The organism is Janthinobacterium sp. FW305-128 (assembly GCF_020858135.1).
Taxonomy (GTDB): domain Bacteria; phylum Pseudomonadota; class Gammaproteobacteria; order Burkholderiales; family Burkholderiaceae_D; genus Janthinobacterium.
In genome coordinates this window covers 112279-226255 of the sequence record NZ_JACYMK010000012.1, presented here as the reverse complement: position 1 = coordinate 226255, position 113977 = coordinate 112279, and the positions used below count along the sequence as shown (strand labels likewise).

The 113977-nt window shown below is 62.4% G+C and carries 108 protein-coding genes and 1 riboswitch (2 of these 109 running past the window's edge); of the genes, 68 read left to right on the top strand and 40 right to left on the bottom strand.

Annotated elements, in window-relative coordinates:
- The 6 genes from IGS60_RS23770 to IGS60_RS23745 all read left to right on the top strand — a co-directional run.
- Window positions 1-293, top strand: partial view of a PAS domain-containing sensor histidine kinase gene (locus IGS60_RS23770; RefSeq protein WP_070222758.1) — the 3' end only. The gene continues 2005 nt to the left of window position 1, outside the view; only the last 293 of its 2298 coding nucleotides appear in the window; its start codon lies off the left edge, out of view; it ends in the stop codon at window positions 291-293.
- 98 nt (window positions 294-391) lie between these two features.
- Entirely contained in the window at window positions 392-1111 is a 720-nt protein-coding gene (locus IGS60_RS23765; protein ID WP_070222756.1) for a response regulator, read from the top strand.
- The gene (locus IGS60_RS23760; RefSeq protein ID WP_070311047.1) at window positions 1108-1509 is read left to right on the top strand and encodes a GTPase; all 402 of its coding nucleotides are present in this window, start codon (window positions 1108-1110) and stop codon (window positions 1507-1509) included. The genes IGS60_RS23765 and IGS60_RS23760 overlap by 4 nt, the downstream gene beginning before the upstream one ends.
- Before the next feature lie 156 nt (window positions 1510-1665).
- The gene (locus tag IGS60_RS23755) at window positions 1666-1923 is read left to right on the top strand and encodes a DUF3567 domain-containing protein (protein WP_070222752.1); all 258 of its coding nucleotides are present in this window, start codon (window positions 1666-1668) and stop codon (window positions 1921-1923) included.
- A gap of 86 nt (window positions 1924-2009) precedes the next feature.
- Window positions 2010-2789, top strand: a complete 780-nt coding sequence (locus IGS60_RS23750; protein WP_071650236.1) for a class II glutamine amidotransferase — start codon at window positions 2010-2012, stop codon at window positions 2787-2789.
- A 136-nt stretch (window positions 2790-2925) separates the two neighbouring features.
- Window positions 2926-4206 (top strand): EAL and HDOD domain-containing protein, encoded by a 1281-nt coding sequence (locus IGS60_RS23745; RefSeq protein ID WP_035824533.1) that lies wholly within the window; start codon window positions 2926-2928, stop codon window positions 4204-4206.
- Between the two features lie 188 nt (window positions 4207-4394).
- Here the strand turns inward: IGS60_RS23745 and IGS60_RS23740 are convergent, their stop codons facing one another.
- Together IGS60_RS23740 and metH are read right to left on the bottom strand one after the other, a co-directional pair.
- The gene (locus IGS60_RS23740) at window positions 4395-4766 is read right to left on the bottom strand and encodes an SPW repeat protein (protein WP_083287233.1); all 372 of its coding nucleotides are present in this window, start codon (window positions 4764-4766) and stop codon (window positions 4395-4397) included.
- 122 nt (window positions 4767-4888) lie between these two features.
- Window positions 4889-8683, bottom strand: coding sequence for a methionine synthase (gene metH, locus IGS60_RS23735; RefSeq protein WP_230506383.1), 3795 nt, complete (start codon window positions 8681-8683; stop codon window positions 4889-4891).
- Between the two features lie 635 nt (window positions 8684-9318).
- Here metH and IGS60_RS23730 point away from each other — a divergent pair.
- Window positions 9319-11790 (top strand): zinc-dependent metalloprotease, encoded by a 2472-nt coding sequence (locus tag IGS60_RS23730; RefSeq protein ID WP_230506382.1) that lies wholly within the window; start codon window positions 9319-9321, stop codon window positions 11788-11790.
- A gap of 145 nt (window positions 11791-11935) precedes the next feature.
- Window positions 11936-12343 (top strand): 4-oxalocrotonate tautomerase family protein, encoded by a 408-nt coding sequence (locus tag IGS60_RS23725; protein ID WP_070289978.1) that lies wholly within the window; start codon window positions 11936-11938, stop codon window positions 12341-12343.
- Here the strand turns inward: IGS60_RS23725 and IGS60_RS23720 are convergent, their stop codons facing one another.
- The 3 genes from IGS60_RS23720 to def form a co-directional block, all read right to left on the bottom strand.
- Window positions 12344-13246 (bottom strand): LysR family transcriptional regulator, encoded by a 903-nt coding sequence (locus IGS60_RS23720; RefSeq protein ID WP_230506381.1) that lies wholly within the window; start codon window positions 13244-13246, stop codon window positions 12344-12346. It abuts the gene before it with no gap.
- 30 nt (window positions 13247-13276) lie between these two features.
- Complete coding sequence (gene fmt, locus IGS60_RS23715) at window positions 13277-14233, bottom strand: methionyl-tRNA formyltransferase (protein ID WP_070222742.1); 957 nt, start codon at window positions 14231-14233, stop codon at window positions 13277-13279.
- Window positions 14234-14326: 93 nt separating this feature from the next.
- Window positions 14327-14869 (bottom strand): peptide deformylase, encoded by a 543-nt coding sequence (gene def / locus IGS60_RS23710; RefSeq protein ID WP_034749294.1) that lies wholly within the window; start codon window positions 14867-14869, stop codon window positions 14327-14329.
- 306 nt (window positions 14870-15175) lie between these two features.
- Here def and dprA point away from each other — a divergent pair, with 306 nt between their 5' ends.
- The 3 genes from dprA (at window position 15176) to IGS60_RS23695 (ending at window position 19803) form a co-directional block, all read left to right on the top strand.
- On the top strand, window positions 15176-16279 hold the full coding sequence (dprA, locus tag IGS60_RS23705) for a DNA-processing protein DprA (RefSeq protein ID WP_230506380.1): 1104 nt from the start codon (window positions 15176-15178) through the stop codon (window positions 16277-16279).
- Between the two features lie 94 nt (window positions 16280-16373).
- Window positions 16374-16838 carry a DUF494 family protein gene (locus IGS60_RS23700; RefSeq protein WP_070222738.1) on the top strand — a complete coding sequence of 155 codons (465 nt, stop codon included), beginning with the start codon at window positions 16374-16376 and terminating at the stop codon, window positions 16836-16838.
- A 298-nt stretch (window positions 16839-17136) separates the two neighbouring features.
- Window positions 17137-19803 (top strand): DNA topoisomerase III, encoded by a 2667-nt coding sequence (locus IGS60_RS23695; protein WP_070311033.1) that lies wholly within the window; start codon window positions 17137-17139, stop codon window positions 19801-19803.
- A gap of 62 nt (window positions 19804-19865) precedes the next feature.
- Here IGS60_RS23695 and IGS60_RS23690 read toward each other — a convergent pair whose 3' ends face one another.
- The 3 genes from IGS60_RS23690 to IGS60_RS23680 all read right to left on the bottom strand — a co-directional run bounded on the left by IGS60_RS23690 (window position 19866) and on the right by IGS60_RS23680 (window position 23514).
- Entirely contained in the window at window positions 19866-20600 is a 735-nt protein-coding gene (locus tag IGS60_RS23690; RefSeq protein WP_230506379.1) for a hypothetical protein, read from the bottom strand.
- A gap of 74 nt (window positions 20601-20674) precedes the next feature.
- Window positions 20675-22084, bottom strand: coding sequence for an alkaline phosphatase (locus IGS60_RS23685; protein WP_230506378.1), 1410 nt, complete (start codon window positions 22082-22084; stop codon window positions 20675-20677).
- A 29-nt stretch (window positions 22085-22113) separates the two neighbouring features.
- Complete coding sequence (locus IGS60_RS23680) at window positions 22114-23514, bottom strand: alkaline phosphatase (RefSeq protein WP_070222870.1); 1401 nt, start codon at window positions 23512-23514, stop codon at window positions 22114-22116.
- A gap of 320 nt (window positions 23515-23834) precedes the next feature.
- On the opposite strand from IGS60_RS23680, the gene IGS60_RS23675 reads away from it, so the two are divergent.
- The 4 genes from IGS60_RS23675 to IGS60_RS23660 all read left to right on the top strand — a co-directional run bounded on the left by IGS60_RS23675 (window position 23835) and on the right by IGS60_RS23660 (window position 27495).
- Window positions 23835-24704, top strand: a complete 870-nt coding sequence (locus tag IGS60_RS23675) for an MBL fold metallo-hydrolase (RefSeq protein ID WP_230506377.1) — start codon at window positions 23835-23837, stop codon at window positions 24702-24704.
- 14 nt (window positions 24705-24718) lie between these two features.
- Window positions 24719-25375 (top strand): DsbA family protein, encoded by a 657-nt coding sequence (locus tag IGS60_RS23670; RefSeq protein ID WP_230506376.1) that lies wholly within the window; start codon window positions 24719-24721, stop codon window positions 25373-25375.
- A gap of 94 nt (window positions 25376-25469) precedes the next feature.
- Window positions 25470-26933 (top strand): catalase, encoded by a 1464-nt coding sequence (locus IGS60_RS23665; RefSeq protein WP_230506375.1) that lies wholly within the window; start codon window positions 25470-25472, stop codon window positions 26931-26933.
- Window positions 26934-27111: 178 nt separating this feature from the next.
- Window positions 27112-27495, top strand: coding sequence for a hypothetical protein (locus IGS60_RS23660; RefSeq protein ID WP_070222728.1), 384 nt, complete (start codon window positions 27112-27114; stop codon window positions 27493-27495).
- A gap of 54 nt (window positions 27496-27549) precedes the next feature.
- Here the strand turns inward: IGS60_RS23660 and IGS60_RS23655 are convergent, their stop codons facing one another.
- From IGS60_RS23655 to IGS60_RS23640, 4 genes are all read right to left on the bottom strand, one after another.
- Window positions 27550-31128, bottom strand: coding sequence for a M1 family aminopeptidase (locus IGS60_RS23655; RefSeq protein WP_230506374.1), 3579 nt, complete (start codon window positions 31126-31128; stop codon window positions 27550-27552).
- A 10-nt stretch (window positions 31129-31138) separates the two neighbouring features.
- The gene (locus tag IGS60_RS23650) at window positions 31139-32032 is read right to left on the bottom strand and encodes an ABC transporter ATP-binding protein (RefSeq protein ID WP_046683456.1); all 894 of its coding nucleotides are present in this window, start codon (window positions 32030-32032) and stop codon (window positions 31139-31141) included.
- Between the two features lie 182 nt (window positions 32033-32214).
- Window positions 32215-33411 (bottom strand): ABC transporter permease, encoded by a 1197-nt coding sequence (locus IGS60_RS23645; RefSeq protein WP_070222724.1) that lies wholly within the window; start codon window positions 33409-33411, stop codon window positions 32215-32217.
- A 3-nt stretch (window positions 33412-33414) separates the two neighbouring features.
- Entirely contained in the window at window positions 33415-34194 is a 780-nt protein-coding gene (locus tag IGS60_RS23640; RefSeq protein ID WP_070222722.1) for an ATP-binding cassette domain-containing protein, read from the bottom strand.
- 147 nt (window positions 34195-34341) lie between these two features.
- On the opposite strand from IGS60_RS23640, the gene IGS60_RS23635 reads away from it, so the two are divergent.
- The gene (locus IGS60_RS23635; protein ID WP_070312425.1) at window positions 34342-34773 is read left to right on the top strand and encodes a hypothetical protein; all 432 of its coding nucleotides are present in this window, start codon (window positions 34342-34344) and stop codon (window positions 34771-34773) included.
- 86 nt (window positions 34774-34859) lie between these two features.
- The gene (gene coq7 / locus IGS60_RS23630; RefSeq protein ID WP_230506373.1) at window positions 34860-35504 is read left to right on the top strand and encodes a 2-polyprenyl-3-methyl-6-methoxy-1,4-benzoquinone monooxygenase; all 645 of its coding nucleotides are present in this window, start codon (window positions 34860-34862) and stop codon (window positions 35502-35504) included.
- 225 nt (window positions 35505-35729) lie between these two features.
- On the opposite strand, the gene IGS60_RS23625 is transcribed toward coq7, so the two are convergent.
- Complete coding sequence (locus IGS60_RS23625; RefSeq protein WP_070289996.1) at window positions 35730-36152, bottom strand: OsmC family protein; 423 nt, start codon at window positions 36150-36152, stop codon at window positions 35730-35732.
- A gap of 225 nt (window positions 36153-36377) precedes the next feature.
- Between IGS60_RS23625 and rplM the strand changes: the two genes are divergently transcribed.
- The 5 genes from rplM (at window position 36378) to erpA (ending at window position 39353) form a co-directional block, all read left to right on the top strand.
- A complete protein-coding gene (gene rplM, locus IGS60_RS23620) occupies window positions 36378-36806 on the top strand; it encodes a 50S ribosomal protein L13 (RefSeq protein ID WP_010393282.1) in 429 nt (142 codons plus the stop codon).
- Between the two features lie 9 nt (window positions 36807-36815).
- A complete protein-coding gene (gene rpsI / locus IGS60_RS23615; RefSeq protein WP_010393285.1) occupies window positions 36816-37208 on the top strand; it encodes a 30S ribosomal protein S9 in 393 nt (130 codons plus the stop codon).
- A 170-nt stretch (window positions 37209-37378) separates the two neighbouring features.
- The gene (gene argC, locus IGS60_RS23610) at window positions 37379-38416 is read left to right on the top strand and encodes an N-acetyl-gamma-glutamyl-phosphate reductase (protein ID WP_230506372.1); all 1038 of its coding nucleotides are present in this window, start codon (window positions 37379-37381) and stop codon (window positions 38414-38416) included.
- Between the two features lie 90 nt (window positions 38417-38506).
- Window positions 38507-38896, top strand: a complete 390-nt coding sequence (locus tag IGS60_RS23605) for a polymer-forming cytoskeletal protein (RefSeq protein ID WP_070290243.1) — start codon at window positions 38507-38509, stop codon at window positions 38894-38896.
- A gap of 94 nt (window positions 38897-38990) precedes the next feature.
- Window positions 38991-39353 (top strand): iron-sulfur cluster insertion protein ErpA, encoded by a 363-nt coding sequence (gene erpA, locus IGS60_RS23600; protein WP_029496047.1) that lies wholly within the window; start codon window positions 38991-38993, stop codon window positions 39351-39353.
- Window positions 39354-39522: 169 nt separating this feature from the next.
- Here erpA and IGS60_RS23595 read toward each other — a convergent pair whose 3' ends face one another.
- The gene (locus tag IGS60_RS23595) at window positions 39523-40617 is read right to left on the bottom strand and encodes an anhydro-N-acetylmuramic acid kinase (RefSeq protein ID WP_230506371.1); all 1095 of its coding nucleotides are present in this window, start codon (window positions 40615-40617) and stop codon (window positions 39523-39525) included.
- A 141-nt stretch (window positions 40618-40758) separates the two neighbouring features.
- Window positions 40759-42126 carry a M23 family metallopeptidase gene (locus tag IGS60_RS23590; protein WP_070289999.1) on the bottom strand — a complete coding sequence of 456 codons (1368 nt, stop codon included), beginning with the start codon at window positions 42124-42126 and terminating at the stop codon, window positions 40759-40761.
- Window positions 42127-42280: 154 nt separating this feature from the next.
- Between IGS60_RS23590 and tyrS the strand changes: the two genes are divergently transcribed.
- The 11 genes from tyrS to IGS60_RS23535 all read left to right on the top strand — a co-directional run bounded on the left by tyrS (window position 42281) and on the right by IGS60_RS23535 (window position 51489).
- Complete coding sequence (gene tyrS, locus IGS60_RS23585; protein ID WP_070290002.1) at window positions 42281-43546, top strand: tyrosine--tRNA ligase; 1266 nt, start codon at window positions 42281-42283, stop codon at window positions 43544-43546.
- Entirely contained in the window at window positions 43543-43989 is a 447-nt protein-coding gene (gene dtd, locus IGS60_RS23580; RefSeq protein ID WP_070290004.1) for a D-aminoacyl-tRNA deacylase, read from the top strand. Before tyrS ends, dtd begins: the two co-directional genes overlap by 4 nt.
- Before the next feature lie 33 nt (window positions 43990-44022).
- Entirely contained in the window at window positions 44023-44655 is a 633-nt protein-coding gene (locus IGS60_RS23575) for a YbhB/YbcL family Raf kinase inhibitor-like protein (RefSeq protein ID WP_230506370.1), read from the top strand.
- A 3-nt stretch (window positions 44656-44658) separates the two neighbouring features.
- Complete coding sequence (locus IGS60_RS23570; RefSeq protein ID WP_230506369.1) at window positions 44659-45303, top strand: histidine phosphatase family protein; 645 nt, start codon at window positions 44659-44661, stop codon at window positions 45301-45303.
- Window positions 45304-45421: 118 nt separating this feature from the next.
- Window positions 45422-46474, top strand: a complete 1053-nt coding sequence (gene dusB / locus IGS60_RS23565) for a tRNA dihydrouridine synthase DusB (RefSeq protein WP_230506368.1) — start codon at window positions 45422-45424, stop codon at window positions 46472-46474.
- Window positions 46475-46642: 168 nt separating this feature from the next.
- Window positions 46643-46876: a helix-turn-helix domain-containing protein gene (locus tag IGS60_RS23560; protein WP_008445162.1), complete on the top strand. Its 234-nt coding sequence runs from the start codon at window positions 46643-46645 to the stop codon at window positions 46874-46876.
- Window positions 46877-46983: 107 nt separating this feature from the next.
- Window positions 46984-48570, top strand: coding sequence for a bifunctional phosphoribosylaminoimidazolecarboxamide formyltransferase/IMP cyclohydrolase (gene purH / locus IGS60_RS23555; RefSeq protein WP_070290015.1), 1587 nt, complete (start codon window positions 46984-46986; stop codon window positions 48568-48570).
- A gap of 180 nt (window positions 48571-48750) precedes the next feature.
- On the top strand, window positions 48751-49290 hold the full coding sequence (ruvC, locus tag IGS60_RS23550; RefSeq protein WP_070222697.1) for a crossover junction endodeoxyribonuclease RuvC: 540 nt from the start codon (window positions 48751-48753) through the stop codon (window positions 49288-49290).
- Window positions 49291-49348: 58 nt separating this feature from the next.
- Window positions 49349-49927: a Holliday junction branch migration protein RuvA gene (ruvA, locus tag IGS60_RS23545; RefSeq protein WP_070222695.1), complete on the top strand. Its 579-nt coding sequence runs from the start codon at window positions 49349-49351 to the stop codon at window positions 49925-49927.
- A gap of 6 nt (window positions 49928-49933) precedes the next feature.
- Window positions 49934-50989: a Holliday junction branch migration DNA helicase RuvB gene (ruvB, locus tag IGS60_RS23540; RefSeq protein WP_070312419.1), complete on the top strand. Its 1056-nt coding sequence runs from the start codon at window positions 49934-49936 to the stop codon at window positions 50987-50989.
- Window positions 50990-51021: 32 nt separating this feature from the next.
- Window positions 51022-51489, top strand: a complete 468-nt coding sequence (locus tag IGS60_RS23535) for a YaiI/YqxD family protein (RefSeq protein ID WP_071079569.1) — start codon at window positions 51022-51024, stop codon at window positions 51487-51489.
- 66 nt (window positions 51490-51555) lie between these two features.
- Here the strand turns inward: IGS60_RS23535 and IGS60_RS23530 are convergent, their stop codons facing one another.
- The 4 genes from IGS60_RS23530 to IGS60_RS23510 form a co-directional block, all read right to left on the bottom strand.
- Entirely contained in the window at window positions 51556-52695 is a 1140-nt protein-coding gene (locus tag IGS60_RS23530; protein ID WP_230506367.1) for an OmpA family protein, read from the bottom strand.
- 13 nt (window positions 52696-52708) lie between these two features.
- On the bottom strand, window positions 52709-54226 hold the full coding sequence (locus IGS60_RS28415; protein WP_268994182.1) for an ice-binding family protein: 1518 nt from the start codon (window positions 54224-54226) through the stop codon (window positions 52709-52711).
- A 275-nt stretch (window positions 54227-54501) separates the two neighbouring features.
- Entirely contained in the window at window positions 54502-54969 is a 468-nt protein-coding gene (locus tag IGS60_RS23515; protein WP_070222691.1) for a DUF2147 domain-containing protein, read from the bottom strand.
- Between the two features lie 114 nt (window positions 54970-55083).
- Window positions 55084-57891 carry a valine--tRNA ligase gene (locus IGS60_RS23510; protein WP_230506366.1) on the bottom strand — a complete coding sequence of 936 codons (2808 nt, stop codon included), beginning with the start codon at window positions 57889-57891 and terminating at the stop codon, window positions 55084-55086.
- A 675-nt stretch (window positions 57892-58566) separates the two neighbouring features.
- On the opposite strand from IGS60_RS23510, the gene IGS60_RS23505 reads away from it, so the two are divergent.
- A complete protein-coding gene (locus IGS60_RS23505; RefSeq protein WP_230506365.1) occupies window positions 58567-59607 on the top strand; it encodes a porin in 1041 nt (346 codons plus the stop codon).
- Window positions 59608-59614: 7 nt separating this feature from the next.
- Here the strand turns inward: IGS60_RS23505 and IGS60_RS23500 are convergent, their stop codons facing one another.
- Window positions 59615-61711, bottom strand: coding sequence for an EAL domain-containing protein (locus IGS60_RS23500; protein WP_230506364.1), 2097 nt, complete (start codon window positions 61709-61711; stop codon window positions 59615-59617).
- A gap of 238 nt (window positions 61712-61949) precedes the next feature.
- Here IGS60_RS23500 and IGS60_RS23495 point away from each other — a divergent pair, with 238 nt between their 5' ends.
- The 12 genes from IGS60_RS23495 to IGS60_RS23440 all read left to right on the top strand — a co-directional run bounded on the left by IGS60_RS23495 (window position 61950) and on the right by IGS60_RS23440 (window position 73493).
- Window positions 61950-62690, top strand: coding sequence for a Crp/Fnr family transcriptional regulator (locus IGS60_RS23495; RefSeq protein ID WP_070222685.1), 741 nt, complete (start codon window positions 61950-61952; stop codon window positions 62688-62690).
- Between the two features lie 215 nt (window positions 62691-62905).
- Entirely contained in the window at window positions 62906-64645 is a 1740-nt protein-coding gene (locus IGS60_RS23490; RefSeq protein ID WP_070222854.1) for an ATP-binding protein, read from the top strand.
- A gap of 28 nt (window positions 64646-64673) precedes the next feature.
- Window positions 64674-65480 (top strand): response regulator, encoded by an 807-nt coding sequence (locus IGS60_RS23485; protein ID WP_070222683.1) that lies wholly within the window; start codon window positions 64674-64676, stop codon window positions 65478-65480.
- A gap of 38 nt (window positions 65481-65518) precedes the next feature.
- Complete coding sequence (locus tag IGS60_RS23480; RefSeq protein ID WP_070290027.1) at window positions 65519-65776, top strand: hypothetical protein; 258 nt, start codon at window positions 65519-65521, stop codon at window positions 65774-65776.
- Window positions 65777-65884: 108 nt separating this feature from the next.
- Window positions 65885-66000, top strand: a riboswitch (TPP riboswitch).
- 79 nt (window positions 66001-66079) lie between these two features.
- Window positions 66080-67993, top strand: coding sequence for a phosphomethylpyrimidine synthase ThiC (gene thiC, locus IGS60_RS23475; RefSeq protein WP_070312415.1), 1914 nt, complete (start codon window positions 66080-66082; stop codon window positions 67991-67993).
- A gap of 11 nt (window positions 67994-68004) precedes the next feature.
- A complete protein-coding gene (gene thiS, locus IGS60_RS23470; protein WP_170846499.1) occupies window positions 68005-68217 on the top strand; it encodes a sulfur carrier protein ThiS in 213 nt (70 codons plus the stop codon).
- Window positions 68218-68374: 157 nt separating this feature from the next.
- Window positions 68375-69169, top strand: coding sequence for a thiazole synthase (locus tag IGS60_RS23465; RefSeq protein ID WP_070290029.1), 795 nt, complete (start codon window positions 68375-68377; stop codon window positions 69167-69169).
- An 8-nt stretch (window positions 69170-69177) separates the two neighbouring features.
- Window positions 69178-69933, top strand: coding sequence for a hydroxymethylpyrimidine/phosphomethylpyrimidine kinase (locus IGS60_RS23460; protein ID WP_230506363.1), 756 nt, complete (start codon window positions 69178-69180; stop codon window positions 69931-69933).
- Between the two features lie 9 nt (window positions 69934-69942).
- Window positions 69943-70566: a thiamine phosphate synthase gene (gene thiE, locus IGS60_RS23455; RefSeq protein WP_230506362.1), complete on the top strand. Its 624-nt coding sequence runs from the start codon at window positions 69943-69945 to the stop codon at window positions 70564-70566.
- A gap of 78 nt (window positions 70567-70644) precedes the next feature.
- The gene (locus tag IGS60_RS23450) at window positions 70645-71277 is read left to right on the top strand and encodes an ANTAR domain-containing response regulator (protein ID WP_070222669.1); all 633 of its coding nucleotides are present in this window, start codon (window positions 70645-70647) and stop codon (window positions 71275-71277) included.
- Window positions 71278-71367: 90 nt separating this feature from the next.
- Window positions 71368-72474, top strand: coding sequence for an S-(hydroxymethyl)glutathione dehydrogenase/class III alcohol dehydrogenase (locus IGS60_RS23445; RefSeq protein ID WP_035824628.1), 1107 nt, complete (start codon window positions 71368-71370; stop codon window positions 72472-72474).
- A 185-nt stretch (window positions 72475-72659) separates the two neighbouring features.
- The gene (locus tag IGS60_RS23440) at window positions 72660-73493 is read left to right on the top strand and encodes a hypothetical protein (protein ID WP_230506361.1); all 834 of its coding nucleotides are present in this window, start codon (window positions 72660-72662) and stop codon (window positions 73491-73493) included.
- Here the strand turns inward: IGS60_RS23440 and IGS60_RS23435 are convergent.
- Window positions 73490-73765, bottom strand: coding sequence for a hypothetical protein (locus IGS60_RS23435; RefSeq protein WP_230506360.1), 276 nt, complete (start codon window positions 73763-73765; stop codon window positions 73490-73492). The two genes, IGS60_RS23440 and IGS60_RS23435, sit on opposite strands and share 4 nt — an antisense overlap.
- A 109-nt stretch (window positions 73766-73874) precedes the next feature.
- Between IGS60_RS23435 and IGS60_RS23430 the strand changes: the two genes are divergently transcribed.
- Window positions 73875-76184 (top strand): UvrD-helicase domain-containing protein, encoded by a 2310-nt coding sequence (locus IGS60_RS23430; protein ID WP_230506359.1) that lies wholly within the window; start codon window positions 73875-73877, stop codon window positions 76182-76184.
- 318 nt (window positions 76185-76502) lie between these two features.
- Here IGS60_RS23430 and IGS60_RS23425 read toward each other — a convergent pair whose 3' ends face one another.
- The 3 genes from IGS60_RS23425 to IGS60_RS23415 all read right to left on the bottom strand — a co-directional run bounded on the left by IGS60_RS23425 (window position 76503) and on the right by IGS60_RS23415 (window position 78733).
- Window positions 76503-77294, bottom strand: coding sequence for a BPSS1780 family membrane protein (locus tag IGS60_RS23425; RefSeq protein ID WP_070290041.1), 792 nt, complete (start codon window positions 77292-77294; stop codon window positions 76503-76505).
- Window positions 77295-77296: 2 nt separating this feature from the next.
- Window positions 77297-78253 (bottom strand): homoserine kinase, encoded by a 957-nt coding sequence (locus IGS60_RS23420; RefSeq protein ID WP_230506358.1) that lies wholly within the window; start codon window positions 78251-78253, stop codon window positions 77297-77299.
- 84 nt (window positions 78254-78337) lie between these two features.
- Complete coding sequence (locus IGS60_RS23415) at window positions 78338-78733, bottom strand: hypothetical protein (protein ID WP_070222654.1); 396 nt, start codon at window positions 78731-78733, stop codon at window positions 78338-78340.
- 291 nt (window positions 78734-79024) lie between these two features.
- Between IGS60_RS23415 and polA the strand changes: the two genes are divergently transcribed.
- The 4 genes from polA to IGS60_RS23395 all read left to right on the top strand — a co-directional run bounded on the left by polA (window position 79025) and on the right by IGS60_RS23395 (window position 86038).
- Window positions 79025-81787, top strand: a complete 2763-nt coding sequence (gene polA, locus IGS60_RS23410; protein ID WP_230506357.1) for a DNA polymerase I — start codon at window positions 79025-79027, stop codon at window positions 81785-81787.
- A gap of 324 nt (window positions 81788-82111) precedes the next feature.
- Window positions 82112-82996, top strand: coding sequence for a dienelactone hydrolase family protein (locus tag IGS60_RS23405; RefSeq protein WP_070222639.1), 885 nt, complete (start codon window positions 82112-82114; stop codon window positions 82994-82996).
- A 267-nt stretch (window positions 82997-83263) separates the two neighbouring features.
- Window positions 83264-84022, top strand: a complete 759-nt coding sequence (locus IGS60_RS23400; protein WP_070222636.1) for a ZIP family metal transporter — start codon at window positions 83264-83266, stop codon at window positions 84020-84022.
- A 276-nt stretch (window positions 84023-84298) separates the two neighbouring features.
- Window positions 84299-86038: an ABC-F family ATP-binding cassette domain-containing protein gene (locus IGS60_RS23395; RefSeq protein ID WP_230506356.1), complete on the top strand. Its 1740-nt coding sequence runs from the start codon at window positions 84299-84301 to the stop codon at window positions 86036-86038.
- 47 nt (window positions 86039-86085) lie between these two features.
- Here IGS60_RS23395 and IGS60_RS23390 read toward each other — a convergent pair whose 3' ends face one another.
- The 3 genes from IGS60_RS23390 to IGS60_RS23380 are packed head-to-tail and all read right to left on the bottom strand — an operon-like array spanning window position 86086 to window position 89030.
- The gene (locus tag IGS60_RS23390; RefSeq protein WP_230506355.1) at window positions 86086-86937 is read right to left on the bottom strand and encodes a sulfurtransferase; all 852 of its coding nucleotides are present in this window, start codon (window positions 86935-86937) and stop codon (window positions 86086-86088) included.
- 13 nt (window positions 86938-86950) lie between these two features.
- Window positions 86951-87874, bottom strand: coding sequence for a DMT family transporter (locus IGS60_RS23385; protein WP_230506354.1), 924 nt, complete (start codon window positions 87872-87874; stop codon window positions 86951-86953).
- A 55-nt stretch (window positions 87875-87929) separates the two neighbouring features.
- On the bottom strand, window positions 87930-89030 hold the full coding sequence (locus IGS60_RS23380) for an aromatic ring-hydroxylating dioxygenase subunit alpha (RefSeq protein ID WP_070222628.1): 1101 nt from the start codon (window positions 89028-89030) through the stop codon (window positions 87930-87932).
- Between the two features lie 407 nt (window positions 89031-89437).
- On the opposite strand from IGS60_RS23380, the gene IGS60_RS23375 reads away from it, so the two are divergent.
- From IGS60_RS23375 to IGS60_RS23335, 9 genes are all read left to right on the top strand, one after another.
- Window positions 89438-89689, top strand: coding sequence for an exodeoxyribonuclease VII small subunit (locus IGS60_RS23375; RefSeq protein WP_046683420.1), 252 nt, complete (start codon window positions 89438-89440; stop codon window positions 89687-89689).
- Window positions 89686-90597 (top strand): polyprenyl synthetase family protein, encoded by a 912-nt coding sequence (locus tag IGS60_RS23370; RefSeq protein ID WP_230506353.1) that lies wholly within the window; start codon window positions 89686-89688, stop codon window positions 90595-90597. The genes IGS60_RS23375 and IGS60_RS23370 overlap by 4 nt, the downstream gene beginning before the upstream one ends.
- A complete protein-coding gene (gene dxs, locus IGS60_RS23365; protein ID WP_121668464.1) occupies window positions 90598-92466 on the top strand; it encodes a 1-deoxy-D-xylulose-5-phosphate synthase in 1869 nt (622 codons plus the stop codon).
- Between the two features lie 165 nt (window positions 92467-92631).
- On the top strand, window positions 92632-94725 hold the full coding sequence (locus IGS60_RS23360) for an FUSC family protein (protein ID WP_230506352.1): 2094 nt from the start codon (window positions 92632-92634) through the stop codon (window positions 94723-94725).
- 269 nt (window positions 94726-94994) lie between these two features.
- Window positions 94995-95180 carry a hypothetical protein gene (locus IGS60_RS23355; protein ID WP_070222622.1) on the top strand — a complete coding sequence of 62 codons (186 nt, stop codon included), beginning with the start codon at window positions 94995-94997 and terminating at the stop codon, window positions 95178-95180.
- A 90-nt stretch (window positions 95181-95270) separates the two neighbouring features.
- The gene (locus IGS60_RS23350; RefSeq protein ID WP_230506351.1) at window positions 95271-95636 is read left to right on the top strand and encodes a glutaredoxin family protein; all 366 of its coding nucleotides are present in this window, start codon (window positions 95271-95273) and stop codon (window positions 95634-95636) included.
- A 31-nt stretch (window positions 95637-95667) separates the two neighbouring features.
- A complete protein-coding gene (locus IGS60_RS23345) occupies window positions 95668-95859 on the top strand; it encodes a hypothetical protein (protein ID WP_070290063.1) in 192 nt (63 codons plus the stop codon).
- A gap of 84 nt (window positions 95860-95943) precedes the next feature.
- Window positions 95944-96144, top strand: a complete 201-nt coding sequence (locus IGS60_RS23340; protein ID WP_070222616.1) for a hypothetical protein — start codon at window positions 95944-95946, stop codon at window positions 96142-96144.
- 94 nt (window positions 96145-96238) lie between these two features.
- Window positions 96239-96427 (top strand): hypothetical protein, encoded by a 189-nt coding sequence (locus tag IGS60_RS23335; RefSeq protein ID WP_070222614.1) that lies wholly within the window; start codon window positions 96239-96241, stop codon window positions 96425-96427.
- A gap of 62 nt (window positions 96428-96489) precedes the next feature.
- Here IGS60_RS23335 and IGS60_RS23330 read toward each other — a convergent pair whose 3' ends face one another.
- Window positions 96490-97044 (bottom strand): cob(I)yrinic acid a,c-diamide adenosyltransferase, encoded by a 555-nt coding sequence (locus IGS60_RS23330; protein WP_070290065.1) that lies wholly within the window; start codon window positions 97042-97044, stop codon window positions 96490-96492.
- 150 nt (window positions 97045-97194) lie between these two features.
- Between IGS60_RS23330 and IGS60_RS23325 the strand changes: the two genes are divergently transcribed.
- From IGS60_RS23325 to glcF, 3 genes are read left to right on the top strand one after another with little or no spacing between them, the layout of a single operon-like run.
- The gene (locus tag IGS60_RS23325) at window positions 97195-98685 is read left to right on the top strand and encodes an FAD-linked oxidase C-terminal domain-containing protein (protein ID WP_230506409.1); all 1491 of its coding nucleotides are present in this window, start codon (window positions 97195-97197) and stop codon (window positions 98683-98685) included.
- 16 nt (window positions 98686-98701) lie between these two features.
- Entirely contained in the window at window positions 98702-99772 is a 1071-nt protein-coding gene (gene glcE, locus IGS60_RS23320; protein ID WP_230506350.1) for a glycolate oxidase subunit GlcE, read from the top strand.
- A gap of 6 nt (window positions 99773-99778) precedes the next feature.
- Complete coding sequence (gene glcF / locus IGS60_RS23315) at window positions 99779-101014, top strand: glycolate oxidase subunit GlcF (protein WP_230506349.1); 1236 nt, start codon at window positions 99779-99781, stop codon at window positions 101012-101014.
- Here glcF and IGS60_RS23310 read toward each other — a convergent pair.
- The 4 genes from IGS60_RS23310 to IGS60_RS23295 form a co-directional block, all read right to left on the bottom strand.
- Entirely contained in the window at window positions 101007-103115 is a 2109-nt protein-coding gene (locus IGS60_RS23310) for an EAL domain-containing protein (RefSeq protein ID WP_230506348.1), read from the bottom strand. The genes glcF and IGS60_RS23310 overlap by 8 nt on opposite strands.
- 184 nt (window positions 103116-103299) lie before the next feature.
- A complete protein-coding gene (locus IGS60_RS23305; protein WP_070222603.1) occupies window positions 103300-103785 on the bottom strand; it encodes a glutathione peroxidase in 486 nt (161 codons plus the stop codon).
- A gap of 1 nt (window position 103786) precedes the next feature.
- On the bottom strand, window positions 103787-104926 hold the full coding sequence (locus IGS60_RS23300; RefSeq protein WP_306798515.1) for a PilT/PilU family type 4a pilus ATPase: 1140 nt from the start codon (window positions 104924-104926) through the stop codon (window positions 103787-103789).
- A 3-nt stretch (window positions 104927-104929) separates the two neighbouring features.
- Window positions 104930-105973, bottom strand: coding sequence for a type IV pilus twitching motility protein PilT (locus IGS60_RS23295; RefSeq protein WP_070312390.1), 1044 nt, complete (start codon window positions 105971-105973; stop codon window positions 104930-104932).
- 70 nt (window positions 105974-106043) lie between these two features.
- Here IGS60_RS23295 and IGS60_RS23290 point away from each other — a divergent pair, with 70 nt between their 5' ends.
- Both IGS60_RS23290 and proC read left to right on the top strand, forming a co-directional pair.
- A complete protein-coding gene (locus IGS60_RS23290; protein ID WP_230506347.1) occupies window positions 106044-106745 on the top strand; it encodes a YggS family pyridoxal phosphate-dependent enzyme in 702 nt (233 codons plus the stop codon).
- Between the two features lie 16 nt (window positions 106746-106761).
- On the top strand, window positions 106762-107592 hold the full coding sequence (proC, locus tag IGS60_RS23285; RefSeq protein WP_230506346.1) for a pyrroline-5-carboxylate reductase: 831 nt from the start codon (window positions 106762-106764) through the stop codon (window positions 107590-107592).
- Between the two features lie 12 nt (window positions 107593-107604).
- Here the strand turns inward: proC and IGS60_RS23280 are convergent, their stop codons facing one another.
- The 8 genes from IGS60_RS23280 to IGS60_RS23245 all read right to left on the bottom strand — a co-directional run bounded on the left by IGS60_RS23280 (window position 107605) and on the right by IGS60_RS23245 (window position 112705).
- Complete coding sequence (locus IGS60_RS23280; protein WP_230506345.1) at window positions 107605-108321, bottom strand: anti-sigma factor; 717 nt, start codon at window positions 108319-108321, stop codon at window positions 107605-107607.
- Window positions 108318-108908: a sigma-70 family RNA polymerase sigma factor gene (locus IGS60_RS23275; protein WP_230506344.1), complete on the bottom strand. Its 591-nt coding sequence runs from the start codon at window positions 108906-108908 to the stop codon at window positions 108318-108320. Before IGS60_RS23275 ends, IGS60_RS23280 begins: the two co-directional genes overlap by 4 nt.
- Before the next feature lie 57 nt (window positions 108909-108965).
- A complete protein-coding gene (locus IGS60_RS23270) occupies window positions 108966-109523 on the bottom strand; it encodes a DUF3455 domain-containing protein (protein WP_230506343.1) in 558 nt (185 codons plus the stop codon).
- Window positions 109524-109612: 89 nt separating this feature from the next.
- Window positions 109613-109960, bottom strand: coding sequence for a hypothetical protein (locus IGS60_RS23265; protein ID WP_230506342.1), 348 nt, complete (start codon window positions 109958-109960; stop codon window positions 109613-109615).
- Complete coding sequence (locus IGS60_RS23260) at window positions 109957-110343, bottom strand: phage holin family protein (RefSeq protein ID WP_230506341.1); 387 nt, start codon at window positions 110341-110343, stop codon at window positions 109957-109959. The genes IGS60_RS23265 and IGS60_RS23260 overlap by 4 nt, the downstream gene beginning before the upstream one ends.
- Window positions 110344-110388: 45 nt before the next feature.
- Entirely contained in the window at window positions 110389-110745 is a 357-nt protein-coding gene (locus tag IGS60_RS23255; protein WP_070222586.1) for a DUF883 family protein, read from the bottom strand.
- A gap of 108 nt (window positions 110746-110853) precedes the next feature.
- On the bottom strand, window positions 110854-111708 hold the full coding sequence (gene ubiA / locus IGS60_RS23250) for a 4-hydroxybenzoate octaprenyltransferase (RefSeq protein WP_070222581.1): 855 nt from the start codon (window positions 111706-111708) through the stop codon (window positions 110854-110856).
- Between the two features lie 58 nt (window positions 111709-111766).
- Window positions 111767-112705 carry a hydrogen peroxide-inducible genes activator gene (locus tag IGS60_RS23245; RefSeq protein ID WP_230506340.1) on the bottom strand — a complete coding sequence of 313 codons (939 nt, stop codon included), beginning with the start codon at window positions 112703-112705 and terminating at the stop codon, window positions 111767-111769.
- 134 nt (window positions 112706-112839) lie between these two features.
- Here IGS60_RS23245 and IGS60_RS23240 point away from each other — a divergent pair, with 134 nt between their 5' ends.
- From IGS60_RS23240 to IGS60_RS23230, 3 genes are all read left to right on the top strand, one after another.
- Window positions 112840-113079 carry a DUF3717 domain-containing protein gene (locus IGS60_RS23240; protein ID WP_070290090.1) on the top strand — a complete coding sequence of 80 codons (240 nt, stop codon included), beginning with the start codon at window positions 112840-112842 and terminating at the stop codon, window positions 113077-113079.
- A 33-nt stretch (window positions 113080-113112) separates the two neighbouring features.
- Window positions 113113-113595, top strand: coding sequence for a D-glycero-beta-D-manno-heptose 1-phosphate adenylyltransferase (rfaE2, locus tag IGS60_RS23235; RefSeq protein ID WP_070222576.1), 483 nt, complete (start codon window positions 113113-113115; stop codon window positions 113593-113595).
- A gap of 127 nt (window positions 113596-113722) precedes the next feature.
- Window positions 113723-113977, top strand: the 5' end (the start) of a protein-coding gene (locus IGS60_RS23230; RefSeq protein ID WP_230506339.1) for a hypothetical protein. Its footprint extends 1242 nt past the window's final position; the window shows 255 of its 1497 coding nt (coding positions 1-255); it begins with the start codon at window positions 113723-113725; the stop codon falls past the right edge of the window.

Genomic DNA, 113977 nt, shown 5'->3' with positions numbered 1-113977 from the left:
CGGAAGCAATTCATTATCGCAGTGCGGACGGCGGCGTGAATATCGCCGTGCGGCTGGCCATCACGGACAATGGTCCTGGTTTTGCGCCAAAAATCCTGGCGCGCGCCTTCGAGCCGTATGTGACCTCGAAGGCCCGCGGCACGGGATTGGGCCTGGCGATGGTCAAGAAAATTATCGATGAACACGGCGGACGCATCGATATCGAGAACCGGGTCGACGGCAATGGCGCTTCGGTGGTCATTTTGCTGTTAAAGTTAGCTCCCGACACTCCTGCCCAGGAATTCCTGGCGTGAGGGTCTGGTTTAGTATTTAAAACACTAATAAAATCATAGTTGTCCGCCGTGTACATCTTGTGCGCGACGGCCGGCGAAATGAGGAAGGCAAGACACGAATGGCAAACATACTCGTAGTGGATGATGAAATGGGTATCCGTGAGTTGCTCTCGGAAATTCTGGGCGACGAAGGACATGCTATCCAGCTGGCCGAAAATGCGCAGCAGGCGCGCGAAGCGCGTGCCGCCGGTGCGCCGGATCTGGTATTGCTGGATATCTGGATGCCCGACACCGATGGCGTCACCTTGCTCAAGGAGTGGCAGCGCGATGGCTTGCTGACCATGCCGGTGATCATGATGTCGGGCCACGCCACCATCGATACGGCGGTCGAGGCGACGCGCATCGGCGCCATGAATTTCCTGGAAAAACCGATTGCCTTGCAAAAACTGCTGAAAGCGGTCCAGCAAGGCTTGACGCGGGCACAGGAAACCGTGCGCGCGCCGAGCGTGGCGCCGCGTCCCGCGGCACCCGTGGTGACCGAGGAAAGCAGCCATCCCGTGCCCAGCTTTGGCGGCAGCGCGCCGCAACAGCTGATGGTGCGCCCAGGCATCGCCGTACCGGCGGTGGCCGAAGGCCATGGCTACAACCTGTCGTTCGACTTGCCGCTGCGCGAGGCGCGCGATGCGTTCGAGCGCATGTATTTCGAACACCACCTGGGCCGCGAAGGCGGCAGCATGACCCGCGTGGCGGAAAAAACGGGCCTCGAACGCACCCATTTGTACCGCAAACTGAAACAGCTGGGCGTCGAACCGGGCAAGCTGGCCAAGAAAGGCCTGTGACGTCAGCCGTACGGCGTCCGACGCCGCTGACCCTGGTCAGCGGTGGTTGCGCGGCCGGGCGCGAGGCGGCCATCGCGCAAGCCTTGCAGCCTGGCCAGCCGGCCGCCGTGATCCTCGAGGGTCTCGCTGACGGCAACGCCATCCTGGCCGACCTGGCCGAACAAATTTCTCCTTCTCCATCGTTTCCACTGCAACTGTTGCGTATTGCGCCCGGCTGCCTGTGCTGCAGCGGCAATCTCGTATTGCGTGTAACATTAAATCGTCTGCTGCGCCATCCACCCGCGCGCCTGTTCATCAGCCTGGCCGACGCCTCGCATATCGAACAGCTGCGCACCTGGCTGACGGCCAGTCCCTACGATGTCCTGCTGGCGCTGGAACCGGACCTGCTTGTTTCCTGAACGCGGCTTTCTGACGGTATTACCGCAGTCGCAGTTTGCATCTCGTTACAACTCTGTAGCCCGCAGGGTGGCCCGGCCGCTTGAAATGGCGGCGTGGGGACCCCACCTCTGTCCTGAAACCGCAAGAGTTTCTCTTGCTTGAGCGAAGGATGCAAAATGAACCTGATCTATAACAGCGAACAATACAGCGTCGTGGAATTCGGCGTCGATGGCGACCTGGAAGCCCTGCGCTTCGGCGGCTATGAAATCGTCGACAAGGGCGGCAAACGCGAGACTTTCATCGCGGGAGTCCTCGCGCAAAACTTCCGCCGCGACGTCACGGAATTGATCGCCAGCGAACCGAGCATGGAAGAGATCGATGAATTTTTGGGCAGCTATGATTCCCTCATGAGCCAGCCGGTCCTGTTGCACTGATTCTGGCTGTCTGATGGCCATCGCCACCATACCAATCCGCAAGGCGGCGTGGTATGGTGGGCATGTTATCCTGCTGCAAACAGACCATGTGCCAACTTCTCGGAATGAATTGCAATGTCCCCACGGATATTGTCTTTAGTTTTACCGGCTTCGCCATGCGCGGCGGCCATACCGATACCCACCATGACGGCTGGGGCATCGCCTTTTTCGAGGGCGCTGGCGTGCGCCATTTCGTCGACCACCAGGCGGCCATCGCCTCGCCCGTGGCCGAACTGATCAAGCGCTACCCCATCAAGTCGCGCAATGTCATCGCGCACATCCGCAAGGCCACGCAAGGCCAGGTGGCGCTGGAAAACTGCCACCCGTTCGTGCGCGAACTGTGGGGCCGCTACTGGGTCTTTGCCCACAATGGCGATTTGAAGGAGTTCAACCCCGTGCTGACGGGCAGTTACCGCCCCGTTGGCTGCACGGACAGCGAACTGGCTTTCTGCTACCTGCTGCAGGAGCTGCACGCGCGCTTCGGCGACGCCCCGCCGGCCTTGCCGCAACTGCATGCCGCGCTGGCGGAGCTGTTGCCCGGCATCGCTGCCCACGGCACGTTCAACATGATGCTGTCGAGCGGCGAGGCGCTGTTTGCCCATTGCTCGACCAGCTTGCACTATCTGGTGCGACAACATCCGTTTCCAACTGCTAAACTCTCCGATGAAGACCTGAGCGTGGACTTTTCCCAGGTGACGACGCCCCAGGACAGAGTGGCCGTGATCGTTACCCAGCCGCTGACGACGAATGAACAATGGACGGCGTTTGCGCCCGGCGAATTGAAATTATTTGTCGATGGGATGGTGCAAGACACGCCAGTGGCCTGATTTTTGACGACAATAGCCTTGATTACTGCCAAAATACCCACAGCGCGGGCGAAATTCAGCTAAAGTATTGTCAATAGTGAACCTTGATGCGGGCGCCGCGCGGCCGGTGTCACTCGACGTGATTGATGAAGAGTTAATGATCGATATTTCCAGCAACGACATCACCCCGAAACCCTTGCGCGTGCGCGAGTTCTATCTGGGGCGACAACCTATCCTCGACCGCAACCAGGCCCTGTTCGGCTATGAGTTGCTATTTCGCAACGCTCCGGTCGGTCCCGCCAACATTACCAGCGACCTGTCCGCCACGGCCTCCGTGATCGCCCACGCTTCCCAGCTGGGCATGGAAAAAGTCATCGGCGACGCGCTCGGTTTCGTCAACGTCGACGCCGACGTGATCATGAGCGACATCTTCGTTTTCCTGCCGCGCGAAAAAGTCGTGCTGGAAATCGTCGAATCGATGCCCGTCACGCCGGAAGTGCGCGCGCGCATCAGCGAACTGGTGGGCCACGGCTTTACTTTCGCGCTGGAAAACGTCGTCTCCGATACGGCGCAAGTGCAGGAACTGTTGCCGTTGGTGCAATACGTCAAGATGGACATGAGCACGGTCGACCCGAAAGTGCTGGCAGCGCTGGCGCCCCGTTTCAAGCAGGAAAACAAGAAACTGGTGGCGGAGAAGGTCGAGACGCGCGAAGAATTCAAGTCGGGCCTGGACCTGGGCTTCGATTATTTCCAGGGTTATTATTTTGCCAAGCCCGCCATCATGACGGGCAAGAAGCTGTCGCCATCGCAACTGGCCGTCATGGAACTGATGACACTGGTGACCTCCGATGCCGACAACATGGACATCGAGCGCGCCATCAAGCGTGACGTGTCGCTGGCCCTGAACCTGTTGCGTTTGGTCAATACGCCGGCCGTGGGTGCGCGCCAGCGCATCGATTCGCTGAGCCAGGCCGTGACCGTGCTGGGCCGCCGCCAGCTGCAGCGCTGGCTGCAAATCATGCTGTACGCAGAGCCAAGCAAGCGTGGCCATAGCATGACGCCGCTGCTGATGCTGGCGACCACGCGCGGCCGTTTGCTCGAATTGCTCGCGCATAAACTGCGCCCGAACCATGCCCATTCGGCCGATATCGCCTTTACGGTCGGCATCATGTCGCTGATGGATACCCTGTTCGGCGTGCCGATGTCGGAAATCCTCAGCCAGATCGAAGTGATCGACGAAGTGGCCGAAGCGCTGCTGTCGCGCGAAGGCTTCTACGGCGACCTGCTGCGCCTGGCCGAATGCATCGAACGCATCGAAGACATGGAAGGCGAGATCGTGCCGACCTTGCGCGACCTGGCCATGTCGCCGGACGACCTGGTGGAACTGGAAATGGCGGCCTACGAATGGAGCGATAACGTAGTGCGTTATGCGCTGTAGGTTGGATTAGGTGGGGCCGCCGAGGCCCAAAGGGCCGTAATCCGACACAACATTGTTGGCACTGACCGGTGTTGTCGGATTACGCGCAAGCGCTAATCCGACCTACCCGCTGTAACGTCCCGGATTTCCACTTTTAAAAAACCCTGCACGGCATGCCGTGGCAGGGTTTTTTTACGCCGGTAGCTGCGCTACGCTGCCGCGCCGGGCCAGTGCTTGTGCAGCTCGGGGTCGGTGCGCAGCTCCCACAGGGCCAGCACGGCGACGGCGATACCGACGATCAGCTCGTTCCACATGACGACGCGCTGATCGGCCAGCCGCAGCACCCACGGCGAGGCGGCGACCCAGACGCCCACCAGCAGGTTGACGACGACGGCCCAGAAATAGGTCTTGTACAGATCGAAGGCGGCCAGCACGGCGATGACCAGGCCCGAGACAAAGGCGTTGATCATCTGCGGCGAGCCTTCGGGATAGGAAAAGGCCCAGGGCGAGACGAGCAGCCACAGGCCCAGCAACAGGATCACTTGGTCCTGCCAGCGTTTCAGTTTGAAGTTGGTTGCCATATTACCTCCTTGCCGGTTGGGGAACGGGCCGGAGCGGGCATGCAGCATGCCGGCCGGCATACTGCGTTAGTGCGCTGCGGCGCGCGAAAAGTTCCGCGCGCCGCAGCGCAAGGCGATGGTGCTTACGACAAGTTGGGCGCCAGCCAGCGTTCCACGTCCTCGATCTTGGCGCCACGGCGTTTGGCCATGTCTTCCACCTGGTCCATGCCGATCTTGCCGACGACGAAGTATTTCGACTCCGGATGGGCGAAATAGAAGCCGGAGACGGCCGCGCCGGGGAACATGGCATACGATTCCGTCAGCTGCATGCCGATTTCCTCGGCCTGCATGACCTCGAACATCTCTTTCTTGACCGTGTGCTCGGGGCAGGCCGGGTAGCCGGGCGCCGGGCGGATGCCCACGTATTTCTCGGCGATCATGTCGTCGTTGCCCAAGTGTTCATCGGGCACGTAGCCCCACAAATCCTTGCGCACGCGTTCGTGCAGGTACTCGGCAAACGCCTCGGCCAGGCGGTCCGCCAGGGATTTGAGCATGATGGACGAGTAATCGTCGTGCGCATCCTCGAAGCGCTTTTCATACTTTTCGATGCCCAGGCCGGACGTGACGGCAAACATGCCGATGTAATCCTTCACGCCAGACGCCTTCGGCGCAATGAAGTCGGCCAGGCACTGGTTCGGACGCTGCACGCCGTCGACCACGGGTTTGACGCCTTGCTGGCGCATGCCGTAATACGTGAACGCCACCGTACTGCGCGTATCATCGGTGTACACCTCGATATCGTCGTCATTGACGCTGTTTGCTGGCAGCAAGGACACGACGCCGTTGGCCGTCAGCCAGCGTCCGTCGATGAGTTTTTTCAGCAAGGCCTGGCCTTCTGCGTACACCTTGGTGGCCGCGTCGCCCACCACTTCATCCGTCAAGATGGCGGGGAAGGGGCCGGCCAGGTCCCAGGTCTGGAAGAATGGGCCCCAGTCGATGTAGTTGGCCAGGGTGGCCAGGTCGACATTTTTAAACACGCGGCGGCCGATGAACTTCGGCTTTACGGGCGTGCAGGCGCCGTCGAACGGCACGACCATCTTGTTGGCGCGCGCCTGCGCCAGCGGCAGGATGGGCAGGGCCTTTTTGTTGGCGTGCTGCTCGCGGATGCGCGCGTAGTCGAGTTCGATGTCTTCCACGTATTTGTCGCGCTGTTCCGGCGTCAGCAGCGATTGCGCCACGGACACGGAACGCGAAGCGTCCGGCACGTAGATCACGGGGCCTTCGTAGTTGTGCGCGATTTTCACGGCCGTGTGGGCGCGGCTGGTGGTGGCGCCGCCGATCAGCAGGGGAATCTTCAGCATGCGGAAGTGTTCGTCGCGCTGCATTTCCTTGGCGACATACGCCATTTCTTCCAGCGACGGCGTGATCAGGCCCGAGAGACCAATGATGTCGGCGTTTTCCACCTTGGCGCGGGCCAGGATTTCCGAGCACGGCACCATCACGCCCATGTTGACCACTTCGAAGTTATTGCATTGCAAGACTACCGTGACGATATTCTTGCCGATGTCATGCACGTCGCCTTTCACGGTCGCCATGATGATCTTGCCCTTCGGCTTGGCGACGATGCCCGTGCGCTGCTCTTCGAGCAGCTTTTCTTCCTCGATGAATGGAATCAGATGGGCCACGGCCTGCTTCATCACGCGCGCCGATTTCACCACTTGCGGCAGGAACATCTTGCCTTGGCCAAACAGGTCGCCGACCACGTCCATGCCGGCCATCAGCGGTCCCTCGATCACGTGGATCGGGCGCCCGCCATTGTGCAGCAGTTCCTGGCGCGCTTCTTCCGTGTCTTCCACGATGAATTGCGTGATGCCATGCACGAGCGCGTGCGACAGGCGTTCCTGTACCGTGCCTTCGCGCCAGGCCAGGGTTTGCGCTTCGGCCTTGCCGCCCGCCTTCAGGGTGCCGGCAAATTCGATCATGCGCTCGGTCGAGTCTTCGCGGCGGTTCAGCACCACGTCTTCCACGCGCTCGCGCAATTCCGGGTCCAGGTTGTCGTACACGCCCACCATGCCGGCGTTGACGATGCCCATGGTCATGCCGGCCTTGATGGCGTGGTACAGGAAGACGGTATGGATGGCTTCGCGGGCTGGATCGTTGCCGCGGAAACTGAAGGACACGTTCGACACGCCGCCCGAGATCTTCGCGTACGGCAAATTTTCCTTGATCCAGCGCGTGGCGTTGATGAAGTCGACGGCGTAGTTGTTGTGCTCTTCGATGCCGGTGGCGACGGCAAAGATGTTCGGGTCGAAAATGATGTCTTCCGGCGGGAAGTCCAGCGCATCGATCAGCAAATGATAGGCGCGCGAACAAATCTCGATCTTGCGCTCGAAGGTGTCGGCTTGCCCTTTTTCATCGAAAGCCATGACGATGACGGCCGCGCCGTAGCGGCGGCACAGCTTTGCCTGGCGCAGGAATTCTTCCTCGCCTTCTTTCATGGAAATCGAGTTGACGATGGCCTTGCCCTGCACGCATTTGAGGCCCGCTTCGATGACCGACCATTTCGACGAGTCGACCATGATGGGCACGCGCGAAATATCGGGTTCCGAGGCGATCAGGTTCAGGAAACGCGTCATGGCGGCCAGCGAATCGAGCATCGCCTCATCCATATTGATGTCGATCACTTGCGCGCCGTTTTCCACCTGCTGGCGCGCCACGGACAAGGCTTCGTCGTATTGCTCGTTGAGAATCATGCGCGCGAACGCCTTGGAACCCGTGACGTTGGTGCGCTCGCCCACGTTGACGAACAGCGACTCGTCATTGACGACGAACGGTTCCAGGCCCGCCAGGCGCAAGTCGTGCGACGGGGCCGGCACGGTGCGCGGTGTATTTTTCGACAGCAACTCGTCGATGGCGGCGATGTGCTCGGGCGTGGTGCCGCAGCAGCCGCCCGCCATGTTCAAAAAGCCCGCGTCGGCAAATTCGCGCAGCAGGGCGGATGTGTCGGCTGGCAACTCGTCGAAGCCTGTGTCGCTCATGGGATTGGGCAAGCCCGCGTTCGGGTAGATGCAAACAAACGTGTCGGCGATCTTGGCCAGTTCTTCCGCATACGGGCGCATCAGGGCGGCGCCCAGCGCGCAGTTCAGGCCGATGGTCAGCGGTTTCGCGTGGCGCACGGAATTCCAGAAGGCGGGCACGGTCTGGCCCGACAAAATGCGGCCCGAGGCGTCCGTGACGGTGCCCGAAATCATCAAGGGCAGGCGCACGACGGTCGGATTCTGTTCGTAGAACAGGTCGATGGCGAACAGGGCCGCCTTGCAGTTCAAGGTATCGAAAATGGTTTCCACCAGCAGCACGTCTGCGCCGCCCTCGACCAGGCCCTGCGTCTGCTGCAGGTAGGCGGCCACCAGCTGGTCGAAACTGACGTTGCGCGCGGCCGGGTCATTGACGTCGGGCGAGATCGATGCCGTCTTTGGCGTCGGTCCCAGGGCGCCCGCGACGAAGCGCGGCTTGTCCGGGGTGGAATATTTATCGCAGGCGGCACGCGCCAGTTTCGCCGCCTGGACGTTCATTTCATAGGCCAGGTGGGCCATGTGGTAATCGTCTTGCGCGATCGTCGTGGCGCCGAAGGTATTCGTTTCGATCAGGTCGGCGCCCGCCGCCAGGTAGCGCTCGTGGATTTCCTGGATGATGTGCGGCTGCGTCAGAGTCAGCAGCTCATTGTTGCCTTTGACGAACAGTTCGCGCGCGCCGCTGTCGGCCGGCGCGGCGAAATCGATGAAGCGGCCTGCGGGACCGCCACGGTATGCTTCTTCGTCGAGCTTGTACTGCTGGATGATCGTGCCCATGGCGCCGTCGAGGATCATGATCCGCTGCGCCAGGATGGCGCGCAAGGTGGCTTCGGTCGGGGACATGGCGGGGATCACGGTATCGTTCATTTCATGCTTTCAATAGGCAAACGGGCGGCGGCGCGGCGACAAGACAGTACGAGGCGGTTGCGGGCCAGCAGGATCAGCTGACGGAGTGTGCCCGCCGGGTAGGGCAGGCAGAAGGTGGCAATCGCCTGAATCACCGGGTCTAAAATTATACGGCATCAGGCTGCTTTGGTTTTAAGCAAAAGCGGCCGTTCGCCTCGCGGCAGGCTTGCTTGCAACAGATCGGCTTGCGCCGCGCCTGATTCTGAAATGACATTCCTGAAAATCTTACTCAAAGTATTAATTCTTCCGCCAAAATTGCCAGGAAGATATGTCCTCCAGGCTGTGGAAAAATTCCCACATTCTTGGCGCCATAGCAGCCTGTTTTAATGGATTGTATGGCAATAGCTGCAAAGGAAAATAATTTTGATTCAAGGCCATGTAGGTGGGGGCGAATAATTCTTAGATAAATATTTCCAGACGAATACTTTATTATTATCAAAACCAATTGAATCAAAAGCATTAATAGTTGTCTTTGGGAATCGAATTAACCGATAATATGGGTTCTTCGAAATCACATTCTCACCAAAAGTCACCAATATGTCACATTTCTCTCGTGTCCTCCCCGGCATCGCGCTGCACCAACATGGTTGCCATCCATGAAAAACCATCTGCTTGTTGCATTGTTTCTTGTGCTGGGCCTGTCCGCTTGCGGCGGTGGCGGCGGTGGTGACACGGCGGTGGCGACCACGTCGGGCAATCCTGCCGTGGTTCCTGCCGTAACGGCCGTCTCGGCGGCGAATGTCGCCGTGGGCGGCAGGCTGGTGGTGACGGGCACGAATCTGAGCCGCGTGACGGCTTTCCAGGTAGGCGGCGTGAACGTTGCCGCCAGTGCCAGCAGCGACACCAGCGTGACCCTGGCCATGCCGGGCACCCCTATGACGGGCGCCTTGAGCCTCGTCAGCGCCAGCGGCACGGCGACCACCAGTTATAACGTCAATGTATACTTGCCGCTGAGCGTGAGCAGCATCGCGCCAGCGACGGGCGGCGTCGGTTCCAGCGTGACGATCGCGGGCGGCGGCATGGGCGCCGTGACGGCGGTGCAGTTCGGCAGTGGCGCGGCGGCAACGCCGCAAAGCCAGACAGCCGGCAGCGTGACGGTAGTGGTGCCTGCGGGCGCAGCGACAGGCGCGCTGACGGTGCGCGGTCCGTACAACGATGTGATCAGCAGCGACACGTACACGGTCTTGGCGAGCGTGGCAGTGACGTCGATCACGTCGGCCGTCAACGGCGCGACCTTGTCGGTGACGCTGCAGGGCAGCAATCTGGACCAGGTCAGCTCGGCAACGGTGGGCAGTACGCCAGCCGTCATCGTCAGCGCCAGTAGCAGCCAGCTGCTGCTGTCTGCGCCAGCGTCGGCAACGGGCAACGTGATGCTGTCGGCCGCTTCGCGCATCGCCGTGAATGCGGGCACGGTGTCGGCCTTTACCTTGGGCAGCATTGATTTCGCGCAGGTACTGAACTTGAATTCCAGCGATGCCGCCTTGCGCCTGACGCGCGGCAAGCCGGCCGCCGTGCGCGTCTCCGTGCTGGCCACGCAAACAGGCCAGACCAGCCCGGCCGTGATCTTGAATGCGACGGCCGCCAATGGCGGCAACCTGGGCAGCATCACCATGAGCGGCCCATCGGTCTTGCCGACGGTGAAAAGCGATTACAGTTTCAACGGCAATTTCAGCGCCGTCCTGCCAGCTGGCTGGATCTTGCCCGGCGTGCGCGTGCGCGTGACGGCAGTGGGCAATGACGGCGTGCAAGTGAGCCAGGAAGCGGCGCCCGTGGTGGGCAGCGCAGCGAAAATTCACCTGGTGCTGGTACCGCTGAGCACCGATGATGGTGTGGCGCAATTGCCTGACGCCGAGGTGATCCGTGCTGCACTGACGCGCGTGTATCCGTATGCGGCGGAAAATATCAGCATCACCACGCGCACGGCGCTGAGCATGCCAGGCAGCAGCACGGCCGACAGCTGGTGGAGCGATGCCTTGGACAAGCTGGACAACAAGCGTGCACTGGAAGATAGCAGCGCCTATTATTATGGTTTCGTGCCGAGAATGTCTTCCACGCGCACCGCCGGCCTGGCCTACATCAACCCGCCTGGCAGCAGCAATGCCTTCACGGCGGCCATCGGCCTCGATGCCAGGTTCAACAGCATTGCCTCCGTCGATCCCTTTGGCAATAGCTGGCCTGAATGGCTGACCACGCTTGTGCATGAGCTGGGCCATAACCACTCGCTGCAGCACGTCGCCTGCGGCGGTCCAGCCAGTGCGGCCACCGACTACCCTTATCCGAATGGCGAACTGGGCCCGCAACCGCTGTACAACAGCGACTATGCGGGGAGCATTGGCCAGTTGAGCAAGGCAGTGTATGGCGCTACGCCGATGAAGGACGTGATGAGCTATTGCAGCGGTGCCTGGTTCTCCGACTACAGCTATGTGCGGGTACAGCAATTCCTGGAAAGGCGCAGCACGCAGGTGACGGGCAGCAATGTGCTGGCCGCCAGCATGTCCGTGGCCGAGAACGGCTATCTGACCATTTCCGGCCGCATCACGCCGGCCGGTGTGGGGCTGCGTCCCGCCGTTGCCTCGTCTGCGCGCATCGGTCCCGCTGCCGGCGGCAGCGGCCATGCATATACCCTGCGCGTGCTGACGGCGTCGGGACAGACTATCGACTTGCCTTTTGATGGCGTTTCCGTGGCTGATCATGGCGGCAACGCCATGAGTCATTTCCGTGTCAGCTTCGCCAACCCGGGCGACATCAGCGACGTGCAAGTGCTGCAAAATGGCAAGGCTTTAGCCAAGCTGGAGCGCTCTGCGCGCCGCAGCAGGGCCGCCGCCAACGATGCCACGTTCGATGCGACACAAAGCGGCGGCAAGCTGGCGCTGGTCTGGAATGCCGATGCGGAACCCTACGCCGCCGTGCTGCACGTGGCCGCCGATGGCCGCAAGACGGTGGTCGCCAGTGACTTGACGGGTGGCAAAGCCAGCGTCGACGTCAGCGCCTTGCCGGCCGGCGGCCGTTTCGAGGTCAGCCTGTCGTCGTCCGTGGGCGCACGCCTGATGAGGGTGCAGCGCCGCTAAGCCAGCGGGCTCGATGCAACGAGGGCTTGCCGCGGCAAGCCCTTTTTTTTTGTGTGGAATATGCACAGATCCTGTACCTGGCGAGGGCTGCCGTTTCACCTCCCGCCTGCCTAGAATGGGGCTTCATCCACTTGCGGAGCATCCCATGCCCATTCTGAACCTGCGTTTGTCCACCACGCCCGATGCGCGCCAGTCGGCCGCCATCGCCGCCACCTTGAGCACCTTGACGGCACAGTTGCTGCACAAGGCGCCCGAACTGACGTCGGTGGCGATCAGCCATCTTGACGCGGCGCACTGGTTTGTCGGCGGGCCATCCCTGCAGGTGCAGGGCAAGGCCAGCTTTTTCCTCGATATCCTGATCAGCGATGAAACGAATACGGCGGCGGAAAAGGCCGCGTATATCGCCGCCGTGTTCGCCGCCATGCATGAGCATCTCGGCGCCTTGCATGACGTCAGCTACATCCACGTGCACGACGCGCGCCAGGCGGCCTGGGGCTACGGCGGCTTGACGCAGCAGTTCCGCGCCGTGCGCAAGGCGCTGCAGCCGGCCTGATCAATCCCAGCGGTGATTTTGATAGTGTTGCACGGCAAAATCGACGAAGACCCTGACCTTCGGCGACAGCTGGCGGCTGTGCGGATACAGCGCGTACAAGGTGCGTGGGCGCAAGGTGTAGCCGGGCAAGACTTCCACCAGCTGGCCGCTGCGCAGCGCCTCGCGCACGATGAAGTCGGCCGCGCCGGCAATGCCCATGCCGCCCACGGCAGCCTCGCGCAGGGCTACGCTGGTATTGGCTTGCAGGCTGCCGCGCACGGCCACCTTGTGCACGGCACCGCCCGCATCGGTGAACGACCACTCGGCCGGCTTCTCGCCGGAGCTGTACATCAGGCAATCGTGCTGTGCCAGGTCTTGCGGCGTGGCCGGATGGCCATGGCGGGCCAGGTAGGCGGGCGAGGCGACGGCCAAGGTGCGGCTGCTGCCCAACTGGCGCGCCACCAGGGTGGAGTCGGGCAAGCCGCGCGCCAGGCGCAGCGCCACGTCGAAGCCATCGTCGATCAGGTCGACGATGCGGTCATTGCAGACGAGATCGATGTGGATGTGCGGGTAGTGGCGCGTAAAGTCGGGCAGCCAGGCGGCCAGTTCCAGGGTGCCGAAGGCCATCGGCGCATTGATGCGCAGGCTGCCGGACGGCTGCGCCTGGTGCATGGCGACGGCGCGGTCGGCCGCATCGAGGGCGTCGAGGATGTCGCGGCTGGCCAGATAGTATTCCTGGCCGGCAGCCGTCAGGGCGAAGCGGCGCGTGGTGCGGTTGAGCAATTGGGCGCCCAGCTGGCTTTCCAGCTGGCGGATCTGGCGCGACACGATGGAGTGGGAAATGCCGAGCGCGGCGCCGGCGGCCGTGAAACTGCCCAGTTCCACGACGCGGCGCAAGGCGCGCAGGGCGGTCAGCTGGTCCATGGGCGCTTGCCGCCGGTATCGATGGCTTAATTAAACGAAACGCTTGCCTTCGAGGGGGAATCCCTTGATGAACTCGGCTGCGGGCAGGCGCTTGCCGCCCGGTTTTTGCAGTTCCGTCAGGCGCAGCGAGCCATTGCCGCAGGCCACGACGATGCCGTGCTGGGCGTCGGCCGCCAGCACCTGGCCAGGCGCTTCCTTGCTGTCCGCGTCGAGTACCTCGGCGGCCCAGATCTTGATGGTGACGCCATCGACCTGGCCGCAGGCGCCGGGAAACGGATTGAAGGCGCGGATTTTCAGGCCCAGTTCCAGCGCCGGCAAGCTGAAATCGAGCGCCGCTTCTTCCTTGGCGATCTTTGCCGCATAGGTGACGCCCGCTTCCGGCTGCGGCACCGCTTCCAGCGGCTGCTGCTGCATCTTGCGCAGGGTCTCGACGATCATCTTGCCGCCCAGTTTGGCCAATTTGTCGTGCAGGGTGGCGGTGGAGTCGCCCGCCTCGATGGGCGTGCGCTCGATGGCCAGCATGGGGCCCGTATCGAGGCCTTCTTCCATCTGCATGATGGTGACGCCCGTTTCATCGTCGCCGGCCTCGATGGCGCGGTGGATCGGCGCGGCGCCGCGCCAGCGCGGCAGCAATGAACCGTGGATATTGATGCAGGGTTTGATGTCGAGCGTGCTGCGCGGCAAGATCAAGCCGTAGGCCGCCACCACCATCACATCGTAATCGGTGGCCAGCAGGCGCTCGTGGGCCGCCTTCGCCTCGGCGGCGCGCTGCGGGTCCTTGCTGTCCATGCGCAAGGACAGCGGCTGCAGCACCTCGATGCCGTGCTGCTGCGCGTACTGCTTGACGGCCGAGGCGTGCAGCTGCATGCCGCGTCCGGCAGGACGGTCGGGCTGGGTCAGCACCAGCGGAATCTCGAATCCCGCTTCGTGCAAGTCTTTCAGGGCCGTGGCGGCGAATTCAGGCGTGCCTGCGAAGATCACTTTCATAGCGTTCCTTGACGTGAGGTGCGCAGGCCCGGGCCGGAGGCGCCAGGCTGGCGTGGTGTTACGACTATTGTTGCTTAGTCTATCAGCAGCGGCTTAGAAACGACGGTTCTGTGCGCGCAAGCTCGCTTCGCGCTCGAGACCGCGGATTTCCTTGATCATCTTGGTCTTGATGCGGTTGCGCTTGAGCGGCGACAGGTATTCGACGAATACCTTGCCCAGCAAATGATCCATCTCATGCTGGATGCAGACGGCCAGCAAGCCATCGGCTTCCAGCTCGTACTGCTTGCCGTGGCGGTCCAGGGCGCGCACCTTGATGCGGGCCGGACGCTCGACGCCGTCATACACGCCGGGCACGGACAGACAGCCTTCGTCGTAGACCTGCTTTTCTTCGCTGGCCCAGGTGATTTCCGGGTTGATGAATACTTGCAGCTGGTTTTTTTCTTCGGTGGTGTCGATCACCATCATCTGGATATGCTCGTCCACTTGCGACGCGGCCAGGCCGACGCCTGGGGCGTCGTACATGGTTTCGGCCATGTCGTCGATCAGGGTTTGCAGGCGCGCGTCAAATTCGGTGACGGGCTTGGCGATCGTGTGCAGGCGAGGATCGGGGTAACGCAGAATATTTAATATGGACATACGGATTCGACTGGTTAAGGTGGGCGCCGGTGCGCCGGATTATTCATGCCTGGGCCATGCGAACGATGGCAGGGCTATTTTATTTTTGAGTACGCTACGGTTGGGCGCGTGTGGCGCAACGGCGCGGCAGATGCGTTTGCCAGTGCGCTATTCGTTTGCTGCAAAGGGAAATTTTATCACAGACGCCCATGGCCCTGTGGACGGCGGGCCGTTTTGCGGCGTCATTGCACGCATCCTTGCGCGCGTCGGTATCGCGTGCGCGCCATGGCGCTAGCATGGGATGCCACAGTACACAACGAGGTTGTCATGCATGCACTTGCAACGACGGCGGACACGGCCACGGAACTGGCGGGCTGGCTGCGCCTCCAGCATCTGCCCGGCGTCGGGCCGGTGGCGGCGCGCGCCTTGCTGGCCCGCTTCGGCTTGCCGCCGCAAATCTTTGCCACGCCGTTCGACATCCTGCGCGAGGTGGTGCCGGCCAGCGTGGCGCGCGCCATCGTGCAGCCGCCCAAGCCGGTGGCCAACAGCCAGCTGGCGCTGACCCTGCAATGGCTGCAGCGGCCCGGCAATACCGTGCTGACCCTGGCCGATGCCGCGTATCCGCCCCTGCTGCTGGAAATCGCCGATCCGCCGCTGTTGTTATATGTGCGGGGACGGGCGGAACTGCTGTCGCGTCCGGGCGTGGCCATCATCGGCAGCCGCAATGCCAGCGCGCAAGGCATGCAGAACGCGGCCGCCTTCGCGCAAGCGCTGAGCGCGGCAGGCTTAACCATCATTTCAGGGCTGGCGCTCGGCATCGACACGCACGCGCACGAGGGCGGCTTGCGCGGCGCGGGCGGCACGGTGGCCGTGATCGGCACGGGCGCCGATTTGGTGTATCCACGCCGCAACCTTGATCTGGCGCAAAGAATTGCCGAACAGGGCTGCATCGTCAGCGAATACGCGCTGGGGCTGCCTGCCATGCCGGGGAATTTTCCGCGCCGCAACCGCCTGATCAGCGGCCTGGCGCGCGGCGTGCTGGTGATCGAGGCGGCGGCCCAGTCGGGTTCCCTGATCACGGCGCGCCTGGCCGGCGAGCAGGGGCGCGACGTGTATGCCTTGCCCGGCTCCATCCATGCGACTTTGGCCAAGGGTTGCCATGCACTCATCAAGCAGGGTGCCAAGCTGGTCGAGTCGGCCGATGACGTGCTGCAAGAGCTGCAGTGGCTGGGCGGCGTCCCCAGCGTGCCGGCCGCGGTGGAAGACGAGCCGCCGCTGCTGGCCGCGCTGGGCCACGATCCCCACGACGCCGATACCCTGGCCGCGCGCAGCGGCCTGGCCATGGGCGCACTGATGGGGCAATTGCTGGCGCTGGAGCTGGCGGGCCGGGTCGAACGCTTGCCGGGAGGACTGTTTCAACGCAGCAAATGACAGCTTGTCACTTGTGTGGCGGCCTTGCCGCACGGGCGCGCTTTGTCTGCGCGCACCCTTGTGTCTTAGCGAGCTTAGCTGCTAGAGTAGAGCCATGTTCGATATCCTGGTGTACCTCTACGAGACTTACTATCGCCCCGATGCCTGCCCCGAGCCGGCAGTCCTGGCGCGCAAACTGTCGGCCGTCGGTTTCGACGACGTGGAGATTTCCGAAGCGCTCGTGTGGCTGACGGACTTGAACGCGATGGCCGGCGCCGAACAAACCCTGACGGCCAGTTCCACGGGCACGCGCTTCTACGTGCAGCAGGAAAGCGACGTGCTGGGCACGGCCGCCATCGGCTTCATCCAGTTCCTGGAAAGCGCCAAGGTGCTGTCGCCGCTGCAGCGCGAAATCGTCATCGAACGGGCGCTGGCGCTCGACGAGGCGCCCGTGTCGCTGGGCAAGCTGAAAGTCATCGTGCTGATGCTGTTGTGGAGCCAGGGCAAGGAACCGGACGCCTTGATGTTCGACGATTTATTCGTCGACGACGAAGACCTGCCTCCCCGCCTGCTACACTAATATAATAGAGCGCTTGCTGGCTGCTCCTCCAGCCGTTGGCCTGACACCCCGGCGCCGCTGCCGCGCCATCCCCTTTAAGATGCACTGCACCGGCGCGCACGCCAGTCCATTGTGTTTGCGCCTGCGCATTCTTGCTTGCAGATAACTTGCCGAATTCTTCAATAGGCGCTTATCATTGGCCGCTTGACAAGACCACAAGTCACAAGGCCTTGCGCAGACAAAAGCGTCGGCGCCTGGCAATGCACTGTATGATGCGCATGCTGAAACTATCCTAGAGCATTTTTCGAGACCAAAAAATATGACAAAAACCCTCATCATCGCCGAGAAGCCTTCTGTCGCGAACGATATCGCGAAGACGCTTGGCGGCTTCACCAAGCACGATGAGTACTTTGAATCGGATGAATACGTCCTGTCGTCGGCGGTCGGCCACTTGCTGGAGATCGCCGTACCGGAAGAATTCGACGTGAAGCGCGGCAAATGGAGTTTCGCGCACTTGCCGATGATTCCACCGTATTTCGCGCTCAATCCCATCCCGAAGACGGAAGCGCGCCTCAAAGTATTAAACAAGCTGATCAAACGTAAAGACGTTTCCACCCTCATCAACGCATGCGATGCGGGGCGCGAAGGCGAGCTGATTTTCCGCCTGATCGCGCAAAACGCCAAGGCCAAGCAACCGGTCAAGCGCCTGTGGCTGCAGTCGATGACGCCGGGCGCCATCCGCGACGGTTTTGCGCACCTGCGCAGCGACGAAGAAATGCTGCCGCTGGCCGACGCGGCCCGCTGCCGTTCGGAAGCCGATTGGTTGATCGGCATCAATGGCACGCGCGCCATGACGGCGTTTAATTCGAAAGAAGGCGGCTTCTACCTGACCACCGTGGGCCGCGTGCAGACGCCGACCCTGTCCATCGTGGTCGAACGCGAAGACAAAATCAAGAAATTCGTGCCGCGCGACTTCTGGGAAGTGCGCGCCGAATTCGTCTGCGCGGCCGGCATCTATGAAGGCCGCTGGCTCGACACGAAGTTCAAGAAGGACGAGAACGACCCCGAAAAGCGCGCCGAGCGCCTGTGGAGCAAGACGGCTGCCGACTCGATCGCCACCGCCTGCCGCGGCCGCCAAGGCATCGTCACGGAAGAATCGAAACCGACCACCTCGATGGCGCCGGGCCTGTTCGACCTGACCAGTCTGCAGCGCGAAGCGAACTCGCGTTTCGGCTTCTCCGCCAAGAACACGCTGGGCCTGGCACAGGCGCTGTATGAAAAGCACAAGGTCTTGACGTATCCGCGTACCGATTCGCGCCACCTGCCGGAAGACTACATGCCGACCGTGCTGCAGGCGCTGGAAACAGTCAAGGAAAACAGCAACTACCACCAGTTCGCCAAGCAGATCATCGACAAGGGCTGGGTCAAGCCGAACAAGCGCATTTTCGACAACACGAAGATCTCGGATCACTTCGCGATCATCCCGACGACGATTGCGCCAAAGAATTTGTCCGAGCCGGAACAGAAGTTGTACGACCTGGTCACGCGCCGCTTTATGGCCGTGTTCTTCCCGCCTGCGGAATTCCAGGTCACCACGCGCTATACGGAAGTGTCCGGCCATCAGTTCAAGACTGAAGGCAAGGTCATGACCAATCCGGGCTGGCTGGCCATCTACGGCAAGGAAGCGTCGACGGACGCCGACAAGGAAAGCAATGGCAACGGCAACCTGGTGCCCGTCGCCAAGGGCGAGAAAGTGCAGACGGAAAGCGTCAGCGCCAACGGCCTGGTGACGAAACCGCCCGCGCGCTTCACGGAAGCGACCTTGCTGTCGGCCATGGAAGGCGCCGGCAAGCTGATCGACGACGACGAGCTGCGCGACGCGATGGCCGGCAAGGGTCTTGGCACCCCGGCGACGCGCGCGGCCACCATCGAGGGCTTGCTGACGGAACGCTACCTGATCCGCGAAGGCCGCGAACTGATCCCGACGGCCAAGGCATCGCAGCTGATGACTTTGCTCAAAGGCCTGGGCGTCAATGAATTGACGGCGCCGGAGCTGACGGGCGAGTGGGAATACAAGCTGTCGCAGATGGAAAAAGGCAAGATTTCGCGCGAAGAATTCATGCGCGAAATCGCGCAGATGACGCAAATCATCGTCAAGCGCGCCAAGGAATACGACAACGACACGATTCCCGGCGACTACGCGACCCTGGAAACGCCATGCCCGAATTGCGGCGGCGTGGTGAAGGAAAACTACCGTCGTTTCGCCTGCACCAAGTGCGAATTCTCGATGAGCAAGACACCGGGTTCGCGCCAGTTCGAAATCGCCGAAGTGGAGCAATTGCTGAAGGACCGTACCATCGGCCCGCTGCAAGGCTTCCGCTCGAAGATGGGCCGTCCGTTCGCCGCCATCCTGCGCATCGTGCGTGATGAAGAGATCAAGAATTTCAAGCTGGAATTCGATTTCGGCCAGAACGACGAGAGCGAAGATGGCGAAGGCGTCGATTTCACGGGCCAGACGCCCGTGGGACCGTGCCCCAAGTGCAATGCCGGCGTGTACGAAATGGGCCTGGCCTATGTGTGCGAACACAGCGTGGCCAAGCCGAAGACGTGCGATTTCCGCAGCGGCCGCATCATCTTGCAGCAGGAAATCTTGCCGGAACAAATGGCAAAACTGCTCAACGATGGCAAGACGGACTTGCTGCCGGGCTTCGTATCGCAGCGCACGCGCCGTCCGTTCAAGGCTTTCCTCGTACGGGGCAAGGATGGCAAGGTGAGCTTCGAGTTTGAAGAGCGCAAGGCCAAGCCGGGTGCGAAGACAAAGGCTGCCGCTGCCGAGGTCGAAGGCGAAGAAGGCGCGGCGCCAGCGAAGAAAACGGCCGTCAAGAAAGCGGCAGCCGTCAAAAAGGCACCGGCCAAGAAGGCCACGGCCGTGAAAAAGCCGGCCGCCAAGAAGGCGCCGGCGAAGAAGGCGGCAACGGCCGAGTAATCGGACGCCAGCCAGACAAAAGCCAGGGATTTCCCTGGCTTTTTTTATGTCCCGAGGCTGGCTTAGTCCAGGTAGTCGGAGTACTCGCGCTGCGCGTAATTCTGCAGATTTGCCCACGGCTGCGCCTTGCTGACGGTCGGCTGCAGCTTGACGTCGACCCGGCGGTAGAACGTGTTGGCGCGGTCGCCGCTTTCGATGATCAGGGGAATCTGCTTTTGTTCATCCCACAGGATGCGCTGGAACACGCCGTTCTTTTCCACTTCGCGCCAGCGCGCGCCCGTCACGTTCGATGCCTGTTTCGACAGGGGCATGGCGGCCACCAGTTTCGGGTCCAGCAGATAAAAACTGTTTTCCCAGGAGCCGTCGAAATTGACGTTTTCGTACTCGGCCTTGGGAATCGAGACGACGATCTTGTCGTGCGCATCGATGTATTCCACGCGCACGGTGTTCTTTTCCAGCATCACGTGGCGCGGGATCAGCACGGGATTGAAGTGCTTGTGTTCATGCTGCGTGGCCGCAGTCGACGTTTTCAGGGCCACCTTGGTGTTGTCGCCATGCTTGTGGCCCGCATGCGCGTCCGTCGACGGCGCCAGCACGCGCTCGACCCACACGTGGCCGGGGCGGCGCAGCATCTTCTCTTCGTAGCGGCTTTCGCGCGTCACGCCTTCCGGCGTCAGGACGCGGCTGTAATAGGTGATGCCCAGGTCCAGGTCGGCAGGAGCAGCAGCGGTGGGAGCGGCTTGGGCGCTGGCGGCAAAGCCGGCGGCGAGGAGGACGGCGATCAGGGACGATTTCATGGTGGTGCCTTTACGTGCAGAGGGGCGGAGGGCATACGCCATCCGCCCCGGTGGGGTTACCGTGTTGATGTGGATCAGAATCCGAAGGCCGCCTTCAGCAAATCAAACACCTTGGTGTTGTCCAGGGTGCCCTTGAAGGTCTTCGCGCCGGCGCCCGTGGCCAGCAGCTTGACGTCGCCGCCGCCATGGGTTTCGCTGGCCAGGCGCACGCCTGTTTCTTGCAGGTAGTTGTCTTTCAGGGCCGTGGCGCTGTCGACGTTGCTGCGCAGGTCAGGGCGGTTCGGGCCATTGCCGAATACCAAAGTGGTGTAGGTATTGCCATCGGCATCCTTGCTTGGCTGGTTATCCTTGTAGCCGCGGTTGATGTCGAGGATATTGTTGCCGCGCTTGCCGTAGCCGTTGAAGGCCAGCGTGTGGTCATGGTCGGCCGTGACGACGATCAGGGTATTGGCCAGGGTCGGGTCGGTTTCCTTGATCTTGGCGATGGCCGCCTTGATGGCGTCGTCGAAGGCGATGGTGTCCGTCAGCGCGCGCTTGGCATTGATGCCGTGCAAGGCGTGGTCGATGCGGCCGCCTTCGACCATCAGGAAGTAGCCGTTGCTGTTTTTCGACAGCAAGTCGATGGCTTTCAGCGTCATTTCCGACAGGCTAGGCTGGGTCGCGCCTTCGCCCAGCGGCGGCGTGGCCGTGCGGTCCAGTTCATATTCGAGGTGGCTGCGGGTGCTGTACAGGCCGATGAATTTCTTGCCGCTCGGCGCTGCCGCCATTTCCGCTTTCGTCGCGGCCACGGTGTAGCCCTTGGCGGCAAACTCCGTCAGCAGGTTGCGGCCATCGGCGCGGCCGTACTTGTTGCTCGTCGACCAAGGCGTGAAGTGGTTGCGGCCGCCACCCATCAGCACGTCGACGCCATCGCCGAGGGCTGCGTTGTAGCCGGCGCCGCCTGGCGCCGTTTGCGCGGCGATCGCGTATTGTGCATTGCGGTTGCAGATGTGCGAGAACGTCGTCGCCGGCGTGGCGTGCGTCAGTTCCGTGGTGGTGATGGCGCCCACGGCCTTGCCCTTGGCTTTCGCCAGTTCCAGGATGGTCGGCACGGTCTTGCCGCCGGCCGGGCAATTGTCCACGCCCAGGTTGCCGTTGGCATCGCGGCCGGGTTCCTTGGCGATCGTGTCCTGCGCCATCGAGATGACTTCATTGTTCATCTTGACGCCGGTCATGTAGGCGGCCATCGATGGCGCGCTGTCCGTCGTTTGCGCATCGTTCGAGAACGTCTTGATGCGCGCCGTGCGTTCCAGCGTATCCATGGTCAGGCTGCCGTCTTCGCCGTATTTGTAGATGCGCGACGCCGTCACGACGGACGGGCCCATGCCGTCGCCGAGGAAGAAGATGACGTTCTTCGCGTCGGCGGCGTAGGCGCTGGCGACGCTGGCGGCCACGAGCGTGGTCAGCAAGGAGAGTTTCAGGGCGGGTTTCAATGCGAGTTTCATGTGCTTGTCCAATTCTTGTCTCTTGGGGATTACAGACCGCCGGCGGTCTTGACCAGGCCGAATACTTTGGTGTTGTCGATGGTGCCCAGGAAGGTTTCCGAACCCTTGCCGATGGCGCCCAGGAAGACGTCGGTGCCGCCGTGGGTTTCATTGCCTGCCGTGGTGCGGATCACCGCTTCCTGGTGATAGGTATTGGCGCTGGTGACGGTTTCATCGAGGCTGGCCATGGCGGCGCGGCTCGATTGCGTGCGGTTTTCGCCATTGCCGAAGCCGATGATCGAATACGGTGCGCCGTCCAGGTCTTTCTCGACCGCGCCGGTGACGTAGTTCTTCACCACGCCCAGCACGCCAGGGTTGCCGGCAGCCGTCTTGCCCGTGCGCTTGGCGTAGCCGTTCAGCACCAGAGTATGGTCATGGTCGGCCGTGACGACGATCAGGGTATTGGCCAGGGTCGGATCGGTGAGCTTGGCTTTTTCGATGGCGGCCTTGATGGCGTTGTCGAACGCGACCGTGTCTTGCAGCGCCTTCTTGGCGGTCGTTTCGTGCAGCGCATGGTCGATGCGGCCGCCTTCGACCATCAGGAAGTAACCCTTCTTGTTCTTGGCCAGCACGTCCATGGCCTTGGTGGTCATTTCCGCCAGGCTAGGCTCCTTGGCCGCATCGCGGTCCAGGTCGTAGCTCATGTGGCTGGAAGTGAACACGCCGAACAAACGGTCCGTCTTGGCCGGATCGACGGCCTTGAAGTCGGTGGCGTTGTTGGCGACCGTGTAGCTCTTCGCTTTCAGTTCGGCCACCAGGTCGCGGTCGTCGGAACGCTTGCCGCCGCTCTTGAATGGCGTAAAGAATTGCGCGCCGCCACCGAGGACCACTTCCAGGCCGGTGGTGCCCAGCGCGCTGTTGTAGCCCGTGCCGCCCGGCACCAGGGCCGCGGCGATATCGTTTTCCAGGTCGCGGTGGCAGATGTGCGCGTAGGTCGCGGCCGGCGTGGCGTGCGTCACGCGCGCCGTGCTGACGACGCCGGCGGCAAAGCCCTTGGCCTTGGCCAGTTCCAGCAAGGTGGTGGCGGGCGTGCCGTTGCCGGTGCCGCATTTGTTGACCAGCTTGTTGCCGTTCGCATCCGTGCCCGGATCGATGGCGACCGTGTTGGCCGACATCGAGATGACTTCATTGTTCATCTTGACGCCGGTCATGTAGGCGGCCATCGATGGCGCGCTGTCGGTCACTTGCGCGTCGTTCGAGAACGTCTTGACGAAGGCCGTTTCCGGCAGGGTGTCCATGGTCAGCGAACCGTCTTCGCCCACCGAATAGATGCGCGCGGCCGTCATGGTGGTCAGGCCCATGCCATCGCCGAGGAAGAAAATGACGTTTTTCGGCGGCGCTTCAGCCACTACCTCTTCTTTTTTTGCATCGCTGCCGCAGGCGGCCAGCATCAGGGTGATGGCGACGCTGCAGCCAGCGACGGAAATTTTTCTGCGTGTCATGTGGTTCATCCGGCTAGGTTTGAAAGAGCTAGCAAGATAGCAATCCAATGTGACACCCTCATGACGCTGTGACATGTTTTGTGACGGCGCCACACCGCCGCAGCGGCGTGGCTTTCGCGTACGTCTACGCCGAAAAAATACGCCGTACCGTGCCCGACATCGGTAGATTGCATCGAAATGAGCAACAAACTATTGCGTTTTAACGGGTTTTTCTACCGAATCAAGCAACGTAAGATGCCGTCATCCCAATCATCTTGTGAAGGCAGATCATGTTCTCCAAATCCATCAGCAGCGTTCTTGTTTCCACCCTGTTTGCCGCCGGCGCCGCCTCGGCCGCCGCCAGCGCTCCCTTGAGCCTGGAAGTCTTCAACCCGGGCGAAGCGGCGATTTTCCCCGTCGCTTCCGTGCTGGTGGCGGGCAAGCATGACGCCGTGCTGATCGATGCGCAGTTTTCGCGCGCCGAAGCGCAAAAGCTGGTGGAGAAGATCCGCGCCAGCGGCAAGAAACTGACGACCGTGTACATCAGCCACAGCGACCCTGATTTTTACTTTGGCCTCGACGTGATCAAGGCAGCGTTCCCACAGGCAAAGATCGTCGCCACGCCGGAAACCGTCGCGGAAATCCGCCGCAAGGCTGACGCCAAGGTCGCCTACTGGGGGCCTATCCTGAAAGACAATGCGCCGCACTGCATCGTCATTCCCGAAGCCTTGAAAGGCAAGCGCATCAGCCTGGAAGGCCAGTCGCTCGATATCGCCGGCCCGACGCCAGCGCGCACCTATGTGTGGATTCCATCGATCAAGGCCGTCGTCGGCGGCGTGGTGCTGTTTGGTAACTTGCACGTGTGGACGGCCGATACGCAAAGCCTGCAATCGCGCCAGGACTGGCTCAAGACCCTCGACGGCATCGCGGCGCTGCAGCCCGTTACCGTCGTGCCTGGCCACTTCAAGGTCGGTTCGCCCCTGACGCCCGACAGCATCGGCTTTACGCGCGACTACCTGGTGACGTTTGAAGCGGAAACGGCCAAGGCCGCCAACTCGGCCGCCCTGATCGCCGCCATGAAACAGCACTACCCGCAACTCGGCCTCGATGGCGCTTTAGAAACGAGCGCCAAGGTGGCAAAGGGTGAAATGAAATGGTAAGCGGCAAGGCCGGCATGCCCACATTGCACTACATTTTCGACCCCCTGTGCGGCTGGTGCTACGGCGCGGCGCCGCTGGTCGAGGCGGCGCGCGCCGTGCCCGGCCTGACGGTGGCGTTCCACGGCGGCGGCATGATGACGGGCAGCAATCGTCGCCAGATCACGCCCGCCTGGCGCGGCTATGTGCTGCCGCATGACCGGCGCATCGAGCAATTGTCGGGCCAGCCTTTCGGCGACGCCTATATCAACGGCTTGCTGAACGACATGACGGCCATGATGGATTCCGAACCGCCGATCACGGCCATCCTGGCGGCTGAATCGCTGGCCGGCAAGGGCCTGGACATGCTGCAGCGCGTGCAGCGCGCCCATTACGTGGACGGCTTGCGCATCGCCGACGTGCCCGTGCTGGTGTCCTTGGCGCAAGAGCTGGGCATGGACGGGGCCGCATTCGGGGCGGAATATGCCCGGCAGGCGGGCGCTGCCACGCAACAGCACATCGACGCCAGCCGGGCCCTGCTGGCGCAGGTGGGCGGGCAGGGCTTTCCCACGTTCGTGCTCGACGATGGCAGCGGCAAGCTGTCCGTGATCGATATCGGCGGCTTCCTGGGCCAGCCGGCGAAGTTGCAGGCGGAACTCGGCGGCGTGTGCGACGCTCACGGCTGTGCATTGTAAATAGCTATCGGTTCGATAAAATCAATTAGCTTTTCCTTTGTTGTTGACCTCGTTACACTAGGTTTCATCAGTCAACAACGAAGGAAAAGCAGTCATGAGCCAACAGCCGCCATTCAGTACCGCCTCGGGCATCCCCGTCGCCGACAACCAGAATTCCATCAGCGCCGGCCCCCGCGGCCCGCTGCTGCTGCAAGACTTTCACCTGATCGAAAAACTCCAGCATTTCAACCGCGAGCGTATCCCCGAGCGCGTCGTGCACGCCAAAGGCTCGGGCGCTTACGGCACCTTTACCGTCACGCACGACATTTCGCGCTATACCAAGGCCAAGCTGTTCAGTGAAGTGGGCAAGCAGACGGCCACCTTCGCCCGTTTCTCCACCGTCGGCGGCGAACGCGGCAGTGCGGATACGGAACGCGACCCGCGCGGCTTCGCCGTGCGTTTTTATACGGAAGAGGGTAACTGGGACCTGGTCGGCAACAACACGCCGATGTTCTTCATCAAGGACCCGATCAAGTTCCCCGATTTCGTCCACACGCAAAAGCGCGATCCGCAAAGCAACCTGAAATCGGCCGAGATGATGTTCGACTTCTGGAGCCATGCGCCGGAAAGCCTGCACCAGGTCACCATGCTGTTCTCGGACCGCGGCACGCCGGACGGCTACCGCCACATGGACGGCTTCGGCAGCCACACGTATAGCCTGATCAATGCGGACGGCCAGCGCGTGTACGTGAAATGGCACTTCAAGACGCGCCAGGGCATCAAGAATTTGCCTGCGGCGGAGGCGGGCCGCCTGGCCGGTGCCGATCCCGACTACGCCCAGCGCGACCTGTTCGGCGCCATCGAGCGCGGCGATTTCCCCCAGTGGGAAGTCAAGCTGCAGGTGGCGACGCAGGAGCAGCTCGATGCCTGGGAGCAGCGTACGGGCTGGAACCCGTTCGACCTGACGAAGGTGTGGCCGCACGCGGACTTCCCGCTGTTGCCCGTCGGTATTTTCGAGCTGAACCGCAATCCGGACAATTACCACGCGGAAGTCGAGCAGGCAGCCTTTTCGCCGGCCAACGCCGTGCCCGGCATGGGGTACTCGCCGGACAAGATGCTGCAAGGCCGCTTGTTCGCCTACCACGACGCCCAGCTGTACCGCGTCGGCACGAACCACCAGCATTTGCCCGTGAATGCGGCCCGCTGCCCCTTCCATAACCAGCAGCGCGACGGCGGCATGGCCATCCACAATGGCAGTTCTGCGCAGAATTACGCGAACGTGGCGGCGGCAGGCACGCAGCCGCAAGGGCTTGGCCATGGCGAGGGGGCGCTGGCGCTGGCTGGCGGCGCGGCCCGCTACGATGGACGCGGCGTGGAAGATGATTACACGCAGGCCGGCAATCTGTTCCGCTTGATGTCGGCCCAGGCCAGGCAAAACCTGTTCGACAACCTGGCCGGCCCCCTGAGTCAGGTGCGGCCGGAAACCTTGCAGCGTCAGCTCGCTCACTTCGACCAGGCCGATCCCGCCTATGGCGCCGGCGTGCGGGCCGCCTTGCAGGCCCGCGCCGCGGCACTGTAATTGTGTGTGGCAGGCGGAATAAGCTGGTTCCGCCTGTTTGATGCAGCACAAATGAGAGCTTATTAGAGCTTGATGCCAAATATTGCCGTATGGACATATTTGCCTTCCATGCGTAGACTTGTCGGTCTGATGATCGCGCCGCCTTCCTGGCGGCGTCCTGACTAGAAAGTCTTGCAATATGAATATGGCGAAGCTGTGCGTGCATGGGGACGACCCCACGCTCAAATCCATCCTCGAAGTCTTGCCTACCGATCCGGAGCGGCAATGGCGCAAGGGCGAGGCGAAGGGCGCGAATCGCGTGCATCTCGATTCCGGCTTCGACGTGCTGATCGCGCAAGCGCCCAAATCGCAAGTGTTGCCCTCGCGCATACGCAGCTACCTGGCCGAATGCCGTTCGCGCGGCGTGACGTTCACCATGCCGCGCATCGTGGCCGAGCTGCAACTGGAGCTGAATGGCGACGACACGGTCGACGCGCCGCTCGACTTGAGCCTGGCCGACATGCAGCACCTGACGGAAATGGGCATCAGCCTGAGCCTGGTGACGCGCTGCGCCGCAGCCTGATTCCCGTGTGACACGCAAAAAAATGGCCGCCCACCAACGGGCGGCCATTTTTCGTCATGGCTCGTCGAGCTCGACGGTGACCATATTGTCATCGGGCTTGCGGTCGATCAGCTTGTTGTCAGGATCGATGCCCGCCTTGCCGGGGCGGCTGCCGACGATGACGGTGTAGCTCGCTTCACGGGCCGTCATGCGCAGGCGTTCGCGCAGCAGCGGATGGCCATTCGCGTCGTCGACGCCGATCTCGATCCAGTCATGCAGCGGTGCGTCGTGTTCCTCGCCCTGTTCGCCGGCCGTCAATTTGCTTGCCTGCACCTTGATGGTGACGGCGTACTTGCCATCGCTGCGTTTCTTGGCCGTGGCCGACAGGGCGCGGTTGTCGAACAGCACGATTTTCTCGAACAGGTCGTCGATCAGGTAAGCCTGCTCGGGCGGCGTGACCTGGCGCAAGCCCTGGACCAGCGCCGTCACGCTCGCATACGGCGGGCCTTTCTGGCCGTAGGTCTTGAGCAGCTCGCGCAGCACGCCGTTGACCTTGTCTTCGCCGATGATGTCTTGCAGCAAGTACATGGCCAGGCTGCCCTTGTGATAGTGGATGTAGGCCTGGTTTTCATTCTCGGCCAGCGGCAATTCCTTCTTGCGTTCCTCGCTGCGCCCCATCAGGTATTGATTCAAGTCATAGCGCAGGAAACGGCGCATCTTGGCCGGTCCCACGGTCTTCTTCATCACCATCAGGGCCGAATATTCGGCCAGGGTTTCGCTGAGCACGGTGGCGCCCCGCGTATTGCCGCCCACCAGTTGATGCGCCCACCACTGGTGCGCCACTTCATGCGCCGTGATGTAGAACGGATAGTCGATGTCCTTCGGGTTCTTGTCGTCCACCTTGGCAATAAAACCCAGGCCTTCCGAGTACGGTATCGTGTTCGGGAACGATTGCGCAAACGTGGCGTAGCGGGGGAATTCGACGATGCGCAGGATCTTGTGCTGGTAGGGGCCGAAGTTCTTCGTGTAGTACTCGAGCGCTTCCTTGCTGCCGCGCACGAAACGCTCGAGGTTGTATTCATGGCCAGGATGGTAATACACGTCGATGGCCACGTCTTGCCAGCGCTCGTGCTTGACGGCGTAGCGGGCCGACTGGAACGCGTAGAAGTTCAGGATAGGCTGGTCCATCGTGTAATGGAAGTAATGGCGGCCCTTGGCGATCCAGTCGTTGTCCAGCATGCCCGGCGCGATGGCCGTCTGGCCGTCGACGGTGCTGACGGTGGCGTCAAAGTTGATGCGGTCGGCGTCGTTGCTGACGTAATTGTCGGCCAATCCCTTCGCATCGTCGCGCGGCAAGGCCCGTTCGCGCGCGGGCAAGCCGTGTTTCTTGCGGTCGCGCGGGTCCATCAATTCCAGCTGCGGCTGGTAACCGATGTGCGGCAGCACGGCATTCGTGAAGAAAGTGCCGTTGGCCACCACGGGCGTGTCCTGGCCCAGGCCGAAGATGCCGCGCGGCGCGTAGCGGATGTCGAAATCGAGGCCCAGGGTGGCGCCCGGCGCCAGCGGCGCGGCCAGGCGGTAGCTGTAAAAGCCCAGCTTGCCGTCATCGAGGCCGGGATGCACGCGCGTATCGAAACGCAGGCGCATGGTGGCGGTCGGGTCTTGTTGCACAAAAATGTGGCTGATCGGCAGGCTGGTCTTGTTTTGCAGCAGATAGCGGCCCGTGACGGCCAGGGTGCGCTGCGCCGGGTAGATGGCCACGTCGAGTTTCACGTCGGTGATTCTCGGCTGCGGCGTGGCGGCAAACTTGCGGTACTGGCGCTCGATGCTGGCGCGGTCCGCATCGCGGGAAAATTCGGACTGGTAATCGTTGGCCACGTGGAACACGTAAAACAGCACGCCGCCGGCGCCGACGAAGATCAGGGCGCCGACGGCAAAGCTGGCCAGCACGCCATGCGTGAGGCCATGGCGCGCCAGGCGCAGGCGGATGCGCCAGCTGTCCTGCGCGCCGCGGGGCCAGAACAGCAGCGACAGCACCGTCAGCATGACGGCCGCGCCGCTCCAGTACAGCAAGTACCAGCGCTCGCGCAATACAAAGTGGCCGGCGCCGTTCATGGCCGAATACACGACCTCCGGCGTGCTGCCGTACAGCAGCAGCGGGTCGCCCAGGCCCAGCGAGGAAAAGCTGATGCTGGCGATGTGGTACAGAATCATGGCGAAATACGCCAGGTATTTCTGATTGATCAGCACCTGCACGAAGATGGCCAGCACGGCGACCAGCGCATAGTAGGGCAGGTGCGACAGGAACAGCGATTCCACGTACAGGCCGGGGTCGAGGCGGTAATAGCCCTTGAAGACCTGAATCGACATGCCGCACAGCATGATGACCAGGCTTAGCAAGGCTTGCAGGCCGACCAGCGCACACAGTTTCGACAGCAGGGGCAGCCAGTTCGGCACGGGCAGGGCGTCGAGCATCAGATACGTGCCCGCTTCCCGTTCGCGCCACACCAGCTCGCCCGCGTAGAAGGTGGTAATGATCAGCATGAACAGGGCGAACGAGGCGCTGACCATGTCCAGCACCTTTTCCGTCACGGGATAGGTATTCGTGCCGTACATGGAACCCATGTCCAGCGCGCCCGCATACATGGTCAGCACGCCGGCCAGCACGATGACGACGAAATAGATGTTCTTGATGGTTTCGCGCAGGTTCAGCCAGCTCATCTTGACGAGCAGGACGGCCAGGTTGCGTTGCGCGAAGTCCGGTGTTTCCTGCGTGGACAGCGAAGCGTTCGACAGGCGCTGCGGCGCCTCGCCCTCGCTGCGGCGCCGGGTGGCGCCCGCGTCCGTCGTCGCGTGGAACTGGAAGCGCCAGTAGCCAAGCAGCAAGGCCACCAGGGCGAAGCCGGACCAGATGGCGCGGTTCAGCAGGTACACGCCCTCCAGGGTCACCAGGCGCGTGTTGCGTTCCGCGTTCGGCCAGTATTCCGTCAGGCGTATCAGCGCCGTGGTGCCGAAAGGGTCGATCAGGGCCGCCAGGGTCTTGTAGTCGAGGTCGCGCGCCAGCGACGGCGCCACCAGGTAGCCTATCAGCATGACCACCGAGCTGATGTACACGGGCAGCATGCGCCGCGTCAGGGCCGCGATGACGAAGAAGATGGCGCCGAAGATGAACAGGTTGGGTAGCAGGGTAAAGACGTAGGGCATCAGGTAGGCCAGCGCGCGTTGCGGCCCCAGCCGTTCGGGATCGATGCCGGGCAGCCAGGCGCCCAGCCAGGCACCGATCACGATGCTGGAAAACACCACCGCCAGCACCAGGTAGGCGCCGAGGAAGCGGCCGAAGACGTACTGGTATTTTTTGATCGGCGCGCTGAAAAAGAAATGCTGCATGCCGTACTCGAAATCCTGCTGCACCGAGCGGCCCATCATGGCGGCCACCACCACGGCGCCGAAGCAGCCCAGCAGGCTGCACGTGAACGCCAGCGAACGGGGGGCGTTGATCAGGAACTTGCCGCCGAAACTGATGCTCGCTTCCTTGAAGACGCCGCCGGCGGCGGCCATCCACAGCATGGCCAGCGCCAGGAACATGGCGAAATACACCCAGGTCGACAGCAGCTTGAGCCGCTGTCGCGCTTCAAAGCGGGCGATGGCAAACATGGCCGCCCCCTCAGTCGCATTGCGGGGCGACGCGGTGGCGCCCGGCGATGGTGGCGAAATACAGGTCTTCCAGGTCGCCGATGGCTTCCTCGAAGCCGTCGCCCGGGTCGTCGTCGCTGTAGACGTGGATCAGGGTGCGGCCCGACAGCAAGCGCGTGGAAATGACGGCGTGGCGCTGCTGGAAGCTGGCCAGTTCTTTCTTGTCGACGAAGCGCGCCCAGATCTTGCAGCTGACTTCATCGATCAGTTCCTGGGTCTTGCCGCACAGCAGCAAATGCCCCTTGTTGATGATGGCCATGTTGGCGCACAGGTCGGCCACGTCGGACACGATGTGGGTCGACAGGATCACCGTCTTGTCTTCGCCGATGTCGGACAGCAGATTGTGGAAGCGGACTCTCTCCTGCGGGTCGAGGCCGGCCGTCGGCTCGTCGACGATGATCAGTTTCGGGTCGCCCAGCAGGGCTTGCGCGATGCCGAAGCGCTGGCGCATACCGCCGGAAAAGCCGCCCAGGCGCTGGTGGCGCACGTCGAACAGATTGGTTTGCTGCAACAGCCCGTCGACGACTTCACGCCGGCGCGCCCGCTGCGACAAGCCTTTTAACATGGCGAAGTGGTCGAGCAGCTCGTAGGCCGTCACTTTCGGGTACAGGCCGAAGTCCTGCGGCAGGTAGCCCAGCATGCGGCGGATCTCGTCCTTGTCGTCGAGCACGTCGTAGTCGCCGAAGAAGATGGAGCCGGAATCGCATTCCTGCAAGGTGGCCAGGGTGCGCATCAGGGTCGACTTGCCGGCGCCATTCGGGCCCAGCAAGCCGAACATCCCGGGCGGTATCGTCAGCGAAACGTTGTCCAGCGCCACCACGCCATTCGCGTAGGTCTTCGACAATTTGCGGATCTGCAATTCCATACAACTCCTAACTCATGCGTTGCTGCCCGATGCGACAGGGCTACTCTATGCTGGCATTGTATTGAATTTAGGACGCACTGGGCAGTTGCATGCGATACACGGCATTTTCGCGTGCCCAGAGTGCAGTTGGCGAGGGCGGATGGCGGGCCGGTCCTGGTCTTGTCGGCCGCGCCACGAGAGTGTCAGTTACGGAACAAAACCGATTCCCGGTTAAACCACCAGCGGCACAGCATCAGCAGCGCGCCGGCGATCACCGTCGTCGAGGCCAGGATCACGCCGAACATGCGGTAATCCATGGTGCCTTTCACCAGTTCCTTCATGGCCAGCGACACGTTCGTCAGCGGCACCATGGCCCACATCCAGTTCAGCTCGACGCCGGGCAGCATGGCCGTCACCGTGGGCAGGATGACAAACAGCATCAGCGGCGTGATCATGCCGGCCGCCTCCTTGTAGCTCTTCGCGTAGATCGAGATCGACAGCAGCAGCGAGGCGAAGATGGCGGCCGTCGGCACCAGCATCAGGGTCACCATGGCCAGGTCGGGCAAGCCGATGCTGTGCACGAGGATGGCCATGTGGCCTTCCAGCGAGCTGCCGAAGATGGCCAGCAGGACGCCCATGCTGCCCACCATCAGCACGGCGGAGGTCATGCCCACCGTAAACAGCACGAGGAACTTGGCCAGCACGATGGCGCTGCGCGGCACGGGCGCCAGCAGCAGGGTTTCCAGCGTGCCCCGTTCCTTTTCGCCGGCGCCCAGGTCGATGGCCGGATACATGGCTGCCGTCAGACACACCATCAGCAGCAGATACGGCACCATGCCGCCGATGATGGCGCCCATCTGTTCGCGCTCGTTGGCCGTCGATTGCTTGTCGAGCACGATGGGATTGAGCGCATAGGCCAGCTGGGCAGGGCTCAGGTTCAGGGCGGACAAGGCCCCTTCGCGCAGGCTGGCGTTGTAGGCGTCGACGATTTCGCGCACGCGCTGGTGCGTCACGTCCACCGAGCTGGCGCTGTTGTAGTGCAGGGTCACCTTGGCTTGCGCCTGCTGCTTCAGCGCTTGTTCAAAATGCGGCGGGATGACGACGGCAAACTTGATGGTATCGTCGCCGATGGCGCGGCGGATGTCCGCCTCGCTGGCCAGCGGTACTTCGCGCAGGTTGTGCTGCTGCGCAAACCGCGCGCTCAGGCCCGGCGAATGGTCCTTGCCGAACAGCGCGTAGCGCAGTTCCGCCGTCTTGGCGTTCTTGAACATATTGCTGGAAACATAAGCGAAGCCGCCAAAGATCAGCGGCATGGCAAAGATGGGGATGAGGATGGTGAAAATCAGCGTCTTGCGGTCGCGCGTGAGTTCCAGCAACTCTTTCAGATAAATGGTCCACATGGCTCAGGCTCCCTGGTTGATGACGCTGACAAAGGCGTCGTACAGATCGGTACTGCCGCCCAGGTGGCGCAGTTCGTCGACCGTGCCATGGAAGGCGGTGGTGCCGCGGTTGATGATGCAGACGCGGTCGCACAGCTTTTCCACCTCGTGCAGGTGGTGCGTGGAAAAGATCAGCGGCACGCGCAGCGCCTTGTAGCTGGCGATGAAGTCGAGCAGGATCTTGGCCGACATCACGTCGAGGCCCGTGGTCGGCTCGTCGAGGATGACCACTTGCGGCTCGTGCACGACGGTGCGGGCGATCGCGCACTTCTGTTTCATGCCCGTCGACAATTGATCGGCCCGCTTGCCGCCGTATTCCTCCATGTGCAGCAGGGAAAACAGTTCGTCGCAGCGGCGTTTCAGCTTGTCGGCCGGCATGCCATGCAGGCGGCCAAAGTATTCCACGTTCTCGCGCGCCGTCAGCCGGCCGTACAAACCCGTCGAGCCGGACAAAAAACCGATGCTCTGGCGCGCCACCAGCGGCTGGCGCAGCACGTCGACGCCATTGACGAGGGCGCTGCCCGCGTCCGCCTGCAAGGCCGTCGACAGCAGGCGCAGGGTGGTCGTCTTGCCGGCGCCATTCGGGCCCAGCAAGCCCAGCACTTCGCCGGGGGCGCAGCTGAAACTGACGTCGCGCACGGCGTGGAACCAGCCCTCATGTTCGCGCGGATCGCTCACGTGCACGCCCTTGCCCTTGTGGGGCGGCATGCGGAAACGTTTTGCCAGGTGCTTGACCTCTATCATGTGTTTCATCCATTCAACGGTGAACAACGAGAGTAGCATGCAAAAAATGTAACTTGCAAGGTGGAAATATCGTTTGGTCTATTGAAAAAAACAGCATCTTCATGCAAGCTGGCCCGGTGGCGCCGGCGGACGGCGCGGGAGAGCGTAATGCAAACGATCGATCAGGCGATGCAGGACAAGGTATTGGCCGTGGCGCGCGCCGGCATGACCAGTGCCGAAGCCATCGGTTTCTTCCGCGTCAGCCTGGGACTGTACTATCTGGCCGGACTGATGACGGAAGAAACCCTCGATTTCAAGCAGATCGACGCGAAGTACAACCGTTTTATTTACCACTCGCTAGGTGGCGGGCACAGCATCGCCAGCGTGCTGCAATTCATGAGCGGCGAGAAAGTCTTGCGCGTGCTGCAATCGGAGCGTTTTCGCGCCGCGTTTGCCCAGCACTGCCCGGACATTCCCGTCGACAGTATTTCTTTCCTGGTTTCACTGAATCTGGGCGTGGCGAAAAGCCTGTCCGGGCTCGATGCCGTCGGCCCCGTGGTGGACTGGATCGAGCAGGAAAAAGCGCGCACAGGTCAATAAAGCCCCGTTCGGCCCGCGCGCGGCGTGGGGACGGCTGGCCCTGATCGTCCTATAATTCATGTTTTCCCTTACATGAATAGCTCACGATGACCGCGAACCGCCATTTTGCCCCCCTGGATCGTTTGATTGTTGGCGCCGACAAGGCCTTGCGCGTCATCGCGGGCGTGGCCTCGGCCTCGCGCCCCACGCCGGCCGCGCATGCGCCCGATGCGGAGCTGAGCCCGGCCGAGCAGCGCCACAGCGCCGGCTTGATGCGCGTCAACCATGTGGGCGAAGTGTGCGCGCAAGCCTTGTACAACTCGCAGGCGCGCTATGCGCACAGCCCGGCCATCCGCGCCCAGTTCGACGAGGCGGGACGCGAAGAGGAAGACCATCTGGCCTGGACGGCGCAGCGCCTGACGGAGCTGGGCTCGCGTCTGAGCCTGCTCAATCCCTTGTGGTATGCGGGTTCGTTTGCGCTGGGCACCATCGCCGCGCGCATGGGCGACGGCCGCAGCCTGGGTTTTGTGGTGGAAACGGAACGCCAGGTGGAAGCGCACCTGGCCAGCCACCTGCAGGAATTGCCGCCGCAAGACGCCAAGTCGCGCGCCATCGTCAAGCAGATGGCCATCGACGAGGTGGAACACGGCGCCGCCGCCCAGCGACTGGGCGCCATCGACACCCCGGCGCCCGTGAAGGCGTTGATGGGCCTGATGGGGAAGGTCATGACCAAGACGGCGTATTACTTGTAGGTCGGATTAGCGCGGCAATGCCGCGCGTAATCCGACACATTGTTGGCGTTACGGGTGTCGTCGGATTACGCGCTCACGCGCTAATCCGACCTACTCCTCGATGATTTCAAAGGAATGCGTAATTTCCGCAGTCGGCGTAGGTCGGATTAGGCCGCAGGCCGTAATCCGACAACATTGTTGGCGCCGGCGGTGTCGTCGGATTACGCGCTCACGCGCTAATCCGACCTACTCCTCGATGATTTCGAACGAGTGGGTGATCTCTGCGGTTTTCGCCAGCATGATCGACGCCGAGCAATATTTGTCATGCGACAATGAAACGGCCCGTTCCACGGCCGTCGGTTTCAGGGCCTTGCCCCGTACCGTGAAGTGGAAGTGGATCTTGGTAAAGACTTTCGGATCGGTGTCGGCGCGCTCGGCCTTCAGGGTCACTTCGCAGCCGTTGACGGCTTCGCGGCCCCGTTTCAGGATCAGCACCACGTCATAGGCGGTGCAGCCGCCCGTGCCCAGCAAGACCATTTCCATGGGGCGTGGCGCCAGGTTGTGGCCGCCGCCATCGGGCGCGCCATCCATGGTCACCAGGTGGCCGGAACCGGTTTCTGCCCGAAAACTCATGCCCGACGGGCCATTCCAGCTGACTTTGCATTCCATCGTACTCTCCGAAAATTGTAAGCGTTTTGTATTGTAATAGAGGAATGCTCATCCATGTGCCGGCCGCCAGCCCGCAGCCTGTCTGCATTGCGGCTTGACGCGGCAGGGCAAAGCCGCTTATACTTGTCGGCTTTCCGTTCGCTCAGGAAAAGTAAATAAGGCAGAGTCCGCACAGCAACATCGGCGGAACCACCATTTGAGCGTGTAATCTATTAGGAAGTCAACATGAAAACATTTTCCGCTAAAGGACATGAAGTCCAGCGCGATTGGTTCGTGGTTGACGCGACGGACAAAGTCCTCGGACGTGTTGCCAGCGAAGTGGCACTCCGACTGCGCGGCAAACACAAACCAGAATTTACTCCTCACGTCGATACCGGCGACTTCATCGTCGTCATCAACGCAGGCAAACTGCGTGTGACCGGTACCAAAGCTACTGAGAAAATTTACTACCGTCACTCTGGCTATCCAGGCGGCATCTACGAAACCAACTTCCAGAAAATGCAACAGCGTTTTCCAGGTCGCGCGCTTGAGAAAGCGGTCAAAGGCATGCTGCCTAAAGGCCCACTCGGCTACGCAATGATCAAGAAGCTGAAAGTGTACGCGGAAGGTTCCCATCCGCACGCTGCTCAGCAACCTAAAGCACTTGTTCTCTAAGGAACTGACATGATCGGTAATTACAATTATGGAACCGGCCGTCGCAAAAGTGCAGTGGCTCGGGTTTTTATCAAAGTTGGCACAGGCTTGATCGTTGTTAACGGCAAACCAGCAAACGAATACTTTTCGCGCGAAACGGGTCTGATGGTCATCCGTCAACCTCTGGAACTGACCGGCAATGTCGAGCGTTTCGACATCAAAGTCAACGTCCATGGCGGCGGTGAGTCGGGCCAGGCTGGTGCAGTTCGTCACGGCATCACCCGCGCTCTGATCGACTACGATGCAGCGTTGAAACCGGAACTGGCGAAAGCCGGCTTCGTGACCCGCGATGCACGTGAAGTCGAGCGTAAAAAAGTTGGTCTGCGCAAAGCACGTCGCGCAAAGCAATTCTCGAAGCGTTAATTTCTACGCTACAGCACCTTGCGGGGTGCTGGTCGAAAAGCCGCTGGACTTCGGTCCCGCGGCTTTTTTGCATTTCAGCGTGACTCTGCGTTGCGCTGTAAAATACGCGGAAAACCCGCAGGGGGAGCGTTTCCCTTCATCTTTATGCAATCTATACACAAGGAAAGAACATGATCAAAGTTGGCATCGTCGGCGGCACTGGATACACGGGCGTGGAGTTGCTGCGCTTGCTCGCTACCCATCCAGATGTCGAGTTGACGGCGATTACCTCGCGCAAGGAAGATGGCTTGCCCGTTGCCGACATGTATCCTTCCCTGCGTGGCCACGTCAAGCTGGCGTTTTCCTCGCCGGACAAGGCGAACCTGGAGCAGTGCGACGTGGTCTTCTTCGCGACCCCGCATGGTGTTGCGATGGCGCAAGCGCCAGCTCTGCTGGCCGCCGGCGTGAAAGTCATCGACCTGGCCGCTGACTTCCGCCTGAAAGACCAGGCCAAGTTCGAGCAGTGGTACAAGATTCCCCACACGGCCCCCGAGCTGATAGCCGAGGCCGTGTATGGCTTGCCGGAACTGAACCGCGAAGACATCAAGCAGGCAAAGCTGATCGCCAACCCCGGTTGCTACCCGACCACCATGCAGCTGGGCTTTTACCCGCTGCTCAAGGCGGGTCTGGTCAATGCGGGCGGCTTGATCGCCGACTGCAAGTCGGGCGTGTCCGGCGCCGGCCGCAAGGCGGAAATCGGCATCCTGTTCTCGGAAAGCAGCGACAGCTTCAAGGCCTATGGCGTGGCCGGCCACCGCCACCTGCCGGAAACGACGGCGCAACTGCAGCGTTTCACGGATGAGAAAGTGGCGCTGACCTTCACGCCGCATCTGGTGCCGATGATCCGCGGCATGCATTCGACCCTGTACGCGCAGCTGAACAAGGATGTCAGCAATGAAGAATTGCAAGCCTTGTTCGAAACGCAATACAAGGACGAGCCTTTCGTCGACGTGATGCCATTCGGCTCGCACCCGGAAACCCGTTCCACGCGCGGCTCGAACATGCTGCGCCTGGCCTTGCACCGCCCTGAAGGCGGCAATACCGTCATCGTGCTGGTGGTGCAGGATAACCTGGTCAAGGGCGCTTCGGGCCAGGCCGTGCAGTGCATGAACTTGATGTTTGGCTTGATAGAAACGGCAGGTTTGCAACATATCGCCTTGCTGCCGTAAAAATAGGCAGCCGTGCTTGCGCGGGTCCGGCGCCTTTTTGCCGGACCTGTGCTAAATTGGACTGCCACGTTTACCAACAGGATGACGTTCATGTTCGAGCGCAACGCGAAAAACCCCATCGACACCCTGATTGGCGCTTCCACGCGGATCGAAGGCGACTTGCTGTTTTGCGGCGGCTTGCGCATCGATGGCCATGTGCGCGGCAACGTCACGGGCGAGGCGGGCGAGCCCACGCATATAGTGCTGGGCGAGGCAGGGCGCATCGATGGCGAGGTGCGCTGCTCCAGCCTGGTCGTCAGCGGCGAGATCAATGGCCCTGTGTATGTGTCCGAAATGCTTGAAATCCAGCCCAAAGCCCGCATTGTAGGAGAGGTCTATTACAAGGTGCTGGAAATGCACAGCGGCGCATTGGTGCAGGGCAAGCTCAGCCGCCACGACAGCGCCGACCCCGTGCTGCACCTGGCCGTATCGGAAATGTGAGCAGGAACAACACCGGCCAACCGCCTCTGCGGCCGCCGCAGCGCGAGTTGTGCCAACAGTCTATAATGAGGCTATGTTTTCTGAGGAGTCTGAAATGAATGCAGTCGCTGAAATGCAAGATGTGATCCCTTCGCCTATCATCTTTACCGATAGCGCCGCTGAAAAAGTCGCGCAGCTGATCGAAGAAGAAGGCAATCCCGACCTGAAATTGCGCGTCTTCGTGCAGGGCGGCGGCTGTTCCGGCTTCCAGTATGGCTTCACCTTTGACGAAATCGTCAACGAAGATGACACCACCATGGTCAAGAACGGCGTCCAGCTGTTGATCGACTCCATGAGCTACCAGTACCTGGTCGGCGCGGAAATCGACTACAAGGATGACCTGGAAGGCGCGCAGTTCGTGATCAAGAATCCGACGGCTACCTCCACCTGCGGTTGCGGTTCGTCGTTCTCGGTATAAGCTGGCACACCTGAGAAAACGTCCATGGTGGCGTTGCATTGCCTCGCCGTACTCTTCGTACTGTCTTTGGCAATGCGCCTTGCCCTGAACGTTTTTCAGGCGCGCCGGTTTACAGGCGCAATATAAAAATAGCGGATCATCGATCCGCTATTTGTGTTTCTGCGCCCGCTTAGCGCGGGTAGAGCGCACCCAGCACCCGCAAGCCCTGCGCACCCGTCACGGCCGGCAAGTTGCCCGGCTTGCGCTGTGTAAAGCGCCAGGCCAGCCAGGCAAACGCCAGCGCTTCGACCTGGCTGGGCGCCACGCCCAAGGCCTCCGTCGATTCCACCGCCATGCCCGGCAATTCCCGGGCCAGCGCCGCCATCAGGCTGGCGTTCTGCGCGCCGCCGCCGCACACATACACGGTTTCCGCCTGCGCCCCGTCGCGTGCGATGGCGTGCGCCAGGCTGGCGGCCGTCAGCTGGGTCAGGGTCGCCTGCACGTCGGCGGCTTGGGCGCCACGGTGATTCGCCAGCTTGCCTTGCAGCCAGTCGGCGTGAAAGAGGTCGCGGCCCGTGCTTTTCGGTGCCGGCAAGTCAAAATAGGGATCGTCGAGCAAATCCGCCAGCAGGGCAGGCAAGACTTTGCCCGTGGCGGCCCAGGCGCCGTTGGCGTCGTAGGGCTGGCCCAGGTGCTGCAAGACCCAGCCATCCATCAGCGCGTTGCCGGGGCCCGTGTCGTAGCCCGTTACTGTGCCGTCCGCGTGCAGCACGCTGATATTGCTGATGCCGCCGATATTGGCCAGCACGCGCGTGTGGCCGGGCAAGTTGAAAATGGCCTGGTGAAAAGCGGGCACCAGCGGCGCGCCCTGGCCGCCGGCCGCCACGTCGCGGCTGCGCAAGTCGGCGATGACGTCGATGCCCGTCAGTTCCGCCAGCAGGGCCGGGTTGTTCAACTGGCGCGTAAAGCCCAGCTCGGGGCGGTGGCGGATGGTCTGGCCATGCGCGCCGATGGCGGCGATGGCGTCCGGGCCGATGCCCGCCTCGCTCAACAGCAGGGCGACGCAGTCGGCGTAATGGCGCACGAGCTGATTGGCCGCCAGTGCTTCGCGTTCGATTTCATTCTGGCCGGCACTTTGCAAGGCCATCAGGTCGGCGCGCAGGCTGGCCGGAAAGGGAATGTAGGCGTCGCCCAGGCTGCGCGTGCCGCCATCGTCGGAAAAGTCGACCAGCGCGCCATCGACGCCATCGAGGCTGGTGCCAGACATCAGACCGATATACAGCATGGGGGTTGTCCTTGAATGCATAAGTGATGGGGTGCATTGTGCCGCATTTGTGCCGTGTGCACGCGGGAAAAAACAAAGGCACCGGCCATCTGCATGGGCGGTGCCTTTATGGGTTGCCCGAAGGCAGTGTTGGAATGTCGTTTAACGCGACGCCAGTGCCGTGTCGTTCGGACGCAGCAGGGTGAAGCGGTGCATCATGTCGGCGGAGACCATGCGGAAGCGGCTCAGCTCGGCGGCCGTCAATGGCGCCTGGGCTTGTACGTTCAGCTTGCTTGGATCTTGTGCCACGCCGCCGACACGGAATTCATAGTGCAAATGGGCGCCCGTGGACCAGCCGGTGGTGCCGACGTAGCCGATCACATCGCCCTGGCTGACTTTTTGACCTTTTTTCAGGCCCGAAGCGAAGCGGCTCATGTGGGCGTAGGCGGTGCTGTAGTTGGCCCAGTGTTTCAGAACAACAACATTACCGTAGCCGTTCTGGCTGCCGACGGAATCGACCACGCCGTCACCGGAAGCGCGGATGGGCGTACCCGTTGCTGCGGCGAAATCGATGCCCTTGTGCGCTTTCCAGTTGCCGGAAATCGGGTGCACGCGCATGGAGAAGCCGGACGAGATGCGGGAAAATTCGAGGGGGGATTTCAGGAAGGCTTTTTTGAGGGACTTGCCGTCGAAACTGTAGTAACCGCCGCCTTGCTTGCTGGCTGGGTCTTCGAACCAAACGGACTGGTAAGTCGTGCCGCGGTTGGTGAATTCACCGGCCAGGATGCGGCCCGCTCGGACAAATTCGCCATCTTGCCAGAATGTTTCGTAGACAACATTAAACGAGTCGCCGCGTTTCAGGTCGGAACGGAAGTCGATATTGGTCGAGAACATTTCCACGATTTGCGCGGAAATCGAGTCTGGCAGGCGGGTACCGTCCAGGCTGGAGTCGGTGGCGGCGAACAGGGTGGAAGTAATCTTGCGCGCGTGCATTTCAACGCGGCGTTCCAGCTGGGCTGCCACTTCCGTGGCCACGAACTTGTCGCCCTTGCGGGTAATCAGGATGTTCTTGACCGATTTGTCGGTGCCGTCGACGAGGGTGGCGCGCATCCAGTTGAGGTCGCCGTTTTCGGTCGTTTGCGCTTGCACGCGCTTGCCCGATTTCAGCAACATCACGCCGCGCGCGATCTTGTCGGTTTTGATGAAATTGGCGGCCGCCGGATCATCCACGCCGAGACGGGTCAGCAGGGTGGCGAGGGTATCGCCAGCGCGGACTTTTTCTTCGTGGGTGAAATTCTGGTCTACCTGTTCCATCGCGGAAATTTGCGAGGCGAGATCAGGCATTTCCAGGTTCTGGGCGATGGACGTGACCGGCAAGTCCGATGCGTCGGGCGCCATGGGCGACACAGCGACCGCGCCGAAGGCGGCCACGGCGAGCAGCACCGCGGATGCGCCAATAATGCGCGCCTTGCGTGTCGTCGTCAGCTGTGTGTACAAGCGTGAGCCTGTGATTTTATGTATAGGGTTCATGCAATCAGTTAAAATTTGCCCTTGAACGATTCGTGAACTAGTGCTCTTTGTTATTGTTATTTTGGTTCGTTTTCATACGGCAAGATTGATGGGATCGAGCATTATAGCAAACTCCGCAAACCTACCACCATTTTGAGATTTATAGTCAAATTTTATGGAAATCAACACCACCGCATCGCCTACAAAGGCTAACGCCGCTCAGACCGCGCTTCCACTGTCGGACAGAGTACAAGAAGCCCTCGCGATTACCAAGCGTGGCGTCGACGAACTCTTGATCGAAAGCGAATTTGCGCAAAAATTAGCGCGCTCCGAGAAAACTGGTGTTCCACTGCGCATCAAACTGGGCCTGGACCCGACTGCACCCGACTTGCATCTGGGCCACACTGTCGTGCTGAACAAGATGCGCCAGCTGCAAAACCTGGGCCATCAAGTCATTTTCCTCATCGGCGATTTTACTTCCATGATCGGCGACCCTTCGGGCCGCAACGTCACGCGCCCGCCGCTGACCAAGGAACAGATCGAGATTAACGCGATGACGTATTTCGCGCAAGCATCTTTAGTGTTGGATGCCAGCAAGACGGAAATCCGCTATAACTCCGAGTGGTGCGATCCGCTGGGCGCGCGCGGCATCATCCAGCTCGCTTCCCACTATACGGTGGCGCGCATGATCGAGCGCGACGACTTCACCAAGCGCTTCCAGGGTGGCATTCCTATTTCCGTGCATGAATTCCTGTACCCGCTGATGCAAGGCTACGACTCGGTGGCCCTGAAATCGGACCTGGAACTGGGCGGCACGGACCAGAAGTTCAACCTGCTGGTGGGCCGCGAACTGCAAAAGCAGTACGGACAGGAGCAGCAGTGTATTTTGACCATGCCGCTGCTGGAAGGTTTGGATGGCGTGGAAAAAATGTCCAAGTCGAAGAATAACTACATCGGCATCACGGAACCGGGCAACACCATGTTCGCCAAGCTGATGAGTATTTCCGACGTCATGATGTGGCGCTACTACGAGCTGCTGTCGTGGCGCTCGATCGCCGAACTGGCCCAGCTGAAGCGCGAAGTCGAGGAAGGGCGCAATCCGCGCGACGCCAAGGTTGCGCTGGCGCAAGAAATCGTCGCCCGTTTCCACTCGCAGCAGGCGGCCGAAGATGCGCTGGCCGACTTCGTCAACCGCTCGAAGGGCGGCATTCCCGACGATATCCCGGCAGTAACCCTGGCCGGCGCCCCGCTGGGCATCCCGCAATTGCTGAAACAGGCGGGCCTGTGCCCGTCGACATCGGAAGCCATGCGCAAGATCGACCAGGGCGGCGTGCGGATCGACGGCACCGTCATCAGCGACAAGGGCCTGCAAGTGGCGGCCGGCGAATTCGTGTTGCAAGTTGGCAAGCGCAGTTTCGCGCGCGTCACCTTGACGGCATGATCGCGCTGCTGCAGAGAGTCACGCAGGCGAAAGTCGACGTCGGCGGCGCCACCGTCGGCGCCATCGACGCCGGCCTGATGGTGCTCGTGTGCGCCGAGCGGGGCGATACGGAGAAGGAAGCGGACGCCCTGCTGACCAAACTGCTCGGCTATCGCGTGTTTGCCGACGAAGCGGGCAAGATGAACCGCAGCGTGACGGACGTGGCCGGCGGCTTGCTGCTGGTACCGCAGTTCACCCTGGCGGCCGATACCAAGTCCGGCACGCGCCCGTCGTTTACGCCGGCGGCCGCGCCGCAGGACGGCTTGCGCCTGTTCACGCATTTCGTGGACCAGGCGCGCGGCCGCCATGCGACCGTGCAAACGGGGCAGTTCGGCGCCGACATGCAGGTGTCGCTCACCAATGACGGCCCCGTCACATTCTGGCTGCAGGTGAACGCTAAATAAGCGTCAAACAATAACTATAAAGAGGAGCAAGCGATGAAATTGTGGAGCGAGACGTTTCGTGATGGCGGCCTGATGCCGGCCGACTATGCCTTTGCCGAGATCGATCCGGCCAGCCGCGTGCGCCTCGCCGGCAACCGCAATCCCCATCTGGCCTGGGACGAGGTGCCCAACGGCACCGAGTCGCTGGCCCTGTTCTGCATCGATCTCGATGCGCCGCAAGACGCCCGCCTGGCCAACCGCGACGACCAGTCCCTGCCGCTGACGGCGCTGCGCGGCGACTTTTATCACTGGAGTTTGCTCGACTTGCCGCCCGCCATGCGTTCTATTGCCGCCGGCGAATTTTCCAGCGGCATCACGCCGCGCGGCAAGGCTGCAGGTACTGGACTGCGCCAGGGCATCAACGACTACACGGGCTGGTTTGCCGGCGATGCCGCCATGGCCGGCGATTATTACGGCTATGATGGCCCGTGCCCGCCGTGGAATGACGAGCGCATCCACCACTATATTTTCCGCCTGTATGCGCTCGACGTGCCGCGCCTGGAGCTGCCCGAGCGTTTTACGGGGCAGCAAGCCCATGCCGCGCTCTACGGCCACATCCTCGACGAAGTCCAGCTCGTCGTCGCCTACTCGCTCAATCCCGAGTTGGCACTTACCCTGAAGAAATAACGCATGAGCACCACGATTTTATTGATACGCCATGGCGAAACGGCCTGGAATGCGGGCCGCCGCCTGCAGGGCCATATCGACATCGCCCTGAACGAGGCGGGCCTGGCGCAAGCGGCCGCGCTGGGGCAGGCGCTGGCCGGCGAAGCGCTGGCCGCCATCATCGCCAGCGATCTGCAGCGCGCACAGCAGACGGCGCAAGCCGTTGCTCCGTTGAAAGATTTACCCGTGCAGACCGACCCCTTGCTGCGCGAGCGCTGTTATGGCGCCTTCGAAGGCTTGCTGTATGCGGATATTGCCGCGCGCTATCCGCACGAGTATGCGCAGTGGCAATCGCGCCAGATCGACGCCGTGATGCCGTCGGGCGAGCGCGACGCGGAGAGCTTCCGCCAGTTTTACGCACGCGCGAATGGCGCCATCGCCCGCTGGGCCGAACGCTATGACGGCCAGACGATCGCCATCGTGGCGCACGGCGGCGTGCTCGAGTGCGCTTACCGCGAGGCGGTTGGCATGACGCTCGACAGTCCGCGCGACTTCCAGGTCAAAAATGCCAGCGTCAACCGCTTCTCGTATGCGGACGGCAAGCTGCATTTAGTGCACTGGGGAAATATCGAGCACCTGAGCGCGCCCGCGATGGACGAGCTGGGGTAAGAGTGCCCTAAGCGGCGCCATCCTCACTCTGACGCACTGATCCAAAAAAATAGTGCTTATTAAATAGGCAGGGAATCGGTTAAAATAGCAGGTTCCTCCGTCCATTCCAGGTTCTTCAGTGCAAATCGGCCCTCACATTCTGCGCAACAATGTTTTCGTCGCTCCCATGGCGGGCGTGACGGATCGGCCTTTCCGCCAGTTGTGCAAGCAGCTGGGTGCCGGCTATGCCGTGTCGGAGATGGCGGCGTCGAATCCGCGCCTGTGGGCAACGGAAAAAAGCGCGCGCCGCACGGATCACGACGGCGAAATGGAGCCGAAAGCCGTGCAGATCGCCGGCGCCGATCCGCAGGACCTGGCCGACTGCGCCAGGTTCAACGTGGACAGGGGCGCGCAGATCATCGACATCAACATGGGCTGCCCCGTCAAAAAGGTGTGCAACAGCTGGTGCGGTTCGGCCCTGCTGCAAGATGAAAGCCTGGTCGAAAAGATCCTGCACGCCGTCGTCAATGCCGTCGACGTGCCCGTCACCCTGAAATTTCGCACGGGCTGGAACCGTTCCAACAAGAATGCCCTGACCATCGCCCGCATTGCCGAGCAAGCGGGCATCCAGATGCTGACCCTGCACGGCCGTACGCGTGCCGATGGCTACAAGGGCGATGCCGAATATGAAACGATTGCCGCCGTGAAAGCATCGGTGGGCATTCCCGTGGTGGCCAACGGCGACATTACCAGTCCGGAAAAGGCCCGTTTTGTGCTGGATCAAACGGGCGCCGATGCCGTCATGATCGGCCGCGCGGCACAGGGCCGGCCGTGGATTTGCCGCGAGATCGACCATTTCCTGCGCACCGGCACCTTGTTGCCGGCGCCGTATGTGGATGAAGTGCGGACCTTGATGGACGAGCATTTGCGCGCCCATTATGCGTTTTATGGCGAGTTTCTCGGCGTGCGCACGGCGCGCAAGCACATCGGCTGGTATGTCAAGGATCTGGAAGGCGGCGAAGCGTTCCGCCAGGAAATGAACTTGCTGGAGTCGACGGATGCGCAGTTGCTGGCCGTCGATCAATTTTTTGAGTCGCAATGGAAATTTGGCGAACGGTTACAATACCGCCTCGCCGAATCCAGTGAAAGTGGCCTGATCGATGCGATCAAACCTGCGGCCACGGCAGCATGAGCAGATAGCAACAAGCAGGGTAAATCAGTTAGCAGCAGTACAAGGGCGAACGCCTATACAGAGCGTCATGCAATATTAATTACAACACCGAGGCAAGAGGGCAGCACGCGGACCGCATGAGCGGCGCGGCGCCGGATGGCCAGGTGTTCAGCCGGTTGAAGCATAAAAATGAGCAAAGAAAGCATTCAGGAAGTCGTACAGAAAAGTCTAGAAGATTACTTCAATGACCTGGGCGAACAGCAAGCATCGAATATCTACGACATGGTCGTGCTGACCGTGGAAAAGCCCATCCTGGAAGTCGTGATGACACGCGCCGATGGCAACCAGTCGCACGCCGCGCAGATGCTGGGCATCAACCGCAATACCCTGCGCAAGAAATTGCAGGAGCACGGTTTGCTGTAATGCCGGCATGCAAGTGACGCCAAGATTTGAATCCGCCGCAGCGGGCCCGGCCTGATAGCTGATTGCTGCGCCATTCGCCAAGAACACTTAACCACCTAGCCACAGCCATGATCAAACAAGCTCTCCTCTCCGTTTCCGACAAGACCGGCGTTCTCGACTTCGCCCGCGCCCTGTCCGCCCTCGGCGTCAACCTCCTGTCCACCGGCGGCACCGCCAAATTGCTGGCAGACAACGGTGTTCCCGTCACGGAAGTTGCCGATTACACGGGTTTCCCGGAGATGCTCGATGGCCGTGTGAAGACCCTGCACCCGAAAGTGCACGGCGGTATCCTGGCGCGCCGCGATTTCCCTGAGCACATGTCGAAACTGGTCGAGCACGACATGCCGACCATCGACATGGTGGTGGTCAACCTGTACCCGTTCCAGGGCACGGTCGCCAAGGCCGATTGCACGCTGGAAGACGCGATCGAAAACATCGATATCGGCGGCCCGACCATGCTGCGTTCGGCGGCCAAGAACCACAAGGATGTGGTCGTCATCTGCGACCCGACCGACTACGACGCGGTGCTGGCGGAAATGCGCTCGGCCGATGGCCAGGCCGGCGACGTCAGCTATGACACCAAGTTCATGCTGGCGAAAAAAGTCTTTGCGCACACGGCGCAATACGACGGCGCCATCACCAACTACCTGACGAGCCTGGGCCCGACGAAGGTGCACGCCGAGCGCGGCGCCTATCCGCAAATCCTCAACGTTGCATTTGAGAAAGTGCAAGACATGCGCTACGGTGAAAACCCGCACCAGAGCGCCGCCTTCTACCGCGACCTCGTCGCCACCGATGGCGCGCTGGCCAACTACCGCCAGTTGCAAGGCAAGGAATTGTCGTACAACAACATCGCCGATGCCGATGCTGCCTGGGAATGCGTGAAGAGCATGGGCGGCTTCGAGCAAAGCGCCGCGTGCGTCATCGTCAAGCATGCGAACCCGTGCGGCGTGGCCCTGGGCAAGAACGCAGCGGAAGCGTACGCGCGCGCCCTGCAGACGGACCCGACCTCGGCATTCGGCGGCATCATCGCCTTCAACACGGAACTCGACGGCGCCACCGCCGGCGAAATCGCCAAGCTGTTCGTGGAAGTGCTGATCGCCCCGTCGTTCTCCGCCGAAGCGAAACAGATTCTGTCGAGCAAGCAAAACGTGCGCATGCTGGAAATCCCGCTGGGCAGCGGCGTACACGCCATGGACTTCAAGCGCGTCGGTGGCGGCTTGCTGGTGCAATCGCCGGACGCGAAAAACGTCGGCATCGGCGACTTGCGCGTGGTCAGCAAGCTGCAGCCGACGCCGCAGCAACTGGCCGACCTGATGTTCGCCTGGAAAGTGGCGAAATTCGTCAAGTCGAACGCCATCGTTTTCTGCGGCAATAACATGACCCTGGGCGTGGGCGCAGGCCAGATGAGCCGTATCGACTCGGCCCGCATCGCTTCCATCAAGGCGCAAAACGCGGGCTTGTCGCTGACCGGTTCCGTGGTGGCGTCGGACGCCTTCTTCCCGTTCCGCGACGGCCTCGACGTCGTCGTCGACGCGGGCGCGACTTGCGTGATCCACCCGGGCGGCTCCATGCGCGACCAGGAAGTGATCGATGCGGCGGACGAGCGCGGCGTCGTCATGTTGTATACCGGAACGCGTCACTTCCGTCATTGATAGTGAAGAGAGTAGGTCGGATTAGCGGGGCCGGAGGCCGCGCGTAATCCGACAAGCGCAGTTGGCGACGCATGTCGGATTACGCGTACCGCTAATCCGACCTACAGCTCTCGATAAGGTACTCAGCGGCAGGCACCGGTTATTCACCGGTGCCTGCCGTATTCATTATAGAATCTGGCGATGATTATTCTTGGCATCGATCCTGGCCTGCGCACGACCGGCTTTGGGGTCATTGAAAAACACGGCAACAAGCTGCGCTATATCGCGTCGGGCACCGTCAAGACGGGTTCCGAAGGGGAATTGCCGCCGCGCCTGAAGATCATCCTGCGGGGCGTGAGCGAAATCGTCGGCACCTACCAGCCCGATTGCGCGGCCATCGAAAAAGTGTTTGTCAACGTCAACCCCCAATCGACCTTGCTGCTGGGCCAGGCACGGGGCGCGGCCATTTGCGCGCTGGTCCACGCCGACCTGTCGGTGGCCGAATACACGGCCCTGCAAGTGAAACAGGCCGTCACGGGCCACGGCAAGGCGGCCAAGGAGCAGGTGCAGGAGATGGTTTCCCGGCTGCTGTCGCTGCCCGGCTTGCCCGGTACGGATGCGGCCGATGCGCTGGGCGTGGCCATTTGCCATGCCAACAGCATCGATGCGCTGGCCATGCTCGGCGCGCTGGCGCCCCAGCTGCAGGGCTTGCGCATGAAGCGCGGCCGTTTAGTAGGTTAACTGCGGCATGGCCCTCATAATTAATAAAAACTACGATACACAACATTAGGAACACGCGATGATAGGCCGTCTCTCCGGTATTTTGCTTGAAAAAAATCCGCCACAATTGCTGGTCGATTGCCAGGGCGTCGGCTATGAAGTCGACGTGCCGATGAGCACCTTTTACAACCTGCCCCACGTGGGCGAAAAAGTCGTACTGTTCACGCACCAGGCCATCCGCGAAGATGCGCACCTGCTGTTTGGCTTCGGCAATGCGGCCGAGCGGGCCGTGTTCCGCCAGTTGATCAAGATCACGGGCGTGGGCGCGCGCATGGCCTTGTCGATTCTCTCGGGCATGACGATTGCCGACCTGGCCCAAGCCATTACCTTGCAGGATTCCGGCCGCCTCGTGAAAGTGCCTGGCATCGGCAAGAAGACGGCCGAACGGCTGCTGCTGGAATTGAAGGGCAAGCTGGGGGCCGATATCGGCGCCGGCGGCGCGCACGCGGCGCCCGATGCCCAATCGGACATCCTCAATGCGCTGGTCGCGCTCGGCTATTCCGACAAGGAAGCGCTGGCCGCCGTGAAAAACGTGCCGGCCGGCAGCGGCGTGTCGGACGGCATCAAACTGGCGCTGAAAGCGCTGTCGAAAGGCTGATAGGGCATGAGTATCCAGACCGACAGCTTCACGGAACAGCGCATCATCGACGCGGCGCCCATCTCGCACAACGAGGAGGCGATCGAACGGGCCTTGCGCCCCAAGCAGCTCGACGAGTATGTCGGGCAGGAAAAGATCCGCGACCAGCTGGAAATCTTCATCACGGCCGCGCGCCAGCGCAAGGAAGCGCTCGACCATACCTTGCTGTTCGGCCCGCCTGGCTTGGGCAAGACGACCCTGGCGCACATCATCGCGCGCGAAATGGGCGTCAATCTGCGCCAGACCTCCGGCCCCGTGCTCGAGCGCCCGGGCGACCTGGCGGCAATCCTGACGAACTTGGAAGCGAACGACGTCCTGTTCATCGATGAAATCCACCGCCTGTCGCCGGTCGTCGAAGAGATTTTATATCCGGCCCTTGAGGATTATCAGATCGATATCATGATCGGCGAAGGCCCGGCCGCCCGTTCCGTGAAACTCGATCTGCAGCCGTTTACATTAGTCGGCGCCACCACGCGCGCCGGCATGCTGACCAATCCGCTGCGCGACCGCTTCGGCATCGTGGCGCGCCTCGAGTTCTACAACACGGGCGAATTGACGAAGATCGTCACGCGCAGCGCGGCCTTGCTGAAGGCACCGATCGACCCGGAAGGCGCGCATGAGATTGCCCAGCGCGCGCGCGGCACGCCCCGCATCGCCAACCGCCTGCTGCGCCGCGTGCGCGATTTCGCCGAGGTCAAAAGCAATGGCGACATCACCAAGGTGGTGGCTGACCGCGCGCTGGCCATGCTGGACGTCGATTCCGCCGGTTTCGACGTGATGGACCGTAAATTGCTCGAAGCCGTGCTGTTCAAGTTCGGCGGCGGCCCCGTCGGCATCGGCAATCTGGCCGCCGCCATCGGCGAAGCGGCCGATACCATCGAAGATGTGCTGGAACCGTACCTGATACAGCAAGGTTTCCTGCAGCGCACGCCCCGTGGCCGTGTCGCCACGCCGGCCGCTTACCTGCACTTCGGCGTCAGCGCGCCGCGCATGGGCCCGGGCGGCGAAGCGTGGGAACTGTGATGGCGGAAGCGGGTGAGCAAGCGAGCGTGGGCATGCAGATCTGGATCGACGCCGATGCCTGTCCCGTCGTCATCAAGGAAATTTTGTACAGAGTCGCCGACCGCCTGGAGTTGCCGCTCACCCTGGTCGCCAACCAGGGTTTGCGGGTGCCGCCCTCGCGTTTCATCCGCACCGTGCAAGTGCCGTCCGGCGCCGACGTGGCCGACCAGGAAATCGTGCGGCTGCTCAATCCCGGCGACCTCGTCATCACGGGCGACATCCCGCTGGCGGCCGACGTCCTGGCCAAGGGCGGTTTCGCGCTGAACCCGCGCGGCGAGTTTTATACGAAAGACAATATCGCCCAGCAATTGACGATGCGCGCCTTCATGGAAGAATTGCGCAGCGGCGGCGTCGACACGGGCGGCCCGGCCGCCTTCAGCCAGTCGGACCGGCAACAGTTTGCCAACAGCCTGGACCGGCATCTGAGCAAGCATCACCGCAAGCCGGCACCAGCGCAATAAGCTGTGGACGAAAAAACTGTGGACGAAAAAAAACCGGCGCAAGCCGGTTTTTTGTGCGCGTAAAACTTAACGCATGACTTTGCGCGTGCCCACGACTTCCACCGTCACGCGGCGGTTCTTGGCGCGGCCGGCGGCACTCGTGTTGTCGGCCACGGGCTGGGTTTCTCCCTTGCCTTCCGTGTAGACGCGGCTCGTCTCGACACCCTGCGCCACCAGATAAGCCTTGACGGCTTCGGCGCGGCGCAAAGACAGCTTCTGGTTGTAGGCATCGGAGCCGACGGCATCCGTATGGCCGACCGTGACGATGACTTCCAGGTCCATGCCCGTCAGTTGACCGAGCAGCTGGTCCAGTGCCGCCTTGCCTTGCGGCTTGAGCGTCGATTGATCGAAATCAAACAGCGCTTCGGAAGCAAACGACACTTTTTCCGACACGGGGGCTGGCGCCGGCTTGGCTTCGATCACCGGTGCCGGCATGGCGACGACGGGGGCGACTTCGGGCGCCGGCTGGTAGGCGGGCGTGGCGGTGGCCGGACGGCCCAGTTTATACACGAGGCTGACGGAATACAGGTCCGCATCGCCGCGGTTGCCGACGGCGTCGTTCAGGCGATAACGCTCGACTTCGCCGCGCAGGGCCAGCGCTTCGCTGAACTTGTATTCGAGGCCCAGGCCCAGCTTGGCGTTGAGCTTGCGCTCGCTGGCATGGGTATTGGTCGAACCCAGCAGGCGGTTGCCGCTGAACTCCGTGTTGGTCTTCGTGTAATGCATGCCGACACGGCCCAGCAACGACAGGCGCTGCGACAGCGGCAGCTGGCCCAGCAAGTCCAGGTTCACGCCGCGAAAGGCCGCTTGTCCGTTCAGTACGCCGTTGCCGCTGGTGGTCGACTTGAAATCGAACTTGCCCAGGTCAAAGTAACCGGCTTCCACGGCGACATACTGGTTCAGTTGGCGGCCGACAAACAGTTTATAGCCGGTGTCGCGCTGGTCCTTGCTGAAACCGGTGACGGTTTCGCCGTTGGCGGCCAGGCTGGCGCGCAGGCGCGGCTCGTCGATGGTGGCGCGCGACTGGCCCGCGCCCGCGCCGATGTACCAGGCGCTGTTGGCCCAGTCCGGGTTGATGAAGGTATTGTCCTGCGCCTGCGCCGATTGGGCCGCCAGCAAGGCGCCGGCCGTTACGCTCAGGGCGCCCAGTGTGTGTGCGATAGTCATGGTCATGTCCCGATTATTTGGTGATCTGATTGTTGCGCAGGGTAACGGCGGCAGCCGTCAGCACGCGGCCATTGAGCAAGGTCGTATTGTCGCCCACCGTGATGGCGGCCGACTGGCCCAGGATATTGCCCTTGAAGACGCTGTTGGCGGCCAGGGTGGTGGGGCCGACGGGCAGCCAGCTGACGTTGTCGGCCGTGGCGCCATTGTTCAGGGCAACCACCGAGTTGACGGTCGAGTTCAAGGTCAGGGCCGTGCGGAAGATGTACACGCCAGGACCGTTCAGGGTCAGGGTGCCCGTGATGCTGATGGCGCCCGCATAGCAATACACGCCGGGACCGAAGGTTTGGCCGCCGAGGTCGATGCCGCCGGCAAAGCTGACGTCGCACGTGCGGCTATTGCCATCCGTGATCGCCGCTTGCAGGTCCGTCATGGCGCCGTCCAGGATGGCACCCGACTTGTAGTTGGTAAAGCCTGCCGCCTGGGTCGGATCGACCGTTTGCGAAGGTGAGCCTACGTCGCCCGTGATCAAGGTGGTGCCGCCCGAATTGTTCGTGATCGAGGTGCCTGCCAGCACGCCGAAAGGTGCCGCGCGGCCCAGGAAGATCGGGTTCAGGACGGGCGGGATGGCGACAGCGGTGACGGTCAGCAGCGCGCTGCCCGACTGGCCGCCGGCCGTGGCGGTGATGCTGCTGGTGCCGGTGGCAACACCGGTGGCGATGCCCGTGTTCAGTACCGTGGCGTTGGCAACGGTGCCCGAGGTCCAGGCGGCGCTGTTGGTGACAATGGCGTTCGAGCTGTCGGAATAAGTGGCGGTGGCAATGAATTGCTGCGTGGCGCCGACAGCGATGCTGGCGGTGGCCGGCGTGACGGTAATGCTGACGATGCTGGCGGCCGGCACGGTGATGGTGGTGCTGGCCGTCTTGCCGTTGAAGCTGGCGTTCATGACGCTGGTGCCAAAGGCAACGCCGGTGACGAGGCCGCCGCTGGCGACGGTGGCGAAAGCGGGCGTGACGGCAAGGAAGCTGCTGCTGGCCGTGACGTCAGCCGTGCTGTTGTCCGAGTAGGTGGCAATGACGGCCAGCTGGCGCGTCGCGGCGACGGGCACGATGGGGCTTTGCGGCGTGACGGCGATAGCCAGCAAGGTCGCTGGCGTGACGGTCAACTGGGCCGTTGCGCTCTTGCCGCCAAACGCGGCGCTGATGCTGCTGTTGCCGGCAGCGATGCCGGTGCTCAAGCCTGTGGCGGCATTGACTGTCGCGCTGGCCGGTGTGGCCGACGCCCAGGCCGCCTTGGCGCTGACGTCTTGCGACGAGCCGTCGCTATACGTGGCGATGGCCGTGAATTGCTGGCCCGCACCGATGGTGACCGTGGCCGTGGCTGGCGTGACGGCCAGGCTGGACAAGGTGGCGCCCGGCAAGCCGAGGATGGGATCGCGTCCCTGGTCGCCGCCGCCGCAACCGGCAAGGGCGGCCATGGCCAGCAAACCTGCCGAGACGAGCAGCGGGTTCAGATATCGCTTGAAGAGGTTCATATAGTTCCTTTGTGCATGGCAATCATTGCCGGGCATCCGCGGATGAGGTCATCCGGCAGAGCCATGCCGCTTTTCGCTACAGGCGATGGCGTCACAGGCATGCACTATTTCATTTAGGAAACTTCAAGTATGTTCGGTGGCGCGCATAGCCTGCCTTTGGTAGGAAAATGGCGCAAACGCGAGCGATTCGGCCTGGAAAACAACGGCCGTGTGCGGAATACAGACACAAAAAAGCCGGCGCAGCGGCCGGCTTCGACAGGGCATACGTGTGCTGCTTAGTCTTCGCGTACCCACGTCTGCGAGCGGCCAAACATCGGCACGCCGACATAGCCGCGCACTTGCAGCTTGGTGCCGCCTTCAATCAGTTCGGCCTTGCTCTTGTAGGTCTTGCCATTGGCCGGGTCCATGATTTCGCCGCCCGTCCATTCCTTGCCGTCATATTTCAGGCCGGACAGGATCACCAGGCCGACGATGGGCTGGTCCTTGTTGGCGCCCGTGCACTTGTCGCACTTCGGATTTTGCTCTTCATTCGGGGCGCGGAACAGCTTGTCGATCTTGCCTTGCAAGACGCCGTTGCTTTCCGTGATGACGACGAGGGATTTCGGCTTGCCGCTGGCATCGTCGATGGTTTTCCAGGTGCCGACAGGGGTGTGGTTGTCATCGCGCGCGATGGCGCTGCCGGCGATGGCCAGGGCGGCCACCAGTACGCTTGCTTGAATGCTTGCTGTGAATACTTTATGCATCGCTAGTCTCCAATGGTTTTTTTTGATCGGGTCACGAACAGTTTATATACCAAGGCAAGACCAGTGGTGCTGCGCGGCGTCACGGGGACGCCGCGCAATCCTTCCAAACCTGCCTTATGCGCTGGCTAGTTTAGCAAACTGTTCGCGCAGTTTTTCAATTGTCGCCGAAAAACTGAGCAAACGCTCGTTTTCTTGCGCAACGATGGCGGCCGGGGCGCGCGCGACGAAGCTTTCATTGCCTAATTTGCTGTTTACTTTGGCAATTTCCGCTTCGATGCGGGCGATTTCCTTGCCCAGGCGCTCGCGTTCGGCCGCCACGTCGATTTCCACTTTCAGCATCAGCTTGGTGGTGCCGACGATGGCGACGGCGGCCGGCGAGTCCGGCAGCGCATCGACGATCTGCACTTCAGCCAGCTTGCCCAGCGACTGGATGTACGGTGCGTACGACGCCAGCGCGGCCTTTTCCGCCGCATTGCCCGCTTCGACGATCAGCGGCACGCGCACGGATGGCGAGATCTGCATTTCGCCGCGCAGGTTGCGCGTCGCGTCCGTCAAGGCTTTCAGCTGCTGCATCCACGCTTCGGCCGACTCATCGATCTTGTCGGTGTTGGCGATCGGATACGGCTGCATCATGATCGAATCACCCTCAGCTTTCAGGGTCTTGCCGGCCAGCGGCGCCACCGTCTGCCACAGCGCTTCCGTGACAAACGGGATGATCGGGTGGGCCAGGCGCAGCACCACTTCCAGCACGCGCAGCAGGGTGTGGCGGGTGGCGCGCTGCTGGCCTTCCGTGCCCTGCTGCACTTGCACCTTGGCTACTTCCAGGTACCAGTCGCAATACTCGTCCCAGACGAACTTGTAGATGGTGGCGGCGATATTGTCGAAACGGAAGTCTTCAAAGCCCTTGGCCACGTCCAGTTCCGCTTTTTGCAGCAGGGAGATGATCCACTTGTCCGCTTGCGACAGGTCGGCCTCGTTCGGGGTGCAATCCTTGCCTTCCGTATTCATCATGACGAAACGGGTGGCGTTCCACATCTTGTTGCAGAAGTTGCGGTAGCCTTCGCAGCGGCCCAGGTCGAAGTTGATGTTGCGGCCCAGCGAGGCGTAGCTGGCCATGGTGAAGCGCACGGCGTCCGTGCCGTAGGCCGAAATGCCTTCCGGGAATTCCTTGCGCGTCGCCTTGGTGATCTTTTCCGCGTCGCGCGGGTTCATCAGGCCCGTGGTGCGCTTGACGATCAAGCCTTCCAGGTCGATGCCGTCGATCAGGTCGATCGGGTCGAGCGTGTTGCCCTTCGACTTGGACATCTTCTGCCCCGTCGAATCGCGCACCAGGCCGTGCACGTAGACGGTTTCAAACGGCACCTTGCCCGTGAAGTGCGCCGTCATCATGACCATGCGCGCGACCCAGAAGAAGATGATGTCGAAACCCGTCACCAGCACGGACGACGGCAGGAAGGCCTTCATGTCCGGCGTTTCTTCAGGCCAACCCATCGTCGAGAACGGCACCAAGGCCGACGAGAACCACGTGTCGAGCACGTCGTCGTCGCGTTTCAAGGGGCCCGTGCTGCCGGCGGCCTGCGCCTTGGCGATGGCTTCCGCTTCTGTCTTGGCAACGAAGATATTGCCCTTGTCGTCGTACCAGGCCGGAATTTGATGGCCCCACCACAGCTGGCGCGAGATGCACCAGTCCTGGATGTTGTTGAGCCACTGGTTGTAGGTGGTGCTCCAATTTTCCGGCACGAACTTGATTTCGCCATTGGCGACCTTGTCCAGCGCCGTCTCGGCGATCGACTTGCCCGGGAAGAAAGTGCCTTCCGGGGCCGGTTTGCTCATGGCGACGAACCACTGATCCGTCAGCATCGGCTCGATGACGACGCCCGTGCGGTCGCCGCGCGGCACCATCAATTTATGCGGCTTGACCTGTTCCAGCAAGCCTTGCGCGTCGAGGTCGGCGACGATCTGCTTGCGCGCGGCGAAGCGGTCCATGCCGCGGTAGGCGGCCGGCGCGTCGTCGGTGATCTTCGCGTCCAGGGTCAGGATGACGATCTGCGCCAGTTTGTGGCGTTGGCCGACGGCGTAATCGTTCATATCGTGCGCCGGGGTGATCTTGACGCAACCGGTGCCGAATTCCTTGTCGACGTATTCGTCGGCGATGATGGGGATTTCGCGGTCCGTCAGCGGCAGTTTGAGCATCTTGCCCACCAGCGCCGTGTAGCGCTCGTCCGTCGGATCGACGGCCACGGCCACGTCGCCCAGCATGGTTTCAGGACGCGTGGTGGCCACCGTCAGGAAACCGCTGCCGTCGGCCAGCGGGTATTTGATGTACCACATGGAGCCGTCTTCTTCTTCCGACACCACTTCCAGGTCGGACACGGCCGTGCCGAGCACGGGGTCCCAGTTGACGAGGCGCTTGCCGCGGTAGATCAGGCCCTGCTCGAACAGGCGCACGAAGACGTCGGTGACGACTTTCGAGCGCGGTTCATCCATCGTGAAGTATTCGCGCTGCCAGTCGGCCGAGGCGCCCAGGCGGCGCATCTGCCCGGTGATGATGGAACCGGATTTTTCTTTCCATTCCCACACTTTTTCCACGAATTTCTCGCGGCCCAGGTCATGGCGCGAAATCTTTTGCGCGTCCAGCTGGCGTTGCACGACGATTTGCGTGGCGATGCCCGCGTGGTCGGTGCCGGGAATCCAGGCCGTGTTGTGGCCCAGCATGCGGTGGTAGCGGGTCAGGCCATCCATGATGGTCTGGTTGAACGCATGGCCCATGTGCAAGGTGCCGGTGACGTTCGGCGGCGGCAACTGGATGCTGAAGGAAGGTTTTCCGGCATCGAGGGTGGCGGTAAAGTAACCGCGCTGTTCCCACTCGGTGCGCCAGAATTGTTCAATGTCGGCGGGCTCGAAAGACTTGGCTAATTCCATGATTTGGCGTGTGATTGGCAAAAGGAACCATTATAGATGACGCGGCAACGCCTGCAGCGTGGCAAGCGGCCTTTTTCAGTGTTTTGGCGGCCTGGCGGGCCGCGAACTAAGTAATCCTCAGGAAATTATTGTGAAATTATGACAAACAGAACCGGATGCTATGCAAGGCGCCAGCCGTGACGCAGTGCGAGCACTGCTAGCAGCGGGCAACGCCGCAGAGCGCCGGTTATGGAAGTCAGAAATCACAATAATTTATTGGGGGTTACTTAACAACAGAGGGCGCAATAAAACGGGGGCGACAGGGGCGCCGATGCTATAATGCCGGCCTCGGCGCCTCCTGCCCCATCCTTGCGGACGGCGCCAGCAGACGCGGTGGTATCGACGTTTCATATCCAGCACCCGTCCGCGTCTCACGGCCAGCGCATCTGCGATGCCAGCCACTTTCAGCGCGTCCCCTTCGGGCCGGGCGCCTGAGCCACGCGCACCGCCAGCGGTGCACCATTCACGGCGGAATCAAAGCGGCACGTCATTGCACGCCGCTGCCGCCACAGCTTAGCCAGGATCTGTTGTCCGGCGCGTCGTCTTTTGATACGGCACACCCCGCTTGGCGCCTTGCCGCCTGTGGCCTTGCCGTGGCCGCCGCTTTCCTGGTTTCGCTTTTACAAGGAAATCATCATGAAAAAAATCGCCATCGTTGCCGGTCTTGCCACCACTCTGGGCGCCTTGCCTGCCGCCCAAGCCCAGTCGTCCGTTGATGTCTATGGTCTGATGGACGCGGGCCTGGTACAGGAAGGCGGCATCAGCAAGCTCACCAGTGGCATATCGGCCGGCTCGCGCCTGGGCCTGCGCGGCACGGAGTCGCTGGGCAATGGCTGGCAAGCCGTGTTCACCCTGGAAGCGGGCGTGCAGGGCGATACGGGCCGCTCGGACCAGGCGGGGCAATTGTTCGGCCGCCAGGCGTTTGTCGGCCTCAACAGCCCGCTGGGCATGCTGACCGTGGGCCGCCAGTACAACCTGCAAAGCCAGGCCTTGACCGACGTGGCCGACCCGTTCGAAGGCGGTTATGCCGGCGCGGCGACCAACCTGGCCGGCTATTCGGCCACGCGCATCGACAATACCGTGCGCTACACCTCGCCGGAATGGCGCGGCGTGACGGGCACCGTCATGTATGGCGCCGGCGAACACACGGGTGTGGCGGCGGACCAGCGCTCGCTGGGTCTGGCCCTCGGCTATGTCAACGGTCCGTTGACCTTGCGCCTGGCGCGCCAGAGCCGTGCGGGCGAGCCGGGTAAGGCCGACGCGAACAACACGATTCTGGCCGGTAACTACAACTTCGGCGTGGCCACGGCGTTTGCCGGCTATGGCCGCAACACGGGCGAGGGCAGCACCATGTTCTTCGCGGAAAACCCATATGGCGCGGCGCAGGCGCCCACCGCGTCGAACGACAGCCGCGACGCCATCGTTGGCGTCTCCGTGCCGCTGGGCGCGACGACTTTGCTGGCCTCGTATGTGCGCAAGGATGACCGCGACAGCGCCAACCGCGATGCGCAGCAGCTGGCCATCGGCGCCACGTACGCCTTGTCCAAGCGCAGCAAGGTATATGTTGCCTACGCGCATATCCGCAACCGCAACGACGCCGCCTACATGGTGGGCAATGCCACGGAAGTGGGCACGGGCAACCGCGCGTTCAACGTCGGCTTGCGCCACGCGTTTTAACGCCTGCTCAAACCATCGCCAGGGCAGGCAACATGCTGCCTTGGCGTAATAATGCTTCAAAGGCGGGCGCGGCCAGGGGGCGGCTGAACAGATAGCCCTGCATCTGGTCGCAGCCATGCTGGCGCAGGAAGGCCAGCTGCTGCGCCGTTTCCACGCCTTCGGCGATGACGTCCAGGCGCAGGCTGTGCGCCAGCGCGATGATGGCTTGCACGATGGCCGCGTCGTCATCGCTGTGCGTAAGGTCGCTGACGAAGGACTTGTCGATTTTTAATACGTCGATGGGGAAGCGGCGCAGGTACGCCAGGCTCGAATAACCGGTGCCGAAGTCGTCGATCGACAGCTGCAAGCCCAGCGCCTTGAGCTTGCCCATGGTGGCGATCGCCTGTTCCACATCCTGCATCATCATGCTTTCCGTCAATTCCAGCTCGAGGAAACGCGCTTCCAGGCCCGTCACGGCGAGTATTTCCCGCACCGATTGCAGCAAGCCGCTTTGCCGGAATTGCCGCGCAGACAAATTGACGGCCAGGCGCAAACCGCCCAGTCCCTCGCGTTGCCACGCCCGCGCTTGCGCGCACGCCGTCTGCAGTACCCAGGCGCCGATGGGCACGATCAAGCCCATTTCCTCGGCCAGGTGGATGAATTCGCCGGGCGCGATGGCGCCCAGGGTGGGGTGGCGCCAGCGCAGCAGCGCTTCCATGCCCACCACCTTGCCGCTGTCGAGCTCCACCTGCGGCTGGTACACGAGGTGGAACTGGCCACGCTCGAGCGCATGGCGCAACTCGCTTTCCAGGTTCAGCCGGGCCAGCATGCTGGCATTCATGGCCGGCGCGTAGCTTTGCCAGTGGTTGCGCCCCTGTTCCTTGGCGCGGTACATGGCGATGTCGGCATGCTTGATCAGGGTTTCCGCGCTGTCGCCGTCCAGCGGATAGGTGGCCACGCCCATGCTGCACGTGAGAAAGAATTCATGGCCACCCACCAGCAGCGGCTGGGCCACGGCGTCCAGCACGCGCTGCAGGATGAGCTGGCCCGGGTCGCTGTTGGCGTGTTGCGGCAGCAGCAAGACGAATTCGTCGCCGCCGAGGCGCGCCACCGTGTCGACTTCGCGCGTGGCGGCGCGCAGGCGGTCGGCGATCAGTTTCAGCAGGATGTCGCCCGCATCGTGGCCCAGGGTGTCGTTGACGAACTTGAAACGGTCGAGGTCGATGAAGACCACCCACAGGGGCAGGGTGCTGCGGCGCGCCACGGCCATCGCCTGTTCCAGCCGTTCGCGCAGCAATAAGCGGTTGGCCAGGCCCGTGAGGATATCGTGGCGCGACTGGAATTCCAGTTCCTGCTCGAAGCGCATGACGGTGCTGATGTCGTATTGCGCCACGACAAAGTGGCTGACGGGGCCATCGCCATCGTCGCGCACGGGTGCGACGAACAGCTCGCTCCAATAAGTGCTGCCGTCCTTGCGGAAATTGCGCACGATGGCCTTGCCTTCGCGCTGTTCGCTCAAGGCCGCGCTGATGGCATGCATGTCCTGGCGCGCATGCTCCGGCCCCTGCAAGTCTTCCAGGCGCTGGCCGATGACTTCGCCGGCCGCATAGCCGGTGATGCGCTCGAAGGCGGGATTGACGTATTCGATCAGGTAGCCGGGCGCGTCGGCGCTGCACAGGATGATGGCGTTGGCCGAGACTTCGATGATGCGTTCGCGCAAGCGCAGCGACTTTTCATTGCGCATGCGCGCAGCGATATCCTCGGACAGGCGCAAATTGGCAAACTGCAGCGCCGCCGTGCGTTCGCCCGTGATGCGGGCAATCACGGAATTGCGCGACACCAGCTGGTATACATAGGCCGTTGCCAGCAGGCTCGACAGCAGTCCGCCCAGCAGCACATACAGCGAACCGCGATGGTTGGCATCGGGCGCCATGCCTTTGGCCGGCAGCAGGGCCGCGCCCAGCGTATGCCCGCTGGCGTAGTACTGCAGCAACAGCTTGCTGCTTTCCGACTCGATCTGGCGTGCCGAGGCGTAGCACAGGGCCGTCAGGCACAGCCCGACCGTCAGGGTGATCAGGGCCGAGATGGAGACGGAAATGGAGATACGTTTGAAGAATGATTGCATGATGGCGTCCGGTAGCAGCGCCGGCGCCGATCCATGATCCGGCAGCTCTGGCAGTGACTGACTGTAGGGCGGCAGGCGCCGCGGGGTCCGTTCGCTGGCGAACGGACAAGCATGCTTGCAAGAAATATAGTCGGGCCACTGTGCAGGCGCTGTGTTACGCTGCTGCATATGGCGCCCCTCGTTCGGACGTCTTTCACTTCTCTCCCTAGCTGACGACTGGAAACCAGGAAAACTGCCCATGTCGAGTCCGCATGCCCAGCTGCACAACCCGAATCAAAACCATTTACTCGCCGCCATGCTCGACGCCGATTTCGCGCGCCTGGCTCCCCATCTGGAGCAAGTCTCCATGCTGCTGGGCGATGTGATCTACGACTCGGGCGACAAGCTGCAGTATGTATACTTCCCCACCACGGCCATCGTTTCCATCCATTACCTGCTGGAAAACGGCGGCTCGTCCGAGATCGCCGGCGTCGGCAACGAGGGCATCGTGGGCGTGTCGCTGTTCATGGGCGGCAACTCGACACCGAGCCGCGCCGTCGTGCAGACAGGCGGCGTCGGCTACCGGCTCAAGGCCCACCTGCTGATGGAAGAGTTCGACCGCGCCGGCCCCGTCATGCGTTTGCTGCTGCGTTATACGCAAGCGCTGATCACGCAAATGTCGCAAACGGCCGTGTGCAACCGCCACCATACGGTGGAGCAGCAGCTGTGCCGCTGGCTGCTGCTGACCATGGACCGCCTGCCGAACCGCGAGCTGACCATGACGCAGGAACTGATCGCCAACATGCTGGGCGTGCGCCGCGAAGGCGTCACGGAAGCGGCGGGGCGATTGCAGACGCGCGGCTTCATCAGCTACCGGCGTGGCCATATCTCCGTGCTGGACCGCGCCGGCCTCGAAGGCCATGTGTGCGAATGCTATGGCGTCGTGAAGAAGGAATTTACGCGCCTGCTGTCGGACGTGCGCCAGCGCCAAGGCCGCTAAACGCCGCATTTCCCTCTCTTTTATTATTGTCCTAGCCCAGGCTACCCATGTACTCAGTTGAAAATCACCCTAACCGCGCCCCTTCGCGCTGGCCCATGACATTGGCATTCTCGTTCAGCGCCATCGTATTGGTGGTCATCGGCGTGCTGGCCTGGCGCGCGCCGCCTTTTGATGCGGCGATCCTGATCGAGGCCCTGGTATGCCTGCTGTTGCTGATGCTGGTGGCGCTGTACCGGCGCACGGTGTCGGCCAGCCTGCCGCGCCAGCTGCTCAAGGCGGGCGCCTTGCAGGATGCGATTTTCAACAGCGCCAATTTCTCGTGCATCGCCACCGATGCGCAGGGCGTGATCCAGATCTTCAACGTGGGCGCCGAACGCATGCTCGGCTACGCAGCCAGCGACGTGGTCGACAAACTGACGCCGGCCGGTATTTCCGACGCGCAAGAAATCGTCACCCGCGCCGCCGCCCTCAGCGCCGAGCTCGACACCGTCATCACGCCGGGCGTGGAAGCGCTCGTGTTCAAGGCCACGCGCGGCATCGAAGACATCTATGAGCTGACCCACATCCGCAAGGATGGCAGCCGCTTCCCCGCCATCGTCTCCGTGACGGCCTTGCGCGACGCGCAGAGCAAGGTCATCGGCTATCTGCTGATCGGCACCGACAACACGGTGCGCAAGCAGGTCGAGGCGGAACAGGCGCTGCTGGACCAGCGCCTGCGCGAACAGCAGGCGTACACGCGCTCGCTGGTCGAGACCAATAATGCCGAGTTGAAAAAGGCGCGACTGGTGGCGGAAAAGGCCAACCGCGCCAAGTCCGAATTCCTGTCGAGCATGAGCCATGAATTGCGCACGCCCTTGAATGCCGTGCTGGGCTTTGCCCAGCTCATGGCGTCCGACGTGCCGCCGCCCAGCCCGCCGCAGCAGCGTTCGATCGAGCAAATCCTCAAGGGCGGCTGGTACCTGTTGCGCTTGATTAATGAAATTCTCGACCTGGCCATGATCGAATCGGGCAAGGTCACCCTGTCCCAGGAAGCGATGTCGCTGCTCGACGTGCTGCAGGATTGCCAGGCCATGATCGCGCCGCAGGCGGAAAAGCGCGGCATCCGCATGCATTTCCCCCGCTGCGGCAAGGCGTTCTATGTGCATGCGGACCGCACGCGCGTGAAACAGGTGATGATCAACCTGCTGTCGAACGCCATCAAGTACAACCAGGGCGGCGGCGCCGTCACCGTCGAATGCAGCCGGCATGGCGAGCGCGTGCGCGTGAGCGTGCGCGACAGCGGCGCCGGCCTCGACGCGGCCCAGGTGGCGCAGCTGTTCCAGCCGTTTAATCGCCTGGGACAGGAAAACAGCACGGAAGAGGGCACGGGCATCGGCCTGGTTGTCACCAAGCAACTGGTCGAATTGATGGGCGGCACCATCGGCGTCGACAGCACCGTCGGCGTGGGCACCACGTTCTGGTTCGAGCTGGCCGCCAGCAGCGCACCGGAACTGGTGCTGGGCGACGGCGATGCGCTGCCGCAGGTGCAGGAACCGCAGGAAAGCCAGCGCACTTTGCTGTACGTGGAAGACAATCCCGCCAACCTGGCGCTGGTCGAGCAATTGATCGCCCGCCGCAGCGACTTGAAACTGCTGACGGCCATCGATGCGCATCTGGGCATCGACCTGGCGCGCACCTACCAGCCCGACGTGATCTTGATGGATATCAACCTGCCCGGCATCAGCGGCTATGGCGCGCTGCATATCCTGCATGATGATCCCCTCACCAGCCACATCCCCGTCATGGCCTTGTCGGCCAATGCCGTGCCGCGCGACATCGAGAAAGGCTTGCAAGCGGGCTTCTTCCGCTATCTCACCAAGCCGATCAAGGTGGTCGAATTCATGGATGCGCTCGATGTAGCCCTGCACCATGCAGCCGCGCACGGCCTGGCCGACGACACTCACGCAATACGCTAATTCAGCAATCAATTTTAGGAATACCGCCATGCTTCAAGCCACCGAGATCCTGAACGCCAGCATCCTCATCGTCGATGACCAGGAGGCCAACGTCATGCTGCTCGAACAGGTGCTGCGCAATGCCGGCTACACGCGCATCACGTCCACCATGGACCCGCAAGCCGTGCGCGCGCTGCATCAGCAGCACCGCTACGACCTGATCCTGCTCGACTTGCAGATGCCGGAAATGGATGGCTTCGAAGTCATGGAAGGCTTGCGCGACCTCGAGGCGGGCAGCTACCTGCCCGTGCTGGTGATCACGGCCCAGCCCGGCCACAAGCTGCGCGCCCTGCAAGCGGGCGCCAAGGATTTCGTCAGCAAGCCCTTCGACCTGGTGGAAGTCAAGACGCGCATCCACAACATGCTGGAAGTGCGCTTGCTGTACCAGAAGCTGGCCGAATACAACAAGTCGCTGGAACAGATGGTGGAAGACCGCACGGCGGAGCTGCGCGAAAGCGAAGCGCGCTTTCAGCGTTTCACGGAACTGTCGTCCGACTGGTACTGGGAACAGGATGCGCAGGGCAATTTGACGCGCTTTTCCGGCCCCGTGGCCGAGATGCTGGGCATCGGCAGCGAGGAAGAGCCGCAGCGCTGGAATGCCGCCGAGCGCGCCTTGCTCGACGCAAAAATTGCCGCGCGCGAACCGTTTCTCGACTTCATCTACAGCCGCGCCAACCTCGACGGCAGCACGCAGTACCTGCAGGTCAGCGGCGAACCGATGTTCGACAATGGCAGCCGCTTCATCGGCTACCGCGGCATCGGCCTCGATGTCACGGAGCGCTTGCGGGGAGCGTGATTTATACTTGGTGTTATTGATATTGACCAGGAAAAATCATGACTGACAAATCACCACCGCAATACTGGTTCCCCGCCAAGACCTATGGCTGGGGCTGGGGCTTGCCCATCACCTGGCAGGGCTGGCTGGTGTTCCTGGCCGCGCTGGCGCTGTTCGCCTGCGGCGCCTTCCTGTTCCCGCCGCAAACCATGCTCGTCGGCTACATCGTGTATGAAGTGGCCATCGTCGCCGTGCTCATTTTCATCTGCCAGCTGAAGGGCGAACCGACCGCCTGGCGCTGGGGCAAGAAGAAATAATCGTGACGCCATCTGCTGCATTGCAGCAGATGCGCAAAGACGACACCTGCAAGAAATCATCTGGCCACGCGGCGCGAACCGCGTATAATTGGCTCGCTGCCGCAAGGCGGCAAACGCTAGGGGTCCTGCCTTTCGCTGTGGAAACACAGTGCAAGCGCGGGTGAGAAATACCCTCCGAACCTGATCTGGATAATGCCAGCGAAGGGAAGCTTTAGGATGAACGCACCCCGCCTTTCCGCGTGCGTAATTCCGAACCTCCTTAGCTGGCTCCAGGCTTAAAAATAGTCTAGCCAAGGAGCCAAAATGAACGCCAACCCGAAATTCCTCTCCGCCACCGCCACGGTCGACGAAGCCGCCATCGCGCCGCTGCCCAATTCGCGCAAGATCTACGTGCAGGGCAGCCGCCCCGACATCCGCGTACCCATGCGCGAGATCAGCCAGTCCGACACGGAAGCATCGTTCGGCGGCGAAAAGAATCCGCCGATCTACGTCTACGATACCTCCGGCCCTTACACGGACCCGGACGTGCAGATCGACATCCGCTCGGGCCTCGATACGCCGCGCCTGCCGTGGATCATGGAGCGGGCCGACACGGAAGAATTGCCTGGCCCCACCTCCAACTACGGCATCGCCCGCCTGGCGGACCCGAAGCTGGCCGAGTTGCGTTTCAATCTGCACCGCAAGCCGCGCCGCGCCATTGCCGGCAAGAACGTGACGCAAATGCATTACGCGCGCCAGGGCATCATCACGCCGGAAATGGAATTCGTCGCCATCCGCGAAAACATGCGCCGCCAGGAATATCTGCGTGAACTGAAAGCTTCCGGCCCCATGGGCGAGCGCCTGGCGGACCTGATGGGCCGCCAGCACCCGGGCCAGTCCTTCGGTGCCAGCATTCCCGCCGAAATCACGCCGGAATTCGTGCGCGAGGAAATCGCCCGCGGCCGCGCCATCATTCCCGCCAACATCAACCACCCGGAAGTCGAACCGATGATCATCGGCCGCAATTTCCTCGTGAAAATCAACGCGAATATCGGCAACTCGGCCGTCACCTCGTCGATCGGCGAGGAAGTGGAAAAGATGACCTGGGCCATCCGCTGGGGCGGCGATAACGTGATGGACTTGTCCACCGGCAAGCACATCCATGAAACGCGCGAATGGATCGTGCGCAACAGCCCCGTGCCCATCGGCACCGTGCCGATTTACCAGGCCTTGGAAAAGGTCAATGGCAAGGCCGAAGATTTAACTTGGGAAATCTTCCGCGACACCTTGATCGAGCAGGCCGAGCAGGGCGTCGACTACTTCACCATCCACGCGGGCGTGCTGCTGCGCTATGTGCCGATGACGGCCAAGCGGCTGACGGGCATCGTCTCGCGCGGCGGCTCCATCATGGCGAAATGGTGCCTGGCGCACCACCAGGAATCGTTCCTGTACACGCATTTCGAAGAAATCTGCGAAATCATGAAGGCCTACGACGTGTCGTTCTCGCTGGGCGACGGCTTGCGTCCCGGTTCCATCTACGACGCCAACGACGAAGCGCAGCTGGGCGAACTGAAAACCCTGGGCGAGCTGACGCAGGTTGCCTGGAAGCACGACGTGCAAGTGATGATCGAGGGCCCGGGTCATGTGCCCATGCAACTCATTAAAGAAAACATGGACTTGCAGCTGGAGCAGTGCGGCGAAGCGCCGTTCTACACGCTGGGACCGCTGACGACGGACATTGCGCCCGGCTACGACCACATCACTTCGGGCATCGGCGCGGCCATGATCGGCTGGTACGGCACGGCCATGCTGTGCTACGTGACGCCGAAGGAACACTTGGGCTTGCCCAACAAGGCGGACGTCAAGGACGGCATCATCACGTACAAGATTGCGGCGCATGCGGCCGACCTGGCGAAAGGCCATCCGGGCGCACAGATCCGCGACAATGCGCTGTCGAAAGCCCGCTTCGAATTCCGCTGGGACGACCAGTTCAACATCGGCCTGGACCCGGACAAGGCGCGGGAATTCCACGATGAAACCTTGCCCAAGGATTCGGCCAAGGTGGCGCATTTCTGCTCCATGTGCGGCCCCCACTTCTGTTCGATGAAGATCACGCAGGAAGTGCGCGAATACGCGGCCGGCATGGGCATCGCGGAAGACAAGGCGCTCCAGCAGGGCATGGAAATCAAGGCCATCGAGTTCATCAAGAACGGCGCCGAGCTGTACCGCAAGGTCTGAAGGAGAGCGTGATGCCTGCATTGATATCCATCACGCTCAACGGCGCACCGCACCAGGTGCCGCCCGGGCAAACCCTCGATCAATTGATCGCCGCGCTGTCGCTGGAAAACCAGGCGCTGGCGCTGGCCGTCAACCGCAACGTCGTGCCGCGCAAGGCGTGGCCAGGACAGGTCTTGCAAACGCAAGACCAAGTGGAAATTGTACGCGCCATTGGCGGTGGCTGAAAACGTCCAAGCAAACCTACTGCGCGTCGTGCTTTGCGGCCTGTGATGCTCACCGGCTCGGCGCCCCCGTGCTCTAGCACGGTTGCGCGTCTCGGCCACAAATCATCGCCGCTCGCTACGGTTTTCTTCGGACGTTTAAAAACTTAAGGAAAAGCACATGAATACCGCAACACATGACGACCTGCTGACCATTGCAGGAAAACAGTATCAATCGCGCTTGCTGGTGGGCAGCGGCAAGTACAAGGACTTGCCGCAGACGCGCGAGGCGACGGACGCGGCCGAGGCGCAGATCATCACGGTGGCGATCCGCCGCGTGAATATCGGGCAAGACCCGAACGCGCCCAGCCTGCTCGACTTCGTGCCGCCGGACCAGTACACGATACTCCCGAACACGGCCGGCTGCTACAACGCCAAAGACGCCGTCTACACCCTGCAGCTGGCGCGCGAACTGCTGGGCGGGCGCAACCTGGTCAAGCTCGAAGTGCTGGGCGATGAAAAGACCCTGTTCCCGCACATGCCGGAAACGTTGATTGCGGCCGAAGCGCTGGTCAAGGATGGTTTTGACGTGATGGTCTACTGCAGCGATGACCCCATCCAGGCGAAGATTCTGGAAGAGATCGGCTGCGTGGCCGTCATGCCGCTGGCCTCGCTGATCGGCTCGGGCATGGGCATCCTGAATCCGTGGAATTTGTCGCTCATCATCGACCAGGCGAAAGTGCCCGTGCTCGTCGATGCTGGCGTGGGCACGGCGTCGGATGCGGCCATCGCCATGGAGCTCGGTTGCGATGGCGTGCTGATGAACACGGCCATTGCCGGCGCGCGCGACCCCGTGCGCATGGCGCGTGCCATGAAGCTGGCCGTGCGGGCCGGGCGCGAAGCGTTTCTGGCGGGACGCATGCCCCGCAAATTTGCCGCTTCCCCATCGTCGCCGATGGCGGGCCGCCTGGCGTGATGGTGCCGATGCACCGCACCGTGCTCGTGTTTGCCGGCGTCGACCCGTCCGGCGGCGCCGGCATCGCCGCCGATATTGTCGCGATTGCGGCGCAGGGCGCGCATGCCTTGCCCGTGATCACGGCGCTGACGGTGCAGGACAACGACAGGGTCTTCGGCGTGCAGCCGGTGGCGCCGGAATGGCTGCGCCGGCAGGCGCTGGCGCTGATCGACAAGATGGTAATCAGCGCCGTGAAAATCGGCATCCCGGGCAGCGCCGCGAATGCGGCCGTCATCGCGCAGCTGATCGCGCAATTGCGCCAAAGCCGGCCGGACTTGCCCGTGGTGCTCGATCCCGTGCTGGCCAGCGGCCATGGCGACGTGCTCAGCCGGGATGATGCCGTGCTGGCGCTGGCACCCTTGTTGCCGGTGACGACCGTGATCGTACCGAACGGGCCCGAAGCGCTGGCCCTCGGCGGCGAAGCAGCGTTGCGCGCACAAGGCTGTGGCCACGTGCTGGTGACGGGCGGCCACGGCGAGGGCCAGACGATCATCAACCGCTGGTTTGACGCCGCTGGCGGGGAGCGCGAATGGTGCTGGCCGCGCCTGCCCGGAGAATTTCACGGCAGCGGCTGCACCCTGGCCTCGGCCATCGCGGCGCGCCTGGCGCTGGGACAGGCATTGCCTGAAGCGCTTGATCTGGCGCAAAGCTATTGCCATGCGGCCCTGGCCGGCGCGTATGCGATTGCGCCAGGTCAGCTTATGCCGCAACGATTCATTCAATAAGGAAACATCATGCGTGGACTGTATCTGGTTACCCCGAATTGGGACGACACCGACCGCCTGCTCGACGTGAGCGAGCAAGCCTTGCAGGAAGGCGTGGCCCTGCTGCAATACCGCCACAAGAGCGCCGAGGCGCAGCAGCGGCGCGAGCAGGCGGGCGCCTTGCTGGCCCTGGCCCGCAAGTATGGCGTGCCCTTTATTATCAACGATTTTATCGAACTGTGCGAAGAGCTCGACGCCGATGGCGTGCACGTGGGCGGCACGGATGCGTCCGTGGCGCAGGTGCGCGCCCGCCTGGGCAAGGACAAGATCGTCGGCGCTTCCTGCTATGGCGACATGGCCCTGGCAAGGACGGCCGAGGCCGGCGGCGCCAGCTACGTGGCCTTCGGCGGCTTTTATCCTTCGCTGGTGAAAAAGTATCCGGTGACCACGCCCCTGGACATCGTGCTGCAGGCGAAACGCGAGATCGCCTTGCCCTGCGTGGTGATCGGCGGCATGACGCCGGAGAACGCGGCGCCGCTGGTGGCGCGCGGCGCCGACATGGTGGCGGCCATCAGCAGCGTCTTTAACAATGCATACGAGGCGGACGATGTGAATATTGCGGTGCAGCAATTCAATCAATTATTCGCGGCATGAGCATGGACATACGGGGCTGATTTGGGGCAATAATCGGCATATAATAAGAACATCATTCATTACCGAGGTTCCCCACCCATGAGTCAGCCAGCCGCCGCGAAACGCCTTATCCTGATCGTTGACGATGACCAGCTCCTGTTGGAATTCCTCGGCGAAGTCCTGCGCCATGCCGGCTACGAGACGGCCCTGGCCAATTCGGCCGAAGTGGCGCTGCAGCTGGTCGCCCAGCGCGAGCCGGACCTGGCTTTGCTCGACATCCACATGCCGGGCATGTCCGGCCTGGAACTGGCCAAGCGCCTGCATGGCGAGACGGGCGTGCCGTTCATGTTCCTGTCCGGCAGCGGTGACAGCGAATCGGGCAAGCAGGCAGCCGCCTATGGCGCCGTCGGCTACGTGGTCAAACCCGTCGACGAAGGCCGCTTGATGCCGGCGTTCGAAGCGGGCCTGGCCCGTGCCGATGAAATCCGCCAGTTGCGTCGCACCGAGCTGAACCTGAACGCGGCCCTGGCCGCCGGCCGCGAAACGAGCTTGGCCGTGGGTTTGCTGATGGGCAAGTTCCAGACGGACCGCAACACGGCGTTCGAAGTGCTGCGCGACCATGCCCGTTCCAGCCGCCGCAAGATCAATGAAATCGCCAGCCAGCTGTTGCTGGCCGAGGAAACCCTGAACGGCCTGCACGGCGCATTTTTGAACCGGGCAAAGACCAAGTAAGCGTATCCTCTCGCGCCCGCATGCCTGCCTTGCTATGATGTGGCGATACGGCGCGCTGGCGCGCCTGGTTCAACCATTGACAGGACACACATGAAAACCAAAGCAGCGATTGCCTGGAAGGCGGGCGCCCCGCTGACCATCGAAGAAGTCGACCTGGCCGGCCCGCGCGAGGGCGAAGTACTGGTCGAGATCAAGGCCACGGGCATTTGCCACACCGATTACTACACCCTGTCGGGCGCCGACCCGGAAGGCATCTTCCCGTCGATTCTCGGCCATGAAGGCGCCGGCATCGTCGTCGACGTGGGCCCGGGCGTGAAAAGCCTGAAGAAGGATGACCACGTCATCCCGCTGTACACGCCGGAATGCCGCCAGTGCAAATTCTGCCTGTCGCAAAAGACCAACCTGTGCCAGTCGATCCGCTCGACCCAGGGCCGCGGCCTGATGCCGGACGCGACCTCGCGCTTCTCCATCGACGGCAAGCCCATCTTCCACTACATGGGCACCTCCACCTTCTCGAACTACATCGTCGTGCCGGAAATCGCGCTCGCAAAAATCCGCGAAGACGCACCGTTCGACAAGGTCTGCTACATCGGCTGCGGCGTCACCACCGGCGTGGGCGCCGTGCTGTTTACGGCCAAGGTCGAGGCGGGCGCGAATGTCGTCGTGTTCGGCCTGGGCGGCATCGGCCTGAACGTGATCCAGGCGGCGAAGATGGTCGGCGCCGATAAAATCATCGGCGTGGACATCAACCCGGCGCGCCAGGACATCGCGCGCAAGTTCGGCATGACGCATTTTGTCAACGCCAACGAAGTTGAAAACGTCGTCGACACCATCGTGCAGCTGACGGACGGCGGCGCCGACTACAGTTTTGAATGCATCGGCAACACCACCACCATGCGCCAGTCGCTCGAGTGCTGCCACAAGGGCTGGGGCCAGTCCATCATCATCGGCGTGGCGGCGGCCGGCCAGGAAATTTCCACCCGTCCATTCCAGCTGGTGACGGGGCGCGTGTGGAAAGGTTCCGCCTTCGGCGGCGCGCGCGGCCGCACGGATGTGCCGAAGATCGTCGACTGGTACATGGAAGGCAAGCTCAATATCGACGATTTGATCACGCACCGTCTGAAGCTCGACGACATCAACCAGGGTTTCGACCTGATGAAAAGCGGCGAATCGATCCGCTCCGTCGTGCTGTATTAATTGAAATACGCCGTATCACGGCGTTTTTGCGGAGGCTGCGGCCTCCGTTTTTTTTGCCCCGCGTGCCATCCATCGTCCGTGTCTGCCATCCAGGCAAGTCTTTTTGCAGCCTGTCGCACCGCGCTGGAGCCGTGCGCCATCCATCGCTACAGTCAATGCTCCACTACTTTTGCGACGAGGCAGCCATGTCCACTTCCCACCGTTTGATCCTCAGCCTGGCCGGTATCCTGATCAGCGGCAGCGCGCTGGCCGTGCAGCCGCCGCAGCCGCCCGCGCCGCCGGCCGCACCGGCCGCGCCGAGCAAGAAAATCAGTATTTCGATGGGCAGCGGCGATGGCTATGCGCTCGTCGACAGCAGCGAGGATAGCGTCACCATGGCCGGCACCGATGTCGACGGCCAGCAGATCAAGCAGCTGCAGCGTTCGCTCAAGGGACAGTTCCTGTGGTTCCGCGACCAGGGCAAGGGCTATGTGACGCAGGATGCCACGCTGCTGGCCCGCGTGCGCGACGCCTGGAAGCCGTCGCAGGATCTGGGCTTTCAGATGAGCGGCCTGGGCAAGCAGATGAGCGAACATGGCAAGGCGATGGGCGAACTGGGCAGCAAGATGGGCGCCCATGGCGCGGCGCAGGCGAACGTCGGCGCGCGCGATGTGGCGCAACTGCAGGCGCTGGGCCGCAAGATGGGCGAGGCGGCACGCCGCCAGGCGCAGGCCACCACGGAGACGGCGCGCCGCGCGGCCGGACGCGAGGTGGAACGCCTGCAGCAGCAGATGGAAGATGCGCAGGACGCCATGGAAGAGGTCAACGACCGCATTGCCACCGCGCAAGAACGCGAGGCGGACAAGGTGGATGTGCTGTCGCGCCAGATGGATCAGCGCGGCAAGCCGATGGAAACCCTGGGCAAGCAGATGGAAGCGCTGGGACGCCAGCAGGAAAAAGCCACGAAGGCGGCCGACAAGGCCACGCGCCAGGTGATCGCCCAGGCGCTCAGCGAGGGCAAGGCCAAGCCGGTGCGCTAGACTTGCTTCCATACGGCGGCCACGGCGCGGTATTGCGCCGGCAGCTGCGCCCTGGCCTCGTCTTCGCTCGCATACACCTCATCCTGCAGCGTTTCCCAGCGAGCGTCGCAGCTGAAACGGTAGACGCGCGCCTCGCCCGCATACTGGCACACGGCCAGGCCGTGGATGGCGACGGGGGCGGTGCCGTCTTCACTGGCGACGTGGCCGAAGGGCTGGTCGGACCAGGCCCAGGCCAGTACGCGGGCGCCGTCGAGGTGGGTGGGTGGTGTCATGGGGATACAGGCCGTTGTGTCGGGATGCCGATTGTAGCGCGCGTGGGTAAAATGGCGCGACCGCTGGACAAATGCACAGTATTTTTAGCCATGCCGGTATAATCACGGGATGCAAAATCTTCTTCACAACCTCAATCCCGAACAATTGGCTGCCGTCACCCTGCCGGCCCAGCATGCGCTGATCCTGGCCGGCGCCGGTTCGGGCAAGACCCGCGTGCTGACCACCCGCATTGCGTGGCTGATCCAGACCCAGCAGGTATCGCCGCCCGGCATCCTGGCCGTGACCTTTACGAATAAAGCCGCCAAGGAAATGCTCACGCGCCTGTCGGCCATGCTGCCGATCAACACGCGCGGCATGTGGATCGGCACCTTCCACGGCCTGTGCAACCGCTTGCTGCGCACGCATTACCGCGACGCGGCCTTGCCGCAGACGTTCCAGATCCTCGATTCGCAGGATCAGCTATCCGTGATCAAGCGCTTGTTGAAGGCGAACAACATCGATGATGAAAAATTCCCGCCGAAGACGGTGATGTATTTCATCAACAACGCCAAGGACCAGGGCTTGCGCGCCACGGACGTGGAAGCGTATGACGCGCACGAGCGCAAGATGGTCGAGCTTTACCAGTTGTACGACGACCAGTGCCAGCGCGAAGGCGTCGTCGATTTTGCGGAACTGTTGCTGCGCACGTATGAGTTGCTGAGCCGCAACCAACCGTTGCGCGAGCATTACCAGGCGCGTTTCCGCCACATTTTGGTGGACGAGTTCCAGGATACGAACAACCTGCAATACAACTGGTTGAAATTGCTGGCCGGCCACGGCAGCCGCGATGGCGGCGCCCTGTTTGCCGTCGGCGACGATGACCAGAGCATCTATGCCTTCCGTGGCGCCAACGTGGGCAACATGAGCGCCTTCGAGCACGAGTTCCAGGTGAAGAACTTGATCAAGCTGGAGCAGAACTACCGCTCGCACGGCCACATCCTCGACAGCGCCAACGTATTGATCGCGAACAACAGCAAGCGCCTGGGCAAGAATCTGCGCACGGACGCGGGCCACGGCGAGCAGGTGCGCGTGTATGAAGCCAGTTCCGACTTGCAGGAAGCGCAGTGGATCATCGAAGAGGCGAAAAGCCTGATCGCCGATGGCGCCTCGCGCAGCGAAATCGCCATTCTGTACCGTTCGAACGCGCAGTCGCGCGTGATCGAACACGCGCTGTTTTCGGCCGCGATTCCGTACCACGTGTATGGCGGCCAGCGCTACTTCCAGCGCGCCGAGGTCAAACACGCGATTGCCTATTTGCAATTGATGGACAATCCGCACAACGATTCCGCTTTCTTGCGCGTGGTCAACTTCCCCACGCGCGGCATCGGCATGCGCTCGATCGAGCAATTGCAGGCCGCGTCGGAACAGTACGGCATTTCGCTGTACGCGTCCGTGCCGTATGTGGCGGGAAAGGCGGGCAGCGTGCTGGCCGGTTTCGTCAAACTGATCGAAGGCGTGCGCTTCGAAACGCAGCAATTATCTCTGCCGGAAATGGTCAGAGTCGTGCTGGAAGCGAGTACCTTGCTGCAACACTATCAGAATGAAAAGGAAGGCGCCGACCGCATCGAGAATCTGGAGCAGATGGTCAGCGCGGCCAGCCAGTTCATTTCCGAGGAAGGTTTTGGACAGGGCGCACCGGCCCACCTGGGCCCAGCAGCCCAGGCGCAGGCGGGCGCACCCGTCGCCAACCAGGATGGCATCGAAATTTTAGATGCCGACGCGCCGCTGCCGGCCGTGATGTCGCCGCTCTCCGCCTTCCTCTCGCACGCGTCGCTGGAAGCGGGCGACAACCAGGCGCAGGCGGGCCAGGATGCGCTGCAGATGATGACGGTACATTCGGCCAAGGGCCTGGAATTCGACAATGTGTTCATTACGGGCCTGGAAGAGGGCCTGTTCCCGCACGAAAGCAGTTCGAAGGAAGACAACGGCGTGGAAGAGGAACGCCGGCTGATGTACGTGGCCATCACGCGCGCGCGCAAGCGGTTATACATGAGTTTTTCGCAGACGCGCATGCTGCACGGCCAGACGCGCTACAACATGAAGTCGCGCTTCTTCGACGAGTTGCCGGAAGAGTCCTTGAAATGGCTGTCGCCGAAGGTGCAGGCCAACTGGTTCGGCAACCGCAAGTCGGCCTGGGACGAGGCGCCCAAGGTGGCCAGCCTGGGTTCGGACAATGCGATTGCGCAAAAGATCGCGCAAAAAGCCACGGGCGTCGGCTGGCGCATCGGCGAATCGGTGGCGCACGCCAAGTTTGGCGAAGGCGTGATCGTCAATATCGAAGGCGGCGGCGGCAATGCGCGCGCGCAGATCAACTTCGGACAGCACGGCATGAAGGTGCTGGACCTGGGGATTGCCAAGCTGGAACGTCTGGGACGGTGATGTGGAACGCGGGATGGCTGACGATGGCGTCGGATTACGCCTTCGGCTAATCCGACCTACGCCAGGAACGGTGATCTGGTCTGGCGCGTAGGTCGGATTAGCGCAGCGTAATCCGACATCATTGTTGGCCTCGCAGCGTCGGATTACGCGGCGTGCCGCCGCTAATCCGACCTACGCTGTGGCATTGCAAGGCATTCGAGAGCGCGTAGGTCGGATTAGCGTAGCGTAATCCGACATCATTGTTGGCGTTGCAAGGCATTCGATATATAAAAAAGGGGCAGCCTGCGCAAGCTGCCCCTTTTTACATCTGGCCGGTGATCACTCTCCGGTCTTGTCCAGCGACACCGTCTTGCTCTCATCGACGGGCAGGCCGAAGATTTGCCGGTAGGCGGCGTAGAACGAGCAATGCATGATGATGGTGAGTATCATCGACAGGGGCATCATCAGCTGCATCATCAGCGGCGTGCGGCCAAAGATGACGGCCAGCAACTGGCTGGTGACGACGCTGATGGCGAACCAGGTGGCGGCGAAGACGATGAAGGCCGACAGCGAACGCCAGACGGCGAAAAAGCTGAAGAACAGCGCCTTGCCCAGGCCGGTTTGGCGCCAGTAGATCAGTGGCGCGGCAAAGCAGAAGGCCATGGCGGCGGGCACGTACAGCACGATGGCCAGCAGGATGCCCAGACCCAGGCGCGAGTCGGGGATAGCGGCGCGTGCCGCTTCTTCCGTCAGTTGCCCCGTGACCAGTTTCCACAGCAAGCCGTCGTCCACCAGGGTCGAGGCGCCGATGGCAACGATGGCCATCAGGATGTACAGCACGCCCAGGCCGAACAGGGAAGGAAACGCGGGTTTGCGGAAGCCCGAAATCAACAGGCTGGGCAGGACGCGCTTGCCCTGGTCGATATTCAGGCAGCCTTGCACGAAGGCCACGGAAAACACGGGCACCAGGATGACGGGCAGCAATTGGCCCAGCACGGGCACGATGCTGACGGCCAGCATGCAGAACATATAGCCGAGAAACAGCATCGACATGCCGCCAGGTTGCTTGCGAAACAGGGCGAATCCCTGTTTCACCCATTGCCAACCTGTACTTGCAGGTAATTTTTCCATGTTTAAAACAGTTCCGGAGCAGGTGTGGCGATACGTTCGCGCAGAATGCGTTCGAAATGCGTGGGATCGTGCGGTGTCAGCATTTCCGCTTCGCGCGGCTGGTAATAATCGTACAGGCGCGACAGCCAGAAACGCAGCGCGGCGGCGCGCAGCATCGGTTGCCATGCCGTTTGTTCTTCGTGCGTAAACGGACGCACGGCCTGGTAGGCGTCGAGCAGGGCGCGCACGCGCACCTTGTCGAGCACGCCCGTGGCCAGGTCCACGCACCAGTCGTTGACGGTGACGGCCACGTCGAACAGCCAGGTGTCGCAGCCGGCAAAGTAAAAGTCGAAAAAGCCCGTCAGGCGCTCGCCGTCAAACATGACGTTGTTGCGGAACAAGTCGGCATGCACGGGACCGCGCGGGATGGCCTTATACGTATCGCAGGCAGCAAAGGCGTCCTGGAAGTGGATTTCCGCGCGCAGCAGGTGCGCCCTGGCATCGTCGAGATGGTGCAAGACCAGCGGCGTGGTGGCGTTCCACCAGTCCAGGCCCCGCAGATTTGGCTGCTGCAGGGGGAAGTCCTGCGCCGCCAGATGCATCTTGGCCAGCATGGCGCCGACGGCGGCGCAATGCACGGCTTGCGGCGCCATCTGCGAGCTGCCGTCGAGTTTGCTGACGATGGCGGCCGGCTTGCCTTGCAGGGCCGTCACCAGTTCGCCGTCCACATTGGCGATCGGTGCGGGCACCAGCACGCCCCGGTCCGCCAAATGGCGCATCAGTTGCAGATAGAACGGCAATTGCTCGAAGCTGAGGTTTTCAAAGATCGTCAGCACAAACTCGCCGCGCTCCGTGCTCAGGAAGAAATTGCTGTTTTCGATGCCGGAGGCGATGCCCTTGAGCGCCAGAGGTTTGCCGAGTGGAAACTGCGTGATCCACTGGCCGATATCGTCCAGGTGTAGCGCGGTAAAAACTGCCATGGGAAAGAGAGGAATGGTCTAAAAGGTCAAAAAAAGCCGGCTGCCCCCGCGCATGGCCGGGGCAGGGCAGAAGAGAGTGGCTGCTTACTTCGCTGGTGCGGGCGGTGCTGGCGCGTCCGCTGCCTCTTCATCGCGTTGTTTCTGTTTTTTCTTGCCCAGATCAAATTCCAGCACTTTCCATTGCGGGCCGCGCAGGGCGTTGCCGTTGGCCTGGTCGGCGCCGGCGGCCGGCTTCATGTAATAGGTGCTGCCGCCGCTGGTGACTTTCACTTCGCTGGTGACGCCCGCTTCGCGTTTTTCGGTAATCTGCTGCTTGGCGGCGGCCGGCGCCACGGTGATGGGGGCTTCGCCCATTTCCTCGATACGTTCGAGCTGTGGCGGCGCGTCGCTCGGTTTGGCCGGCGTCTGGGCGCTGGCAATGGCTGAACATGCCAGCAGGGGCAGGGCGAGGAATGTCCAGAGTGTCGATGTACGCATCATGATGGGTTCGCTTCCATGTGTGGGACTGCAGCGCGTGCAGTGGTGTAATGCCGTCAATTTATCTATAAGGCATTGTAACAAACTGATAGGCAATGCTGTTTAAATGAGCGGAAATGGCTGGCAGCGGCGGCCCGCATGCCCGTTCGGGGTCGCCAGGGTGGCAAAAACGCCAGGAACGGCACGCATTGCGGCCGGTGGCGCGGCCCTAAACTCTGCGATAATTGGACGATATTCCACCCGCCCGCCGCTGTACTTCCTGGGCGGGCGCGCTCACCTTATTTTATTGGCATTATGCAAAACACCCTGCTGTTAGTCGACGGTTCCAGTTACCTCTATCGTGCCTTCCATGCGCTGCCCGACCTGCGCAGCCCGGACGGTTACCCCACGGGCGCCATGCACGGCATGGTCAACATGCTGCGCCGCCTGCGCGCCGATTACCCGGCCGCCTACATCGCCTGCGTGTTCGATGCCAAGGGTAAAACTTTCCGCGATGACATGTATCCCGAGTACAAGGCCACGCGCGCCTCGATGCCGGACGACCTGCGGTTGCAGATCGAACCGATCCACGAAGCCGTGCGCGCCATGGGCTGGCCGATCCTGATGGTCGACGGCGTGGAAGCGGACGATGTGATCGGCACACTGGCCGTGCAGGCGGCCGCCGCCGGCATGAACGTGGTGGTGTCCACGGGCGACAAGGACTTGGCGCAGCTGGTCAACAGCCAGGTGATGCTGATCAATACCATGAGCAATGAAAAGCTCGACGAAGCGGCCGTGCTGGCCAAGTTCGGCGTGCCGCCCAACCGCATCATCGATTATCTGTCGCTGATCGGCGATACGGTCGACAACGTGCCGGGCGTGTCGAAATGCGGGCCGAAAACGGCCGTCAAGTGGCTGACCCTGTACGACAGCCTGGAAGGCGTGATGGAAAACGCGGCCAAGGTGGGCGGCGCCGTCGGTGAAAACCTGCGCACGGCCCTGCCATGGCTGCCGCAGGCGCGCGCCTTGATCACCGTCAAGACCGATTGCGATCTGTCCGGCCATATGACGACGATCGCCGACTCGCTGGTGGCGAAACACGAAGACAAGGAAGCGCTGCTGGCCTTCTTCAACCGCTACGGCTTCAAGGCCCTGCTGCGCGAACTGGGCGCCACGCCGCCGCCGATGTCGCCCGTCGGAGCGCCGCCTGCCGCCGGCGTTTCCGTCGTCAACACGACGGGCGACATGTTCGCCGATGCCGCGCCAGCGGTGGAAGCCGAGTATGAAACCGTGCTGACGGATGCCCAGCTCGACAAATGGATCGCGCTGATCGATGCGGCTGCCCTGACGGCCGTCGACACGGAAACCACCTCGCTGGAACCGATGACGGCGCAAATGGTCGGCATTTCCCTCTCCGTGGCCGAGCACGCCGCCTGTTACATCCCGCTGGCCCACGACTACGCGGGCGCGCCGGAACAGTTGACGCGCGAACACGTGCTGGCGAAACTGCGCCCGTGGCTCGAAGATGAAACCAAGCCCAAGCTGGGGCAGAACCTGAAGTATGACAGCCACATCTTCGCCAACCATGGCGTGACGTTGCGCGGCATCGCCCACGACACCTTGCTCGAATCGTATGTATTCGAGTCGCACAAGAAGCACGACATGGACAGCCTGGCCCTGCGCCACCTGAACTACACGACCATCCCGTTCGAGGACGTGTGCGGCAAGGGCGCCAAGCAGATCACGTTCAATCAAGTCGAGGTGGAGCAGGCGGCCAAGTATGCGGCCGAGGATGCCGACGTGACCTTGCGTTTGCACAATGCCATGTGGGGCAACGTGGCGAACGATGAAAAACTCACCTTCATCTATGAAAAGATCGAGATGCCGACGGCCGTGGTCTTGCAAAAGATCGAGCGCAACGGCGTGCTGATCGACGACGAATTGCTCAACATCCAGTCGGCCGAGCTGGCCGTGAAGATCCTCGAGCTGGAAAAGAAGGCGTATGAACTGGCCGAGCAGCCGTTCAACCTGGGTTCGCCCAAGCAGATCGGCGAAATCTTCTTCGAGAAATTGAAGCTGCCGGTGGTCAAGAAGACCCCGACGGGCGCGCCCTCGACGGATGAAGAAGTCTTGCAAAAGCTGGCCGAGGACTATCCGCTGCCGAAAGTGCTGCTCGAATACCGCGGCATGGCCAAGCTGAAGTCGACGTATACCGATAAATTGCCGAAGATGATCAACGTCACGACGGGCCGCGTGCATACGAACTATGCGCAAGCCGTGGCTGTGACGGGGCGTCTGGCGTCGAACGACCCGAATTTGCAGAATATTCCCATCCGCAGCGCGGAAGGCCGCCGCATCCGCGAAGCGTTCATTGCGCCGCCGGGCAGCCACATCGTTTCGGCCGACTATTCGCAGATCGAATTGCGCATCATGGCGCATATCTCGGGCGATGAAGCGATGCTGCGCGCGTTTGCCGACGGCATCGACATTCACCGCGCTACGGCCGCCGAAATCTTTGGCGTGCCGGCCGCGGAAGTGCAGAGCGAGCAGCGCCGCTACGCCAAGGTCATCAACTTCGGTTTGATCTACGGCATGAGCGCTTTCGGCCTGGCCGGTAACCTGGGCGTGGACCGCACGGCCGCACAAAGCTATATCGACCGCTACTTTGCCCGTTTTTCCGGAGTGAAACAGTACATGGAAGACACGCGCCAGCAAGCCAAGGCGCGCGGCTACGTGGAAACCGTGTTTGGCCGCCGTTTGTGGTTGCCAGAAATTAATTCGCCGAACGGCCCGCGCCGCCAGGGCGCGGAACGGGCCGCGATCAACGCGCCGATGCAGGGCACGGCTGCCGACCTGATCAAGTTGGCCATGATCGCCGTGCAAGGCTGGCTGGAAACGGACAGCCTGCAAACGAAGATGATCATGCAGGTGCACGATGAACTGGTGCTGGAAGTGCCGGACGCGGAGCTGGAACTGGTCAAGCGCAAGCTGCCGGAACTGATGGCCGGCGTGGCCGCGCTGAAAGTGCCGCTGACGGCCGAGGTAGGCGTAGGCAGGAACTGGGACGAAGCGCATTGATGCTGCGTCGGCTTACGCGGGGCATGCCCCGCTAAGCCGACCTACATGTTTAATTCAGCAATTACCGTAGGCCGAACACATGTTTACTTGAGCAATGACCGTAGGTCGGCTTAGCGCAGCGTAAGCCGACATTGTTTGTCAACTGGGACGAAGCGCATTGATGCTGCGTCGGCTTACGCGGGGCATGCCCCGCTAAGCCGACCTACATGTTTAATTCAGCAATGACCGTAAGCCGAACACATGTTTACTTGAGCAATGACCGTAGGTCGGCTTAGCGCAGCGTAAGCCGACATTGTTTGTCAACACACCTTTCAGGAGTAACGCATGAGCGACATGATCACCGATTGTGAAAGTTTGCTGGGCCAGAGCAGCGTGTCCGGGCCGGACGGCAGGCGCGGTTTCCTGAAGGTGGCGCTGGGCGCGGGCTTTGCCGTGGCCGTGCTGCCCGTGGCGGCGCAAAACGTCATCAAGACGGATTCCGCCGGGCTCGTCACGGGCACCATGTCGGTGATGGTCGATGGCCAGGCCGTGCCCGTGTATGCGGCTCAGCCGGAAGGCAAGACGGGTTTGCCCGTGGTATTGGTTATTTCGGAAATCTTTGGCGTGCATGAACATATCGCCGACATGGCGCGCCGCTTCGCCAAGCAGGGTTACCTGGCGCTGGCGCCCGACCTGTTCGTGCGCCAGGGCGATCCCACCAAGGTGACCAGCATCCCGGAATTGATGAAAGGCATCATCGCCAAGACGCCGGATGCGCAAGTGATGGCGGACCTCGATGCGGTTGTTGCGTGGGCGAAACAGAATGGCGGCGACACGAGCCGCCTGGGCATCACGGGCTTTTGCTGGGGCGGCCGCATCACGTGGCTGTACGCGGCGCACAATCCGGCCGTCAAGGCGGGCGTGGCCTGGTATGGCCGCCTCGTGGGCGAAGCGACTGCCTTGCAGCCGAGCAACCCCATCGACATCGCCGCCACCTTGAAAGTGCCCGTGCTGGGCTTGTATGGCGGCAAGGATACGGGCATCACGCAGGAATCGATCGCCAAGATGAAAGAGGCGCTGGCCAAGGGCGGCAACCAGTCGGAATTCGTCGTGTATCCCGATGCGGGCCACGCCTTCAATGCCGATTACCGCCCCAGCTATGTGGCGGCCGATGCGAAAGACGGCTATGCGCGCTGCCTGGCCTGGTTCAAAAAGCATGGCGTTGCCTGAGGTTGCAAGCTGAACGGCGCTAAAAGTGCCTGATTGCCACATTTTTTTCCAGAAGTTGCCGCGAAAAGCGCACCGGGCTGTAAAATGCCCGGTTCGCGTCAATGCAGTACAATTGCATCTTCACTGCGCCACGCTGCCGCCAAGCGCGCACAAGATTGAGTAATAAGCAACATTATACAGATCAAGCCAGACGCCAGCATTGCGGGCGCCCGTAGGCCGGCGCCATTTTGAGGTAAGAAAATCATCGATCCCGTCCTTATATCCATTTTGCTCGCGACCACGATCGCGGGCGTCTTCAGCATTACTGCGGCGGCGATCTTTTCGTTTGCATTCCTGTCCAAAGTGGTCGAGCGCATGGTCAGCTTGTCCGTCGGCATCATGCTGTCGACGTCCTTGTTGCACGCCTTGCCCGAAGCGTTCGAGTCGCAGGCGGACCCGCGCAGCCTGTTCGCCACCCTGCTGGCGGGCTTACTGGCCTTTTTCATGCTGGAAAAATTCGCCATCTTGCGCCATTCGCACCACCACGAAGGCGACGGCCACCACCATGCGCACGGCCACGACAAGCACGAGGCGGGCAAGGCCGGCTGGATGATCCTCGTCGGCGACGGCATGCACAACTTTACGGACGGCATCCTGATCGCGGCCGCCTTCCTGGCCGACCCGAAGCTGGGCCTGGTCACGGGCCTGGCCATCATCGCGCATGAAATCCCGCAGGAAATCGGCGATTTTATTGTACTGCTCAACGCGGGCTTCTCGCGCCTGCGCGCCTATGTCTTCAATCTGCTGTGCAGCCTGATGGCGGTGGCCGGCGGCTTGCTCGGCTATTTCACCCTGGACCGCGCCAGCAATCTGATCCCGTACGTGCTCGTGTTCGCCTCGTCCGGCTTCATCTATATCGCCTTGTCCGACCTGATGCCGCAGATGCAGCGCCGCGCCACCTTGCGCGAAACCATCCCGCAAGTGCTGCTGATCGCGCTGGGCGTGTGTATCGTGCTGTTCCTGACGCACAAGCGCCACGGCGGTTGATGCACTGATTCGGTGCCGCGGTACCACTTATGCTATATTGCCTTTCTGACTAACTTGCACAGAAAGGAGGAAAATATCATGGAAGAAAACTTGTTGCTCGCCTTGTGGCGCGCACGCTCTTTTAGCGCATTTGCCAGCTCTTGCCCACGTTCTATCGCGCTGCGATAACCTGGCCAGAGCAAAGTTACCCTCCTCTACGAGTCCTTTCCTGGTACTCCGTTGTCGTTAGCGCTCCTGTTAACGCGGATGCTTGCATCCCGAACAAAGACAAGAGCCATGACTACCCTGATTTCTACCCAAGCTTTACAACTGGATACCCACGACGGTTTCCTCTTCAACGAACTCGCCTTTACCTTGCGCCAGGGCGACCGCATCGGCTTGATCGGCCACAATGGCTGCGGCAAATCCACCTTGCTGGGCCTGCTCAGCGGCACGCGGGAAGCCACTGCCGGCACCATCCACTATGCCCGTGCCTGCCGCCTGCAGCACGTGGAGCAGCACTTGCCGCCGGAACTTGCCAGCCTGAGCCTGTACGACGCCTTGCTGGCGCCCGTGCTGGAGCAGCCCGAGCTGCATTGGCGTGTCGACAGCCTGCTGGCCGAGTTAGGCTTCGAGCACGAGACGGCGCAAGTGCCCGTGCATTCCCTGTCCGGCGGCCAGCACACGCGCCTGCTGCTGGGACGCGCCCTGCTGCAGGAGCCGAACGTGCTGCTGCTCGACGAGCCGAGCAATCATCTGGACTTGCCGTCGCTGCTGTGGCTGGAGCAATTCCTGCTGCGCTGGCGCGGCGCCTTCATCCTCGTCTCGCACGACCAGCGCCTGCTCGACAACGTGGCCACGCGCAGCTGGATTTTGCGCGATAGCCGCCTCTACGATTTCGACTTGCCGTGCGGCCCCGCGCTGGCGGCCCTGGCCGAAGCCGATCTTGCCGCTGCCGCCCGCCATGCGGCCGAACAGAAGGAAATCGACCGCCTGTCCGCCAGCAGCGCCCGCCTGGCCCTGTGGGGCCGCACCTACGACAATGAAGACCTGGCGCGCAAGGCCAAGACCATGCAGCGGCGCATCGACAAATTGAAGGATGCGCAATCGTTCGTCAGCGATGGCGCACCGTGGCGTTTGAGTTTGCGCGGCAAGCCGCTGGCGGCCGACCAGTTGCTGGCGCTCGATGCCCTGGACGTGCGCGCCGTGCCCGCTTCCCCGCTGCTGTTCCACACCGGCCAGCTGTGGCTGAAACCGGGCGACCGGGTCGCCTTGCTGGGCGCCAACGGCAGCGGCAAGTCGTCCCTGCTGCGCCTGTGCTGGCAAGCGATCCAGGAACAGGAGGAGCGTGCGGACTTGCGCTGGCACCACGCCGCCAACATCGGCTATTACGACCAGTCGCTCAGGCAACTGGCCGATACGGCCGATTTATCCGACGCGCTGTACCCGTTTGCCGTGCAGAACGAAGCTGCGCGCAGCCAGGTGGCGCGCAAGCAAGCGTTGATCTCGGCCGGTTTCCCGTATGCGCGCCATGGCCAGACGGTGGCGACCCTGAGCGGCGGCGAGCGGGCGCGGCTGTTGTTCCTGGGGCTGTCCCTGGCCAGCTATCATTTATTGTTGCTCGATGAACCCAGCAACCACCTGGACATGCAGGGCAAGGCGGAGCTGGGGCAAGCCTTGCGCGGCTTTGAAGGAGCTTGTTTGCTGGTGTCGCACGACCGCGACCTGATCGAAACGGCCTGCAACCGCTTTTGGGTGGTGGCCGATGGCCAGCTGGAAGAGTGGCCGGACGCCGGCAGCGCGTATGCACGGTTGAGTGCCGAGGATGGACAGGCGCCGTTGCCGGTGCCGCGCGTGGAAACGGTTGCGCTTGCGCCAGCGCAAACCGACGTTGATGTTCAACTGGAACGCTTGTGCGAACTGGAGCAATTGCTGGCGGAAGACCTGGCGAGAAAGCCGCGCCACCAGAAGCCGGCCAGCCAGCAGGCGTGGCAGGCGGAACTGGCGCAGTTGAATCAATCGCTGGGGATAATTTAATCGTTATCCACAGGTGAAAAATGGCGGACCACTCGGTCCGCCATTTTTTAATTGCCCGTCGCCATCGGCCGCGCCGGATCGGCGCACCATTCGCTCCACGAGCCGGGATACAGGGACGCGCCTGGCAAGCCGGCCACTTCCAGGGCCAGCAGGTTGTGGCATGCCGTCACGCCGGAGCCGCACTGCATGACGGCCGCTTGAGGTGCGTCAAACAGGGCGCTGAAATCGCGCCGCAGTGCTTCCGCGCTTTTAAAGCGGCCGTCCGCCTGCAGGTTATCCTTGAAGAAACGGCTTTTCGCGCCGGGGATATGGCCGCCCACGGGGTCGATGGTTTCGTTTTCGCCGCGGTAGCGGTCGGGGGCGCGCGCGTCGATCACCGTCAAGGCTTGCGTTTCCAAGTTGGCAACGACGTCCTGCACGTTGACCGTGCGCGTCAGGCTGGCCTTTTCCGTCAGCTTGCCGACAGGGCGTGGCGCCACGGGCGTCACCAAGGGCAAGCCTTGCGCCTGCCAGGCGGCCAGGCCGCCGTCGAGCACGGCCACATTCGGGTGGCCGAGCCAGCGCAGCAGCCACCACAAACGGGCGGCGAACATGCCGCCCTGGCCATCGTACGCCACCACTTGCGTGTCGTCATTGATACCCCAGCCGCGCAGGGTGGCCAGCAGGGCGTTGCGGTCGGGCAAGGGATGCCGTCCCGTAAATTGGGGGCCACGGGCCGTCTTGGGGCCGGACAAGGCCGTGTCGATGTCGGCGAACTGCGCGTTCTGGATATGCCCGGCGGCAAACGCGTCGCTGCCCGCTGCCGGGTTGAGCAAGTCGTGGCGGCAATCAAGGATGACCCAGTGGCTGTCATTCAGGTGGTCGGCCAGTTCGCTGGCCTGTAACAAGGTGGTGTACATCAGCAACGCTCCTTTACACTTCGCTGGCGATGGGATCCGTGCGCGCGATGGCGGCGCCACGGGCCGTGTTGCGGGTATTGTAATAGGTGGCCGCGATGCCCGAGGCGAGAATGATGGCGATGCCGGCCCAGCCATGCCAGTCGAACAGGTCGCCGAAGATCACCACGCCCCAGAAGCTGGAAAAGACGATGCCTGTGTACTGTAAATTGGCAACCACGAGGGTCTTGCCCAAGCGATAGGAGCGCGTCATGGCCATTTGCGCCATGGTGGCGCACAAGCCGATGGCGGCCAGCAAGCCGATGCCGTAGGCGCTCGTGTGCATGTGCCAGACGACGGGGCCACCGCCGGCGCTGGCCACGTGGCCGATCACGCCGGCCAGGAAATTGACGACCGAGAAATAGAACACGACCCGGTATTCGGGTTCGCCCAGCAAGCCCAGTTTGCGCACCTGCAAGTAGGCGAGGGCCGACAGCATGCCGGAAATCAAGGCCGTGATGGCGCCGGCCAGCTGGTCCGTCTCGAACACGGGTTGCAGCAGCAACGTCACGCCGACAAAGCTCATGGCAATGGCCGCCACCAGCGGCCACTCGACCTGTTGCATGCCTTTCCACCAGCCGCCAGCCAGCAGGATGACGGCGATCCAGATGGGCGCCATGTAATTGAGGGTCATGGCCGTGGCCAGCGGCAGGATGGCGATGGCATAAAACCACAGCCACAGGGCGATTACGCCCACCACGCCGCGCCACAGATGCTGGCCCGGCATCGTGGTTTTAAAACTGCCGCCCTGGTACAGAATCGTGCAGCTCATGACGATCATGCCGATGATGCCGCGGTACATGACGATTTCGGACGTCGAATACAGATCCGACGCCAGTTTCACGCACACGCCCATGATGGCGAACATAAAGCTGGCAAACAGCATCCAAAGTGACTGCATGAGTAATCCTGACGATGAAAATGAAAAAGGCCGCGCAATGCGGCCCCTTGAGGAACTACAGTTCGATATTGCTGCGGTACCACTCGTGGAAGTGCTGCATGCCGTCTTCCATGGGCGATTGGTAAGGACCCACTTCGTTCACGCCGCGCGCAATCAGAACCTTGCGGCCCGCATCCATGCGCTGGGCGATTTCATCGTCCTCGACACAGGTTTCCATGTAGGCAGCCCGTTCCGCTTCGACGAAGTCGCGCTCGAACAGTACGATTTCTTCGGGGTAATAGAACTCTACCACGTTGCGCGTTTTTTGCGGGCCGTCGGGCCATAGGGTCGAGACGACCAGCACGTGCGGATACCATTCGACCATGATGTTCGGATACAAGGTCAGCCAGATGGCACCATACGGCGGCGCTTCGCCGCCGCGGAATTGCAGCACCTGCTCCTGCCATTTCTTGTAGGCAGGCGAACCGGCCTGCTGCAGGCCGCGGTGCACGCCCACCGTCTGCACGCTGTAATCCTTGCCGAATTCCCAGCGCAGGTCGTCGCAGCTGACGAAGCTGCCCAGGCCCGGGTGGAACGGTTCGACGTGATAATCCTCGAGGTAGACTTCGATGAAGGTCTTCCAGTTGTAGTCGCACTCGTGGATTTCCACGTGGTCGAACATGTAGCCGGAAAAATCGAGGTCTTTCGAGACGGACAAATCTTTCAATTTTTCCATCACGTTGTAGCCATTTTGCTCGAACAGCAAGCCATTCCAGCTTTGCAGCGGCGTTTTCGACAGGTTCAGGCACGGCGTCTCGGGGAAATGCGGTGCGCCGATCAATTCACCCTTGAGGTCGTAGGTCCAGCGGTGCAGCGGGCAGACGATGTTATTTGCGTTGCCGCGGCCATTGAACATCAGCGCCTGCCGGTGGCGGCACACGTTGGACAGCACTTCGATGCCATTGGCGTTGCGCACGAGCATGCGCCCTTCGTTCTCAGACGCCAGGGTCGCAAAATCGCCGGTTTCCGGCACCATCAGCTCGTGCCCGACATAGCGCGGGCCGGCTTGGAACAATTGCTGCATTTCACGCTGCAACAGCGTTTCGTCAAAATAGACGTGGACCGGAAGTTGCGCGTTTGAACGCGCCAGCTTGGCGTGAGTAGCCAGATCGGACATCCCAACCCCCCATAAATGTACAACGGTCAGCAGTGCCCCAGGCCATTCCCTGGGCAACCGCTACAGAGAGAAAGAATCCGCAAAGACCTGAATTCAAATTTGTTGAAACGGTATTTCGGACAGAACCGGCGATTATAGCGCGTATCGGCCTCGGCATTATCAAACCCGCCCGGTAAATGCACTACTTTAATGAGAAACATTGTCATTTGGCGTGCAATTTCCGGTAGCAAGGGGCGATTCGGCTAAAATCCACTGACAAGCTGGCAACGCTATTGACTTTGAGCGCGCCGATTGCGCTTAAGTTTTCACTTAATAGTGTGGTTTGTTCTAAAATAACGCTTCTATGCTGGCCGGGAGTCCCCGGCGTCTCCCTACAAGCCCCTCGTGCCACGAAGAGATCTGAGTCTATGTCGAAGAAATTAACTGCCGCTGCCGCAGCGCCGGCCTCGTTTGAAGAGGCGATGGCGGAACTGGCGCAGCTGGTAACGCAAATGGAAGCGGGCCAGTTGCCGCTGGAAGCATCGGTCGCGGCCTACCAGCGCGGCTCGGAACTGGTCAAGTATTGCGCTACCCAGCTCGACAGTGTCGAAGCGCAGGTGAAAGTACTCGAAGGCGACATGTTGAAACCGTTCGTGGATGCCGGCGAGGCCGCCCAATGATGGCAAATGTGCAACAAGACGGCGTGACCTTCGGCGACTGGATGCAAGCGACCCAGTCCGGCGTGGAAGGCCGGCTCGACCAATTCCTGCCGGCGGCAGACGTCGTGCCGCACAAGCTGCACGCTGCCATGCGCTATGCGCTGCTGGGCGGCGGCAAGCGCGTGCGTCCGCTGCTGGTGATGGCGGCCGGCGAACTGTTTGACGCCGATCAAGACACGCTCGCGCGCGCAGCTTGCGCGCTGGAAATGATTCACGTGTATTCGCTCGTGCATGACGACATGCCGTGCATGGATGACGATGCCTTGCGCCGTGGCAAGCCCACCGTGCACATCGCCTACGATGAAGCGACGGCCCTGCTGGTCGGCGACGCGCTGCAATCGCAGGCCTTCATGCTGCTGGCCGACGGCGCGGCGATTCCACCGGCGCGGCAGATGGCCATGGTCAAGCTGCTGGCGCACGCGTCCGGTTCCGCAGGCATGTGCGGCGGCCAGGCGATCGACCTCGATAGCGTCGGCCTGGCCTTGACCTTGCCGCAGCTGGAACAGATGCATCAACTGAAAACGGGTGCCTTGCTGCGCGCAGCCGTGATCCTCGGCGCGCTGGCGGGCAAGGATTTGACGGCGGACGAGATGACGGCGCTGAACGCCTATGCGCGCGCCGTCGGGCTGGCGTTCCAGGTGGTCGACGACGTGCTCGACGCGACGGCCGATTCGGCCACCCTGGGCAAGACGGCGGGCAAGGATGCTGCCGCCAACAAGCCTACCTACGTATCGATACTGGGGCTGGAACCATCGCGGGCCCTGGCAGAACAATTGCGGTGCGACGCCCATGCGGCGCTGGCGCCATTCGGGGACAAGGCACGCCGTTTGCGCGAGCTGGCGGACCTGGTCGTGCAGCGGAAGGCATAAATGAAACTGTTAGAAACCATCAATGAACCAGCGCAAGTGCGCAAGCTGGCCCGCTCGCAACTGGTGCCGCTGGCGCAGGAATTGCGCAGCTTCCTGCTCGATTCCGTTTCCAAGACGGGCGGCCACTTGTCGTCCAACCTGGGCACGGTCGAGCTGACCGTCGCGCTGCACTACGTCTTCAACACACCGCACGACCGCATCGTCTGGGACGTGGGCCACCAGACCTATTCGCACAAGATCCTGACGGGCCGCCGCGAGCGCATGCACACCTTGCGCCAGAAAGACGGCATTTCCGGCTTCCCGAAGCGCGACGAGAGCGAATACGACACCTTCGGCACGGCCCATTCGTCGACGTCGATCTCGGCCGCGCTGGGCATGGCCCAGGCCGCCAAGATCAAGGGCGACCCGCTGCATGCGATCGCCGTGATCGGCGACGGCTCGATGACGGCCGGCATGGCCTTCGAGGCGATGAACAATGCGGGCGTGCAGGAAGACGTCAACCTGCTGGTGATCCTGAACGACAACGACATGTCGATCTCGCCGCCCGTTGGCGCGCTGAACCGCCACCTGGCGCGATTGATGTCGGGCCAGTTCTATGCGGCGGCGAAAAATGTCGGCAAGTCCGTCCTGCCCGGCCCCGTGCTGGAACTGGCGAAGCGCTTCGAAGAGCACGCCAAAGGCATGGTCGTGCCCGCCACCATGTTCGAGGAATTCGGTTTCAATTACATCGGCCCCATCGACGGCCACGACCTCGATTCGCTGATCCCGACCTTGCAAAACATCAAGCAATTGAAGGGTCCGCAATTCCTGCACGTGGTGACCAAGAAGGGGCAGGGCTACAAGCTGGCCGAGGCGGAACCGATCCTGTACCACGGCACGCCGAAGTTCAATCCCTTGGAAGGCATCAAGCCGGCCACGGCGCCCGGCAAGATGACGTACACGGAAGTGTTCGGCAACTGGCTGTGCGACATGGCAGCGCACGACAAGCGCCTGGTGGGCATCACGCCAGCCATGCGCGAAGGCTCGGGCATGGTCAAGTTCGAACAGCAATTCCCGAACCGCTATTTCGACGTCGGTATCGCCGAGCAGCATTCCGTGACGTTTGGCGCCGGCCTGGCCTGCGAAGGCTTGAAACCCGTCGTGGCCATCTATTCGACCTTTTTGCAGCGCGCCTACGACCAGCTGATCCACGACGTGGCCCTGCAAAACCTGGACGTGACGTTCGCGCTGGACCGCGCCGGCCTGGTGGGCGCCGACGGCGCCACGCACGCGGGCAATTACGACATGGCGTTCCTGCGCTGCATCCCGAACATGGTCGTCATGGCTGCGTCCGATGAAAACGAATGCCGCCAGATGCTGACAACGGGCTACCACTATCCAGGCCCCGCCGCCATCCGCTATCCGCGCGGCGCCGGTGCCGGCGTGGCCATCGTGCCGGAACTGACCAGCATCGAGATCGGCAAGGGCGAGATCAAGCGTCACGGCAAGCGCATCGCCATCCTGGCCTTCGGTTCGATGGTGGCGCCGAGCGTGGCGGCGGGCGACAAGCTCGACGCGACGGTGGCCAACATGCGCTTCGTCAAGCCGCTCGACGTGGCACTGGTGAAGCAGCTTGCTGCCGAGCATGATTACCTGGTGACGGTGGAAGAGGGCTGCATCATGGGCGGCGCCGGTTCGGCCGTGGCCGAAGCGCTGGCGGCGGAAGGCATCGTCAAGCCTATCCTGATGCTGGGCTTGCCCGACACCTTCATCGACCATGGCGACCCCGTGCAACTGCTGAAAAGCGTGGGCCTGGACGCCACCGGCATCGCCGCGTCGATCGAGCAGCGTTTTGGCGGCTCCCAGCCGCGCCTGGCTGTCGTCAGCTAAGTTGGCTTACAGAATGAAAAGCGGCACTGCGGTGCCGCTTTTTTTGCGCCTGCGGGGTTTTTACGCTGCACTGCAACATTTTTCGTCCGGGAATGCTACGATGACGCTTTGATACCCCTTTCAAAGCCGATCTTGCATTTCAGGAAACTCCACCGCCGTTCGCGCATGCTGGCAAGCCGCTGGCTGACGGGCATGCACGCCTATACCGACACCCTGGCGCAGCGCCGTCCCCTGTGGATGGTCAGCCTGGCCATCGACGAAACGAACTTGTCCGAAGGCTTGCGGGCCGCTTGCGCCTCGAGCGCCATGCTGCTCTTGGGCTTGCTGTTCGACCATCCCGATTTTTCCTGGGCCGCCATCGGCGCCTTCTGGACTTGCCTGGCCGACGCGGCCGGCACGCGGCGCATGCGTTTCGTGTCGATGGTGGGTTTCGGCCTGCTGTCGACCGTGGCCGGCGGCCTGACGGCGCTGGCGGCCGGCCATGGCGTGGTGACGGCGGCCATCGCCGTGCTGCTGTTTTCCTGGGCCGGCGCGCTGGCGCGCATCTGGGGCGCGGCCACGGCGCAGGTGGCCATCCTGGCGGCCACGGCCTGCGTCGTGATGGTCACGCATCCATTGGCATCGATGACGCAGACGGCGCCTTTCCTGGGGCTGTACATGCTCGGCTGCCTGTTCGCCACCGTGCTCAGTTTTACGGTCTGGCGCATCCACCCGTTCGGCCCGAGCAGGCGCGCCATCCGCGCCGCGTACTCGCGCCTGGCCGGCATCGCGCGCGACAATGCGCGCTTCCTGGAACAGGGCCCCGCATTGCCGGACGCGGCCGCGCATGGCGCCAGCTACCGTTCGCAGGCGCGCGCCGCGCTGGAAGCGGCGCGGGTGGCGCTGGCCGCCGTGCCGCCCGCGCGCGCGGGCCGCAGCGCCCTGTACGACAATCTGCTGCTGGCACTCAGCGACGCCGAGCGCATCTTCGCCTATCTGATCGCCGTCACGCATACGTGCGAGCGCGAGCAGCACCGGCTGCGCCAGGACCCGCGCGCGCGGCGCAGTCTGGAAGTGATGGCCGTGCTGCTGCGCCGCCTCGGGCAAGCCGTGCAGCGCCAGCCGGAAACGCCGCCCCTGGAATTGCAGCGCCGCCTGGCCGGCTGCGGACGGCGCCTGGAAGCGGCGCTGGGTGCCTTGCTGCCCTTGCGCCTGAACGTGGAATTCATGGAGCTGGGCTTGCCGCGCGCGACGCAGCTGCCGTGGCGCGAGGCGGCCTTCCTGGCGCTGGGGCAGGCGTGGCAAACGGCGAAAGTCAACGCCACGCCGCAGTCGCTGAGCTGGCGCCACGCGGCGCGCGTGTCGCTGGCGACGACGGCCGGCTTCCTGCTGGTCGAGGCGCTGCATATTCCGTTCGGCTACTGGGCCACCATGGCCACCTTATTGATATTGCAGCCGTCGGTATCGACCACCTGGCCGCGCGGCATCGAACGCGTGGCGGGCAGCGTGCTGGGCGCCGTGCTGGCCGTGCTGATCGGCCTCGTCATCTACACGCCGCTGGGCATCTCGCTGGTGGTGTTTCCCCTGATTGTCGCCACCATGGCTTTGCGCCGCGTCAGCTACAGCCTGCACGTGCTGTTCATGACGCCCGCCTTCGTGCTGGTGGCCGACTATGCGGCGCCGGCCAGCGAGATGGTGTATGCGATGAGCCGCCTGGGCAACAACGTGCTCGGCTGCGTGCTGGCCCTGCTGGCCACGTTCTTCCTGTGGCCGGACCGCGAGGCGGACGACCTGGACCAGCGCCTGGCGAAAGCCGTGTCTGCCAACCTGAAATACCTGCTGGCCGTGCTGGCGGCCGGTGGCAAATGGGATAGCGCCATCGCGCGCCTGCGCCGCGAGGCGGGGTTGGCCAGCAATAACGCGGAACAGGTCTTGCAGCGCCTGCGCATCGAGCGCCGCCTCGACCGCAGCAGCGGCGTGGGCCTGGCGGCGCTGCGCACCCTGCCGCTGCTGCGCCGCGTGGCGGGCAGCACGGCGCGCATCAGTCTGAGTCCGCAGGCCGAGCCTGCGCCGCCCGAATTGCAACGCTGGATCGCCGAGGTCAGCGGGGAAATCGATGCGCTGCTGCGCGGTGACGCCGATGCCGGCGCGCCTGGCCCTTGCGTTGCCGAGGGCTTGACGGCCCTGCAAGCCGACGCGGTGGCCCAGGTGCAACTGCTGCGGGGATTATTGCGCGAACACGTGCATGCGCAGCCCGTGAGCCTGCCTGTGCCGGCCTGAATATAGCCGCCGGCCGGCTGCGCCCGCAACCGGCCTCTCCTGCTTGCGGCGCCAATATTGTATAGACGTTTGACGCCTCCCAATCTCTCCAAATTCCACATTCCATGCGCTTTGCCCGTATATTTTCCAAACTGGAAATTTATCGAAATGAAACGTTGACTCTAAAATAAGTGCGGTCTATATTCGTTTTCGTAGCAAGCAAAGATGACATTTCTTACGACTGGTCTGCCGCGATTGCCTGAGGCAATCGCTCACATGGAGAGTAGTAAATGAAAAAGATTGCAGCATTTATTTTCACCCTGGGATTGAGCGCTTCCTATGCCATGGCTTCCGATATCGGCTGCTCTACCTGCGAGGAGGAGCTGCGGGAATGCACGATGCAAAATGGCGACAGATCCCCATTTTGCATCGGCAGTTACAAAGCCTGCCTGAGGGTTTGCGACATCGGCTCCTGATCTCCGTGCATTGCCAGGCGGCGGGCAAGCGCATGCTGCGCCGGCCGCCCTCGATCATCTACGTCTCTGATACCTATGATGCAGAAAAAAATGAAAACCATCGCCATGTATGGCCTGATCCTCGCTGCCGGCCTGGGCAGCGGTTATGGCCTGTCCTTGTTGCCGGGCTTGTTCAAGTCGAATTACACCGAGGGCAATTACGCGGCGTATTTCCCGAATGCCCAGGCGAAAGTGGTCTTGTACGGCACGGACTGGTGCGGCTACTGCGCCAAGACGCGCGCGTACTTCAAGGAAAACAAGATCGAATTCGTCGATCTCGATATCGAGAAATCCCCGGAAGCGAAAAAAGCCCATGCGGAACTTGGCGGCGGCGGCGTGCCTGTTGTGCTGATCGGCAACCGCAAGATTCAGGGTTTTAATGCGGGCGCGCTGGAAGCGGCGCTGAAGAAAATCTGACGTTCCCACTTGTTAACTTGAAAGGCTGACCATGTTCAAAAAGATTGCCGCTTTCCTGTTTGCCGCCGGCGCCGCCCTGTCTTTCAGTGTCCAGGCTGGCGGCCCTGACTGCACCTTTGTCTGCGAGCGCAACTTGCTCGATTGCGTGGAATTCGGCCAGCCGGCCTGCATGGAAAATTATCAGGCTTGTCAGAAGGAATGCCTGCGCCCGCCGCATAACTGACGCGCGGAAGCACTTATGGATGACGCGTAAGGGACGGCGCGCCATGGATGTTGCTCATCGTCTCACAATTCAACAGGAGTGCTTATGTTCAAAAAACTGGGTTTCTTTTTGTTTGCCATGGGCGTCAGCGCATCGTATGCGATCGCCGGCGGCGGCGAGCCGGAATGCTATGCGCAGTGTGACGATGATCTGGTGCAGTGCATGACCGACCATCCGACGGCGCCAGGCGCGTGCACCAAGATTCACCGGATGTGCATGAAAAGCTGCGATCCGATCTTGCCATAGATCATGATTGCCGGCTAACCAGTCAGTACGCTGGGCAGGCCGGCTGCGTCACTTCATCCATCCTGCCGTCCCTCATTTCCACAAAGGAGTACTTATGTTCAAAAAACTGGGTTTCTTTTTGTTTGCCATGGGCGTCAGCGCCTCGTATGCGATGGCCAGCAGTACCGCCGACATTTCGGAATGCCAATCCGAGTGTTATATGGCGCTCGACGCCTGTGTCATGGAGTTCAGTGTGCCTTCATGCGTGCGTGTCAATAAGGCGTGTCTGCAGGCCTGCGGCTAGCAAGCGCCTGTCAGCTTGATGCAACACGGCGATGCCTGTCAAACTGCATCGCCGTTTTTTATTTAGCCCCGCGTGCGGTCATGCCGCCACAGCACGTCGCTGCCGCCGGCAAAGCGGTTGAGCACGCGCGACAGCACGAACAGCAGGTCCGACAATCGGTTCACGTACTGGCGCGGATGTTCGTGCAAGGGCTCCGCATTGGCCAGGGCGACGATGCTGCGCTCGGCGCGGCGGCAGACGGTGCGGCACACATGCGCGAGCGAGGCGGCGCGCGAGCCGGCCGGCAGGATGAATTCGGAGAGGGCCGGCAAGTCCGCATTGTATTTCGCCAGCAGGTCGTCGAGGCGCAGCACGTGCTCTTCCTTGATCAGCTGGTAGCCGGGGATGCAGATTTCTCCGCCCAGGTCGAACAGGTCGTGCTGGATGGCCACCAGCTCCTCGCGCAAGGCGTCGGGCATGGCTTCGCACAGCAGCAAGCCGATGTTGGAATTGAGTTCGTCCACGTCGCCCATGGCGTGGATGCGGGCGCTGTCCTTGCTGGTGCGGCTGCCGTCGCCCAGGCCGGTGCTGCCATTGTCGCCCGTGCGCGTGGCGATTTTCGAAAGTCGGTTGCCCATGATGCTGATCCTGTAAAGAAGAATGGGGGCAGCATACGACACTGTGCGCCGCCCGGCGCCGGATTTGCAGGCAAATCGGACAAAAAATGCGGTGCGCGCCACTTTTGTGCTTACAATCGTTGCACGTCCATGCCTCTTGCCATCCATCTTATGCTCAATGCCGCCCCTGAACCCGGATTGACCGCCGCGCGCCAGCAAGCCGTCGTCGCGGCCCTGCTGGCCGTGCTGCCGGCCCGCTGCGTGCTGTCCGACGCCGAAGACACGCGCCCGTACGAATGCGACGGCCTGGCCGCCTACCGCCAGCTGCCGATGGTGGTGACCCTGCCCGACACGGAGGAACAGGTCATCGCCATCCTCGGCGTCTGCCGCGAGTTGAAGGTGCCGATCGTGCCGCGCGGCGCCGGCACGGGATTGTCGGGCGGCGCCCTGCCCATCGCCGACGGCGTGGTGCTGTCGACGGCGCGCCTGAACCGCATCGTGCGCATCGACGCGTATGCGCGTACGGCCGTGGTGCAGCCGGGCGTGCGCAACCTGGCCATTTCCGAAGCGGCGGCGCCCCACGCGCTGTACTACGCGCCCGACCCGTCGTCGCAGATCGCCTGCAGCATCGGCGGCAACGTGGCGGAAAACTCGGGCGGCGTGCATTGCCTCAAATACGGCCTGACCGTGCACAATGTGCTGCGCGTGCGCGTCGTCACCATCGACGGCGACGTGCTGGAACTGGGCGGCGAATGCCTCGATTCGCCCGGCCTGGACCTGCTGGCCGTCTTCATCGGTTCCGAAGGCATGCTGGGCATCGTCACGGAAGTGACGGTCAAGCTGATCCCGAAGCCGGCCACGGCGCGGGTCATCATGGCCTCGTTCGGCGACGTCGTCACGGGCGGCAATGCCGTGGCCAATGTGATTGCCGCCGGCATCATCCCGGCCGGCCTGGAAATGATGGACCAGACCTCGTCGCGCATGGTCGAACCGTTCGTCAAGGCCGGCTACGACACCGACGCGGCGGCCATTTTGCTGTGCGAAGCGGACGGCACGCACGAGGAAGTGGAAGAGGAAATCGCCCGCATGACGGCCGTGCTGGAAGGGGCGGGCGCCAGCGCCATTGCCGTCTCGCAGTCGGAAGCGGAGCGCATGAAATTCTGGTCCGGCCGCAAGAACGCGTTTCCCGCCGCGGGACGCATCTCGCCCGACTACTACTGCATGGACGGCACCATCCCGCGCAAGCGCCTGGCGGAAGTGCTGACGGGCATCGCCGCCATGGAAACGACGCATGGCTTGCGCTGCGCCAACGTGTTCCACGCGGGCGACGGCAATCTGCACCCGCTGATCCTGTTCGACGCCAACATGCCCGGCGAATTCGAGCGCGCCGAGGCGTTTGGCGCGGACATCCTGGCCCTGTGCGTGGCCGTGGGCGGCACCATCACGGGCGAACATGGCGTGGGCATGGAAAAGATCAATTCCATGTGCGTGCAATTTACGCGCGCCGAACTCGATGCCTTCTTTGCCGTCAAGCGCGCCTTCGACCCCCACACCTTGCTGAACCCGGACAAGGCGATTCCCACCTTGAACCGCTGCGCCGAATTCGGCAAGATGCATGTGACGGCGGGACGCCTGCCGTTCGCCAACCTGCCCCGTTTTTAATTTTCCGGAGACCCCATTGCAAGCGATAGCGGAACAATTCAGGCAGCAGATTCTGGCGTCCAGCGCGGCGGGCAAGCCCTTGCGCCTGCGCGGCGGCGGCACGAAAGACTGGTATGGCCAGCAGCTCGATGGCGAGGTGCTCGACGCGCGCGCGTATGCGGGCATCATTGATTATGAACCGACGGAGCTGGTGATCACGGCCCGCTGCGGCACGCCGCTCGCCGAGATCGAGGCGGCGCTGGCCGCGCGCAACCAGATGCTGGCTTTCGAGTCGCCCCATTTCGGCGCTGGCGCCACGCTGGGCGGCGTCGTCGCCAGCGCCTTGTCCGGGCCGCGCCGGGCCAGCGCGGGCGCCTTGCGTGACTTCGTGCTGGGCGCCGTGCTGATGGATGGCCATGGCGAACGCCTGGCCTTTGGCGGGCAGGTCATGAAAAACGTGGCCGGCTACGATGTCTCGCGCCTGCTGGCGGGGTCCATGGGCACGCTGGGCCTGATCCTGGAAGTGTCGCTGAAGGTGCTGCCCCTGCCGCTGCGCGAAGCGACCTTGCGCGTGGCGTGTGCGGAAATTGCCGCCTTGCGCCTGCTCAATGAATGGGCCGGTCAACCGCTGCCGATATCGGCCAGCTGCTGGCACGATGGCGTCTTGAGCGTACGCATGTCCGGCGCCGAGGCGGCCGTGTCGGCGGCGTTGCATGCGCTGGGCGGCGAGGTGCTGGCGCCCGATGACGCGGCCGCCTTCTGGATGTCCATGCGCGAGCAGACGCACGCCTTCTTTGCGGGCGCGGGCAGCTTGTGGCGGCTGTCGCTGCCGCCGCACGCCAGCGCCGTGATCGTCAAGGGGCGCCAGTTGATCGAGTGGGGCGGGGCGCAGCGCTGGCTCAAGCTCGACGCCGACGCCGATGCGGCCGGGGCGCTAGACATCCGCCGGGCAGTGGCCGCGCTTGGCGGCCACGCCACCCTGTTCCGCGGCGGCGACAAGGCCGTGGGCGTATTCCATCCGCTGGCGCCGGCCGTTGAAAAAATCCACCAGCGCCTGCGGCAGGCTTTCGACCCGGCCGGCATCTTCAACCCGCACAGAATGTATTGAGCGCGCATGCAAACCAATCTCGCCGATTTCATCAAGAACACGCCGGCAGGCGACGAAGCCGAAGCCATCCTGCGCGCCTGCGTGCATTGCGGCTTTTGCACGGCCACCTGTCCCACCTACCAGCTGCTGGGCGACGAACTCGATGGCCCGCGCGGGCGCATCTACCTGATCAAGCAGGTCTTGGAAGGCGCGCCCGTCACGGCCAAGACGCAGACGCACCTGGACCGCTGCCTGACCTGCCGCAACTGCGAGTCGACCTGTCCTTCGGGCGTGCAGTACGGGCGCCTGGTCGACATCGGCCGCAACGTCGTCGAGCAGCGCGTACAGCGCCCCTTGCGCGAACGCGCGCTGCGCTTCGCCCTGAAGGAAGCCTTGCCGCGCCGCTGGCTGTTTACGCCCGTGTACAAGGCGGGGCAGGCGCTGCGCCCGCTGCTCTCGAAAAGCTTGCAGGACAAATTGCGGCCAGGCGCCGCAGCCGGTGCATGGCCGGTGCGCCGGCACGCGCGCACCATGTTGCTGCTCGACGGCTGCGTGCAGCCGGCCATGTCGCCGAACATCAATGCGGCCACGGCGCGCGTGCTCGATGCGCTCGGGGTACAGCTGATCGTTGCGCCGAAGGCGGGCTGCTGCGGCGCGCTGCGCCATCACCTGAATGACCAGGACGCGGCGCTGGACGACATGCGCCGCAATATCGACGCCTGGTGGCCCTATGTCAGCGGCATGGACAGCGCCGAAGCCATCGTCATGACGGCGTCCGGCTGCGGCGCCACGGTGAAGGAATACGGCCATCTGCTGGCGCACGATGCGCAGTATGCGCAGAAGGCGCGGCGCATCGCTGAACTGACGCGCGATCTGTCCGAGATCATGCCGGCCTTTGAAAACGAGCTGGCGGCGCTGCTGAAGGGGCGCATAGTGAAAAAGGTGGCGTACCACCCGCCGTGCACCCTGCAGCACGGCCAGCAGATCCGCGGCAAGGTGGAGCAGGTGCTGCGCGCCGTCGGCGTCGACGTGCGCCTGTGCGCGGACAGCCATTTATGCTGCGGCTCGGCCGGCACGTATTCGATCCTGCAGCCGGAACTGTCGCAGCAGCTGCGCGACAACAAGGTGGCGAACCTGGAAGCGTGCGAGCCGGAGATGATCGTGTCGGCCAATATCGGCTGCCTGAGCCATTTGCAGTCCGGCACGCAGACGCCCGTGCGGCACTGGATCGAGCTGATTGATTCGGCCTTGACGCCTAAATAGGTATTTCGCTGTACTGCGCGATGCGCCATTGCGGGGCGGGGATGAACGTGTTCGCCCACTCCAGCACGGCGTCGGCCGGCATGGGGCGGGCGATGCCGTAGCCTTGCGCCAGGTCGCAGCCGAGCTGGATCAGGCGCGCGCCATGCTCGACGCTTTCCACGCCTTCGGCGATCACCGTCAAGCTGAAGGAACGGGCCAGGCCGATGACGGCGCGCACCAGGTGCAGGTCGTCGCGGTCGTTGAGCATATTGCGCACGAAGCTCTGATCGATCTTGACGATATTGGCCGGCAGGCGTTTCAGGTAGGACATCGACGAATAGCCGGTGCCGAAATCGTCGAGCGCGAACGTGATGCCCAGCGCCTGGCAGGCGCGGATGATGCGGCGCACGTCCTCGATGTCGTGCAGGGCCGACGATTCGAGGATTTCCAGTTCCAGCATGCTGGCGCGCACGCCGGGAAATTCGCCGAGGATGGTTTCCAGGCGCGAGACGAAGTCCGGTTGCTGGAAGTGGCGCGCCGCGATGTTCACGCTGACCACCCAGTGCTTGCCGGTCGCGCTCCAGCGCTGCATCTGCCACAGGGCCTGGCGCAGCACCCATTCGCCGATATCGATGATCAAATCCGTCTGTTCCACCAGCGGCAGGAATTGCGCGGGCGCCAGCACGCCGCGGCGTGGATGCTGCCAGCGCAGCAGCGCTTCCATGCCCACCACCGTGCCGGCGCGCATATTCACCTTGGGCTGGTAGTACAGCCGCAGTTCGCCGTTGATCAGGGCGTGGCGCACTTCCGTGCGCTGGTTGTGGTGGGTGCGTACTTCCTCGTCGAGGTTGGTGTCGAAGAAGTGGTACTGGTTGCGCCCCGTCAATTTCGCCTGGTAGACGGCGTGGTCGGCGTGGCGCAGCAGGCTTTCCGTATTCAGGTCCTTGCCCGCGTAGACGGCGATGCCGGCGCTGGCCGTCATGTGCAGCGCCTGCTGGTCGCACTGGTAGGGACGGCTCAGCTCAGTCATCAGTTGCGTGACGTTCTGTTCGATGCTGGCGATGCTGGCCTGGCCGCACAGCAGCATGACGAATTCATCGCCGCCCAGGCGCGCCGCATAGTGGACCTGGCCCGTAAAGCCGTGCAGGCGGCCCGCTACCTGCTTGAGGATTTCATCGCCCGCCTCGGCGCCGTAGCGGTCGTTGATGGCCTGAAAGTGATCGAGGTCGAACAGGCAGACGGCCAGCAGGCGCTGGCGTTCGCGCGCGAGGAACAGTTCCTGTTCGAAGCGGGCGGCCAGCGCGGCACGGTTGGGCAGGCCCGTCAGCACATCATTATAGTTTTGCCAGGACAGCTTTTGCAGCGCCTGTTGCATGTGCACGGTTTCATTCAGCTGTTCGCCCAGCTGGCGCTGGCTGGTCTTGAGTGAGGTCAACAGTTCTTCGATATCGCCGGCCATGCCGTTGAACGACTGCGACACGGCTTGCGCCTCGGGCGTGGCGCCGGCTGCCAGGCGCACGGCGAAGTTGCCTTCGCGGAAGCGGTCGGTCGCCTGCACGAAGCGCGCCAGCAGCTTGCGGTGCGTGGCCAGGATCAAGCCCAGCAGCAGGAAGACGAGCACGATATTGATGCTGCTGAGGATGGCCTGGTCGCGTACCCGGTGCCACACTTGCGCCAGGGGCAGGCCGGGCGTGTAGTGCAGGTTCAGGGTGCCGTCGCCGCCGTCCGGCAGCGCCACCGTCAGGCGGCTGCGGATGGCATTGATGCCCGCCAGGCGCGCGAACCACGCCGGCACCGTGGCCAGTGTGTCGCCAAGCTTGCTGTCGGCCAGCACCTCGACATGCCCGCCAGCCGTGTCCCAGCGGGCGGAAACGAGGCTGCGGTTCAGCGGCAGGGCGCTGCGCAGTACCTGGCGCACGCTGTCGTGCATCGCGTGACTGTCCGCGTGCATGGCCAGCGGCAGCACGCTATTGGCGAGGAACAGGTCGAGTTGTCGCGCATCGCTCTGGTAGCGCGCATTGGCCAGCGCCGTTTCCGTGCCGAGCAGGGCGTGATAGCGAACAGCGGAAACGGCGAGTATCAGGAAGAAAATAGGAAGAAAGAGGCGGGAATAAATTCCCATCCGCATCCATGAAGATAATATTTTCCCAAAGACTGGCATCGTTTTTTGATCGATATCTGCGAATAATTATGCAAACATTATCACTGAAATTTGCTATTGGAAACACAATATTGATATCAAGCATGAAATAAACACGGATTCATTGATTTGAGCAATTATTGTTTTTAATCAAACCGTCGAATGGCTATTCCTGTAGCAATTGCCGAATGTCGTCCGCCAGGCTGGCCGGTTTGCTGGCCGTCGCGTAGCGGCGAAATACGCTGCCATCCTTGCGCACCAAAAACTTGGTGAAATTCCATTTGATCGACTGCGTGCCCAATATGCCGGGCGCCGCCTGTTTTAATTGCGCAAAGACAGGGTGCGTATGCGGGCCATTCACATCGATCTTGGCAAACAGGGGAAAGGTGACGCCGAAGTTCTTTTCGCAAAAGGCTTTGATTTCCCCATTCGAGCCCGGTTCCTGCTGGCGGAATTGGTTGCAGGGAAAGCCCAGCACGACCAGGCCCTGCTCGTGGAATTCGCGGTACAGCGCTTCGAGCCCCTGGTATTGCGGCGTGAAGCCGCAGGCGCTGGCCGTGTTGACGATCAACAGTACCTTGCCCTTGTAGCGGGCCAGGTCGATCGGCGTGCCGTCCAGCGCCTCGGCCTGGAAATCGTGGATGCTGGTCATGTCAGAGGAGTCCCAGTTTGGTGGCGCCCGTTTGCGGGGCGGGTTCCGGCGCCGTGGCGCCCTTGAGTTTGATCGCCAGGCGCAGGTCGTTGACGGAGTCCGCATTGCGCAGCGCGTCTTCATGGCTGATGGCGCCCGCTTGGTGCAGGTCGAACAGGGCCTGGTCGAACGTCTGCATGCCATGCTCGCGCGATTTTTTCATCAATTCCTTGATCTCGTGCACCTGACCCTTGAAGATCAGGTCGCTCATCAGCGGCGAATTGAGCAGGATTTCCAGCGCCGCCTTGCGCCCGCCGCCTTCCTTGTTGGGGATCAAACGCTGCGAAATCATGCCTTTTAAATTCAGCGACAGATCCATCAGCAGTTGCTGGCGACGCTCTTCCGGGAAGAAATTGATGATGCGGTCCAGCGCCTGGTTGGCGTTGTTCGCGTGCAGGGTGGCCAGGCACAGGTGGCCCGTCTCGGCAAATGCGATGGCGTGGTCCATCGTGTCGCGGTCGCGTATTTCGCCGATCTGGATCACGTCGGGCGCCTGGCGCAAGGTATTTTTCAGGGCCGTGGCCCAGTCGTCCGTATCGACGCCCACCTCGCGCTGGGTGACGATGCAGTTGCCGTGCGGATGGATGAATTCCACGGGGTCTTCGATGGTGATGATGTGGCCATGGCTGTGCGCGTTGCGGTGGCCCACCATGGCGGCCAGGGTGGTCGACTTGCCGCAGCCCGTGGCGCCCACCATGATGACGAGGCCCCGCTTGCTCATCACGATGTCTTGCAGGATGGCGGGTAAACCGAGCCCATCGAGCGTGGGGATGGCGGTATTGATCAGTCGCAAAACCATGCCTGCCTGGCCCATTTGCACGAAGGCGGACACGCGGAAACGCCCGAGGCCGTCCGGGCTGATGGCGAAATTGGCTTCGCGGCTCGATGCGAACTCGGCCGCCTGGCGTTCGTTCATGACGGCGCGCACGTAGCCGGCCGCCTGCTGCGCGGCCAGCGCGGCGCCCGCCAGCGGCGTCAGCTTGCCGTCGAGCTTGATGGCGGGCGGAAAGCCGGCCGTGATGAACAGGTCGGAGCCGCCCCGTGCGCGCATCTGCGCCAGCAGCGCGTGCATGGCGCCATAGTGTTCGTGCGTCGTCTGCATGGCTTATCCGGGGAAGTTTTCGGGCGACTTGGCGGCCGAGCGGGCAGTTTCCGCCGAGATCGTGCCGCGCCGCACGAGGTCGGACAGGCACTGGTCCAGCGTCTGCATGCCCACGTTGCTGCCCGTCTGGATGGCCGAATACATTTGCGCCACTTTCGCTTCGCGGATCAGGTTGCGCACGGCCGGCGTGGCCAGCATGATTTCATGCGCGGCCACGCGCCCAGCGCCGTCTTTGGTTTTGAGCAAGTTCTGCGAAATGACGGCTTGCAAGGACTCGGACAGCATGGCGCGCACCATTTCCTTTTCCTCGGCGGGGAAGACGTCGATGATGCGGTCGATCGATTTTGCCGCCGACGAGGTATGCAGGGTGCCGAACACCAGATGGCCCGTTTCGGCCGCCGTCAGCGCCAGGCGGATGGTTTCCAGATCGCGCAATTCGCCCACCAGAATGACGTCCGGGTCTTCGCGCAGGGCCGAGCGCAGCGCATTGCTGAACGAATGCGTGTGCGAGCCCACCTCGCGCTGGTTGATCAGGCATTTTTTCGGCTCATGCACGAATTCGATCGGGTCTTCGATGGTCAGAATATGGTGATTCAGCCGTTCGTTGACGTGGTTCACCATCGCTGCCAGGGTGGTGGACTTGCCCGAACCCGTCGGGCCCGTCACCAGCACGAGGCCCCGCGGGCGCATGGCCAGTTCGCCGAAGATGCGCGGCGCGTTCAGGTCTTCCAGGGTCAGCACTTTCGACGGAATCGTGCGCAGCACGGCCGAAGCCCCCCGTTCCTGGTTGTAGGCGTTGACGCGGAAGCGGGCCAGGCCGGGAATTTCGAACGAGAAATCGCACTCGAGCGCCTCTTCATACGCCTTGCGCTGGCTGTCGTTCATGATGTCGTAGATCATGCTGTGCACTTCCTTGTGCTCGAGCGGCGCCACGTTGAGGCGGCGCACGTCGCCATTGACCCGTATCATCGGCGGCAGGCCGGAAGACAGGTGCAGGTCGGAAGCCTTGTTGCTGACGGAGAAAGCGAGAAGTTCGGAGATGTCCATTTATAATCCCTGTGCCTGCATTGATGGGCTGGCGCACTGTGCCGCCGCCCCTATACACTAGAAAATGATTATGTCCACAATCGAACAGAACTTGCAAGCCGTGCGCGACAGTATTGCGCAGGCGGCCGTGGAGGCGCAGCGCGTGCCTGCCGACGTGACCCTGCTGGCCGTGTCAAAAACCTTCGGCGCGGACGCCGTGCTGGCGGCCATGCGCGCGGGCCAGATGGCGTTTGGCGAAAACTATCTGCAGGAAGCGCTCGACAAGATCGCCTTTGTGAAGGAGGCCGCGCCGCAGCACGTCCCGGCATGGCATTTCATCGGCCCCATCCAGAGCAACAAGACGCGCCCCATCGCCGAGCACTTCGACTGGGTGCATACGGTGGAACGGGAAAAGATCGCCGCGCGCCTGTCCGAGCAACGGCCGGCCGGCTTGCCTGACCTGAATATCTGTCTGCAAGTTAATATCAGCGGCGAAGCGAGCAAAAGCGGCGTAACGCCGGCTGACTTGCCGGCGCTGGCGCATGCCGTGGCGCTGCTGCCCCGCCTGCGTTTGCGCGGCCTGATGGCGATTCCCGAGCCGGAAACGGATGTCACGCTCCAGCGCCGTGCGTTCGCGCAATTGCGCGCGCTGTACGAACAATTGCAGGCGGACGGGCTGGCGCTCGACACCTTGTCGATGGGCATGTCGGCCGACTTGCGCGCCGCCGTGCTCGAGGGCGCCACTATCGTGCGCGTGGGCAGCGCCATCTTCGGTTCCCGCAACTATTCCTGATGAAGAGAGAACAAGCATGACGACAGAATTGAATATCGCATTTGTAGGCGGCGGCAACATGGCCGCGGCCCTGATCGCCGGCCTGGCGGGCAAGCTGACCCTGGGCGCCAACATCCACGTGATCGACCCGCACGCGCCGGCGCTGGAAAAATTGCAGGCGCAATTCGGCGTCACGACGGCGACGTCCGCCGGTGACGCGTTGCGCGGCGTGGACGTGATCGTGCTGGCCGTCAAGCCGCAAAGCATGCGCGACGTGGCGGCGCAGCTGCTGCCCTTCCTCGACGGGGAAAGCGCGCCATTGGTCCTGTCGATCGCGGCCGGCATCCGCGCGGCCGACCTGTCGCGCTGGCTCGGCGGTTATTCCGCCATCGTGCGCTGCATGCCGAACACGCCGGCCCTGATCGGCATGGGCATCACGGGCATGGTGGCCAGCAGCGGCGTGAGCGACGAACAGAAAAAGACGGCGGACGCCATCCTGCGCGCCGTCGGCCAGACCGTCTGGCTCGACGACGAAGCGAAGATCGATCCTGTGACGGCCGTCTCCGGCAGCGGTCCCGCCTATGTGTTTTACTTTATCGAAGCGATGCAGCAGGCGGCCGCCGAACTGGGCTTGACGCCGGAACAGGGCACGCAGCTGGCCATTGCCACGTTTACGGGCGCAGCGCAGCTGGCGGCCAACTCCAGCGAACCCGTGTCCTTGCTGCGCGAGCGTGTCACGTCGAAGGGCGGCACGACCTATGCGGCCTTGACCAGCATGGAAGAGAGCGGCGTGAAGGCGGCCATCGTCAAGGGCATCAAGGCAGCCGCGCAGCGCGGGCGCGAGATGGGGGACGAGCTGGGTAAATAAGTGGACAGGTAATTACATGACCTTGACGGCGCGGCCGATGTAGAGCACCGGCCCCGTCGGTCTGCCCGTGGGCGAACCCGTCGCCGGCTCCAAGGTGATTTCAAACAATTGCTCGGGCTGCAGCGGCGGCAGCTTGTCTAATGTCAATTTGACGCTTTGCCCCGGCTTGACGAGGCCCAGCGAGACGGGCGCGCCCCAGTCCTTGCCCTTGGTCCAGAATTGCAGGGCTTTCTGCTGCGGCACCGTGGTCGGCCCCAGCGGGATCAGGCTAAGGTCGCGGTTCTTGCCGCCGCGTCCGCCCGCCTGCACGATCCAGCCCGGCGATTTATCCTGCGGCGCCACCAGCACCACCAGGTAGCCGGGCCCGCTGGGCGCTTGCAATTGCGTAGTGACCAGCACGGCCAGCATGGCCGTGGCCAGCAAGCCGCCGCCGGCCAGTATTCTCCAGAAGGCCAGGCTGTTCCACCACGCTTGCCAGCCGCCCGCCTGCCGCACGGTGTTCGGCATGAACAGGCTGGCGCTGATGCGCGGCCACAGTTGCGCCGAGGGCGTTTCGGGCGGCGCCAAAGTCGTCAAGGGCAGCAGACGCCGTTCCCAGTCGGCCACGGCGTCGCGCAAGGCGGCGTCAAGCGGCAAACGCTGCTCCACTGCCGCGCGTTCGGCCAGGTCCAGGGTGCCCAGCACGTATTCGCCGGCCAGCCTTTGCAATTCCTCGTCGCTGTTGATCATCCCATGCACTCCCGCAAGGCGGCCAGGCCCCGCTTGACCCAGGCCTTGACGGTCCCCAGCGGCGCTTGCAGGCGCTGCGCGATCTCGCTATGGGAACAGCCATCGACGTAGGCGTACAGGATGCTGTTGCGCTTGGGTTCGTCCAGGTGGCCCAGGCAGTCGTGCAGCTTGCCCATGTTCGCCTGCAGGGCGTAGGTATCGCCGGCGTCATCGCCGTGGTGTTGGTGCAGCAGGGTTTCCACGGTATCCTCGTCGGCCGATACTTCATGGGCGCGGGCGCGCGCCACGTTCAGCGCCTGGTGCCGCACCACCACATAGATCCAGCCCTTGCCGCTGCCGCGCGTGGCGTCGAAGCTGCCGGCGCGGCGCCAGATGTTCAGGAAGGCATCGTGCAGCACATCTTCGGCCAAGGCCCGCTGGCGCACGATGCGCAGGGCCACGCCCAGCAGATAGCGGCTTTCCTGCTGGTACAGGCCATGCAATGCCTGCTGCTCGCCCCTGGCGCAGGCGCGCAGGGCGGCATCGTAATCGTAAGGGGCGGCGTGGGCTGGCAAGGTCGGCGCAATCGTTGAGTGAACGGTTAGCAAGTTTTCAAGGCCGAGTATAGGTCAGAAACCCGCTTGCCAACCGTCGCTTGAAAGGATTTATGCCGATTTCCAGAAGATGTAGTCGGCCTGGTAGGGCACCCATTGTTTGGCACCGACGGACTCCATACCGCAGGGGCTGCTTGGCGCCACGCCGCCGCTGGTGGCCACGCGCTGGATGTAGCTGACGCCCTGCATGGCGCCGCTGCCCGTGGCCGGATTGGCTTTCACCAGTTGATACGGGATATTGCCCGCGCCGGCCGGTGCCACGGCCACTTGCGTCGCCGTCACTTTCGAGCCGTCCAGGTTGGCCCAGGTGGCGGGCGGTCCCACATACGTGCCCACTTGCATGCCGCTGCGGTCGTTCAGGGCCGCGTCCGGTCCCACGAAGACCCATTCATGCCCCGTCATGTCTTTCTTCGCCCGGCATTCGTAGGCGATCTTGCCCACGCCCACCGTCTGCATGGCGACCTGATGGCCATCGGGCACCTTGACGGCGTTCGGCAATTGTTCCTGCGAGTAGCGTGCGCTCATCGGTGCGCAGGCAGCCACGAGCAGGGCGGCGCACAGGACGGTGAGCGAGGGGGCGGTATGGCGTGGGGCGATGGTGGCATGCATGGCAAGCTCCTGGTAGTTGGCTCAACCGGCTGGTTGATACCATTACTACGCAGCGGCTAGCCATTTGGATGCAGCCAGGCAAAAATATTTTATGGCGGCGTTTCTTTTTTGCTGAAACGCTGCGCCAGCGCCAGCATGACGGGCATGGCGGTGGTGGCGTGCTTGAGCAGCGCGCCGCTGGCCCGCAGCAGCGGCAGGAAGCGGCGCGGGCGCACCAGTACCAGGCCCAGCACGGCGCCGCCCACCATCAGGGGAATTTTAAAACGCGTGGCCAGGGTGTGGCGCAGATTGCCGCCCGTTAAAGGTTCCAGCAATTGGCGTGTCTGCACGCCCAGGGCCAGGCGCTGCAGCGCGCATTCGGCCAGCAGCGCGTCACGTCGCTGCGCCAGGCTGGCGGCCGTGTGCACATGCGACAGTTTGGTGGGATGCGTGGTCATGGCCGCTCCGATCCCCGGCGGGCCAGCAGTTGCAGCTCGTCCAGGTCTTTGTTCAGTTCGGAAAGCGTGAAGGACAGCAGTTTCGGCTTGCTGCGGAAACTGGCGCGCACGCCCAGCAGGGTGGCGACGGCGGCGACGATGAAGACGGCGGCCATGATGGCGATGGCGGCGATGCGGTGCGTATCCCAGAACAGCACGATGACGAGGAATACGATCAAGACGAGGCCGACGAACAGGCACAGCAGCGCCAGCATGGCCAGCGCCAGATAGGACAGGAAGCGCAGCGACTCTTCTTCCATTTCCACGGCCGCCAGGGCCAGACGGGTCTGGACGATGGCGGCGAGGGTCGCTGCGACTTGGGCGACATGGTGCATGATAGCCATATGCTGCCTTTCGCGTCAGGAGACGGCGAATGCCGTCAATACTGTCTAACGGCGTGACGAGGAAAGCAGCAGGCCGAACAGCACGCCCACGACGGCGCCCGCACCGACAGCTTTCCATGGATTGTCCTGCACGTATTCGTCGGTGGCCTTGGCCGCCTTCTTGGTACGTTCGAGCAAGTCTTCTTCCAGCTTGATCAAATCTTTCTTGGCCGTTTCCAGGGTGGCGATGAACTTGTCCTTGACGGCTTTGACATTCTCGCCCGTCTGATCCTTGGCGCCATCGAGCCAGCCTTCCGCTTCGTTGATGACGGTTTTCAGGTCGCCGACCAGTTTGTCGCGGGCCTTGTCGGCGTCGGCGAGGATGCTGTCGCTGCTGGATTTGCCGGTATGTATCGAGTTCATGTATTACCTCATGGAAGTGAAACTGCACAGTGAAATACCAGTGTAGGCAGCTGCGGCCAGGCTTGTGTTGCGCCGCCTCAAGGGCTGCCGCGGCACAAGGATCATTGATTAACGGAAAGCAAAGTCCAGTACCACGCCCGCAAACACCGCTGCTCCTAGCCAGTTATTATGCCGGAATGCCGCAAAACACGGCATACGCTCGCGTGCGCGGATCAGGGTGTAGTGATAAACGGCGCAGCCGGCCGCCACCAGCAAGCCCGCGACGAACCAGTAACGCAAGCCCAGATACCAGCCGCATGCCAGCCACAGCAGCAGGAAAACGGCATAGCAGAACATGACGATGGCCACGTCGTAGCGGCCGAAGGTGATGGCCGAGGTCTTGATGCCGATTTTCAAGTCGTCGTCGCGGTCGACCATCGCATATTCCGTATCGTAGGCCACGGCCCAGAAGACATTCCCCAGCAGCAGCAGCCAGGCGACGACGGGCACGGAATCCGTGATGGCGGCAAAGCCCATGGGAATGCCGAAGCCGAAGGCGATGCCCAGATACGCTTGCGGAATCGCAAAGAAGCGCTTGAAGTAGGGATAGGTGCCGGCGATGATGACGGCCGCCACGGACAGTTGCTTGGTCAGCGCATTCAGGGGCAGGATCAGGCAAAAGGCCAGCACGGTCAGCACGCCGGCCACGGCCAGCGCTTCCTTGCCGCTGATGCGTCCGCTGGTGATGGGACGGTCCGCCGTGCGCTTGACGAATTTGTCGATATCCTGGTCGGCGTAGTCGTTGATGGCGCAGCCTGCCGAGCGCATCAGGAAAGTGCCAAGAGTGAAGATGAGCAGCAGCCGCCAGTCCGGCACGCCTTGCTGCGCCAGCCACAGCGCGCACAGGGTAGGCCACAGCAGCAATACGGTACCGATAGGCTTGTCCAGCCGTATCAGGCGGAAATACAGCGCCAGCTTGTTCATGAAAGACTCGATCTTGTTGAAGAGAAAGGTCGATTATCGCAAATAGTATGTCAATGTACTATTCGTCGTCTTCGCACAAGGGGGTGATGCCAGGCAAGTTGCAGCTCGCGATGGCCGCGCACAGGGCGTCGATGGCCGCCTTGCGCGTAAAACTCTTGCGCCACAGCATCACCACCCGGCGCGATGGCACGGGGGTGGCGAACGGCCGGTACTCGAGCATGCCGTCGGTGGCGTGCATATTGGCGACCGAGGCGCGCGGCAAGACCGTCAGGCCGATGCCGCTGGCCACCATGTGGCGGATGGTTTCCAGAGAGGAACCTTCGAACGTGCGCTGCATGCCGTTGCCGGGCGAGGAAAAGCGCGCCATTTCGGGGCACACTTCCAGCACCTGGTCGCGGAAACAGTGGCCATTGCCCAGCAACAGCATGGTTTCCGATTTCAAATCCTGTGCGGCGATTTTTTCACGCGCCGTCCACGGATGCTGGCGCGGCATGGCCACGACGAACGGTTCGTCATACAGTTCCTGGATGGCCATGCCGTGATCGGGCAGGGGCAGCGCCATGATGGCCACGTCCAGTTCGCCCTGGCGCAGCAATTCGAGCAGGCGAACCGTGAAGTTTTCCTGCAAAATCAAAGGCATCTGCGGTACCTGGTCTATCATGGCCTTGACCAGCGGCGGCAGCAGGTAGGGGCCGATCGTATAGATCACGCCCAGGCGCAGGGGGCCGGCCAGCGGGTCCTTGTTCTGCTTGGCGAGTTCCTTGATGGCGGCCGTCTGTTCCAGCACGCGCTCGGCTTGCGCGATGATCTGCGCGCCCAGGGGCGTGACGGAGATTTCCGCGCCGCCCCGTTCGAACAGGACCACGCCCAATTCGTCTTCGAGTTTCTTGATGGCCACTGACAGGGTGGGCTGGGCAACGAAACAGGCTTCGGCGGCATGGCCGAAGTGCTTCGCTCGCGCGACTGCAACGATATATTTCAGTTCAGTCAGTGTCATAGGTTGATTGAAACACAGGAAGTACTTACTTGCAATGAATGAAAGGTGGCGCAAACGTGAAACTGTGGCGCCGATGGCGTATTGTAGCGGATCGCCCCCTATAATGCGGGAGCGGGCGGCGGAAGGAGGGGGCGATGGAATTGCGGATGCAGGCGCTGGAAGCGGCGATCAATTACTGGCGTGCCCGGCAACCGGCGCGCGGCAATGAATATGCGCTGTCGCCACCCGTCAGCCGCCTGGCCGGCGTGTATGCGCTGATGATTTATTACCGGCAAGATCGCATCGCCGAAGAGGGCCTGGATCCTGCCATTCTGGCCTTGATCGATGCCTGGCGCCGCGATGCCGGCGGCATCCAAGGCGATAGCCACGCCTGAGTGTGACCGTATTTAACCCAACAAGAGATATCCATGCCTGAATTTGAAAACAAACTGTGCGGCCGTGACGAACTGCGCGCCCGCGCCGCGGCCCTGCCGAAACCGGTGGTAGTGACGAACGGCGTGTTCGACATTTTGCACCGCGGCCACGTGACGTATTTGGCGCAGGCGCGTGCGCTGGGCGCTTCGCTGATCGTTGCCGTGAATACTGATGCATCAGTGAAACGCCTGGGCAAGGGCGACGACCGTCCCCTGAACAGCTGCGAAGACCGCATGGCCGTGCTGGCCGCGCTGGAAGCGGTGAGCCTGGTCGTGCCGTTCTCGGAAGACAGCGCCCTGGAAGTGGTGCAGGAGATCGAACCGGAAATCTATGCCAAGGGCGGCGACTACGACATGGCGGCCATCCCCGAAGGACGCGCCGTGCTGGCGTATGGCGGCCAGGCCGTGGCCATCGATTTCGCGCACGACCGCTCGACCACCAAGCTGTTGACGAAAGTGCGGACGCAGCAGGGCTGAGGACCGCCGTCAATGTTTCCATACAGATAAAAAGACGTTACTATGAGAACTGCCAGGGCTGCGACTTCGTTTCGACAGCCCCAGCACGTTACACCGTCTGATATGCATTGCTTGTCATAGAAAATACATGGATCATAAAACTTCTGGGGATTGGCCACTGCCCTCCGGCGCCTGGTACGTCGATGACGCGGGCGCGTGGAGCATGCAGCGCAGCGCGGACGGCCAGAATGTCTCGCCCTTGGTGAGCCAGGCCGATATCGGCAAGCTGATGCTGGCGCGGCGCCTGCCGGCGGCGGCCGGCGCGCCCGTGCGGCAGTTTCCGCCCGAATTTGCGTTCGACCCCGCCTCGGGCGCGGCCTTGCAAGTGCCGCCCGAGGCGGCC

Bases quoted from the DNA above. Each gene is read 5' to 3' on its own strand.
- IGS60_RS23765 (WP_070222756.1), top strand. From the start codon at position 392: ATGGCAAACATACTCGTAGTGGATGATGAAATGGGTATCCGTGAGTTG.
- IGS60_RS23755 (WP_070222752.1), top strand. From the start codon at position 1,666: ATGAACCTGATCTATAACAGCGAACAATACAGCGTCGTGGAATTCGGC.
- IGS60_RS23750 (WP_071650236.1), top strand. From the start codon at position 2,010: ATGTGCCAACTTCTCGGAATGAATTGCAATGTCCCCACGGATATTGTC.
- IGS60_RS23745 (WP_035824533.1), top strand. From the start codon at position 2,926: ATGATCGATATTTCCAGCAACGACATCACCCCGAAACCCTTGCGCGTG.
- IGS60_RS23740 (WP_083287233.1), bottom strand. From the start codon at position 4,766: ATGGCAACCAACTTCAAACTGAAACGCTGGCAGGACCAAGTGATCCTG.
- metH (WP_230506383.1), bottom strand. From the start codon at position 8,683: ATGAACGATACCGTGATCCCCGCCATGTCCCCGACCGAAGCCACCTTG.
- IGS60_RS23730 (WP_230506382.1), top strand. From the start codon at position 9,319: ATGAAAAACCATCTGCTTGTTGCATTGTTTCTTGTGCTGGGCCTGTCC.
- IGS60_RS23725 (WP_070289978.1), top strand. From the start codon at position 11,936: ATGCCCATTCTGAACCTGCGTTTGTCCACCACGCCCGATGCGCGCCAG.
- IGS60_RS23720 (WP_230506381.1), bottom strand. From the start codon at position 13,246: ATGGACCAGCTGACCGCCCTGCGCGCCTTGCGCCGCGTCGTGGAACTG.
- fmt (WP_070222742.1), bottom strand. From the start codon at position 14,233: ATGAAAGTGATCTTCGCAGGCACGCCTGAATTCGCCGCCACGGCCCTG.
- def (WP_034749294.1), bottom strand. From the start codon at position 14,869: ATGTCCATATTAAATATTCTGCGTTACCCCGATCCTCGCCTGCACACG.
- dprA (WP_230506380.1), top strand. From the start codon at position 15,176: ATGCATGCACTTGCAACGACGGCGGACACGGCCACGGAACTGGCGGGC.
- IGS60_RS23700 (WP_070222738.1), top strand. From the start codon at position 16,374: ATGTTCGATATCCTGGTGTACCTCTACGAGACTTACTATCGCCCCGAT.
- IGS60_RS23695 (WP_070311033.1), top strand. From the start codon at position 17,137: ATGACAAAAACCCTCATCATCGCCGAGAAGCCTTCTGTCGCGAACGAT.
- IGS60_RS23690 (WP_230506379.1), bottom strand. From the start codon at position 20,600: ATGAAATCGTCCCTGATCGCCGTCCTCCTCGCCGCCGGCTTTGCCGCC.
- IGS60_RS23685 (WP_230506378.1), bottom strand. From the start codon at position 22,084: ATGAAACTCGCATTGAAACCCGCCCTGAAACTCTCCTTGCTGACCACG.
- IGS60_RS23680 (WP_070222870.1), bottom strand. From the start codon at position 23,514: ATGCTGGCCGCCTGCGGCAGCGATGCAAAAAAAGAAGAGGTAGTGGCT.
- IGS60_RS23675 (WP_230506377.1), top strand. From the start codon at position 23,835: ATGTTCTCCAAATCCATCAGCAGCGTTCTTGTTTCCACCCTGTTTGCC.
- IGS60_RS23670 (WP_230506376.1), top strand. From the start codon at position 24,719: ATGCCCACATTGCACTACATTTTCGACCCCCTGTGCGGCTGGTGCTAC.
- IGS60_RS23665 (WP_230506375.1), top strand. From the start codon at position 25,470: ATGAGCCAACAGCCGCCATTCAGTACCGCCTCGGGCATCCCCGTCGCC.
- IGS60_RS23660 (WP_070222728.1), top strand. From the start codon at position 27,112: ATGAATATGGCGAAGCTGTGCGTGCATGGGGACGACCCCACGCTCAAA.
- IGS60_RS23655 (WP_230506374.1), bottom strand. From the start codon at position 31,128: ATGTTTGCCATCGCCCGCTTTGAAGCGCGACAGCGGCTCAAGCTGCTG.
- IGS60_RS23650 (WP_046683456.1), bottom strand. From the start codon at position 32,032: ATGGAATTGCAGATCCGCAAATTGTCGAAGACCTACGCGAATGGCGTG.
- IGS60_RS23645 (WP_070222724.1), bottom strand. From the start codon at position 33,411: ATGTGGACCATTTATCTGAAAGAGTTGCTGGAACTCACGCGCGACCGC.
- IGS60_RS23640 (WP_070222722.1), bottom strand. From the start codon at position 34,194: ATGATAGAGGTCAAGCACCTGGCAAAACGTTTCCGCATGCCGCCCCAC.
- IGS60_RS23635 (WP_070312425.1), top strand. From the start codon at position 34,342: ATGCAAACGATCGATCAGGCGATGCAGGACAAGGTATTGGCCGTGGCG.
- coq7 (WP_230506373.1), top strand. From the start codon at position 34,860: ATGACCGCGAACCGCCATTTTGCCCCCCTGGATCGTTTGATTGTTGGC.
- IGS60_RS23625 (WP_070289996.1), bottom strand. From the start codon at position 36,152: ATGGAATGCAAAGTCAGCTGGAATGGCCCGTCGGGCATGAGTTTTCGG.
- rplM (WP_010393282.1), top strand. From the start codon at position 36,378: ATGAAAACATTTTCCGCTAAAGGACATGAAGTCCAGCGCGATTGGTTC.
- rpsI (WP_010393285.1), top strand. From the start codon at position 36,816: ATGATCGGTAATTACAATTATGGAACCGGCCGTCGCAAAAGTGCAGTG.
- argC (WP_230506372.1), top strand. From the start codon at position 37,379: ATGATCAAAGTTGGCATCGTCGGCGGCACTGGATACACGGGCGTGGAG.
- IGS60_RS23605 (WP_070290243.1), top strand. From the start codon at position 38,507: ATGTTCGAGCGCAACGCGAAAAACCCCATCGACACCCTGATTGGCGCT.
- erpA (WP_029496047.1), top strand. From the start codon at position 38,991: ATGAATGCAGTCGCTGAAATGCAAGATGTGATCCCTTCGCCTATCATC.
- IGS60_RS23595 (WP_230506371.1), bottom strand. From the start codon at position 40,617: ATGCTGTATATCGGTCTGATGTCTGGCACCAGCCTCGATGGCGTCGAT.
- IGS60_RS23590 (WP_070289999.1), bottom strand. From the start codon at position 42,126: ATGAACCCTATACATAAAATCACAGGCTCACGCTTGTACACACAGCTG.
- tyrS (WP_070290002.1), top strand. From the start codon at position 42,281: ATGGAAATCAACACCACCGCATCGCCTACAAAGGCTAACGCCGCTCAG.
- dtd (WP_070290004.1), top strand. From the start codon at position 43,543: ATGATCGCGCTGCTGCAGAGAGTCACGCAGGCGAAAGTCGACGTCGGC.
- IGS60_RS23575 (WP_230506370.1), top strand. From the start codon at position 44,023: ATGAAATTGTGGAGCGAGACGTTTCGTGATGGCGGCCTGATGCCGGCC.
- IGS60_RS23570 (WP_230506369.1), top strand. From the start codon at position 44,659: ATGAGCACCACGATTTTATTGATACGCCATGGCGAAACGGCCTGGAAT.
- IGS60_RS23560 (WP_008445162.1), top strand. From the start codon at position 46,643: ATGAGCAAAGAAAGCATTCAGGAAGTCGTACAGAAAAGTCTAGAAGAT.
- purH (WP_070290015.1), top strand. From the start codon at position 46,984: ATGATCAAACAAGCTCTCCTCTCCGTTTCCGACAAGACCGGCGTTCTC.
- ruvC (WP_070222697.1), top strand. From the start codon at position 48,751: ATGATTATTCTTGGCATCGATCCTGGCCTGCGCACGACCGGCTTTGGG.
- ruvA (WP_070222695.1), top strand. From the start codon at position 49,349: ATGATAGGCCGTCTCTCCGGTATTTTGCTTGAAAAAAATCCGCCACAA.
- ruvB (WP_070312419.1), top strand. From the start codon at position 49,934: ATGAGTATCCAGACCGACAGCTTCACGGAACAGCGCATCATCGACGCG.
- IGS60_RS23535 (WP_071079569.1), top strand. From the start codon at position 51,022: ATGCAGATCTGGATCGACGCCGATGCCTGTCCCGTCGTCATCAAGGAA.
- IGS60_RS23530 (WP_230506367.1), bottom strand. From the start codon at position 52,695: ATGACTATCGCACACACACTGGGCGCCCTGAGCGTAACGGCCGGCGCC.
- IGS60_RS28415 (WP_268994182.1), bottom strand. From the start codon at position 54,226: ATGAACCTCTTCAAGCGATATCTGAACCCGCTGCTCGTCTCGGCAGGT.
- IGS60_RS23515 (WP_070222691.1), bottom strand. From the start codon at position 54,969: ATGCATAAAGTATTCACAGCAAGCATTCAAGCAAGCGTACTGGTGGCC.
- IGS60_RS23510 (WP_230506366.1), bottom strand. From the start codon at position 57,891: ATGGAATTAGCCAAGTCTTTCGAGCCCGCCGACATTGAACAATTCTGG.
- IGS60_RS23505 (WP_230506365.1), top strand. From the start codon at position 58,567: ATGAAAAAAATCGCCATCGTTGCCGGTCTTGCCACCACTCTGGGCGCC.
- IGS60_RS23500 (WP_230506364.1), bottom strand. From the start codon at position 61,711: ATGCAATCATTCTTCAAACGTATCTCCATTTCCGTCTCCATCTCGGCC.
- IGS60_RS23495 (WP_070222685.1), top strand. From the start codon at position 61,950: ATGTCGAGTCCGCATGCCCAGCTGCACAACCCGAATCAAAACCATTTA.
- IGS60_RS23490 (WP_070222854.1), top strand. From the start codon at position 62,906: ATGCTGGTGGCGCTGTACCGGCGCACGGTGTCGGCCAGCCTGCCGCGC.
- IGS60_RS23485 (WP_070222683.1), top strand. From the start codon at position 64,674: ATGCTTCAAGCCACCGAGATCCTGAACGCCAGCATCCTCATCGTCGAT.
- IGS60_RS23480 (WP_070290027.1), top strand. From the start codon at position 65,519: ATGACTGACAAATCACCACCGCAATACTGGTTCCCCGCCAAGACCTAT.
- thiC (WP_070312415.1), top strand. From the start codon at position 66,080: ATGAACGCCAACCCGAAATTCCTCTCCGCCACCGCCACGGTCGACGAA.
- thiS (WP_170846499.1), top strand. From the start codon at position 68,005: ATGCCTGCATTGATATCCATCACGCTCAACGGCGCACCGCACCAGGTG.
- IGS60_RS23465 (WP_070290029.1), top strand. From the start codon at position 68,375: ATGAATACCGCAACACATGACGACCTGCTGACCATTGCAGGAAAACAG.
- IGS60_RS23460 (WP_230506363.1), top strand. From the start codon at position 69,178: ATGCACCGCACCGTGCTCGTGTTTGCCGGCGTCGACCCGTCCGGCGGC.
- thiE (WP_230506362.1), top strand. From the start codon at position 69,943: ATGCGTGGACTGTATCTGGTTACCCCGAATTGGGACGACACCGACCGC.
- IGS60_RS23450 (WP_070222669.1), top strand. From the start codon at position 70,645: ATGAGTCAGCCAGCCGCCGCGAAACGCCTTATCCTGATCGTTGACGAT.
- IGS60_RS23445 (WP_035824628.1), top strand. From the start codon at position 71,368: ATGAAAACCAAAGCAGCGATTGCCTGGAAGGCGGGCGCCCCGCTGACC.
- IGS60_RS23440 (WP_230506361.1), top strand. From the start codon at position 72,660: ATGTCCACTTCCCACCGTTTGATCCTCAGCCTGGCCGGTATCCTGATC.
- IGS60_RS23435 (WP_230506360.1), bottom strand. From the start codon at position 73,765: ATGACACCACCCACCCACCTCGACGGCGCCCGCGTACTGGCCTGGGCC.
- IGS60_RS23430 (WP_230506359.1), top strand. From the start codon at position 73,875: ATGCAAAATCTTCTTCACAACCTCAATCCCGAACAATTGGCTGCCGTC.
- IGS60_RS23425 (WP_070290041.1), bottom strand. From the start codon at position 77,294: ATGGAAAAATTACCTGCAAGTACAGGTTGGCAATGGGTGAAACAGGGA.
- IGS60_RS23420 (WP_230506358.1), bottom strand. From the start codon at position 78,253: ATGGCAGTTTTTACCGCGCTACACCTGGACGATATCGGCCAGTGGATC.
- IGS60_RS23415 (WP_070222654.1), bottom strand. From the start codon at position 78,733: ATGATGCGTACATCGACACTCTGGACATTCCTCGCCCTGCCCCTGCTG.
- polA (WP_230506357.1), top strand. From the start codon at position 79,025: ATGCAAAACACCCTGCTGTTAGTCGACGGTTCCAGTTACCTCTATCGT.
- IGS60_RS23405 (WP_070222639.1), top strand. From the start codon at position 82,112: ATGAGCGACATGATCACCGATTGTGAAAGTTTGCTGGGCCAGAGCAGC.
- IGS60_RS23395 (WP_230506356.1), top strand. From the start codon at position 84,299: ATGACTACCCTGATTTCTACCCAAGCTTTACAACTGGATACCCACGAC.
- IGS60_RS23390 (WP_230506355.1), bottom strand. From the start codon at position 86,937: ATGTACACCACCTTGTTACAGGCCAGCGAACTGGCCGACCACCTGAAT.
- IGS60_RS23385 (WP_230506354.1), bottom strand. From the start codon at position 87,874: ATGCAGTCACTTTGGATGCTGTTTGCCAGCTTTATGTTCGCCATCATG.
- IGS60_RS23380 (WP_070222628.1), bottom strand. From the start codon at position 89,030: ATGTCCGATCTGGCTACTCACGCCAAGCTGGCGCGTTCAAACGCGCAA.
- IGS60_RS23375 (WP_046683420.1), top strand. From the start codon at position 89,438: ATGTCGAAGAAATTAACTGCCGCTGCCGCAGCGCCGGCCTCGTTTGAA.
- IGS60_RS23370 (WP_230506353.1), top strand. From the start codon at position 89,686: ATGATGGCAAATGTGCAACAAGACGGCGTGACCTTCGGCGACTGGATG.
- dxs (WP_121668464.1), top strand. From the start codon at position 90,598: ATGAAACTGTTAGAAACCATCAATGAACCAGCGCAAGTGCGCAAGCTG.
- IGS60_RS23360 (WP_230506352.1), top strand. From the start codon at position 92,632: ATGCTGGCAAGCCGCTGGCTGACGGGCATGCACGCCTATACCGACACC.
- IGS60_RS23355 (WP_070222622.1), top strand. From the start codon at position 94,995: ATGAAAAAGATTGCAGCATTTATTTTCACCCTGGGATTGAGCGCTTCC.
- IGS60_RS23350 (WP_230506351.1), top strand. From the start codon at position 95,271: ATGAAAACCATCGCCATGTATGGCCTGATCCTCGCTGCCGGCCTGGGC.
- IGS60_RS23345 (WP_070290063.1), top strand. From the start codon at position 95,668: ATGTTCAAAAAGATTGCCGCTTTCCTGTTTGCCGCCGGCGCCGCCCTG.
- IGS60_RS23340 (WP_070222616.1), top strand. From the start codon at position 95,944: ATGTTCAAAAAACTGGGTTTCTTTTTGTTTGCCATGGGCGTCAGCGCA.
- IGS60_RS23335 (WP_070222614.1), top strand. From the start codon at position 96,239: ATGTTCAAAAAACTGGGTTTCTTTTTGTTTGCCATGGGCGTCAGCGCC.
- IGS60_RS23330 (WP_070290065.1), bottom strand. From the start codon at position 97,044: ATGGGCAACCGACTTTCGAAAATCGCCACGCGCACGGGCGACAATGGC.
- IGS60_RS23325 (WP_230506409.1), top strand. From the start codon at position 97,195: ATGCTCAATGCCGCCCCTGAACCCGGATTGACCGCCGCGCGCCAGCAA.
- glcF (WP_230506349.1), top strand. From the start codon at position 99,779: ATGCAAACCAATCTCGCCGATTTCATCAAGAACACGCCGGCAGGCGAC.
- IGS60_RS23310 (WP_230506348.1), bottom strand. From the start codon at position 103,115: ATGGGAATTTATTCCCGCCTCTTTCTTCCTATTTTCTTCCTGATACTC.
- IGS60_RS23305 (WP_070222603.1), bottom strand. From the start codon at position 103,785: ATGACCAGCATCCACGATTTCCAGGCCGAGGCGCTGGACGGCACGCCG.
- IGS60_RS23300 (WP_306798515.1), bottom strand. From the start codon at position 104,926: ATGCAGACGACGCACGAACACTATGGCGCCATGCACGCGCTGCTGGCG.
- IGS60_RS23295 (WP_070312390.1), bottom strand. From the start codon at position 105,973: ATGGACATCTCCGAACTTCTCGCTTTCTCCGTCAGCAACAAGGCTTCC.
- IGS60_RS23290 (WP_230506347.1), top strand. From the start codon at position 106,044: ATGTCCACAATCGAACAGAACTTGCAAGCCGTGCGCGACAGTATTGCG.
- proC (WP_230506346.1), top strand. From the start codon at position 106,762: ATGACGACAGAATTGAATATCGCATTTGTAGGCGGCGGCAACATGGCC.
- IGS60_RS23280 (WP_230506345.1), bottom strand. From the start codon at position 108,321: ATGATCAACAGCGACGAGGAATTGCAAAGGCTGGCCGGCGAATACGTG.
- IGS60_RS23270 (WP_230506343.1), bottom strand. From the start codon at position 109,523: ATGCATGCCACCATCGCCCCACGCCATACCGCCCCCTCGCTCACCGTC.
- IGS60_RS23265 (WP_230506342.1), bottom strand. From the start codon at position 109,960: ATGACCACGCATCCCACCAAACTGTCGCATGTGCACACGGCCGCCAGC.
- IGS60_RS23260 (WP_230506341.1), bottom strand. From the start codon at position 110,343: ATGGCTATCATGCACCATGTCGCCCAAGTCGCAGCGACCCTCGCCGCC.
- IGS60_RS23255 (WP_070222586.1), bottom strand. From the start codon at position 110,745: ATGAACTCGATACATACCGGCAAATCCAGCAGCGACAGCATCCTCGCC.
- ubiA (WP_070222581.1), bottom strand. From the start codon at position 111,708: ATGAACAAGCTGGCGCTGTATTTCCGCCTGATACGGCTGGACAAGCCT.
- IGS60_RS23245 (WP_230506340.1), bottom strand. From the start codon at position 112,705: ATGACACTGACTGAACTGAAATATATCGTTGCAGTCGCGCGAGCGAAG.
- IGS60_RS23240 (WP_070290090.1), top strand. From the start codon at position 112,840: ATGGAATTGCGGATGCAGGCGCTGGAAGCGGCGATCAATTACTGGCGT.
- rfaE2 (WP_070222576.1), top strand. From the start codon at position 113,113: ATGCCTGAATTTGAAAACAAACTGTGCGGCCGTGACGAACTGCGCGCC.